This window comes from Bacillus sp. SRL337, from assembly GCF_984799155.1.
Window position 1 is genome coordinate 342,672 of sequence record NZ_OZ481793.1, and the last position, 115,343, is coordinate 458,014.

Annotated in this window: 115 protein-coding genes, 3 rRNA genes, 1 pseudogene and 1 riboswitch (2 of these 120 cut by a window edge); of the genes and pseudogenes, 96 read left to right on the forward strand and 23 right to left on the reverse strand. The window is 45.1% G+C overall.

Features of this window, described 5'->3' with window-relative positions; genetic code table 11:
- On the reverse strand, positions 1-131 hold the 5' portion of the coding sequence (locus AC4E8A_RS01750; protein ID WP_456274736.1) for a hypothetical protein. The gene continues 130 nt to the left of window position 1, outside the view; the window shows 131 of its 261 coding nt (coding positions 1-131); its start codon is at positions 129-131; its stop codon lies beyond the left edge, outside the window.
- A gap of 918 nt (positions 132-1,049) precedes the next feature.
- On the opposite strand from AC4E8A_RS01750, the gene AC4E8A_RS01755 reads away from it, so the two are divergent.
- Entirely contained in the window at positions 1,050-1,676 is a 627-nt protein-coding gene (locus AC4E8A_RS01755) for a hypothetical protein (protein ID WP_490196451.1), read from the forward strand.
- Positions 1,677-1,786: 110 nt separating this feature from the next.
- On the opposite strand, the gene AC4E8A_RS01760 is transcribed toward AC4E8A_RS01755, so the two are convergent.
- The 6 genes from AC4E8A_RS01760 to AC4E8A_RS01785 form a co-directional block, all read right to left on the reverse strand.
- A complete protein-coding gene (locus AC4E8A_RS01760; protein WP_490196452.1) occupies positions 1,787-2,173 on the reverse strand; it encodes a hypothetical protein in 387 nt (128 codons plus the stop codon).
- 3 nt (positions 2,174-2,176) lie between these two features.
- Positions 2,177-2,305, reverse strand: a complete 129-nt coding sequence (locus AC4E8A_RS01765; RefSeq protein WP_490196453.1) for a hypothetical protein — start codon at positions 2,303-2,305, stop codon at positions 2,177-2,179.
- 137 nt (positions 2,306-2,442) lie between these two features.
- Entirely contained in the window at positions 2,443-3,420 is a 978-nt protein-coding gene (locus AC4E8A_RS01770; RefSeq protein ID WP_490196454.1) for a phosphotransferase, read from the reverse strand.
- A gap of 104 nt (positions 3,421-3,524) precedes the next feature.
- On the reverse strand, positions 3,525-4,031 hold the full coding sequence (locus AC4E8A_RS01775; protein WP_490196455.1) for a DNA topology modulation protein: 507 nt from the start codon (positions 4,029-4,031) through the stop codon (positions 3,525-3,527).
- Between the two features lie 115 nt (positions 4,032-4,146).
- Positions 4,147-5,079 (reverse strand): aminoglycoside phosphotransferase family protein, encoded by a 933-nt coding sequence (locus AC4E8A_RS01780; RefSeq protein ID WP_490196456.1) that lies wholly within the window; start codon positions 5,077-5,079, stop codon positions 4,147-4,149.
- Between the two features lie 505 nt (positions 5,080-5,584).
- Positions 5,585-6,211: a LysE family translocator gene (locus AC4E8A_RS01785; protein ID WP_490196457.1), complete on the reverse strand. Its 627-nt coding sequence runs from the start codon at positions 6,209-6,211 to the stop codon at positions 5,585-5,587.
- Positions 6,212-6,489: 278 nt separating this feature from the next.
- On the opposite strand from AC4E8A_RS01785, the gene adh reads away from it, so the two are divergent.
- Together adh and AC4E8A_RS01795 are read left to right on the forward strand one after the other, a co-directional pair.
- On the forward strand, positions 6,490-8,010 hold the full coding sequence (gene adh / locus AC4E8A_RS01790; protein WP_490196459.1) for an aldehyde dehydrogenase: 1,521 nt from the start codon (positions 6,490-6,492) through the stop codon (positions 8,008-8,010).
- Between the two features lie 27 nt (positions 8,011-8,037).
- On the forward strand, positions 8,038-8,394 hold the full coding sequence (locus AC4E8A_RS01795) for a DUF779 domain-containing protein (protein ID WP_490196460.1): 357 nt from the start codon (positions 8,038-8,040) through the stop codon (positions 8,392-8,394).
- A gap of 65 nt (positions 8,395-8,459) precedes the next feature.
- Here the strand turns inward: AC4E8A_RS01795 and AC4E8A_RS01800 are convergent, their stop codons facing one another.
- Entirely contained in the window at positions 8,460-8,996 is a 537-nt protein-coding gene (locus AC4E8A_RS01800) for a hypothetical protein (RefSeq protein WP_490196462.1), read from the reverse strand.
- Positions 8,997-9,410: 414 nt separating this feature from the next.
- Between AC4E8A_RS01800 and AC4E8A_RS01805 the strand changes: the two genes are divergently transcribed.
- The 19 genes and pseudogenes from AC4E8A_RS01805 to purD all read left to right on the forward strand — a co-directional run bounded on the left by AC4E8A_RS01805 (position 9,411) and on the right by purD (position 34,807).
- Positions 9,411-10,961 (forward strand): 16S ribosomal RNA (locus tag AC4E8A_RS01805).
- Positions 10,962-11,285: 324 nt separating this feature from the next.
- Positions 11,286-14,221, forward strand: a 23S ribosomal RNA gene (locus tag AC4E8A_RS01810).
- A gap of 130 nt (positions 14,222-14,351) precedes the next feature.
- Positions 14,352-14,468 (forward strand): 5S ribosomal RNA (gene rrf, locus AC4E8A_RS01815).
- The 16S, 23S and 5S rRNA genes sit together here, the layout of an rRNA operon.
- Positions 14,469-15,926: 1,458 nt before the next feature.
- Positions 15,927-16,104 (forward strand): annotated as a pseudogene (locus AC4E8A_RS01820) (GNAT family N-acetyltransferase); the annotation flags it as partial.
- A gap of 291 nt (positions 16,105-16,395) precedes the next feature.
- Positions 16,396-18,972, forward strand: coding sequence for a PAS domain S-box protein (locus tag AC4E8A_RS01825; RefSeq protein WP_490196463.1), 2,577 nt, complete (start codon positions 16,396-16,398; stop codon positions 18,970-18,972).
- A 287-nt stretch (positions 18,973-19,259) separates the two neighbouring features.
- Positions 19,260-19,796: a DUF2179 domain-containing protein gene (locus AC4E8A_RS01830; protein WP_490198749.1), complete on the forward strand. Its 537-nt coding sequence runs from the start codon at positions 19,260-19,262 to the stop codon at positions 19,794-19,796.
- Entirely contained in the window at positions 19,789-19,986 is a 198-nt protein-coding gene (locus tag AC4E8A_RS01835; protein ID WP_490196464.1) for an NETI motif-containing protein, read from the forward strand. Before AC4E8A_RS01830 ends, AC4E8A_RS01835 begins: the two co-directional genes overlap by 8 nt.
- A gap of 77 nt (positions 19,987-20,063) precedes the next feature.
- Positions 20,064-20,165: riboswitch (purine riboswitch) on the forward strand.
- Between the two features lie 212 nt (positions 20,166-20,377).
- Positions 20,378-20,866: a 5-(carboxyamino)imidazole ribonucleotide mutase gene (purE, locus tag AC4E8A_RS01840; protein ID WP_490196465.1), complete on the forward strand. Its 489-nt coding sequence runs from the start codon at positions 20,378-20,380 to the stop codon at positions 20,864-20,866.
- Positions 20,853-22,013, forward strand: a complete 1,161-nt coding sequence (gene purK / locus AC4E8A_RS01845; RefSeq protein ID WP_490198750.1) for a 5-(carboxyamino)imidazole ribonucleotide synthase — start codon at positions 20,853-20,855, stop codon at positions 22,011-22,013. Before purE ends, purK begins: the two co-directional genes overlap by 14 nt.
- Positions 22,010-23,305 carry an adenylosuccinate lyase gene (gene purB, locus AC4E8A_RS01850; protein WP_490196467.1) on the forward strand — a complete coding sequence of 432 codons (1,296 nt, stop codon included), beginning with the start codon at positions 22,010-22,012 and terminating at the stop codon, positions 23,303-23,305. Before purK ends, purB begins: the two co-directional genes overlap by 4 nt.
- Before the next feature lie 359 nt (positions 23,306-23,664).
- Positions 23,665-24,390: a phosphoribosylaminoimidazolesuccinocarboxamide synthase gene (gene purC, locus AC4E8A_RS01855; protein ID WP_490196468.1), complete on the forward strand. Its 726-nt coding sequence runs from the start codon at positions 23,665-23,667 to the stop codon at positions 24,388-24,390.
- On the forward strand, positions 24,378-24,632 hold the full coding sequence (gene purS, locus AC4E8A_RS01860; protein WP_490196469.1) for a phosphoribosylformylglycinamidine synthase subunit PurS: 255 nt from the start codon (positions 24,378-24,380) through the stop codon (positions 24,630-24,632). The genes purC and purS overlap by 13 nt, the downstream gene beginning before the upstream one ends.
- The gene (gene purQ, locus AC4E8A_RS01865) at positions 24,629-25,315 is read left to right on the forward strand and encodes a phosphoribosylformylglycinamidine synthase subunit PurQ (protein WP_490196470.1); all 687 of its coding nucleotides are present in this window, start codon (positions 24,629-24,631) and stop codon (positions 25,313-25,315) included. Before purS ends, purQ begins: the two co-directional genes overlap by 4 nt.
- Positions 25,299-27,530, forward strand: a complete 2,232-nt coding sequence (gene purL, locus AC4E8A_RS01870; protein ID WP_490196472.1) for a phosphoribosylformylglycinamidine synthase subunit PurL — start codon at positions 25,299-25,301, stop codon at positions 27,528-27,530. The genes purQ and purL overlap by 17 nt, the downstream gene beginning before the upstream one ends.
- On the forward strand, positions 27,506-28,927 hold the full coding sequence (gene purF / locus AC4E8A_RS01875) for an amidophosphoribosyltransferase (RefSeq protein ID WP_490196473.1): 1,422 nt from the start codon (positions 27,506-27,508) through the stop codon (positions 28,925-28,927). The genes purL and purF overlap by 25 nt, the downstream gene beginning before the upstream one ends.
- An 11-nt stretch (positions 28,928-28,938) precedes the next feature.
- Positions 28,939-29,985 carry a phosphoribosylformylglycinamidine cyclo-ligase gene (gene purM / locus AC4E8A_RS01880; protein ID WP_490196474.1) on the forward strand — a complete coding sequence of 349 codons (1,047 nt, stop codon included), beginning with the start codon at positions 28,939-28,941 and terminating at the stop codon, positions 29,983-29,985.
- Between the two features lie 266 nt (positions 29,986-30,251).
- Complete coding sequence (gene purN / locus AC4E8A_RS01885; RefSeq protein WP_490196475.1) at positions 30,252-30,839, forward strand: phosphoribosylglycinamide formyltransferase; 588 nt, start codon at positions 30,252-30,254, stop codon at positions 30,837-30,839.
- 28 nt (positions 30,840-30,867) lie between these two features.
- The gene (purH, locus tag AC4E8A_RS01890) at positions 30,868-32,403 is read left to right on the forward strand and encodes a bifunctional phosphoribosylaminoimidazolecarboxamide formyltransferase/IMP cyclohydrolase (protein WP_490196477.1); all 1,536 of its coding nucleotides are present in this window, start codon (positions 30,868-30,870) and stop codon (positions 32,401-32,403) included.
- 1,120 nt (positions 32,404-33,523) lie between these two features.
- Positions 33,524-34,807, forward strand: a complete 1,284-nt coding sequence (purD, locus tag AC4E8A_RS01895; RefSeq protein ID WP_490196478.1) for a phosphoribosylamine--glycine ligase — start codon at positions 33,524-33,526, stop codon at positions 34,805-34,807.
- Here the strand turns inward: purD and AC4E8A_RS01900 are convergent.
- Entirely contained in the window at positions 34,773-34,886 is a 114-nt protein-coding gene (locus tag AC4E8A_RS01900; protein ID WP_421382989.1) for an EYxxD motif small membrane protein, read from the reverse strand. The two genes, purD and AC4E8A_RS01900, sit on opposite strands and share 35 nt — an antisense overlap.
- A 171-nt stretch (positions 34,887-35,057) precedes the next feature.
- A complete protein-coding gene (locus AC4E8A_RS01905; RefSeq protein ID WP_490196479.1) occupies positions 35,058-35,420 on the reverse strand; it encodes a YgaP family membrane protein in 363 nt (120 codons plus the stop codon).
- 136 nt (positions 35,421-35,556) lie between these two features.
- Between AC4E8A_RS01905 and AC4E8A_RS01910 the strand changes: the two genes are divergently transcribed.
- The 12 genes from AC4E8A_RS01910 to AC4E8A_RS01965 all read left to right on the forward strand — a co-directional run bounded on the left by AC4E8A_RS01910 (position 35,557) and on the right by AC4E8A_RS01965 (position 49,925).
- Positions 35,557-37,296 carry an adenine deaminase C-terminal domain-containing protein gene (locus AC4E8A_RS01910; protein ID WP_490196480.1) on the forward strand — a complete coding sequence of 580 codons (1,740 nt, stop codon included), beginning with the start codon at positions 35,557-35,559 and terminating at the stop codon, positions 37,294-37,296.
- Positions 37,297-37,343: 47 nt separating this feature from the next.
- Positions 37,344-38,384 carry a DUF3048 domain-containing protein gene (locus AC4E8A_RS01915; RefSeq protein ID WP_490196481.1) on the forward strand — a complete coding sequence of 347 codons (1,041 nt, stop codon included), beginning with the start codon at positions 37,344-37,346 and terminating at the stop codon, positions 38,382-38,384.
- Between the two features lie 22 nt (positions 38,385-38,406).
- The gene (locus AC4E8A_RS01920; protein WP_490196482.1) at positions 38,407-38,712 is read left to right on the forward strand and encodes a YerC/YecD family TrpR-related protein; all 306 of its coding nucleotides are present in this window, start codon (positions 38,407-38,409) and stop codon (positions 38,710-38,712) included.
- Between the two features lie 230 nt (positions 38,713-38,942).
- Positions 38,943-39,632: a heptaprenylglyceryl phosphate synthase gene (gene pcrB, locus AC4E8A_RS01925; protein WP_490196483.1), complete on the forward strand. Its 690-nt coding sequence runs from the start codon at positions 38,943-38,945 to the stop codon at positions 39,630-39,632.
- Positions 39,633-39,975: 343 nt separating this feature from the next.
- On the forward strand, positions 39,976-42,201 hold the full coding sequence (gene pcrA / locus AC4E8A_RS01930; protein WP_490196485.1) for a DNA helicase PcrA: 2,226 nt from the start codon (positions 39,976-39,978) through the stop codon (positions 42,199-42,201).
- A 24-nt stretch (positions 42,202-42,225) separates the two neighbouring features.
- Complete coding sequence (gene ligA, locus AC4E8A_RS01935; RefSeq protein WP_490196486.1) at positions 42,226-44,232, forward strand: NAD-dependent DNA ligase LigA; 2,007 nt, start codon at positions 42,226-42,228, stop codon at positions 44,230-44,232.
- A 15-nt stretch (positions 44,233-44,247) separates the two neighbouring features.
- Positions 44,248-45,408, forward strand: coding sequence for a CamS family sex pheromone protein (locus tag AC4E8A_RS01940; protein ID WP_490196487.1), 1,161 nt, complete (start codon positions 44,248-44,250; stop codon positions 45,406-45,408).
- Between the two features lie 53 nt (positions 45,409-45,461).
- Positions 45,462-45,677, forward strand: a complete 216-nt coding sequence (locus tag AC4E8A_RS01945) for a hypothetical protein (protein WP_490196488.1) — start codon at positions 45,462-45,464, stop codon at positions 45,675-45,677.
- 322 nt (positions 45,678-45,999) lie between these two features.
- On the forward strand, positions 46,000-47,490 hold the full coding sequence (gene putP / locus AC4E8A_RS01950) for a sodium/proline symporter PutP (RefSeq protein ID WP_490196489.1): 1,491 nt from the start codon (positions 46,000-46,002) through the stop codon (positions 47,488-47,490).
- A 185-nt stretch (positions 47,491-47,675) separates the two neighbouring features.
- Entirely contained in the window at positions 47,676-47,999 is a 324-nt protein-coding gene (locus AC4E8A_RS01955) for a hypothetical protein (protein WP_490196490.1), read from the forward strand.
- 518 nt (positions 48,000-48,517) lie between these two features.
- A complete protein-coding gene (locus tag AC4E8A_RS01960) occupies positions 48,518-49,423 on the forward strand; it encodes a GDSL-type esterase/lipase family protein (RefSeq protein WP_490196491.1) in 906 nt (301 codons plus the stop codon).
- Between the two features lie 67 nt (positions 49,424-49,490).
- Complete coding sequence (locus AC4E8A_RS01965; RefSeq protein ID WP_490196492.1) at positions 49,491-49,925, forward strand: YueI family protein; 435 nt, start codon at positions 49,491-49,493, stop codon at positions 49,923-49,925.
- A gap of 59 nt (positions 49,926-49,984) precedes the next feature.
- On the opposite strand, the gene AC4E8A_RS01970 is transcribed toward AC4E8A_RS01965, so the two are convergent.
- A complete protein-coding gene (locus AC4E8A_RS01970; RefSeq protein ID WP_490196493.1) occupies positions 49,985-51,058 on the reverse strand; it encodes an AbrB family transcriptional regulator in 1,074 nt (357 codons plus the stop codon).
- A 109-nt stretch (positions 51,059-51,167) separates the two neighbouring features.
- Positions 51,168-51,554, reverse strand: coding sequence for a cupin (locus AC4E8A_RS01975; RefSeq protein ID WP_490196494.1), 387 nt, complete (start codon positions 51,552-51,554; stop codon positions 51,168-51,170).
- Between the two features lie 317 nt (positions 51,555-51,871).
- Here AC4E8A_RS01975 and gatC point away from each other — a divergent pair, with 317 nt between their 5' ends.
- The 5 genes from gatC (at position 51,872) to AC4E8A_RS02000 (ending at position 56,223) form a co-directional block, all read left to right on the forward strand.
- Positions 51,872-52,162, forward strand: coding sequence for an Asp-tRNA(Asn)/Glu-tRNA(Gln) amidotransferase subunit GatC (gene gatC, locus AC4E8A_RS01980; protein ID WP_490196496.1), 291 nt, complete (start codon positions 51,872-51,874; stop codon positions 52,160-52,162).
- A gap of 12 nt (positions 52,163-52,174) precedes the next feature.
- Entirely contained in the window at positions 52,175-53,635 is a 1,461-nt protein-coding gene (gene gatA, locus AC4E8A_RS01985; RefSeq protein WP_490196497.1) for an Asp-tRNA(Asn)/Glu-tRNA(Gln) amidotransferase subunit GatA, read from the forward strand.
- Positions 53,636-53,647: 12 nt separating this feature from the next.
- Complete coding sequence (gene gatB / locus AC4E8A_RS01990) at positions 53,648-55,078, forward strand: Asp-tRNA(Asn)/Glu-tRNA(Gln) amidotransferase subunit GatB (protein ID WP_490196498.1); 1,431 nt, start codon at positions 53,648-53,650, stop codon at positions 55,076-55,078.
- Positions 55,079-55,483: 405 nt separating this feature from the next.
- Entirely contained in the window at positions 55,484-55,810 is a 327-nt protein-coding gene (locus AC4E8A_RS01995; protein WP_490196499.1) for a hypothetical protein, read from the forward strand.
- A 17-nt stretch (positions 55,811-55,827) separates the two neighbouring features.
- Positions 55,828-56,223: a VOC family protein gene (locus AC4E8A_RS02000; protein ID WP_490196500.1), complete on the forward strand. Its 396-nt coding sequence runs from the start codon at positions 55,828-55,830 to the stop codon at positions 56,221-56,223.
- Between the two features lie 399 nt (positions 56,224-56,622).
- Here the strand turns inward: AC4E8A_RS02000 and AC4E8A_RS02005 are convergent, their stop codons facing one another.
- Positions 56,623-57,201, reverse strand: a complete 579-nt coding sequence (locus AC4E8A_RS02005) for a biotin transporter BioY (RefSeq protein WP_490196501.1) — start codon at positions 57,199-57,201, stop codon at positions 56,623-56,625.
- A 182-nt stretch (positions 57,202-57,383) separates the two neighbouring features.
- Here AC4E8A_RS02005 and AC4E8A_RS02010 point away from each other — a divergent pair, with 182 nt between their 5' ends.
- From AC4E8A_RS02010 to AC4E8A_RS02020, 3 genes are read left to right on the forward strand one after another with little or no spacing between them, the layout of a single operon-like run.
- Entirely contained in the window at positions 57,384-57,878 is a 495-nt protein-coding gene (locus AC4E8A_RS02010; protein ID WP_490196502.1) for a P-loop NTPase family protein, read from the forward strand.
- Entirely contained in the window at positions 57,875-58,648 is a 774-nt protein-coding gene (locus AC4E8A_RS02015) for an HAD-IIB family hydrolase (protein ID WP_490196503.1), read from the forward strand. The genes AC4E8A_RS02010 and AC4E8A_RS02015 overlap by 4 nt, the downstream gene beginning before the upstream one ends.
- A 58-nt stretch (positions 58,649-58,706) precedes the next feature.
- The gene (locus tag AC4E8A_RS02020) at positions 58,707-59,126 is read left to right on the forward strand and encodes a hypothetical protein (RefSeq protein ID WP_490196504.1); all 420 of its coding nucleotides are present in this window, start codon (positions 58,707-58,709) and stop codon (positions 59,124-59,126) included.
- Here AC4E8A_RS02020 and AC4E8A_RS02025 read toward each other — a convergent pair.
- Entirely contained in the window at positions 59,123-59,278 is a 156-nt protein-coding gene (locus AC4E8A_RS02025) for a hypothetical protein (protein WP_490196506.1), read from the reverse strand. The two genes, AC4E8A_RS02020 and AC4E8A_RS02025, sit on opposite strands and share 4 nt — an antisense overlap.
- A 104-nt stretch (positions 59,279-59,382) precedes the next feature.
- On the opposite strand from AC4E8A_RS02025, the gene AC4E8A_RS02030 reads away from it, so the two are divergent.
- From AC4E8A_RS02030 to AC4E8A_RS02065, 8 genes are all read left to right on the forward strand, one after another.
- Entirely contained in the window at positions 59,383-59,820 is a 438-nt protein-coding gene (locus AC4E8A_RS02030) for a DUF4257 domain-containing protein (protein ID WP_490196508.1), read from the forward strand.
- Between the two features lie 356 nt (positions 59,821-60,176).
- Complete coding sequence (locus AC4E8A_RS02035) at positions 60,177-60,743, forward strand: thioredoxin family protein (protein ID WP_490196509.1); 567 nt, start codon at positions 60,177-60,179, stop codon at positions 60,741-60,743.
- A 228-nt stretch (positions 60,744-60,971) separates the two neighbouring features.
- Entirely contained in the window at positions 60,972-61,340 is a 369-nt protein-coding gene (locus tag AC4E8A_RS02040; RefSeq protein ID WP_490196510.1) for a helix-turn-helix domain-containing protein, read from the forward strand.
- Positions 61,341-61,604: 264 nt separating this feature from the next.
- Positions 61,605-62,405: an arylamine N-acetyltransferase gene (locus AC4E8A_RS02045; protein WP_490196511.1), complete on the forward strand. Its 801-nt coding sequence runs from the start codon at positions 61,605-61,607 to the stop codon at positions 62,403-62,405.
- Positions 62,406-62,804: 399 nt separating this feature from the next.
- Positions 62,805-63,359: an RNA polymerase sigma factor gene (locus tag AC4E8A_RS02050; protein ID WP_490196512.1), complete on the forward strand. Its 555-nt coding sequence runs from the start codon at positions 62,805-62,807 to the stop codon at positions 63,357-63,359.
- Entirely contained in the window at positions 63,356-63,808 is a 453-nt protein-coding gene (locus AC4E8A_RS02055; RefSeq protein WP_490196514.1) for a hypothetical protein, read from the forward strand. Before AC4E8A_RS02050 ends, AC4E8A_RS02055 begins: the two co-directional genes overlap by 4 nt.
- Positions 63,808-64,884, forward strand: a complete 1,077-nt coding sequence (locus AC4E8A_RS02060) for a hypothetical protein (RefSeq protein WP_490196515.1) — start codon at positions 63,808-63,810, stop codon at positions 64,882-64,884. Before AC4E8A_RS02055 ends, AC4E8A_RS02060 begins: the two co-directional genes overlap by 1 nt.
- Positions 64,881-65,813, forward strand: a complete 933-nt coding sequence (locus AC4E8A_RS02065) for a hypothetical protein (RefSeq protein WP_490196516.1) — start codon at positions 64,881-64,883, stop codon at positions 65,811-65,813. The genes AC4E8A_RS02060 and AC4E8A_RS02065 overlap by 4 nt, the downstream gene beginning before the upstream one ends.
- A gap of 279 nt (positions 65,814-66,092) precedes the next feature.
- Here the strand turns inward: AC4E8A_RS02065 and AC4E8A_RS02070 are convergent, their stop codons facing one another.
- Positions 66,093-66,548, reverse strand: a complete 456-nt coding sequence (locus AC4E8A_RS02070; protein WP_490196517.1) for a DUF2269 family protein — start codon at positions 66,546-66,548, stop codon at positions 66,093-66,095.
- A 276-nt stretch (positions 66,549-66,824) separates the two neighbouring features.
- Here AC4E8A_RS02070 and AC4E8A_RS02075 point away from each other — a divergent pair, with 276 nt between their 5' ends.
- The 6 genes from AC4E8A_RS02075 (at position 66,825) to AC4E8A_RS02100 (ending at position 74,771) form a co-directional block, all read left to right on the forward strand.
- Positions 66,825-67,745, forward strand: a complete 921-nt coding sequence (locus AC4E8A_RS02075; RefSeq protein WP_490196518.1) for a diacylglycerol kinase — start codon at positions 66,825-66,827, stop codon at positions 67,743-67,745.
- A 197-nt stretch (positions 67,746-67,942) separates the two neighbouring features.
- Positions 67,943-68,731, forward strand: a complete 789-nt coding sequence (locus tag AC4E8A_RS02080) for a divergent polysaccharide deacetylase family protein (protein ID WP_490196519.1) — start codon at positions 67,943-67,945, stop codon at positions 68,729-68,731.
- Between the two features lie 428 nt (positions 68,732-69,159).
- A complete protein-coding gene (locus AC4E8A_RS02085) occupies positions 69,160-70,776 on the forward strand; it encodes a mechanosensitive ion channel (RefSeq protein WP_490196520.1) in 1,617 nt (538 codons plus the stop codon).
- Between the two features lie 382 nt (positions 70,777-71,158).
- Complete coding sequence (locus tag AC4E8A_RS02090) at positions 71,159-72,148, forward strand: TAXI family TRAP transporter solute-binding subunit (RefSeq protein WP_490196521.1); 990 nt, start codon at positions 71,159-71,161, stop codon at positions 72,146-72,148.
- A 119-nt stretch (positions 72,149-72,267) separates the two neighbouring features.
- A complete protein-coding gene (locus tag AC4E8A_RS02095; RefSeq protein WP_490196522.1) occupies positions 72,268-72,783 on the forward strand; it encodes a DUF1850 domain-containing protein in 516 nt (171 codons plus the stop codon).
- On the forward strand, positions 72,780-74,771 hold the full coding sequence (locus tag AC4E8A_RS02100) for a TRAP transporter permease (RefSeq protein WP_490196523.1): 1,992 nt from the start codon (positions 72,780-72,782) through the stop codon (positions 74,769-74,771). The genes AC4E8A_RS02095 and AC4E8A_RS02100 overlap by 4 nt, the downstream gene beginning before the upstream one ends.
- A 36-nt stretch (positions 74,772-74,807) precedes the next feature.
- Here AC4E8A_RS02100 and AC4E8A_RS02105 read toward each other — a convergent pair whose 3' ends face one another.
- Together AC4E8A_RS02105 and AC4E8A_RS02110 are read right to left on the reverse strand one after the other, a co-directional pair.
- The gene (locus tag AC4E8A_RS02105; RefSeq protein WP_490196524.1) at positions 74,808-75,110 is read right to left on the reverse strand and encodes a hypothetical protein; all 303 of its coding nucleotides are present in this window, start codon (positions 75,108-75,110) and stop codon (positions 74,808-74,810) included.
- A gap of 149 nt (positions 75,111-75,259) precedes the next feature.
- Positions 75,260-75,604: a hypothetical protein gene (locus AC4E8A_RS02110; RefSeq protein WP_490196525.1), complete on the reverse strand. Its 345-nt coding sequence runs from the start codon at positions 75,602-75,604 to the stop codon at positions 75,260-75,262.
- A 212-nt stretch (positions 75,605-75,816) separates the two neighbouring features.
- On the opposite strand from AC4E8A_RS02110, the gene AC4E8A_RS02115 reads away from it, so the two are divergent.
- Positions 75,817-76,971, forward strand: coding sequence for an IS4 family transposase (locus AC4E8A_RS02115; RefSeq protein WP_490195540.1), 1,155 nt, complete (start codon positions 75,817-75,819; stop codon positions 76,969-76,971).
- A gap of 179 nt (positions 76,972-77,150) precedes the next feature.
- On the opposite strand, the gene AC4E8A_RS02120 is transcribed toward AC4E8A_RS02115, so the two are convergent.
- On the reverse strand, positions 77,151-77,522 hold the full coding sequence (locus tag AC4E8A_RS02120; protein ID WP_490196526.1) for a cyclic-phosphate processing receiver domain-containing protein: 372 nt from the start codon (positions 77,520-77,522) through the stop codon (positions 77,151-77,153).
- A 290-nt stretch (positions 77,523-77,812) separates the two neighbouring features.
- Between AC4E8A_RS02120 and AC4E8A_RS02125 the strand changes: the two genes are divergently transcribed.
- The 15 genes from AC4E8A_RS02125 to AC4E8A_RS02195 all read left to right on the forward strand — a co-directional run bounded on the left by AC4E8A_RS02125 (position 77,813) and on the right by AC4E8A_RS02195 (position 89,638).
- Positions 77,813-78,130, forward strand: coding sequence for a YciI family protein (locus AC4E8A_RS02125; RefSeq protein ID WP_490196528.1), 318 nt, complete (start codon positions 77,813-77,815; stop codon positions 78,128-78,130).
- Positions 78,127-79,128, forward strand: coding sequence for a S66 family peptidase (locus tag AC4E8A_RS02130; RefSeq protein ID WP_490196529.1), 1,002 nt, complete (start codon positions 78,127-78,129; stop codon positions 79,126-79,128). The genes AC4E8A_RS02125 and AC4E8A_RS02130 overlap by 4 nt, the downstream gene beginning before the upstream one ends.
- Positions 79,129-79,401: 273 nt before the next feature.
- Entirely contained in the window at positions 79,402-79,536 is a 135-nt protein-coding gene (locus AC4E8A_RS02135; RefSeq protein WP_490196531.1) for a hypothetical protein, read from the forward strand.
- 440 nt (positions 79,537-79,976) lie between these two features.
- Positions 79,977-80,990 (forward strand): S66 family peptidase, encoded by a 1,014-nt coding sequence (locus AC4E8A_RS02140; protein WP_490196532.1) that lies wholly within the window; start codon positions 79,977-79,979, stop codon positions 80,988-80,990.
- Positions 80,991-81,074: 84 nt separating this feature from the next.
- A complete protein-coding gene (locus AC4E8A_RS02145; RefSeq protein ID WP_490196533.1) occupies positions 81,075-81,692 on the forward strand; it encodes an NUDIX hydrolase in 618 nt (205 codons plus the stop codon).
- Between the two features lie 87 nt (positions 81,693-81,779).
- The gene (locus AC4E8A_RS02150; protein WP_490196534.1) at positions 81,780-82,241 is read left to right on the forward strand and encodes a DinB family protein; all 462 of its coding nucleotides are present in this window, start codon (positions 81,780-81,782) and stop codon (positions 82,239-82,241) included.
- Positions 82,242-82,319: 78 nt separating this feature from the next.
- Positions 82,320-83,159, forward strand: a complete 840-nt coding sequence (locus AC4E8A_RS02155; protein ID WP_490198751.1) for an alpha/beta fold hydrolase — start codon at positions 82,320-82,322, stop codon at positions 83,157-83,159.
- A complete protein-coding gene (locus AC4E8A_RS02160) occupies positions 83,156-83,506 on the forward strand; it encodes a hypothetical protein (RefSeq protein ID WP_490196535.1) in 351 nt (116 codons plus the stop codon). Before AC4E8A_RS02155 ends, AC4E8A_RS02160 begins: the two co-directional genes overlap by 4 nt.
- A gap of 279 nt (positions 83,507-83,785) precedes the next feature.
- Complete coding sequence (locus AC4E8A_RS02165; protein ID WP_490196536.1) at positions 83,786-84,961, forward strand: DUF2268 domain-containing putative Zn-dependent protease; 1,176 nt, start codon at positions 83,786-83,788, stop codon at positions 84,959-84,961.
- Between the two features lie 69 nt (positions 84,962-85,030).
- On the forward strand, positions 85,031-85,552 hold the full coding sequence (locus AC4E8A_RS02170; protein ID WP_490196537.1) for a GNAT family N-acetyltransferase: 522 nt from the start codon (positions 85,031-85,033) through the stop codon (positions 85,550-85,552).
- A 1,022-nt stretch (positions 85,553-86,574) separates the two neighbouring features.
- Positions 86,575-87,498, forward strand: coding sequence for a hypothetical protein (locus tag AC4E8A_RS02175; protein ID WP_490196538.1), 924 nt, complete (start codon positions 86,575-86,577; stop codon positions 87,496-87,498).
- Complete coding sequence (locus AC4E8A_RS02180) at positions 87,491-88,078, forward strand: GNAT family N-acetyltransferase (RefSeq protein WP_490196540.1); 588 nt, start codon at positions 87,491-87,493, stop codon at positions 88,076-88,078. The genes AC4E8A_RS02175 and AC4E8A_RS02180 overlap by 8 nt, the downstream gene beginning before the upstream one ends.
- An 84-nt stretch (positions 88,079-88,162) precedes the next feature.
- The gene (locus tag AC4E8A_RS02185; RefSeq protein WP_490196541.1) at positions 88,163-88,621 is read left to right on the forward strand and encodes a GNAT family N-acetyltransferase; all 459 of its coding nucleotides are present in this window, start codon (positions 88,163-88,165) and stop codon (positions 88,619-88,621) included.
- A gap of 16 nt (positions 88,622-88,637) precedes the next feature.
- The gene (locus AC4E8A_RS02190) at positions 88,638-88,994 is read left to right on the forward strand and encodes a GNAT family N-acetyltransferase (protein ID WP_490196542.1); all 357 of its coding nucleotides are present in this window, start codon (positions 88,638-88,640) and stop codon (positions 88,992-88,994) included.
- 155 nt (positions 88,995-89,149) lie between these two features.
- Complete coding sequence (locus tag AC4E8A_RS02195; protein ID WP_490196544.1) at positions 89,150-89,638, forward strand: NUDIX hydrolase; 489 nt, start codon at positions 89,150-89,152, stop codon at positions 89,636-89,638.
- Between the two features lie 165 nt (positions 89,639-89,803).
- Here the strand turns inward: AC4E8A_RS02195 and AC4E8A_RS02200 are convergent, their stop codons facing one another.
- From AC4E8A_RS02200 to AC4E8A_RS02210, 3 genes are all read right to left on the reverse strand, one after another.
- Positions 89,804-90,367 (reverse strand): DUF2812 domain-containing protein, encoded by a 564-nt coding sequence (locus tag AC4E8A_RS02200; RefSeq protein ID WP_490196545.1) that lies wholly within the window; start codon positions 90,365-90,367, stop codon positions 89,804-89,806.
- Complete coding sequence (locus AC4E8A_RS02205; protein WP_490196546.1) at positions 90,354-90,671, reverse strand: PadR family transcriptional regulator; 318 nt, start codon at positions 90,669-90,671, stop codon at positions 90,354-90,356. The genes AC4E8A_RS02200 and AC4E8A_RS02205 overlap by 14 nt, the downstream gene beginning before the upstream one ends.
- A 474-nt stretch (positions 90,672-91,145) precedes the next feature.
- Positions 91,146-91,361: a hypothetical protein gene (locus AC4E8A_RS02210; protein ID WP_490196547.1), complete on the reverse strand. Its 216-nt coding sequence runs from the start codon at positions 91,359-91,361 to the stop codon at positions 91,146-91,148.
- A 124-nt stretch (positions 91,362-91,485) separates the two neighbouring features.
- Here AC4E8A_RS02210 and AC4E8A_RS02215 point away from each other — a divergent pair, with 124 nt between their 5' ends.
- The 4 genes from AC4E8A_RS02215 to AC4E8A_RS02230 all read left to right on the forward strand — a co-directional run bounded on the left by AC4E8A_RS02215 (position 91,486) and on the right by AC4E8A_RS02230 (position 93,208).
- The gene (locus AC4E8A_RS02215) at positions 91,486-91,935 is read left to right on the forward strand and encodes a YndM family protein (protein ID WP_490196548.1); all 450 of its coding nucleotides are present in this window, start codon (positions 91,486-91,488) and stop codon (positions 91,933-91,935) included.
- A gap of 220 nt (positions 91,936-92,155) precedes the next feature.
- Positions 92,156-92,308, forward strand: a complete 153-nt coding sequence (locus AC4E8A_RS02220) for a hypothetical protein (RefSeq protein ID WP_490196549.1) — start codon at positions 92,156-92,158, stop codon at positions 92,306-92,308.
- Positions 92,309-92,513: 205 nt separating this feature from the next.
- On the forward strand, positions 92,514-92,819 hold the full coding sequence (locus AC4E8A_RS02225; protein WP_490196551.1) for an antibiotic biosynthesis monooxygenase family protein: 306 nt from the start codon (positions 92,514-92,516) through the stop codon (positions 92,817-92,819).
- The gene (locus tag AC4E8A_RS02230) at positions 92,816-93,208 is read left to right on the forward strand and encodes a hypothetical protein (RefSeq protein WP_490196552.1); all 393 of its coding nucleotides are present in this window, start codon (positions 92,816-92,818) and stop codon (positions 93,206-93,208) included. Before AC4E8A_RS02225 ends, AC4E8A_RS02230 begins: the two co-directional genes overlap by 4 nt.
- On the opposite strand, the gene AC4E8A_RS02235 is transcribed toward AC4E8A_RS02230, so the two are convergent.
- A complete protein-coding gene (locus AC4E8A_RS02235; protein WP_490196554.1) occupies positions 93,203-94,189 on the reverse strand; it encodes a hypothetical protein in 987 nt (328 codons plus the stop codon). The two genes, AC4E8A_RS02230 and AC4E8A_RS02235, sit on opposite strands and share 6 nt — an antisense overlap.
- 709 nt (positions 94,190-94,898) lie before the next feature.
- On the opposite strand from AC4E8A_RS02235, the gene AC4E8A_RS02240 reads away from it, so the two are divergent.
- The 20 genes from AC4E8A_RS02240 to AC4E8A_RS02335 all read left to right on the forward strand — a co-directional run bounded on the left by AC4E8A_RS02240 (position 94,899) and on the right by AC4E8A_RS02335 (position 113,625).
- Positions 94,899-95,285 carry a GntR family transcriptional regulator gene (locus tag AC4E8A_RS02240; protein WP_490196555.1) on the forward strand — a complete coding sequence of 129 codons (387 nt, stop codon included), beginning with the start codon at positions 94,899-94,901 and terminating at the stop codon, positions 95,283-95,285.
- The gene (locus AC4E8A_RS02245) at positions 95,282-96,184 is read left to right on the forward strand and encodes an ABC transporter ATP-binding protein (protein ID WP_490196556.1); all 903 of its coding nucleotides are present in this window, start codon (positions 95,282-95,284) and stop codon (positions 96,182-96,184) included. The genes AC4E8A_RS02240 and AC4E8A_RS02245 overlap by 4 nt, the downstream gene beginning before the upstream one ends.
- Positions 96,162-96,908, forward strand: coding sequence for a hypothetical protein (locus tag AC4E8A_RS02250; RefSeq protein ID WP_490196557.1), 747 nt, complete (start codon positions 96,162-96,164; stop codon positions 96,906-96,908). Before AC4E8A_RS02245 ends, AC4E8A_RS02250 begins: the two co-directional genes overlap by 23 nt.
- Before the next feature lies 1 nt (position 96,909).
- Entirely contained in the window at positions 96,910-97,611 is a 702-nt protein-coding gene (locus tag AC4E8A_RS02255; RefSeq protein WP_490196559.1) for a hypothetical protein, read from the forward strand.
- A gap of 784 nt (positions 97,612-98,395) precedes the next feature.
- Positions 98,396-98,587 (forward strand): thiazolylpeptide-type bacteriocin, encoded by a 192-nt coding sequence (locus AC4E8A_RS02260; RefSeq protein WP_490196560.1) that lies wholly within the window; start codon positions 98,396-98,398, stop codon positions 98,585-98,587.
- Positions 98,588-98,629: 42 nt separating this feature from the next.
- Positions 98,630-98,815, forward strand: coding sequence for a thiazolylpeptide-type bacteriocin (locus AC4E8A_RS02265; RefSeq protein ID WP_113929034.1), 186 nt, complete (start codon positions 98,630-98,632; stop codon positions 98,813-98,815).
- Between the two features lie 170 nt (positions 98,816-98,985).
- A complete protein-coding gene (locus AC4E8A_RS02270; protein WP_490196561.1) occupies positions 98,986-101,502 on the forward strand; it encodes a lantibiotic dehydratase in 2,517 nt (838 codons plus the stop codon).
- Positions 101,495-102,592, forward strand: coding sequence for a hypothetical protein (locus AC4E8A_RS02275; RefSeq protein WP_490196562.1), 1,098 nt, complete (start codon positions 101,495-101,497; stop codon positions 102,590-102,592). Before AC4E8A_RS02270 ends, AC4E8A_RS02275 begins: the two co-directional genes overlap by 8 nt.
- Entirely contained in the window at positions 102,582-104,105 is a 1,524-nt protein-coding gene (locus AC4E8A_RS02280) for a hypothetical protein (RefSeq protein ID WP_490196563.1), read from the forward strand. The genes AC4E8A_RS02275 and AC4E8A_RS02280 overlap by 11 nt, the downstream gene beginning before the upstream one ends.
- Positions 104,106-105,773: a YcaO-like family protein gene (locus tag AC4E8A_RS02285; protein ID WP_490196564.1), complete on the forward strand. Its 1,668-nt coding sequence runs from the start codon at positions 104,106-104,108 to the stop codon at positions 105,771-105,773. It begins immediately after the preceding gene.
- Positions 105,770-107,071: a hypothetical protein gene (locus tag AC4E8A_RS02290; RefSeq protein WP_490196565.1), complete on the forward strand. Its 1,302-nt coding sequence runs from the start codon at positions 105,770-105,772 to the stop codon at positions 107,069-107,071. The genes AC4E8A_RS02285 and AC4E8A_RS02290 overlap by 4 nt, the downstream gene beginning before the upstream one ends.
- A 6-nt stretch (positions 107,072-107,077) precedes the next feature.
- Positions 107,078-107,941 carry a thiopeptide-type bacteriocin biosynthesis protein gene (locus tag AC4E8A_RS02295; protein ID WP_490196566.1) on the forward strand — a complete coding sequence of 288 codons (864 nt, stop codon included), beginning with the start codon at positions 107,078-107,080 and terminating at the stop codon, positions 107,939-107,941.
- Positions 107,938-108,705, forward strand: coding sequence for a SagB/ThcOx family dehydrogenase (locus tag AC4E8A_RS02300; RefSeq protein WP_490196567.1), 768 nt, complete (start codon positions 107,938-107,940; stop codon positions 108,703-108,705). The genes AC4E8A_RS02295 and AC4E8A_RS02300 overlap by 4 nt, the downstream gene beginning before the upstream one ends.
- A 5-nt stretch (positions 108,706-108,710) precedes the next feature.
- Positions 108,711-109,691, forward strand: coding sequence for a hypothetical protein (locus AC4E8A_RS02305; RefSeq protein WP_490196568.1), 981 nt, complete (start codon positions 108,711-108,713; stop codon positions 109,689-109,691).
- A 3-nt stretch (positions 109,692-109,694) separates the two neighbouring features.
- Positions 109,695-110,426: an ABC transporter ATP-binding protein gene (locus AC4E8A_RS02310; protein ID WP_490196569.1), complete on the forward strand. Its 732-nt coding sequence runs from the start codon at positions 109,695-109,697 to the stop codon at positions 110,424-110,426.
- On the forward strand, positions 110,419-111,153 hold the full coding sequence (locus tag AC4E8A_RS02315; protein WP_490196570.1) for an ABC transporter permease: 735 nt from the start codon (positions 110,419-110,421) through the stop codon (positions 111,151-111,153). The genes AC4E8A_RS02310 and AC4E8A_RS02315 overlap by 8 nt, the downstream gene beginning before the upstream one ends.
- Before the next feature lie 13 nt (positions 111,154-111,166).
- Positions 111,167-111,298 (forward strand): hypothetical protein, encoded by a 132-nt coding sequence (locus tag AC4E8A_RS02320; protein WP_490196571.1) that lies wholly within the window; start codon positions 111,167-111,169, stop codon positions 111,296-111,298.
- Between the two features lie 448 nt (positions 111,299-111,746).
- Positions 111,747-112,241 carry a sigma-70 family RNA polymerase sigma factor gene (locus tag AC4E8A_RS02325; protein WP_490196572.1) on the forward strand — a complete coding sequence of 165 codons (495 nt, stop codon included), beginning with the start codon at positions 111,747-111,749 and terminating at the stop codon, positions 112,239-112,241.
- On the forward strand, positions 112,238-113,329 hold the full coding sequence (locus tag AC4E8A_RS02330) for an anti-sigma factor (protein ID WP_490196573.1): 1,092 nt from the start codon (positions 112,238-112,240) through the stop codon (positions 113,327-113,329). The genes AC4E8A_RS02325 and AC4E8A_RS02330 overlap by 4 nt, the downstream gene beginning before the upstream one ends.
- The gene (locus tag AC4E8A_RS02335; protein ID WP_490196574.1) at positions 113,317-113,625 is read left to right on the forward strand and encodes a hypothetical protein; all 309 of its coding nucleotides are present in this window, start codon (positions 113,317-113,319) and stop codon (positions 113,623-113,625) included. Before AC4E8A_RS02330 ends, AC4E8A_RS02335 begins: the two co-directional genes overlap by 13 nt.
- Before the next feature lie 1,555 nt (positions 113,626-115,180).
- Here AC4E8A_RS02335 and AC4E8A_RS02340 read toward each other — a convergent pair.
- Positions 115,181-115,343: the final stretch of a CPBP family intramembrane glutamic endopeptidase gene (locus AC4E8A_RS02340; RefSeq protein WP_490196575.1), read on the reverse strand. It continues 515 nt past the right edge of the window; 163 of the gene's 678 nt are visible here — the last part of the coding sequence; its start codon lies beyond the right edge, outside the window — the gene reads right to left on this strand; its stop codon occupies positions 115,181-115,183.

The window sequence follows — 115,343 nt, forward strand, 5'->3', positions numbered from 1 at the left end:
CCTAACAATGCAAATGAAGAACTCCCACCAGCGGTTTCAACATATTTGATTAATCCTACTATAATAATGAGGAGTCCTAGTGTACCAATGGACATATTAAAATATAAAATTCCTCTATCGTTTTCCTTCAATTTTTCTCCTCCTAGTTGTATAGCTCTGTTTACTTATTCTCACTTCTTTAAATTAGTCTTTGTTAAACTAACCTGCCCCAATAATTCAAGAGGGACGGCTGCTTATTCAGCCAACGCCCCTATTTGTTTAATAATTTTTATCCAAAAGTAGAAGCAAATAACTACTTCCCAAAAGAAGAAATGCAATATGAGTTACAACGTAAACTGTTATCTCAACTGGAGTCAGTTTCCTTTCTCTCTTGATTTTCTTAAAATGAAGATAATAATAAATTGCACATATGAGCAACATTACTCCTGATACTTGAAATATTATTTCTAATAAGCCAATCACAATTATCACCCTCTCCTAAAGTTCCTGATTGTTGTTCAAACAGATACAACAATCTTAATTAAACCTGCCCAATCCAACTATACAAAGGCAGCTGCTTGTTCGGAAACGTCCTCGTTTATTGAATGTCAAAAATTATTATCTGTTGCACTTTTTAAACCAAAATAAAAAAAGAAGAACACGCTCATAACCATTGCATAAAACCATTTGGAACGATACCAAACAATCCCTAATTCTGTCTTAAAGTTCATTCCAGCTTCTTCTGGGGGTAGAATTGAATATAATGATACTTCAAAATAAAACATTAGTAGGAAATATAAGAATAAAAGAAGAAAGATAATCCATTTAAAAAGTTTTATCCTCATAAACATCACCTTTTTATTTTTGGACGACTATTCAGTTAACCTGCACCGTTACTTGAACAAAGGTCGGCTGCTTGTTCAGCAAACGCCCCCTTTAGTTTAATAAAGGAAAATATGTTCAACTGTACTTTACTTATGTATTAAAAACTTTTTAATTCAAAAAAATACTATTATAGTATAATTTAAAGGTGAAATTATACTATAATAAAATTTTTAGGAGGAACAATTATGAAAAAACTTTTACTACTGGTATTTTTGATTTCTACAAGTTTGGTGTTCGGTGGGTGCAGTAATGCCGAATCTAATGGAACTAAAGTAGATAAGGATGGGATAAAACAAGAAGTGAGCGAAAAGGAACAAGATGAAAATGTTCTTGCTTTTGAGGTTGATGGTGAAAAAGTGGAAGTAGAATTGACGGAAGCTGATGTTCAACCACAATTAGCAAAAAAAGTATATTTACCTGAAGGCTTCGAAACAAAACAAGTGAACGAAAAACAATTTGAGGCCATTGGAACAGGCGAGTATCAAGACATAAATGTTTTTGTTGAAAAAGGCAGAGCGATGCCTGATGTAGAAAAGCAAGTTTATGATTGGTCTAAGTTTATTACAGCAGCAGGTGGTCCGGGCACGGAAATTAAAGAAATAGATTTTAATGAATATCCGGTATTAAAAGAAAACTTTGACTATGTTGCTGAGATTAAAAATGGCAATGGTGGTACTAAATACGCTGCATTCAAAATGGGCGAAGAAACTACTTTTGTCTACGTTTCTATCTTTGATGAAGAAAAACAAGTAACTCACAAAGAATTTGCTTTGGAATTAATGAAAAAAATACAACTTCCAACACCTGCCTAATGGCAGGTGATTTTCTGTGAATAGATTCTATTCACTAAAATTGATTTTTAATTTTAATGCCTTACTTATAGCCTCTACTCAACTAAACTGCCCCTTTAATTGAGTATTACTTACCCTTCAAGAAGTTGCATATAATACAACTCCTCTCCTTCGTATTCTACGAAAAGAAACCCTTTAACCTCTTCAGTATTTGAATAAACCTTTGTCCCTTTTGGTAATTTGGTTGCACTAAGGTCATTAAATAACCAGCTGTTCTTTGTTTGTTTTTTCACTTCTCCCAGGAGATGCTCCTTAGAGAATGGAACTTCTTCACCATCCTGAAACCACTCCAGGTTAGTAACATTGTTATAAATAAAACCTTCATGCTGTATAATATCTGCATCATCACTTTGTTTCAGTACGTCTCGGGCGGTCACTTTTCCCCCATCAGCCATACCACATCCAACTAAAGCAAGCGACAAACTTACAGTAATAAATAGCGTTTTTATCCCTTTCAAGACTCACACCCCTTTGTGTTCATCATCTTCCTCGTTCAACCTTTTTATTTCTTTCTCTAAGTTATCTAAACGTCTATGAATACGATAAATAATCGGAAGATATGCAACAGCTACAAGGATTAACCAACCCATTTTCTTCCCCCTTTTTATGATTGTTCATTAACACCTTGTTCAGCTAAACTGCCCGTTACTTGAACAGAGGGCGGCTGCTTGTTCAGCAAATGCCCCCGTTAATTTGAAGATTACATCTCTCTTTTTGTAATTGTAGGTTAGATATCTACAAATAATCGGTCTAATTCATTCCAGTTTTCTGCAATCCAAATATTTTCTTCACTAAACCTTTTTAAAGATGCGTTCTGCTTTTCCTCAACACGGACCCATTCAGATTCTTTCCACCAAGTTAATTTTATTGAACGAACCAACTGTTCTCTTGTTAGTGGCTTATATTCTCGATAACCTTCCACGAACTTTAAAACCTTCTGAAGGTTCATACTACCTTCTTCCAAACAGCAGGACAGTATAGGTCTCGAAATATCAAATTCCTGATAAACATAGTGCATTCTATCAAAATCAAGTATGGCTGAGACATTGCCTGCATTAAACAGAATGTTATCGGAAAATAAATCCCAATGACACCACCCCTGTTCACATTCGGAAAATATCTCTAAATTTGTTGATTCAATTATTCTTCTTTGGGTCTCCAGAATCTTTATTGTTTTTGGGCATTTGAAATTAATTGCCTCATTTCTTCTATTCTGTAAGCCTCTCAGCATATTTTCCTTAGTATTTGGTCTCCAATGTAAGGGAACCTTAGGTGTATTGGTCTCATTAAGTAATTTATGCATTCTAGATATTACTTTCCCTAAACTTTTAACCTGATTTTCATTAGCTGTTCCAGGCATTACATTTTTCCCTTCGCAAAGACCCATAAGTACAAAGTTAGTACCATCTGTCGTTGTACTAACGTATTTTTCATTATGTAAATACAGTTTTGGACAAGGAATACCTAATTCATATAATCTATCTTGGTGTTTTAAGGAAATTTCTAATTCATTAATCCTGTTATTTGGATAGCGTTTTTTGTTATATTGTTTAACAAAAAAACCACCTATATCTGTGGTTATTTTCCACTTTAAATTCAAATAGCCTAAATCAATACTAGCAAAACTTAATATATTTACCTTGAATTTGTCCTCCAAGGCTTCAAAGATAGATTTTCTAACATCACTTTCATTTGAAGAATTCATTTAACTACCCCTTTAATGCTTGCTTGTTGTTCCATTTGTCTATCTTTTCTAAATACCTCGGCGGGCAGCTTCTTGTTTGGCAATAGCCCCATATAACGGAATTGTTATTGTATTCTACCTAAGAAATTTTCGACTTCCTTAGGATTTGTTAAAATAATAATCTCCTTTTCTCTTGAGAGCTTTTCGAGTTTAGCTAACACCTTTGGCTTTTTAGTTTTTGGATAATCCCAAACCCACTTTAAAAACTTCAAATCAACTTTCTCATTACAACCCTCACTCATATCAGGTCTTGTTTTATTATGGAATCTAATCATTCTATTAAACACACGGTATACACATATAACCCTCGATATATCTAGAAAAACAATCGTGTCTGCCGCTTCTAACCTTATGTCCAAGGTGCTATTGTAATTCCCATCAATAATCCACTTATCAGTATTAACTAACTCTTCCTGTACTTTTATTTGCTCTTCTCTTGTAGTAATAGTCCAATTTGGTTTCCAATGTAAACTATCTAAATGCCAAACTTTTATGTTTAGCTTTTCTCCTATTTTCTTAGCTAATGTTGATTTTCCTGAACCCCCAGAGCCAATTAACGCTATTTTGTTCATAAATTAAAAAAACCTCCGTTAAAAAAATATGTTCTGCAATCCTGCCCCTTTACTTGAACAAAGGGGCGGCTGCTTGTTATTGCAAGTACATTTTCAAAAAGTCTGTATCATTCAATTAAGGAGCAGTATGTAATTTTGATTCGTACCACTTAGGTATTGTTCTATCGAAATATTCATGGTCCTCTAGAATTAATTCAATTCTCTCAAGGGCATCATTAAGAGAATGAGGATCATAATTTGTAGTCCAAACAAGGGTTGAAAATATGCTCATTGCAGCGTATAGGGAGTACAATCTCCAAAAATAATCACTTGGTTTTGATGAAAAATAACCGTCGATTTGTCCTATAATAAACGGCTCACTAATTCTTCTACTAAACAAAGAAAGATTATAGAAATCATGATACGGATCCCCGTAATCGTATCCATTGAAATCAATAATCCCATTAAAATTATCATCAAAAAGTATTATATGTTCCAAATGAAAATCGTCATGCAGGAGAGCATTAGGTCTATCCGCTAATAACTCAATATTATTTTCAATAAACTCAATGACCTTATTATCTTTATTAAGTTTAAAGTTGCCTTTCTCATATTCACCTAGATAATATCTATGCTTCTTACTTTGTCTATCATTCCAGCTAGATACATGAGATGGGCCATTTATTTGATGAATTTTATATAGTTCTTTACCAGCCGCCATGCCAATTTGATATTGAATACTATTAGAGCATTTTTTAAAAGCATCAACTGCGGGGGTACCTTCGATATATTCTATTACCATATAACAGATTTCATCATTTATTATCTTTTCAAATATGAAAGGTTTTTGTGACTGAATATTTTTTTCCTTTAATTCTTGCAGCAAGTTGTATTCTTTTTCTCTTTCAAGATGATACTTTATGTCAGAAATGCGTAAAAGATACTTTTTAAATCCCTTTACAACTATGTATTTATTATCTGGCGAATACCCCTTCTCTAATTTTTTAACTTTTGAATAACCATTTAAATAAGGTATTCTATCTAATACATCTTCAATGGTATAATTCATCTCCAACCTCCCTAATGTTATTAAATTCATATAAAATCCGCTTAAGTATTTTGCGTAATTCCAATTATTTCAAATATAGAGTTACTAATCAATATGTTCTTTAATTAAATGGCCCGTTTGTTGAATAACACCTTCCCCTTCGTTATGCATAAAAATAACACCATATACAATTTTTGTTAAAATTATTTTTAATCCACTTGATCTTTAATCTGATCATTTCTATATAATCTACTATCTGAAGGAGATTTTCCAACTGGAAAATCAGTGTGTCACTGTATCAAGCGAATACTGTTTCATCCTATTCAGAGGTCACATATGGCTTTTAAAATAAACTGCTTCCACCGAGATATTGTGCACTTTTGTTTTATACAATGATATAAAATAGAACATACCCATAAAGATGCGATTATTTATCCAGCCGGAAATCTATTTAATTAACGAGGTAGCTAATCCACTAATAACTGCTCCACTCCCAAAACAAAAACCCTCAGAAACTCTGAGGGTTTTAATGATGAACGTTTTCGAATGCCAGTTTGATGCCGAAACCAATCAAAATTGTACCCGTCAATGCCTCGATCACTTTGGTGGTTCGAGGTTTTTTCATAAATGTGCTGATCTGGTTAATTAAGAAAATATATAGCATGAACCAAACAGATGTCAGGACTGCATAAGTCGCACCCATTAAAAGAAAGGGTATCAAGGTGTCACTTCCCGTAGATACAAACTGCGGCAGAAAGGTAAGGAAAAAGACGGCCACTTTAGGGTTTAAGATATTTGTGAGAAACCCCTGTTTAAAATATGATTTGTTCTTATATTTGTTGGTTTGAGGATGCTCCTCTGAAATGGCCTGATTTTTAAGCGCCAAAATGGATTTTATTCCTAAGTAAACGAGATAGGCCGCCCCTGCATATTTAAAAATCGAGAATAAGAATGCAGATTTTACAATGATCGCTGAAAGGCCTGCTACAGCAGCAAGAGTATGAATTAACAACGCGCATATGGTACCCGATAAAGTTTTCATCCCATTGGCACTGCCGCCAGCAAGTGTATTCTTGGTTACGATGGCTGTATCAGGTCCAGGCAGGATAATGAGCATTACCGACATAATGATAAATAAATAAAAGTTCTCCATGTTTACCTCTCCTTTCTGTTCAAGTAATGTATCACAGGGCTGGTGCAAAAATTGTCAATAGACGTAGTAAATCCAGAATATTGTAAACTTTAATGACAGTAAATAGTAATAATTATGTTCATTGCTCACCCGTGTTGCTATGATAGCCAAATACCTAATATAGGAATAAAATAAATGATTTCTGAATATTTTTATAATATAATAGAGTTACAGCTGATAGAAAGCGCTTACAATGCTTCTGTGAATCTACATATAGACTAAATATTTGGAGGGATTTCATGATTTATGCACAGCCGAACAAAGAAGGATCAAAGGTGGATTTTAAAAAGAAATACGATAATTATATTGGCGGAGAATGGGTAGCGCCGGTAAAAGGTGAATACTTTGAGAATGTTTCTCCTGTGAATGGAGAAGTATTTTGTGAGATTGCAAGATCAACGGCTGAGGATGTTGAATTGGCACTGGATGCTGCTCATGAGGCGAAGGTTGCATGGGGAAAAACGTCTGCAGCTGAGAGAGCCGTTATATTAAATAAGATTGCAGATAGGCTAGAAGAGAATCTTGAAATGCTGGCTGTTGCTGAAACCTGGGATAACGGAAAACCAGTAAGGGAAACCCTTAATGCTGATTTGCCGCTTGCCATTGATCATTTCCGTTACTTTGCTGGATGTATCCGTGCGCAGGAGGGAAGTATCGGTGAAGTGGATAATGATACAGTAGCTTACCATTTCAACGAGCCTCTTGGAGTAGTGGCTCAAATCATTCCATGGAATTTCCCTCTGTTGATGGCGACTTGGAAGCTGGCACCAGCTCTTGCAGCAGGGAATTGTGTTGTATTGAAACCGGCGGAGCAAACACCGGCAAGCATCATGGTCATGATGGATCTGATTGCAGATCTTCTGCCGAAGGGTGTAGTGAATATTGTCAATGGTTTCGGGGTGGAAGCTGGAAAACCGTTGGCTACAAGCCAAAGGGTTGCAAAGGTGGCATTCACTGGTGAAACAACTACCGGGCGTCTGATTATGCAATATGCTTCTCAAAATCTTATTCCAGTCACGCTGGAGCTTGGCGGGAAATCACCAAATATCTTCTTTGAAGATGTGATGGCACAGGATGATGATTTCCTTGATAAGGCTATTGAAGGGTTTGTACTCTTTGCACTTAATCAGGGGGAAGTTTGTACCTGTCCTTCTCGTGCTCTCATCCATGAATCCATTTATGATAAGTTCATGGAAAGAGCACTTGAGAGAGTCAAGGCAATCAAACAAGGGAATCCACTGGATACTGAAACAATGGTCGGAGCCCAGGCTTCCACTGAACAGTTAGAAAAAATTCTTTCTTATATCGATATTGGTAAACAGGAAGGTGCGGAGGTATTGACAGGCGGAAACCGGAATTACCTTGAAGGCGAACTGGAAGGCGGCTATTATGTAGAGCCGACAGTATTCAAGGGGAATAATAAAATGCGCATCTTCCAAGAGGAGATTTTCGGACCGGTTGTTTCCGTGACGACTTTTAAAACAGCTGAAGAAGCACTTGAAATTGCAAATGACACCCTTTATGGATTAGGCGCAGGTGTCTGGTCAAGGGATATAAACACTGCATACCGTTTTGGCCGAAATATTGAGGCAGGCCGAGTATGGACCAATTGTTACCATGCTTATCCAGCTCATGCTGCATTCGGTGGTTATAAGATGTCAGGTATTGGCCGAGAGAACCACAAAATGATGCTGAGCCATTACCAGCAGACAAAGAACCTATTGGTCAGTTATAGTCCTCAGAAGTTAGGTTTCTTTTAATCCTCATAAAAAAAAAGGAGGATGAACATGCTTGATATAAAAAAAGTAGTTGCTACAGAAGAGGCGTCCAAACTTATCGCGAGGCTGAAAGACAAACATGGCCAACTCCTGTTCCATCAATCGGGAGGGTGCTGTGATGGAAGCTCGCCGATGTGTTACCAGGAAGGCGACATGCTGATAGGGGAAAGCGATGTTCTGCTTGGACATATTGATGAATGTCCTTTCTACATTTCCAAGGCTCAATATGAGTATTGGAAACACACCCAATTAATCATTGATGTAGTCAAAGGAAGAGGCGGGATGTTTTCGCTCGAAGGTCCAGAAGGTGTCAGGTTCTTAACGAGATCAAGAATATTTACGGAAGAAGAAAGGGCACATATTTAGAACTCTAAAAAACGACCTGTCAATTATCAATTGGCGGATCGTTTTTTGAATCGCAGTCCATAAAACTAGTGTTCAATGGAGTTGGCTATCTGAACAAGTGTCCCGGGAAGCATCAATTCCGAGCCGTTCTTATTTATACTGAGCATATACTGCCATTTCCCTCTTTCAAAAGCGAGTACATTAAACCCTGAGTGGTCCAAAAATACTGCCTCATCTCCGTGTTTCAACTTAAGAACTCTAATGATATCCTTGTTGCTGTAATCTATTTTGTACTGAAGGGGCCGGATAATAATTTTGTAATGGTTGTCCGGGAATTTTTCATTTATGTATTTCACTTCAAAAGAATCTTTGGCGTCTCCATCCAAATCATTAACCCTGCCCATCACATGAGTGAACGGTATGGGAGGAAGTCTAAGGGGAAGCTTCAAGTCCTCATTATAATGTTGTTTGAAATCATGGGCTGCTTGTTCAACAGAGGTATACCCAACATCCCTATAAACAGATTCGCGGCTATGATCAACTTCAAGTCCGTTTGAAAGGACAGGGGTAACTGTTTTAAAAAGCAACAGAACTATCAATGCAGAAACAGAGAAACATTTCATTATATAGGTCACTCCAAAATAAAGGTTGGAAATATCTTTCCCGCTACATCTGGAACTATGCTAAAAATAAAGAAAAGAAAGAAATACCATTGCATTCTTGGTTTTAAAATGATAGTATACTATTACTGTCTCCAAGAGAGACAATCATCTGAATTGCTTTCGAAAAAAAGTTATTGAACTTGTTGACAGAGTGATTCATCGGTGGTAAGATATAAAAGTTGCTTCAAACGAGCGACGAAAAAATAGTTTTTCGCAGAAGTTGACACTAACGAAATGAAATGTTAAGATAGACTTCTGAATGATTGAACCTTGAAAACTGAACAAAACAAGACAAAACGTCAACGTTAATCTAGTAAGAACTTGGTTCTTACAAAGTTGCTAACACTTTAATTAGCAAATGAGCAAGTCAAACTTCTTTCGGAGAGTTTGATCCTGGCTCAGGACGAACGCTGGCGGCGTGCCTAATACATGCAAGTCGAGCGGACGGATGGGAGCTTGCTCCCTGAAGTCAGCGGCGGACGGGTGAGTAACACGTGGGTAACCTGCCTGTAAGACTGGGATAACTCCGGGAAACCGGGGCTAATACCGGATAGTTCTTTTCCTCACATGAGGAAGGGTGGAAAGGTGGCTTCGGCTACCACTTACAGATGGACCCGCGGCGCATTAGCTAGTTGGTGAGGTAACGGCTCACCAAGGCGACGATGCGTAGCCGACCTGAGAGGGTGATCGGCCACACTGGGACTGAGACACGGCCCAGACTCCTACGGGAGGCAGCAGTAGGGAATCTTCCGCAATGGACGAAAGTCTGACGGAGCAACGCCGCGTGAGTGATGAAGGTTTTCGGATCGTAAAGCTCTGTTGTTAGGGAAGAACAAGTGCCGTTCGAATAGGGCGGCACCTTGACGGTACCTAACCAGAAAGCCACGGCTAACTACGTGCCAGCAGCCGCGGTAATACGTAGGTGGCAAGCGTTGTCCGGAATTATTGGGCGTAAAGCGCGCGCAGGCGGTCTCTTAAGTCTGATGTGAAAGCCCACGGCTCAACCGTGGAGGGTCATTGGAAACTGGGGGACTTGAGTACAGAAGAGGAAAGTGGAATTCCACGTGTAGCGGTGAAATGCGTAGATATGTGGAGGAACACCAGTGGCGAAGGCGACTTTCTGGTCTGTAACTGACGCTGAGGCGCGAAAGCGTGGGGAGCAAACAGGATTAGATACCCTGGTAGTCCACGCCGTAAACGATGAGTGCTAAGTGTTAGAGGGTTTCCGCCCTTTAGTGCTGCAGCTAACGCATTAAGCACTCCGCCTGGGGAGTACGGTCGCAAGACTGAAACTCAAAGGAATTGACGGGGGCCCGCACAAGCGGTGGAGCATGTGGTTTAATTCGAAGCAACGCGAAGAACCTTACCAGGTCTTGACATCCTCTGACAACCCTAGAGATAGGGCGTTCCCCTTCGGGGGACAGAGTGACAGGTGGTGCATGGTTGTCGTCAGCTCGTGTCGTGAGATGTTGGGTTAAGTCCCGCAACGAGCGCAACCCTTGATCTTAGTTGCCAGCATTCAGTTGGGCACTCTAAGATGACTGCCGGTGACAAACCGGAGGAAGGTGGGGATGACGTCAAATCATCATGCCCCTTATGACCTGGGCTACACACGTGCTACAATGGACGGTACAAAGGGCAGCAAGACCGCGAGGTTTAGCAAATCCCATAAAACCGTTCTCAGTTCGGATTGCAGGCTGCAACTCGCCTGCATGAAGCTGGAATCGCTAGTAATCGCGGATCAGCATGCCGCGGTGAATACGTTCCCGGGCCTTGTACACACCGCCCGTCACACCACGAGAGTTTGTAACACCCGAAGTCGGTGAGGTAACCTTTTGGAGCCAGCCGCCTAAGGTGGGACAGATGATTGGGGTGAAGTCGTAACAAGGTAGCCGTATCGGAAGGTGCGGCTGGATCACCTCCTTTCTAAGGATATATGAGACGTGACGCGTTGATTTTGTTTTGTTCAGTTTTGATGGTTCAATAAGATTTTTTGCGAAAGCAAACAAATCCACCATCAAACATTGTTCTTTGAAAACTAGATAAAGATAGTCATGAAGAAAGTCAAGAAAGAACCGAGAATTCGCCATTTTAGGATATCTCTTATGAGATATTGTTTTAAACTAAGGTGAAGGAGAAGCGAGGAGTGCAAGGCGCCCGTGTTTCTGAGCAGCGGAGTGTACCTTACCGTACATGAGCAGCGGAAGAAACGAAGGCAACGCCGCAATCCGAAGCTTATCGTTCGCCGATGGTTAAGTTAGAAAGGGCGCACGGTGGATGCCTTGGCACTAGGAGCCGATGAAGGACGGGACTAACACCGATATGCTTCGGGGAGCTGTAAGTAAGCTTTGATCCGGAGATTTCCGAATGGGGGAACCCGCTGCACGTAATGGTGCAGTATCCATACTTGAATACATAGAGTATGGAAGGCAGACCCGGGGAACTGAAACATCTAAGTACCCGGAGGAAGAGAAAGCAAACGCGATTCCCTGAGTAGCGGCGAGCGAAACGGGATTAGCCCAAACCAAGAGGCTTGCCTCTTGGGGTTGTAGGACACTCTATACGGAGTTACAAAGGAATGAAGTAGACGAAGAAGTCTGGAAAGGCTCGTCACAGAAGGTAACAACCCTGTAGTCGAAACTTCGTTCCCTCTTGAGTGGATCCTGAGTACGGCGGGACACGAGAAATCCCGTCGGAAGCTGGGAGGACCATCTCCCAAGGCTAAATACTCCCTAGTGACCGATAGTGAACCAGTACCGTGAGGGAAAGGTGAAAAGCACCCCGGAAGGGGAGTGAAATAGAACCTGAAACCGTGTGCCTACAAGTAGTCAGAGCCCGTTAACGGGTGATGGCGTGCCTTTTGTAGAATGAACCGGCGAGTTACGATCCCATGCAAGGTTAAGTCGGAAAGACGGAGCCGCAGCGAAAGCGAGTCTGAATAGGGCGAATGAGTATGTGGTCGTAGACCCGAAACCAGGTGATCTACCCATGTCCAGGGTGAAGTTCAGGTAACACTGAATGGAGGCCCGAACCCACGCACGTTGAAAAGTGCGGGGATGAGGTGTGGGTAGCGGAGAAATTCCAATCGAACTTGGAGATAGCTGGTTCTCTCCGAAATAGCTTTAGGGCTAGCCTCATGTAGTAAGAGTCTTGGAGGTAGAGCACTGTTTGGACTAGGGGCCCTCATCGGGTTACCGAATTCAGACAAACTCCGAATGCCAAAGACTTATCCATGGGAGTCAGACTGCGAGTGATAAGATCCGTAGTCGAAAGGGAAACAGCCCAGACCACCAGCTAAGGTCCCAAAGTATACGTTAAGTGGAAAAGGATGTGGAGTTGCTTAGACAACCAGGATGTTGGCTTAGAAGCAGCCACCATTTAAAGAGTGCGTAATAGCTCACTGGTCGAGTGACTCTGCGCCGAAAATGTACCGGGGCTAAACGTATCACCGAAGCTGTGGATTGACACCATTTGGTGTCAGTGGTAGGAGAGCGTTCTAAGGGCTGAGAAGCTGGACCGTAAGGACTGGTGGAGCGCTTAGAAGTGAGAATGCCGGTATGAGTAGCGAAAGACAGGTGAGAATCCTGTCCACCGAATGCCTAAGGTTTCCTGAGGAAGGCTCGTCCGCTCAGGGTTAGTCGGGACCTAAGCCGAGGCCGAAAGGCGTAGGCGATGGATAACAGGTTGATATTCCTGTACCACCTCTTTTCCGTTTGAGTGATGGGGGGACGCAGGAGGATAGGGTAAGCGCGCTGTTGGATATGCGCGTCTAAGCAGTTAGGCTGGTGATGAGGCAAATCCCGTCACCATAAAGGCTGAGCTGTGACAGCGAGGGAAATATAGTACCGAAGTTCCTGATTCCACACTGCCAAGAAAAGCCTCTAGCGAGGAAAAAGGTGCCCGTACCGCAAACCGACACAGGTAGGCGAGGAGAGAATCCTAAGGTGAGCGAGAGAACTCTCGTTAAGGAACTCGGCAAAATGACCCCGTAACTTCGGGAGAAGGGGTGCTCTGGTAGGGTGCAAGCCCGAGAGAGCCGCAGTGAATAGGCCCAGGCGACTGTTTAGCAAAAACACAGGTCTCTGCGAAGCCGTAAGGCGAAGTATAGGGGCTGACGCCTGCCCGGTGCTGGAAGGTTAAGGGGAGTGCTTAGCGCAAGCGAAGGTGCGAACCGAAGCCCCAGTAAACGGCGGCCGTAACTATAACGGTCCTAAGGTAGCGAAATTCCTTGTCGGGTAAGTTCCGACCCGCACGAAAGGCGCAACGATCTGGGCACTGTCTCAACGAGAGACTCGGTGAAATTATAGTACCTGTGAAGATGCAGGTTACCCGCGACAGGACGGAAAGACCCCGTGGAGCTTTACTGTAGCCTGATATTGAATTTTGGCACAGCTTGTACAGGATAGGTAGGAGCCTTGGAAACCGGAGCGCCAGCTTCGGTGGAGGCGCTGGTGGGATACTACCCTGGCTGTGTTGAACTTCTAACCCGCGCCCCTGATCGGGGTGGGAGACAGTGTCAGGTGGGCAGTTTGACTGGGGCGGTCGCCTCCTAAAGAGTAACGGAGGCGCCCAAAGGTTCCCTCAGAATGGTTGGAAATCATTCGCAGAGTGTAAAGGCACAAGGGAGCTTGACTGCGAGACCTACAAGTCGAGCAGGGACGAAAGTCGGGCTTAGTGATCCGGTGGTTCCGCATGGAAGGGCCATCGCTCAACGGATAAAAGCTACCCCGGGGATAACAGGCTTATCTCCCCCAAGAGTCCACATCGACGGGGAGGTTTGGCACCTCGATGTCGGCTCATCGCATCCTGGGGCTGTAGTCGGTCCCAAGGGTTGGGCTGTTCGCCCATTAAAGCGGTACGCGAGCTGGGTTCAGAACGTCGTGAGACAGTTCGGTCCCTATCCGTCGTGGGCGCAGGAAATTTGAGAGGAGCTGTCCTTAGTACGAGAGGACCGGGATGGACGCACCGCTGGTGTACCAGTTGTCTTGCCAAAGGCATCGCTGGGTAGCTATGTGCGGAAGGGATAAGTGCTGAAAGCATCTAAGCATGAAGCCCCCCTCGAGATGAGATTTCCCATCACTTTATGTGAGTAAGATCCCTGAAAGATGATCAGGTAGATAGGTCTGAGGTGGAAGCGTGGCGACACGTGCAGCTGACAGATACTAATCGATCGAGGACTTAACCACGTTAAAAAGCGCAGGCGGTTTTAATAGCCGCCGGAGCTGGATTGCAAAATAGCGAAACTCGGAATCCTTTCTGATTCTTCATGACCTTTATCTAGTTTTGAGAGAACGATGTTCTGTCAACTTCATACAGTCTGGTGATTAAGGCGAAGAGGTCACACCCGTTCCCATGCCGAACACGGAAGTTAAGCTCTTCAGCGCCGATGGTAGTTGGGGGATCTCCCCCTGTGAGAGTAGGACGTCGCCAGGCAATCAAAAGAGTACCCGAAGGGGTGCTCTTTTTTTGTGTAAAAAAGAATCAGAAGAACGAACAGGTTATGTAGTTCCGGCCTTTAATCAAGAGCACTGCTCGGGTGGAGAGGAGCAAGAAGGTCAAGGACGCGAGGGAGAGAACACCGGAGTGGGCTCTGCCCATGAGGATGTGAACGAGCGAAGCGGACGAAGAGATTCGCCGCTCATCGCCGTCCGAGCCTTCAGTGGCGATGGAAGTTGGGGGCTCCCCCTGTGAGAGTAGGACGTCGCCAGGCGACCAAAAGAGTACCCGAGGGGTGCTCTTTTTTTGTGTAAAAAAGAATCAGAGGAACGAACAGGTCGTGTAGTTCCGGCCTTTAATCAAGAGCACTGCTCGGGCGGAGAGGAGCAAGAAGGTCAAGGACGCGAGGGAGAGAACACCAGAGTGGGCTCTGCCCATGAGGATGTGAACGAGCGAAGCGGACGAAGAGATTCGCCGCTCATCGCCGTCCGAGCCTTCAGTGGCGATGGAAGTTGGGGCTCCCCCTGTGAGAGTAGGACGTCGCCAGGCGACCAAAAGAGTACCCGAGGGGTGCTCTTTTTTTGTGTAAAAAAGAATCAGAAGAACGAACAGGTTATGTAGTTCCGGCCTTTAATCAAGAGCACTGCTCGGGCGGAGAGGAGCAAGAAGGTCAAGGACGCGAGGGAGAGAACACCGGAGTGGGCTCTGCCCATGAGGATGTGAACGAGCGAAGCGGACGAAGAGGTTCGCTGCTCATCGCCGTCCGAGCCTTCAGCGCCGATGGTAGTTGGGGGCTCCCCCTGTGAGAGTAGGACGTCGCCAGGCGACCAAAAGAGTACCCGAGGGGTGCTCTTTTTTTGTGTAAAAAAGAATCAGAAGAACGAACAGGTTATGTAGTTCCGGCCTTTAATCAAGAGCAGAGCTCGGGCGGAGAGGAGCAAGAAGGTCAAGGACGAGAGGGAGAGAACACCGGAGTGGGCTCTGCCCATGAGGATGTGAACGAGCGAAGCGGACGAAGAGATTCGCCGCTCATCGCCGTCCGAGCCTTCAGTGCCGATGGTAGTTGGGGACTCCCCCTGTGAGAGTAGGACGTCGCCAGGCGACCAAAAGAGTACCCGAAGAGGTGCTCTTTTTTTGTGCGAAAAAGAATCAGAACGAACAGTTTGTGTAGTTCCGGCCTTTAATCAAGAGCACCACTCGGGCGGAGAGGAGCAAGAAGGTCAAGGACGAGAGGGAGAGAACACCGGAGTGGGCTCTGCCCATGAGGATGTGAACGAGCGAAGCGGACGAAGAGATTCGCCGCTCATCGCCGTCCGAGCCTTCAGAGGCGATGGTAGTTGGGGCTCCGCTGTGAGAGTAGGACATCGCCAGGCAATCAAAAGAGTACCCAAAGGGGTGCTCTTTTTTTGTGCGAAAAAGAATCAGAACGAACAGTTTGTGTAGTTCCGGACTTTAATCAAGACCACAGCTCGGGCGGAGAGGAGCAAGAAGGTCGAGGACGAGAGATTGAGGAAGCCGGAGATTACGTTTTGGAGTGCTGGAAGGTGGAGAGTTGGCTGGCTGTGGTGTTCTTAAGGAAATGGACTTGCAGCATGGTGAGATTAAATCTATGAACCTCCGTCATTTGAGGAGGCTGCCAATAACCGGTCCATGACATTGGAATTATGAGTGCTGAGGACGCTCAAGCTTTCCATCTGTGCCTTCAAATTCAGGTTGATTGTTCGAAAAATATGATTGACTTTTCTGTCTTTTTAGCATACCTTTATCATATACTTCAGAGTTCGAAATAAGTCTTTCGCAACAGTATGGAATCCCCTGATATTTCTGCTCTTGCCGCCTACATCAATCACTCCTCGCAAAGACTTCTTATACCGTGTACTCTATTATTAAAAAAACTGTTCAGTAAATAGAAAGGGTGGGAGGCATGAAAACCCCGACCGCAGCAAGTGAAGAGATTCCTGTTCTACTTTCTGCCTTCTATGACCATGTGGATGAAGCCGTATTAATTTCTCGGTTTGATGATGAATTCAATACCTGTTTCCTGGTGGATGCCAATCCTGCGGCGTGTGAGCTGCTGGGATATAACAAAAATGAATTGTTGAAAATGGATCCTGAGGAGGTGCTGTTCTCCAATATAAGCAGCAGGCTTTTCAGTTTTATGAAAGACCAGCTAATTAAAAATAAGCAGGGTTCGCACGAAATGGAGCTTCAGACGAAGAATGGTGAATCAGCAGTAGTTGAGATCAAGTCGTCATTGCTTGAATGGAAGGGATTTTTTTATGTTTTAAGTACAATCAAAAATATCGAGTTGAAAAAAGAAATGCAAGATGAGTGGCTGGCCGATAAGAATAGGACCATGGAGCTGCTGAATGGTGTACAGTCGTATATTATCATCATGGATAAAAAAGGGAGCATCATCAGTGCTAATAAATATTGTGAAGCGAAGACAGGCTACACATCTGATGAACTGCAGGGGAAGGCAATATGGGATTTGCTTTTTGATGACAAGCAGAAGGAACCACTTTTGATTAACTGTCAGGATGGGCTTGCGTCTGATCAAACTTATGAAAGCTGCTGGATTTCAAAAGGTGGAGAACGTCTTTATATTCAGTGGTCTGTATCCTTTTTAAATGAAGATGATTCTGAAAGAGGTTATATCGTTGGAACTGGAATTGATATATCACAAAGAAAAGAATACGAAAACACTTTGCTGGTAAGCACTCAAAAGTACAGGAGTCTGGTGGAGGATAATCCGGACGGTATTGTAGTTTTTGAGGAAGAAAACATGATTTATCTTAATGAAGAGGCGCAGAAAATTTTAGGATATCCCTCTACAGCAGCGAAGATGACCTCCCTGTTTTCAAGGGTGCATCCTTACGATAGAGAGAAAGCGATCAGTTATTTCAAGGGACTGTTGAGCAATGAGAACGTTACCCACCATATTATCGACCTGGAAATCATCAGGCCAAGTTCCAGCCGTGTGACGGTGGAGGTAAAAGGGATAACCAATATGGTTCGGAAAAGGAAATATAGTCACCTTGTCATACGGGATGTGAGCTTGCGAAAACAGGCAGAAAGTAACCTGGTAAAAGTGAACCGCCAAATGGAGAATGTGTTGAGTTCCACTGATGAAATCATCATTGGCCTCTGTAAGGATCTAAGGGTAACCTTTGTTAATCAATCATTGGTGAACCTGCTCGGTGTTGCCCCACCTAATTTAGTCGGTTTAAACGGCCAAGAACTGTTCAACATGGTTTCTTGTTTGAGTGAGGGGCAAGTATCGATTGATTTGCCCGGTTTGTTGAAAAAGGAGTCTGCGGAAATCCTTCTGTTGGTTAAGGGAGTCAAAAAATATTTTGAAGTGAAAGTTCTTCCACTTGGTTTTGAAGAGGGCGCATTAATCACGATGTATGATATTACGGACAGAATTTTACTCAACAGACAGCGGGAGAGATATTATGATTCCATTGCATGCGGGATCACAGTACAGGATGTAAGAGGAAAGATTCTTTACGCCAACCAGAATGCTGCAGAAATTATTGGGGTGGACAAGGGTGAAATCATGGGGTTTCATTTCAAAAATCATGATTGGCAGCTGGTTGATGAAAATGGAGAAAAGCTTCAATTGGAGGAACATCCTTGGAGAAAAGCAGTCAGGACCAAACAAGAAATCAATAATTTTGTCATGGGCTTTTATCACCCTCAATTCAAGGAAGTGAGATGGGTCCTTGTGAATACACGGAATGTTTTTGAGGAAGAGGAAGATTCCATTGAAAAGGTGATCGCGACTTTTCATGATATCACGGAAAAAGTAGAACTTGATAAAATTATGAAAGAAAAGGAAAAGCTGGCCTTGGCGGGGAAGCTTGCTGCAGGGGTTGCCCATGAAATCAAGAATCCACTGACAAGCAGTCTTGGATTTGTTAAATTTATGAAGGATGAGAATGAGGTTGATGACAGTTATCTTGATATCGTCTTAAGAGAGTTGGAAAGCATCAATATGGTCACCAGTGAATTTTTGACTTTGGCAGAGCCGCAGTCTCTCCAAAAGGAAAGATTACGGATTGTGGACGATGTCATTCTTCCACTAATGGAACAGTTGGAAAATCAATTGGTAGTAAGAGGGATAAAGATCAATCTTTTTCACCCCACAGACCAAATCATTCTTGGAGTAAAGGAGCAAGTTAGACAGCTGTTCCTTAATATTATCAACAATAGTATAGAAGCGATGCCCGGCGGCGGAAATATAGATATATCATTGATGCGGGAAGATAAATATAGTGTGGTCAGTATTAAGGATGATGGGGCAGGAATTTCCCCTGAGCGTTTAAAGTTTCTGGGGGAACCTTTTTATTCTATTAAAGAGAAGGGGACTGGATTCGGCCTCCTGCTTTGCAAAAAAATTGCTCATGAACATAATGGAAATCTGGTCATTAAAAGTGTACTGGGGAAAGGGACACTGGTCGAGGTCAGCTTGCCGTTGGAAGAAAAGAAGCACTAAGAGGGTGGGAAACCATTCTCTTTTTCTTTTATGTTTTTCGTATAGAATTTATCTTCGAGACATCCACAAGGCATGAATACAGAGATTTTTCAGGAGAATTATCATTGTTTTTTGGAATTCATAGTGTATAGCAGCAAAGTTGAAGAAAAGAGCTTAATTCTTGGAGAATCCCGGATTAACAGTTCACAAAAAGGGAAAGTTCTAGTAGAGTAAGTAGAAATCATGGATTACAGCTGCTGTCTGAATCTGATGGGAGGAAAACGGGAGTGCTGGAAAACAGTTTGATCATGGTCGCAATTATTCTGGTCATCAATATAGTATACGTTTCATTTTTTACCATCCGGATGATTCTTACATTAAAGGGTTACCGGTATATTGCTGCGTTTGTCAGCATGTTTGAAGTTGTAATATATGTTGTGGGGCTGGGCCTTGTGCTCGATAACCTGGACCAGATCCAAAACCTGGTCGCATATGCTGTCGGATATGGGCTTGGTGTCATTGCGGGTATGAAAATCGAAGAGAAGCTTGCACTTGGCTACATTACGGTCAATGTGATTACGGCAGATTATGATAAGTCTCTCCCTGATAAGTTAAGGATGAATGGATATGGAGTGACGAACTGGGCTGCTCATGGTCTTGAAGGCGACCGGATGGCAATGCAGATCCTGACACCCCGTAAGAATGAAATGAAGCTGTACCAAACCATTAAGGAACTGGATCCGAAAGCCTTCATCATTGCCTATGAACCGAAGACGATACACGGCGGATTCTGGGTGAAGGCGGTAAGGAAAATCAGAAAGGAAAATTTGTCTGCCAATGAGTAAAAATAAGAAGATGTTTGAAGTTGAAGAAAATGAAAGCATTTCAGCATGCTTGGACAGAATGAAGCAGGAAGGGTATGCCCCTGTGAAAAGGCTGGAGAAGCCGGTATTTAGTGAAGAGAAGAATAATGAAAAGGTTGAATATGTCCCTGTCCGGCAAAAGATTGTATTCGAAGGAAGGAAGATGGACTGAAACACGAACGTTAATTTTCTGAAATTTATTATTGTTCGATTTTTCGTTGACAGTTACGATGTGGTGTTGTTATGATGAAAACAACAAGTAAACACCCTCATATAATCTTGGGAATATGGCCCATAAGTATCTACCCGGTTACCGTAAATGATCGGACTATGAGGGAAAGTAGCTGTCTGGAGAACAGGCGGGGTCTATCCATTTTTGGAGTGGTCCCGGCTGTTGGGCCCGGGTTAACTGCTTTCTCTCATGAGAAGCGTTAATCCGGGTTTTTGTGTTTTAGCAAGGCAATGTATCAGGTATACAAGTCTTTACCGCTTTAAAGCACCGGGGGACTGTCCCCGGATGCTTTAAAGCGCTAAAGGGAAAATAGATTCCAGGAGGCGGAGATATGCAGCTTAAAGTAGGAGTTGTGATGGGAAGTACTTCTGATTGGAAAACAATGAAGCATGCATGTGATATTCTTGATGAGTATGGCATCCTTTACGAGAAAAAAGTGGTTTCTGCACACAGGACCCCTGACTTGATGTTTGACTATGCTGAGAGCGCCAGGGAAAGAGGGCTGAAAGTAATCATTGCCGGTGCAGGCGGGGCGGCCCATCTGCCAGGAATGGTTGCAGCCAAGACGACTCTCCCTGTCATTGGGGTTCCTGTCCAGACGAAAGCATTGAACGGCTTGGATTCACTTCTTTCCATCGTCCAAATGCCGGGCGGTGTGCCGGTTGCCACGGTGGCGATCGGGGAAGCGGGTGCGAAGAATGCCGGATTGCTGGCAGCACAGATTCTTTCCACACAGGATGAGGCAATTGCCCGGAAGCTGGACAGCAGCAGGGAAGCGCTGAGACAAAAAGTAGTGGAAAGCGGTGATGACCTTGAATAAACAAGTGATTGATCCTGGGCAAACGATCGGCATTATCGGCGGTGGACAGCTTGGGCGGATGATGGCTCTGGCTGCCAAGGAAGCGGGGTTTAGAATTGTCGTTTTAGACCCGGGCAGCGATGGCCCATGTGCACAAGTGGCAGATGAGGTGATCATTGCAGATTACGAGGACGGCCAAGCACTGGAAAGACTTGCTGAGCTAAGCGATGTTATTACATATGAATTCGAAAATATTGATTATGAAGCACTGAAAGGCCTGACCGAAAAGGCGTATGTTCCTCAGGGAGCTGAGCTGATCCGTATCACTCAAAACCGGATTGCCGAAAAAGAAGCGCTTGTCTATGGCGGAGTGGATGTTGCTCCTTATGAAGTCATCGTAAGTGAACAAGAGATTGGCGAAAAAGCTGAAGATCTTGGCTACCCTGTTGTTCTGAAGACAGCTACCGGAGGCTACGATGGGAAAGGGCAGGTCGTTCTCTATGAAGCGGCAGACATAGAAGAAGCAGCCGGACTGCTTGCTAATGGCCCCTGTGTTCTGGAAAAGTGGATGTCCTTTGACAAAGAGGTTTCCGTCATCGTCACCAGGAACCCTTCCGGAGAAATGAGTGTGTTTCCTGCTGTGGAGAACATCCACAAGGAGAACATTCTCCATCAGACGATTGCTCCTGCGAGAATAAGCGATGCTGACAATGAGAAGGCTGTTAGTACAGCGAAAAAAGTGGCGGAGACCATGGATACGGTGGGGACACTTGCGGTTGAAATGTTCCTGACCAAAACTGGCGATATCTATGTGAATGAACTTGCGCCGCGTCCTCATAATTCCGGCCATTTTTCAATCGAAGCCTGTGAAACATCCCAGTTTGGCCAGCACATCCGTGCCATTTGCAACTGGCCCCTGAAAAGCACAGATATTATCAAGCCGGCTGTCATGGTCAACATTTTAGGGGAGCATCTGGATGCAGTGATTAAACATATCCCTTCTCAGCCAAACTGGTCCATTCACCTTTACGGCAAAGAGGAAGCAAAGCCTAAAAGAAAAATGGGGCATGTGACGGTGCTGACGAGCAATATAGAATCCACTTTGCTCGAATTGAATGAAACAAACATATGGAACAGTATAGAAATGATCGGAGGAAAACAATCATGATTGAACGTTATACACGACCTGAAATGGGAGCGATCTGGACAGAGGAGAACCGCTTCCAGGCATGGCTCGAGGTGGAGATTTTAGCCTGTGAAGCATGGGCGGAACTTGGGGATATCCCAAAAGAAGATGTCGCGAAAATAAGAGAAAATGCGGGCTTTAATGTCGATCGCATCAAAGAAATTGAAGAAGAAACACGTCATGATGTGGTGGCTTTTACAAGAGCGGTTTCTGAAACACTTGGGGAAGAACGTAAATGGGTCCATTACGGCCTGACTTCTACGGACGTCGTGGATACAGCATTGTCTTATGTGCTTCGCCAGGCAAACGAAATTATCATGAGGGACTTGGAAAACTTCATTGAGATCTTGAAACAGAAAGCGATTGAACATAAAGATACGGTCATGATGGGCAGAACCCACGGTGTACACGCGGAGCCGACGACATTCGGTTTGAAGCTTGCCCTCTGGTATGAAGAGATGAAGCGGAACTTGGATCGTTTTAAAGAAGCAGCTGCAGGTGTCGAATTCGGAAAGATTTCCGGTGCAGTCGGAACATATGCAAACATCGATCCTTTTGTAGAATCTTATGTTTGTGAAAAACTTGGATTGTCACCGGCTCCGGTTTCAACACAGACCCTGCAGCGTGACCGCCATGCGCACTATATGAGCACCATCGCATTGATTGCTACATCGATCGAAAAATTTGCTGTGGAAATCCGCGGCCTGCAAAAGAGTGAAACACGCGAAGTGGAAGAGTTTTTTGCCAAGGGGCAAAAGGGATCTTCGGCGATGCCGCACAAACGGAATCCGATTGGATCTGAAAATATGACTGGAATGGCCCGTGTGATCCGCGGCTACATGATGACAGCTTATGAAAATGTACCGCTTTGGCATGAACGCGACATTTCCCATTCTTCTGCAGAAAGAGTGATTTTGCCGGATGCTACCATTGCGCTCAACTATATGCTGAACCGTTTCAGCAATATCGTGAAGAACCTGACCGTGTATCCTGAGAATATGAAACGCAATATGGACCGCACGCTCGGCTTGATTTACTCTCAGCGTGTCCTTCTTGCCCTGATCGATAAAGGAATGGCCCGCGAAGCTGCGTACGACACGGTGCAGCCGAAAGCAATGGAAGCATGGGAAAAGCAAGTGCCTTTCCGTCATCTGATAGAAGAGGAAGAAGCCATCACATCAAAGCTGTCTCCTGCTGAAATCGATGACTGCTTCGACTACAATCATCATCTGAAACATGTTAATACCATCTTTGAACGCTGCGGATTGAAGTAGGGAAATTTATAAGGGAAGAGAGGGATCTCTTCCTTTTTTTATAAAATTTTTGATAGGAGCGGGAGAGCAGGGTGCATTATTTGCTGGAAAAAGAGAGATGATGATGATCGCAGAGCAGGCGGGGTACATTTTTTGAAAAAACAGGAGTAATCGTACCAGCTGCAAGTCACTCGGCATACCATTTCCCATCATAACGCATCAGTTTGAAGTGATTGGATATATTTTTTACAAAATGCAGACTGAAGATTGCCAATATTCAACTTGTTTTAGCGCTTTAAAGCGCTAAGAGGGACTGTCCCTTTTAGTACATTAAAGCGGTGAAGCCGGGCTGTCTTCAGCAGAGAAAAGGGGATCTCGGGATGAAAAAACAGGGTCTTTTATATGAGGGGAAGGCAAAGCGGATCTACAGTACGGAAAACAACGAAGAGGTATGGGTGGAATACAAGGATTCAGCCACTGCTTTTAATGGGGAGAAAAAAGCGGAGATTGGCGGCAAAGGGGTCTTGAATAACGAGATTAGCAGTTTGCTGTTTTCAAGGTTGAAAGACAAGGGGTTTGAGAGTCATTTCATCAAAAGGATTTCGGAGCACGAACAGCTGGTGAAAAAGGTGGACATTATCCCTCTTGAAGTTGTGGTCAGAAATGTTGCGGCCGGAAGTTTAGCAAAGAGACTTGGTTTGGAAGAAGGAACCGCTTTAAGACATAGTATCGTTGAGTTTTATTATAAAGATGACAATCTCGGTGACCCGCTGTTGACGGATGCCCACATTGAACTGCTGGAGCTTGCGACCCGGGAAGAGGTTGAGTTCCTGAAGATCCAAGGATTGAAAGTGGACGCTGTTTTAACAGAAATCTTTGAAGAAGCAGGGATCAAGCTGATTGATTTCAAGTTGGAATTCGGGAAAGACAGTGAGGGAACTATCATGCTTGCTGATGAAATTTCGCCTGACACCTGCAGGCTTTGGGATATCGAAACGAACCAGAAGCTGGATAAAGATGTGTTCCGCCGGGACCTGGGCAATCTGAGAGACGTATATTCTATTATTCTTGAGAGACTGGGAGGAAAAGAAGCATGTACAAAGTAAAGGTATTCATCACATTAAGAGAGAGCGTATTGGACCCGCAAGGAAAGGCTGTACAGAATTCGCTTCACAGCATGGATTATAACCAGGTGGAAGATGTGCGCATCGGTAAGTATATGGAACTGACCATCTCCCCGTCTGTCAAGAGTGTGGAAGATGCTGTCGATGAAATGTGCAGCAAGCTGCTGGCGAATCCGGTCATTGAGGATTACCGCTATGAAATCGAGGAGTTGGTTGCCCAATGAAGTTCGCTGTGATTGTATTTCCTGGATCGAACTGTGATGTCGATATGTACCATGCCATCAAGGACGAAATCGGGGAGGAAGTTGACTACGTTTGGCATGATGCAGATCATCTGGAAGACTATGATGCTATTCTTTTGCCCGGCGGATTCTCTTATGGGGATTACCTTCGCTGCGGTTCCATTGCCCGCTTTTCCAATGTGATGGCTGAAGTAGTGAAAGCGGCTGAAGCGGGAAAGCCGGTACTTGGTGTCTGTAACGGTTTCCAGATTTTATTGGAAGCAGGACTTCTGCCGGGAGCCCTTCTCAGAAATGACGGCTTGAAGTTCATTTGCCGCACACTTCCGTTAAAGGTAGAGAACAATAACACGATGTTCTCCGGCGGATATGAGGATGGCGAAATTTTAAATATTCCGGTGGCCCACGGTGAAGGTAATTACTACTGTGATGACGTGACATTGGAAGAATTGAAGACTCATAATCAAATCGTTTTTAAATATGAAGGAACTAACCCGAATGGGAGTATTTCCGATATTGCCGGGATTACCAATAGAGCAGGAAATGTGCTGGGTATGATGCCGCATCCGGAGAGAGCAATGGATGAACTGCTCGGCAGCGCTGATGGACGGAAACTTTTTCAATCAATTGTAAAGCACTGGAGGGAACAACATGCCGTTAATGCTTGAACCGAATGAAACCAGAATCAAAGATGAGAAGATCTACCGCGAGATGGGCCTGACGGATGAAGAGTTCACAATGGTGGAAAACATTCTCGGAAGAACCCCCAACTATACAGAGACCGGACTGTTCTCGGTTATGTGGTCAGAGCATTGCAGCTACAAAAACTCAAAACCGGTTCTGAAGAAATTCCCTGTGACCGGCGAACGGGTTCTTCAAGGACCTGGGGAAGGAGCAGGAATTGTTGACATCGGAGACCAGCAAGCAGTTGTTTTCAAAATTGAAAGCCATAACCATCCGTCAGCGATCGAGCCTTATCAAGGGGCGGCAACAGGTGTCGGCGGAATTATACGCGATGTATTTTCGATGGGAGCAAGGCCTGTCGCACTACTCAACTCTTTACGCTTTGGAGAACTGGATTCTCCTCGTGTTCGGTACCTTTTTGAAGAGGTAGTCGCAGGGATTGCAGGCTATGGAAACTGTATCGGGATCCCGACGGTAGGCGGTGAGGTGCAATTCGATGCTTCTTATGAAGGCAACCCGCTTGTCAATGCCATGTGTGTCGGACTGATCAACCATGAAGATATTCAAAAAGGAATCGCCCAGGGCACTGGGAACACAGTGATGTATATCGGAGCCAAGACGGGTCGTGACGGCATCCACGGGGCAACTTTTGCTTCAGAGGAACTTGGGGAAGAGTCCGAAGAGAAGCGCCCTGCGGTTCAGGTAGGGGATCCATTCATGGAAAAACTTCTTTTGGAAGCATGCCTAGAGCTGATCAAATCCGAAGCACTTGTCGGTATTCAGGATATGGGTGCGGCGGGCCTTACAAGCTCATCAGCTGAAATGGCAAGCAAAGCAGGTTCCGGGATTGAGATGGATCTTGATCTTGTCCCTCAGCGCGAACGAGGTATGACCCCTTATGAAATGATGCTTTCCGAATCTCAGGAAAGAATGCTGATTGTCGTGGAAAAAGGGCGCGAAGCTGAAATTGAAGAGATTGTTTCTAAGTATGACTTGGATGCAGTGGCAATCGGCCGGGTTACGGATGATCAAAAACTAAGGCTTATCCATAAAGGCGAGGTTGTGGCTGATGTACCGGTTGATGCCCTTGCAGAAGATGCTCCGGTCTATCACAAGCCTTCACAGGAGCCGGTTTATTATAGAGAATTCCAGGACATGAGCGCTGCGGCGCCAACGATTATTGATTATAAAGATACCTTGAAAAAATTATTATCTCAGCCGACGATCGCGAGCAAAGAGTGGGTGTATGATCAATACGACCACCAGGTCCGTACCAACACAGTGGTCAGCCCGGGTTCCGATGCTGCGGTGATAAGGATCAGAGGAACGAGGAAAGCGCTGGCAATGACCACAGACTGCAACTCCCGCTATCTCTATCTTGACCCTGAAGTCGGCGGCAAAATTGCGGTTGCGGAAGCAGCACGAAATATCATTTGCTCCGGCGGTGTGCCTCTTGCGATTACAGACTGCCTGAACTTTGGGAATCCTGAGAAGCCGGAGATCTTCTGGCAAATCGAGAAAGCGGTAGATGGGATGAGTGAGGCTTGCCGTACACTTTCAACGCCGGTCATCGGCGGAAATGTTTCGCTTTACAATGAATCAAAAGGCAAAGCCGTGTACCCGACGCCGGTTGTCGGCATGGTCGGCCTGGTTGAAGACCTTTCCCATATCACGACCCAGCAGTTCAAGGCAGCAGGGGATCTGATTTATGTAATTGGTGAAGCGCGTGAGGAATTCGGAGGCAGCGAACTTCAAAAAATGATGCATGGAAAGATATTTGGCAAATCACCTGAGCTGGATCTTTCAATTGAACAGCAGAGACAAAATGACCTGTTAAATGCAATCCGCCGGGGTTATGCGGCATCTGCACACGATATTGCAGAGGGAGGACTGTCAGTCGCGCTGGCCGAATCGGCTTTTGGAACAGAAGGCCTCGGGGCAACGATTAGAATCAAGGATGATTTCACCGCGGAATTGTTCAGTGAGACTCAATCCCGTTTTATCGTTTCCGTAAAAAAAGAATTCCAGGAACAGTTCGAACAAACAGTCACCGATGCGAAGCTTGTTGGTGAAGTGAACGGGTCAGGTTATCTTAAATGTGTCGATGGGGAAGGGAAAGTGGTCCTTCTTGCAACTGTGGAAGAGTTGGAATCAGCTTGGAAAGGAGCCATCCCATGCTTGCTGAAATCAAAGGTTTAAATGAAGAGTGCGGTGTTTTTGGAATCTGGGGAAACAGCAGTGCAGCACAATTGACTTACTATGGCCTGCACAGCCTGCAGCACCGGGGACAGGAAGGCGCGGGTATCGTTGTGACGGACGGAGAGAAATTGACAGGCGTCAAAGGCGAAGGCCTGGTCACGGAGGTTTTCCAGCAAGGGGCAATTGACGGCCTGACAGGAAAAGCCGCTATCGGACATGTGCGGTATGCAACGGCAGGAGGCGGCGGATATGAGAATGTCCAGCCTCTCCTTTTCCATTCAGGAAACGGAAGCCTGGCGCTGGCACATAACGGAAATCTGGTGAATGCCAATGCCCTGAAGCACCAGCTTGAAAGCCAGGGAAGTATTTTTCAAACAAGTTCAGATACGGAAGTGTTGGCTCACTTAATCAAAAGAAGCGGTTTTCCAACATTGAAAGACCGAGTCAAGAATGCTTTGACAATGCTGAAGGGAGCCTATGCATTTGTCATCATGACCGAAACGGAAATGCTGGTAGCGCTGGATCCTAATGGGTTAAGGCCGTTATCACTAGGCCGTATCGGTGACTCTTATTGTGTTGCATCGGAAACATGTGCATTTGATATTACGGGGGCTGAGTTCATTCGTGATGTTGAGCCGGGTGAACTTCTGATCATCAATGATGAGGGGATCTCTTCCGAAAGATTTACAATTTCCTGCGGTACAGCGGTCTGCACGATGGAATATGTCTATTTTTCAAGACCCGACAGCAATATTCACGGCATCAATGTTCACAGTGCGAGAAAACGGATGGGCATGCAGCTGGCCAAGGAAGCGCCGATTGAAGCGGATGTCGTCACAGGTGTCCCGGACTCAAGTATATCCAGTGCCATTGGTTATGCGGAAACATCCGGTATCCCCTATGAAATGGGGCTGATCAAGAACCGTTATGTCGGCAGGACATTCATTCAGCCTTCCCAGTCACTGAGGGAGCAAGGGGTAAAGATGAAGCTTTCACCTGTAAGGGGCGTCGTCGAAGGCAAGCGCGTGGTCATGGTGGATGATTCCATTGTGCGCGGGACAACAAGTAAAAGAATCGTGACCATGCTGAAGGAAGCTGGTGCGACAGAGGTTCATGTCGTCATCAGCTCACCTCCGATCAAGAATCCGTGTTACTACGGAATAGATACCAGCACCCATGAAGAGTTGATTGCAGGTACACGTTCGGTAGAGGAAATCCGCGAGATCATCGGAGCGGATTCATTGACCTTCTTAAGCACGGAAGGAATGGTTGAAGCAGTCGGCCGGAATGATTCTTCTGAAAACAGGGGACACTGCCTTGCCTGTTTCACAGGAAAATACCCGACTGAAATTTACCCAGACACCCTGCATCCCTATGAAAAAGAGCTAGTACGCTAGGAGGAACGAATATGGCTAATGCTTATAAAAGCGCTGGTGTCGATATCGATGCCGGCTATGAATCGGTGAATCGGATCAAGAAGCACGTAGAGCGGACCAAGCGAAAAGGGATGCTTGGTTCTCTCGGCGGCTTTGGCGGGATGTTCGACCTTTCCGGGCTTGGGTTGAAAGAGCCTGTACTGGTGTCCGGAACAGATGGCGTCGGGACAAAATTGAAGCTGGCTTTCATGGCAGATAAGCATGACACAATCGGCATCGACTGTGTCGCCATGTGTGTGAATGATATTGTCGTACAGGGAGCGGAACCGTTGTATTTCATGGACTATATCGCGTGCGGAAAAGCTGTTCCTGAAAAAATCGAAAGTATCGTCAAAGGGGTTGCGGACGGATGTGAAATGGCGGGAGCCGGACTGACAGGCGGTGAAACGGCGGAAATGCCCGGGCTTTATGAAGCGGATGAGTATGACATTGCCGGATTTGCTGTCGGTGTCTGTGAAAAAAGCAAAATCGTTACGGGCGACGGAATTTCTGAAGGAAACAGGTTAGTCGGCCTTGCCTCCAGTGGTATACACAGTAATGGATACTCTCTTGTCAGAAAGGTATTTTTTGAAGACAACTCCTATGATTTGGACATCTACATGCCGCAGTTGAAATCTACACTGGAAGACGCTCTGCTTACACCGACAAGGATCTATGTAAAACCCGTCTTGGAGGCGCTAGGGAAATTTTCCATCAAAGGCATGTCCCATGTAACCGGTGGAGGGTTCATCGAAAACATTCCAAGGATGCTGCCTGAAGGATTAGGCGCTGATATTGATACATCGAATTGGAAGCAGCCAGAACTATTCAATTTGCTTCAGGAATTGGGAAACATTCCCCAACAGGAAATGTATAACATTTTTAACATGGGAATCGGATTTGTGCTTGCTGTTGATGCTTCTGAAGCAGAAGAGGCTGTGAACTTTTTTAACAGCATCGGTGAAAAGGCCTATCTGATAGGGGAAGTAACATCGGGTAATGGAGTCCGGATCATTGAAGGAGACGGGCAGGAGGATTAAAATGGGTGCGAAGGAACTTTTGTCCATAGGGACGGCGTCACCCATTTTGCTTTCGCCTAAAGGCTGTTTTCTTGCAGGTTGCAGCTTCCGGAAAAATCTCCAAAGCCGGAATCTCCTCCTGGGTACTAGGGGGCTTTCTGAACGGCAAGAGCAGCTCTTATCTTTCTTTCTAACCAGGGGATTTCAGGTGATTTGGCGATATTTTTGGAAACAAAGCTTAAGAAAAGAGCCATTAAAATAAGATTCGGCAGAAATGGGGACGGGAAATGAGAAAAATAGCAGTATTTGCTTCCGGAAGCGGAACGAACTTTCAATCGATCGTCGACTCGGTACATAGCGGAAAACTTCAGGCAAAGGTAGAACTGCTGGTTTGTGACAAGCCCGATGCATTTGTCATCGAAAGAGCGAAGGCGGCAGGGATTGCGACCTTTGTTTTTAACCCTAGAGAGTATAAGTCAAAGCCTGATTTTGAAAGGGAGATTGCAGGTGAACTGCTCAGCCGGGAAGTGGATTTCCTTGTCCTGGCAGGCTATATGCGGCTGATTGGAAAGGTCCTGCTGGAACATTTCTCAGGCAAAATTGTAAACATTCATCCATCACTTCTGCCATCTTTTCCCGGTAAGGATGCTATCGGCCAGGCCATTGATGCCGGTGTGAAAGTGACAGGTGTAACCGTCCATTTCGTGGATGAAGGCATGGACACCGGCCCGATCATTGCACAGGAGGCCGTCCGCATTTCGCCTTTTGATAACAGAGCAACACTGCAACAGAAGATCCAGGATGTCGAGCATACGATTTATCCGGAAACCTTGACACATCTCTTCATGACATCGATGCACAAAGTTCAAAGATGAAACTGCACCAAAGGGAGGAATTAGCGATATGAAAAAAAGAGCACTGATCAGCGTATCGGATAAGAGCGGAATTGTAGAATTTGCACGCGATCTTCAGGAACTTGGATATGACATCATTTCAACTGGAGGAACAAAGAACATCCTGCTTGATAACGGCATTTTCGTTACGGGTGTTGAAGAAGTGACCGGATTCCCGGAGATCATGGAAGGCAGAGTCAAGACCCTTCACCCGAAAATCCACGGCGGGCTGCTTGCGAAGCGTGATGTGGAAGGCCACCGCCGGCAGATGGAAGAACAGGAAATCTTCCCGATCGACCTCGTTTGCGTTAACCTCTACCCATTTCAGCAAACAATCGCCAAACCGAATGTTACCGAAGAAGATGCGATTGAAAATATCGATATCGGCGGACCGACCATGCTGCGTGCGGCTGCCAAGAACCATAAGTATGTAACAGTTGTCGTTGATTCACTGGATTACGATAGGATCATCAATGAAATCAAGGCAAATGGAGAAGCGCCTGAGCTGTTGAGAAAGGAGCTTGCTGCTAAGGTTTTCCGCCACACGGCCGCTTATGATGCTTACATCTCGCAGTTCATGACAGACCTTGCCGGAGAAGAAAATCCAGAAGCCATGACGGTGACTTATGAATTGAAGCAGACATTAAGATACGGCGAAAATCCCCACCAGAAAGCAGCTTTCTATAAGCAGCCGCTGGGTTCAGAATTTTCTATAGCCCAGGCAAGGCAGCTTCATGGAAAAGAATTATCTTATAACAATATCAATGATGCGAATGCAGCACTGCAAATCATCAAAGAATTTGATGAGGCGTCAGCAGTAGCGGTGAAGCATATGAATCCATGTGGTGTCGGAACAGGAGAAACCATCGAAGCGGCTTTTGCAAAGGCGTACGAAGCAGATTCCACATCCATCTTCGGCGGCATCGTGGCCTTGAACCGTGTGGTGGATGAAGAAACGGCTCAGCGTCTGCATGAAATCTTCCTGGAAATCATCATCGCCCCTTCTTTTACAGACAGAGCGTTGGAAATCTTGACAGGCAAAAAGAATATCCGTTTGTTGACGGTCCCTTTTGATACAGTGAAAAAAGTGGAGGACAAACTTGTTTCGATTGAAGGCGGGCTTCTGGTTCAGGAAGACGATACCTTCACCCTTGAAGATGCTGAATTGAAGGTTGCGACAAAACGGGAGCCGACCGAAGCGGAATGGGAAGCCATGAAGCTTGGCTGGAAAGTCGTCAAGCATGTAAAGTCGAATGCTATTGTTGTAGCTGGCAAGGATATGACACTCGGAATCGGAGCGGGCCAGATGAACCGCGTCGGCGCTGCCAAAATTGCCCTTGAACAGGCAGGAACCAAAGCAGAAGGAGCCGCGTTGGCATCGGATGCGTTCTTCCCGATGGACGATACCGTGGAAGCTGCTGCCAAAGCAGGAATCACAGCCATCATCCAGCCGGGCGGATCGATCCGCGATGAAGATTCAATCAAGAAAGCGGATGAATACGGCATTACCATGGTGATGACGGGAGTGCGTCATTTTAAACATTGATGGTTATCGGCGGTTGTGAGTCCGATAATGACTAGTTTTTGTCGAATAACGATCTCCACATGTCGAAAAACGGGGCGTGTTTATCGCATATCGGCTGAACGTTGTCGAATAACGACTGACATGTGCCGAATATCAACCGCGGCCTGACGAAAAACGGCCAAACTGGATTGAGCGGGGTGCAGGACCCGGTCACCCGCGGCGGGATAGTGTGCAGAGGGAGAGGTTATCGGCGGTTGTGAGTCCGATAATGACTAGTTTTTGTCGAATAACGATCTCCACATGTCGAAAAACGGCGCGTGTTTATCGCATATCGGCGGAACATTGTCGAATAACGACTGACATGTGTCGAATATCAACCGCGGCCTGACGAAAAACGGCCAAACTGGATTGAGCGGGGTGCAGGACTCGGGCACCCGCTGCGGGATAGTGTGCAGAGGGACGGGTTATCGGCGGTTGTGTGTGTCGAAAAACGGCGTGTATTTGTCGGATATCAGCTGAACGTTGTCGAATAACGACTGACATGTGCCGAATATCAACCGCGGCCTGACGAAAAACGGCCAAACTGGATTGAGCGGGGTGGACTCGGGCACCCGCGGCGGGATAGTGTGCAGAGGGACGGGTTATCGGCGGTTGTGTGTGTCGAAAATCGACGCGTATTTGTCGGATATCAGCTGAACGTTGTCGAATAACGACTGACAAGTGTCGAATATCAACCGCGGCCTGTCGAAAAACGGCCAAACTGGATTGAGCGGGGTGCAGGACCCGGTCACCCGCGGCGGGATAGTGTGCAGAGGGACGGGTTATCGGCGGTTGTGTGTGTCGAAAAACGGCGTGTATTTGTCGAATAACAGCTGAACGTTGTCAAATAACGACTGACAAGTGTCGAATATCAACCGCGGCCTGACGAAAAACGGCCAAACTGGATTGAGCGGGGTGCAGGACTCGGGCACCCGCGGCGGGATAGTGTGCAGAGGGACGGGTTATCGGCCATTATCAGGATTTATCGACGATCCGACAAATCCGGCTCAGCCAAGCCTGCCCGAGACCGGGTTCCTGCTGCCAGAAAGATAATCAAAAGGGTGCACTCGCTGCACTTTTATACATAAAAAGGGGTGTCAAAATGAACGTACTTGTTATCGGCCGGGGCGGAAGGGAGCATGCGCTTTGCGATGCCTTGCACAAAAGTCCGAGCGTCAACAAAGTGTATTGCGCTCCCGGAAATGCCGGAATCGCACAGACTGCCAAAACAGTCAGCTTGGAAGAATCTGATTTTACCGGTCTCATTGAGTTTGCGAAGGAAAACAACATCAATATGACCGTCGTCGGTCCGGAAGTCCCGCTATTTGGCGGCATTGTTGATGCTTTTAATAGCGCGGGTCTTAGGGTGTTTGGCCCTGATAAAAATGCTGCAGTGATTGAAGGAAGCAAGTCATTTGCTAAAGAATTGATGAAGACCTACAACATTCCGACCGCTGTTTACGAGACGTTCACCGATTTTGAAAGCGCCAAGGAGTATGTTTTACAAACCGGGGCTCCGATCGTCATCAAAGCGGACGGCCTTGCTGCAGGGAAAGGGGTCGTAGTTGCCTCCACGGAATCTGAAGCGTTAGCGGCTCTGGAAGAAATGCTGCTTCAATCTAAGTTTGGTGAAGCATCGGCGAAGGTGGTCATTGAGGAGTTTTTAGATGGAGAAGAATTTTCACTGATGGCCTTTGTTGACGGTGAAAATGTTTATCCGATGGAAGCTGCCCAGGACCATAAGCGGGCTTTCGATGGCGACCAGGGTCCAAACACAGGCGGGATGGGAGCGTACTCGCCTGTTCCTCATATTAGTGGCGATATCATCCGCGAAGCTGTGCGGACGGTTTTGGTCCCGACTGCCCGCGCGATGGTTTCTGAAGGAAGACGCTTTAAAGGTGTACTTTATGCGGGGCTGATTTTGACAGAAGAAGGGCCTAAAGTCATTGAGTTCAATGCGCGCTTCGGTGATCCTGAAACACAGGTGATCCTGCCGAGACTGCAAACGGATCTTGGTGAAGTCCTTTACAATATCTGTGAAGGGAATGACGTTTCCCTTGATTGGGATGAAGCTGGAATTGCGGGGGTTGTCCTGGCTGCTGAGGGATATCCCGAAGCTTATAAAAAATCTGTCCCGATTGGCGGGCTTGAGAATCTTGCAGGTAATACGCTTGTTTACCATGCCGGAACCGCGGTTGACGCTGAAGGCAGGCTGGTTTCCAACGGCGGCCGTGTCCTGCTGGTTGCTTCCAAACAGGAAAAACTGGAGAAATCACTTGATACGATTTACAGTGAAATAGGCAAATTGGATGCCAGCGGCTTGTTTTACCGGAAGGATATCGGCCGGAGGGCTATCGGACGCGCCTCTTCCGCCCTTTCCGAATAAACACATATAGGATGGCAATAATTCCGCCGATGACGGAAATCAAAACATAAGATATATCCATAACATATTCCCAAAACATATCAATCACTCCCCAGGATGTAAATATTTGGAACAACAGGGTGCCCAGATGGGCACCCTGTTGTTTTTGTTTAGCGCGTTGAACCACTAAAAGGGACAGTCCCCTATGCTGCTTTAACGCGTTAACGCAGCTGGGGACTGTCCCCACTTGCGGTGCTGCGCTAAAGTGTAATTAGGAAGGGTTATATGGGAGGTCAGGCATATCCGGGATATCCTGCCTCTTTTCATCGCTGTCGATGTCATCGATTTTCTTATCAGGTGCGTTGTGGTTTCCCTTCAATATGGAACCTAGGTTCAACATGCTTTTCCCTTCTTTACCACCTGATTCTGAATGCTGATTTTCAAACATCGCTGTAATTGGACAGAAGCGAAGGATACCTTCTCCGACTTTCATCCCGCCAAGCAGTGCCAGCCACAAATAAGAATCTCTCCAAGGCATTTTGACCAGCTTGGCTGTTGCCCATGAAAGGACGGTAAACCCTACAGTAATCCTGATCAAAGCATTGACGATGCCGATATTCTGCGTAACCTTCATAAGAATTCCTCCTTGCAAAATATTTACAATTTTTCTGTAAACCTTTAATGCGTTAAAGTCCAAAATATGTTACATTAGTAACTAATAACTTTTTACCTATACTCAAAAATGATTGAACATAGAGGAGTGTTCATAGTTGGTACAGCGATATAGATGGAAAAACAAAGAACTGCGTGAACATATAGATGTCCTGGACGGCAAATTGAAGCCGACGAGGGTTTTGAAAAATGCTGTCTATCTGCATTCAGTCTTGAAGAAATGGGTGCAGGCCCATATCTGGATTCATCAAGACCGCATCATTTACTGTGGAGAACAACTTCCCGAAACGTTAGATGGGTGTGAAGTGACAGACTGCAGCCGATACTTCCTGGTCCCAGGGTATATTGAACCTCATGTTCACCCGTTTCAACTTTATAATCCCCATTCTTTTGCCCATTATGCATCCCAAACCGGAACAACGACGTTCATCAATGACAATCTTATGCTGTTTTTATTGATGAATAAAAAGAAAGCGTTTTCTTTATTGGAAGAACTGAAACACCTGCCATTTTCGATGTTCTGGTGGGCCCGTTTTGATTCGCAGACAGAGATGCAAAGGGAAGAGACGGTGTTCTCCCACAATGAAGTGAAATCGTGGCTCCATCATGAAGATGTTGTCCAAGGAGGCGAACTGACTTCCTGGCCGAAACTGCTCGATGGGGATGATATGATTCTCCACTTGATGCAGGAAGCCAAAAGATTGAATAAGGTGGTGGAAGGCCATCTTCCCGGTGCTTCGGAAAAAACACTTGCGAAACTGGCACTGCTTGGGATAGACGGAGACCATGAAGCGATGACTGGAAAAGACGTCTACATGAGGCTGATGCAGGGATTGGCCGTGACTTTGAGGAATTCATCCATAAGGCCGGATTTGGATAAACTCCTGAATGAAATCAAGGATTATGAGATCGAAAATTACAGTGAAATGATGTTGACGACGGATGGTTCAACCCCTGGATTCTATGAAAACGGGGTGCTCGATGACCTCATAGCAAAAGCAATTGAAAGCGGCATCCCCTTGATCGAGGCCTATCATATGGCCAGCTACAATGTGGCAAGGCATTACCGGATTTCGCACCACCATGGAATGATAGCTGCCGGAAGAGTCGCAAACATTAACTTCCTTGAAAGCAAGGAAGAGCCGACCCCTGCAGGCGTCCTGGCCAAAGGGGAATGGGTGAAAACCTTGCAGGGCGCACAGGGGGATTTTCCTTCGCCCGACTGGGGAAAATTCGGTCTTGGCCCACTGAATATGCAGTGGGATCTAACCTACGATGATCTTCAGTTCTCCATGCCGTTTGGAATTCAGATGGTCAATGAAGTCATCACAAAGCCGTATTCAGTAGGGATTGATGCTTCAGAGGTTGCATTATCGGAAAGTCATGATGAAAGCTTTTTGATGCTGATCGATCGAAATGGCAAGTGGAGGATCAGCACGATGCTGAAAGGTTTTGCTGCCAAAGTGAAAGGATTCGCATCTTCTTTTTCCAACACAGGCGATATCATTTTGATCGGTAAAGACAAACGAGATATGATGCATGCTTTTAACAGGATGAAGGAGATCGGAGGAGGCATTGTCCTGAGTGAAAACCAGGACGTTCTACATGAATTACCTTTGACTGTTGGCGGCATCATGTCTGATAAGAAAATGGAAGACTTGATTGAAGAAGAGAAAGAAATGAAGGAACTTCTTTTTGCCAGAGGCTACTCTTTCAGTGATCCCGTATACACGCTCTTGTTCCTGCAGTCTACACATCTTCCTTATATACGGGTCACACAGAGGGGAATATATGACGTTATGAAGAAAACTGTACTCTTTCCCACGATAATGCGTTAAAATGTTAAAGTAAAGATAAAAGATTGGTTTAGGGGTGTATTTCTTAGATGTGGAAAAAAACTGCGATAGCGGCCATGACCGCTTTACTGTTGACAGCGTGCAGTTCTGATAATGAAACAACCGAGACTAACGATAACACAGCAAAAAATAATACGGAACAAAATGATGCTGCCAATCAAGGGAAAAATGAAGAAGCAGAATCACCATATCAATATCCGCTGACAGGAGTCAGTGCGGATGAAGAAGCTTCGCAAAGAGCGGTGGCCGTGGTGGTAAATAACCATCCAAAGGCCCGGCCGCAAAGCGGCCTTTATAAAGCAGATGTGATCCATGAAGTGCTTGCAGAAGGCGATGTCACCAGGTTTGTTGCCATTTTCCAAAGTGAAGTGCCGGAAAAAGTCGGACCGGTAAGAAGCGCGCGTGATTACTTCATTCAATTGGCTCAGGGGTATGACAGCTTTTTTGTAGCGCACGGCTACAGCCCTGATGCGAAGGAAATGCTGACAAGCGGGACAATCGACAACATCAATGGAATGCAATACGACGGAACGTTATTTAAACGGGCAGACTTCCGTGTGGCTCCTCATAATTCTTATATCTCCTTTGATAATATTGAAAAAGGTGCAGAACAGGTCGGGGCCCAAATGGCTACTCCTCCTGCTTCTTCCGATTTCATGAAATCGAAAGAAGTATCCGGAGAGGATGCAGCATCCGTCAAAGTTTCCTATTATGATAATCCATCATTCTCACCGGTTTATGAATATGACCAGGAGACTCAAAAATACAGCAGGATATCTGATGGAGAGCCTCTGGCAGATTATGAAACGGGTGATCTCGTTCAGCTTGACAATATCTTGATTGTGGAAGCACCGCACAACATTATTGATGATTATGGGCGCAGGAGCATTGACCTTGAGTCAGGCGGAAATGCGTATCTCTTGCAGCAGGGGAAATTGGTGAAAGCCCAGTGGGAGAATAAGAACGGAAGAATCGTTCCTGCCGGAGAGGCAGCATTCATACCTGGAAAAACATGGATCAACATCATACCTGAAAATCCCGGATTAGAAGAATTCGTTACAGTACAATAATGGAATAAAAGGAGAAATGATCATGCAAATCAATAAAATCAAAGGTAAAGAATTGGACCAGCTATTCAATGCGATTTTATCCCTGCAAGATATGGATGAATGCTATCGATTCTTTGATGACTTAGCGACTATCAATGAAATCCAGTCCCTTGCACAGCGTCTGGAAGTTGCAAGAATGCTTGAAGAAGGAAAAACCTATCACAAGATTGAGGCGGAAACAGGCGCCAGTACAGCAACCATTTCCCGTGTCAAACGCTGCCTGAACTACGGAAACGACGCCTATCAGATGGTTTTGGACCGAGTCGACAGCCAAAAGGAAGAAGAATAGGAACCGATAAAGGACTGCCCCGGAACAAAAGCGGAGGCGGCCCTTTTTTTTAGTTGCATAACTTTAGCACATTAAAGCAGTGGGGGACAGTCCCCCACTGCTTTAATGTGCTGAAGTGTGGATTGTAATTAGCAGAATAAACCAAACCTTCCTACTCAGGCTCCCTCGTTAATTGGCTTCAGGAATGATATAATGTTTAAATGGAATTGAAAGAATTGGAGGAAGTAAGGATGTACGATGTCAGAGAGTGGCGCCATGTATTTAAGCTCGACCCCGCCAAGGAAATCAGCGATGAAGATCTGGAGAAAATTTGTGAATCGGAAACCGACGCAGTGATTATCGGCGGGACCGATGATGTCACCCTTGAAGGGGTCCTGGATCTCATGGCAAGAGTCAGAAGGTACACGGTGCCCTGTGCTCTTGAGGTGAGCAACATGGAATCTCTAACACCGGGATTTGATTTTTATTTCATCCCGACGGTATTGAACAGTGATGACCCAATGTGGCTGAAAGGCCTGCATCATCAGGCGGTAAAAGAATACGGGGAAATCATGAACTGGGACGAAATCCTGGTGGAAGGCTACTGCATACTGAACGGAGAATGCAAAGCTGCAAAGCTGACAGGAGCCAAGACGGATCTCACGAAAGAAGACGTGGCTGCCTATGCACTGATGGCCGAAAAAATGTTTCACCTGCCGATCTTCTACCTTGAATACAGCGGAACGTACGGAGATATCGACTATGTCCAAGAAACAGCGAGAGTACTCGAAAACACAACATTCTTCTACGGCGGAGGTATCAAAACCCCGCAGCAGGCAAAAGAAATGGCTCAGCACGCAGACGTCATCGTCGTCGGGAATATCCTCTATAAGGATTTAAAAACAGCGTTGAAAACCGTAGAGGCCGTTAAGTCAGTTTAAATATATATTTATGTTCCTAAAAAAAGAACATCTTCGCCCGCACACGGATAACTCAGCTTAAGTATATTTATCTTCCTAAAATAAAAATACTTTTAAGAATTGGTATTACCTCTTTACTGAGGTCTAAGTATTGATTGAAGCGGAAGGTGAGTGACCTCCTGCGGGATTAGCGGGACAGGCGAGACCCCACAGGCGCAGCCGAGGAGGCTTGACGCCCGCCCCGCGGAGTCACACACCTGGAGCGAAAATCAATCAGCAGGAGATTGGATAAACAGTCCTTCATATAAACAACAGAACTTGATATAATAAGAACAAATGTTCGTTATGGTGGTGGAAAATAAACATGCAATTTTTAACAGACCGATTACTGAATGGAATGAATCCGCAGCAGGCTGAAGCTGTAAAAGCAACAGAAGGCCCGCTTTTGATTATGGCAGGTGCCGGCTCCGGAAAGACACGTGTGCTGACACACCGAATCGCCTACCTGATGGTGGAAAAAGGGGTAAACCCATACAACATCCTGGCGATCACCTTTACAAACAAAGCCGCAAGAGAAATGAAAGACCGGATCGGAAACATCCTTGGTGGTGTGGGCGAGGAAATCTGGATCTCCACATTTCACTCCATGTGCGTCCGCATCCTTAGACGTGACATCGACCGGATCGGTTTTAACCGAAACTTCACGATTCTTGATTCAACGGACCAGTTATCCGTCATCAAGTCGATCCTGAAAGATAAAAATATCGACCCGAAGAAATTTGACCCAAGGTCCATCCTCGGCTCGGTTTCTTCAGCAAAAAATGAACTGAAAACGCCCGAAGAGTTCTCTAAAGAAGCCGGGAGCTACTACGATAATGTCACTTCCGACGTCTATGAAGAATATCAAAAGCGCCTGCGCAAAAATCAGGCCCTGGATTTTGATGACCTGATCATGACAACCATCCAATTGTTCCAGCGTGTGCCGGAAGTGCTCGAGTTCTATCAAAGAAAATTCCAATACATCCATGTGGATGAGTATCAGGATACCAACAGAGCGCAATATATGCTTGTGAAAATGATGGCATCCCGCTTTCAAAACCTATGTGTTGTAGGGGATTCAGACCAGTCAATCTACCGCTGGCGGGGAGCGGATATTGCAAATATCCTTTCTTTTGAAAAAGACTATCCTAGAGCCAATGTCATCCTCTTAGAGCAGAATTACCGTTCAACGAAGACAATCCTGCATGCAGCGAATGATGTCATCCAAAAGAACATGAACCGCAAACCGAAAAACCTTTGGACTGAAAATGACCAAGGAGAGAAAATCACCTATTACAGAGGAGACAGCGAGCAGTCGGAAGCACAGTTCGTTGCTGGTAAAATCAAAGAAATGACAGACAGCGGCAAAAGAAAATTTTCCGAGTTTGCCATTCTTTACCGAACCAACGCACAGTCCCGTGTAATGGAGGAAATTCTTTTAAAATCCAATATTGAATACAGCATCGTAGGAGGCGTCAAGTTCTACGACCGTAAAGAGATCAAGGATATCCTTGCCTATTTAAGACTGATCGCCAACCCTGATGATGACATCAGCTTGCGCCGCGTCATCAATGTCCCGAAACGCGGCATCGGTTCGACTTCGCTTGATAAGGTCGCTAACTATGCGGCAATGAATGACCTGTCGATGATGCAGGCCCTTGAGGAAGCTGATTTTATCGGCCTCAGCCCGAAAATCACCAAGTCTGTTATTGAATTCAAGGAACTTGTGAAAGGCTATACTCAGATGCAGGAGTATCTTTCTGTAACCGAACTGGTGGAAGAAATCCTTGAAAAGTCCGGCTATAGAGAAATGCTGAAAGCGGAAAAATCAATCGAAGCACAAAGCCGACTGGAAAACATCGATGAGTTCTTATCTGTCACAAAGAGTTTTGAAGAAAGCAATGATGACAAATCATTGGTTGCCTTCCTGACAGACCTTGCACTTGTGGCGGATATCGATAAGCTTGATGATGATGAACAGCCGAAAGACGCGGTCATCTTGATGACCCTCCATGCTGCCAAAGGACTCGAATTTCCTGTGGTCTTCCTGATGGGGCTGGAAGAAGGAGTCTTTCCGCACAGCAGGTCGCTTATGGATGAAGAGGAAATGGAAGAAGAGCGCCGCCTGGCCTATGTAGGAATTACCAGGGCTGAAGAGGAATTATTCATGACCAATGCCCAAATGAGGACATTATACGGGCAGACGAAAATGAACCCGGTCTCCAGGTTCATTGCCGAAATTCCTGAAGATCTCATTGATAACTTCGAGCCGGAAAAAAGAAGCCCATTCTCATCGGGCGGCAAGGCAGCACCAGCAAGGACTCAGCAGCCTGCAAGAAGGAAACCTGTCTCCCGTCCTGTTCCAACGACAACTGGCGGTGAAGGGATTTCCTGGCAGGTCGGTGACAAGGCTTCGCATAAAAAGTGGGGCACCGGCACGGTTGTCAGTGTAAAAGGCAGCGGAGACGGAATGGAGCTTGATATCGCATTTCCAAGTCCAACGGGCATCAAACGCCTTTTGGCGAAGTTTGCTCCTGTCGAAAAAGTATAATTTGCATGAGAAAGGGCTGTTATTGTGGAGATCAAAAGCGCCGAACAAAAAGTTAGCGACCTTCATAATCTTTTAAACCAATATAGTTATGAATACCATGTGCTGGACAAGCCTTCAGTGCCGGATGCAGAATATGACCGGTTATTGAATGAGCTGATTGATATCGAGGCTGAATTCCCTGAGTTGAAATCACCAGACTCACCGACACAGCGGGTTGGCGGAAGCATTCTGGAAGCTTTTCAAAAAGTCGAGCACAGGACGCCGATGCTCAGTCTTGGCAATGCTTTTAACGAAGAAGACCTGAGGGACTTCGACCGTAAAGTCCGCCAGGCAGCAGGTGAGGGCTATTCCTATGTCTGCGAACTGAAAATTGATGGACTTGCGGTTTCCCTCCGCTACGAAGACGGCCTTTTCAGCCAAGGGGCGACAAGGGGAGACGGAACGATTGGTGAGGATATCACAGCAAATCTGAAAACTATCAAGTCGATACCGCTTCGGATTTCTGAACCTTTGACAATGGAGGTAAGAGGGGAAGCCTTCATGCCGAAGAAGTCGTTTGAAGCATTGAATAAGGCCAAGGAAGAGCGGGAAGAGGAGCCGTTTGCGAATCCCCGCAACGCTGCTGCCGGGTCATTGCGCCAGCTCGATCCGCGCATTGCGGCTTCGCGTAATCTGGATATTTTCCTCTATTCCATTGCAGATACAGGCGGAACAGGTGTCGTTTCACACAGTGAAGGGCTGGACCTTTTAGATAACCTGGGTTTCAAGACCAATAAAGAAAGAAGAAGATGCCAGGACATCGAGGAAGTCATTCGATACGTAGAGGGATGGGTGGAAAGACGGCCGGATCTTCCTTATGACATTGATGGAATCGTCATCAAGGTTGATTCCCTGGAACTGCAGCAGGAGCTTGGTACAACAGCGAAGAGTCCCAGATGGGCGATCGCCTACAAATTTCCGGCAGAAGAAGTGGTGACGCTGCTGAAGGACATTGAATTAAGTGTCGGCAGAACGGGTGTTGTGACACCTACCGCCATCCTTGAACCGGTCAGGGTTGCCGGTACGACTGTACAACGGGCCTCTCTGCATAATGAAGACCTTATCAGGGAAAAGGATATCAAGATCGGTGACTATGTGGTCGTCAAAAAGGCAGGAGATATCATCCCGGAAGTGGTGAATGTCCTCGAAGAACGGCGTACCGGAGAAGAGCGGAATTTCCACATGCCTGAAAAATGCCCTGAATGCGGGAGCGGCCTTGTCAGACTTGAAGAAGAGGTTGCGCTTCGCTGTATTAACCCAAAGTGTCCTGCACAGATCAGGGAAGGGCTGATCCACTTCGTTTCCCGGAATGCGATGAATATCGATGGACTGGGTGAAAAAGTCATCAGCCAGCTTTTCAAAGAAGGCTTGATTGTCGATGTAGCCGATATTTACCGTCTTGAAAGGGAGCAGCTTCTGCAGTTGGAGAGAATGGGTGAAAAATCGGTCGATAATTTGCTGAAAGCCATAGAAACCTCAAAATCCAACTCTTTGGAAAGGCTGCTATTCGGCTTGGGGATCCGCCATGTGGGGGCCAAAGCAGCCAAGACACTCTCACAGGAATTTGGAACCATTGATCATTTAAAGGATGCATCCAAGGAACAATTGATTGCTGTCAATGAAATTGGCGATAAGATGGCAGAGGCTGTTGTTGCATACTTTGAAAAAGAAGAAGTGGCTGAATTGATCGGAGAACTGAAAGCGGCAGGAGTCAATACAGACTATAAAGGGCCGAAGCCTGTAAAAGTGGAAGATGTCGATTCCTATTTTGCAGGAAAGACGATTGTCCTTACCGGTAAACTTGAAAAACTTGGCCGTAACGAAGCGAAACAGAAGGTGGAAGAGTTTGGCGGGAAAGTAACCGGTTCTGTCAGTAAGAAGACCGACCTTCTCATTGCCGGGGAAGATGCTGGTTCCAAACTGACGAAAGCGCAGGAACTTGGCATAGAGATATGGGACGAAGAGAAGCTGCTTGGAGAACTTAACCGTTAAAGGTGGAGAAAATACATGAGGAAATGGTTGGCGGCAGCCGCTGCTGCTTTGTTGCTTAGTGGCTGTACTCCTGCTTTTGAAATAGAAAAACAGGAACAAGTGGTAGAAGAAGATGAAAATCAGCAATCGGAAAAAGCGATCATTCCGAATTACCAAATTTCTGATGAATATTATAAAACGTTGCTGCCATATGAATCCACGGATACGAGAGGCATGGTCGTAAATAACCTGCGCTCACGCTATGATATAGATGTTTTTGAATCGGGTCTTGTCCGCGTGGCGAAAAATGTTTATTCAAGTGACCGATATCTGTTCAAAGAAGGCCAGGTGTTAGATAAAGAAACCATTCAATCCTGGCTGAACAGAAAGTTTACCAGCAAACAGCTAGAAGACAAAGGGTTAAAAGAAGAGCAGAACATCGGGCTTAATCCGGTTGAGGAAACGCCTGGCGAAGGAAAGGATACCCCTGTCTACCTTGCACACATGATCGAACATAATTACCTGGAGAAAGTTGAAGACAACAAGATCCAGCTGGCTGGTGTCGTTGTTGGACTAGCGTTGAACTCCGTTTCCTATTATCAAGACCAGAATACTGGTGAAACGCGTCAGACCACTATCAGCCATGAAGAAGTCCAGCAGCATGGAGTGGAAATCGCACAAGAAGTCATCAAAAGGATGAGACAGAACCCGGAACTTGATGGCATCCCGATTACGATTGCCCTATATGAACAATCCAGCAGGGATACTGTGACTCCCGGAAACTACTTTGCTTACTCCACGATTGGTGCAGATAGTGCCTCCATCGGAGATTGGAAGGATATAAATGAAGAACATCACTTCTTCCCGTCCGTACAGGCAGAAGAAGCCCATCCTAAAGATTTGAAAGTGTTCAACGATTTTAAAGGGAAAGTCGAAAACTATTTTCCCAATTATGTTGGTGTGGTCGGTTACGCTTTCTATAATGAAGGAAAGATGGAAAGTCTGGAAATCGATATCCCGATTCAATTTAATGGAAAAGCAGAAACAATCGGTTTTACTCAATATACAGCAGAGCTTGCTGATGAGTTGTTCCCGAAAGCGATGAATGTGGAAATCGAAATCACTTCAGCCGATAGAGCTGAAGCCTTGATTGTATTGGATAATAAGACAGAACCATTTGTGCACATCTATGAATAATAGAGAAAACTGACCTGTAACCGGGTCGGTTTTTTTATCTAGCAGGTAAGGGAGTGTATACTGCAGCATTTATTGGGGAAAATAAGGTCGTTACGACTCGCCAATTGAAAGAGTATCAGCCGTATGGCAAACACCCTTGTGTTTCACTTTATAGAAAAAATTCTTTTATGTCTTTTAACAGAAAAACGGGAGGAAAATGGAGGTGGATGGAACAATTTTTATTGTTTGCAATAGCTGTATTTGAACAAATTATGAATTTAATTTTATGAATTTTTCTGAATATATATAATTGGTAAAGCGCTTTCATAGAATTAATTATTCATAACCGATGCATAAATAATCAGTTATAGAATTATATTCTGAATATTCTGCGTGAGAGTGTGAAGGATTTATGTTACGCTTATGAATGTTGTCGAGTTATTCCTGGCTCATCAGGCTTATTTGGATTCTTTGCGGAAGGAATCTGTATGAATAAGTTTACAAGTGTGATGCATAGGGTAAAAAAGAGCGTCAGAAAGAAAACGCAGCAAATCATCTTAGAGTTTTTATAACCAAACATTTTAAAAATCGAAAGGAGAATGTAGACTACACATGGATACGGCTACTTTAGTTACGTTTATAGTTTATTTGGTCGGTATGTTGGCAATTGGTATTATTTCTTACAGATTAACTAGCAATTTATCAGATTACGTTTTGGGAGGGCGCAGCTTAGGTCCTGGCGTTGCAGCACTTAGTGCCGGTGCCTCTGACATGAGTTCATGGCTGCTCTTGGGTCTTCCCGGCGCGGCATATGCATCAGGTCTCGGCGGTTCGATCTGGCTTGCGATCGGGCTTACGATCGGTGCGTACCTGAACTGGAAATTTGTTGCTTCCAGACTGCGCTCTTACACGGAAGTTGCGGATGATTCCATTACAGTTCCGGACTTCTTTGAAAATCGTTTTAAAGATGGTTCCCGCTTGCTCCGCGTCATTTCTGCACTTGTCATCCTGGTATTCTTTACTTTTTATACTTCATCAGGTCTTGTCGGCGGGGCGATTCTTTTCCAGGAATCCTTTGACATGGGCTATAACACAGCACTTCTGATTGGTGCAATTGTTATCATCTCTTACACATTCCTTGGCGGATTCCTTGCAGTCAGCTGGACTGACTTCATCCAGGGCATCCTTATGTTCCTTGCCTTGGTTGTAGCGCCAATTGTGGCGATTACTGAACTTGGAGGCTGGGGAAGCACAATGGACCAAGTCGAGGCTGTTGATCCGGCTTACCTTGATGCTTTCGCCGGAACATCTGCAATCGGAATCATCTCGTTATTGGCATGGGGCCTTGGTTATTTTGGCCAGCCACATATCATCACCCGCTTTATGGCACTTAAATCTACGAAGGATGTTCCTAAAGCACGCTGGATTGGTATGACATGGATGATCCTTGCTATCATCGGTGCTGTATTGGTCGGTATTTCCGGTATCGCTTACTTCGCTGATGCCCCACTGATTACCGATGCAGCTGATAACTCTGAAAAAGTGTTCATCTTGTTCACGGATGTACTGTTCAATCCTTGGGTTTCCGGTATTCTATTGGCAGCCATCTTATCTGCCATCATGAGTACTATTGACTCTCAGCTTCTTGTTTCTTCAAGTGCTCTTGCAGAGGATTTCTACAAAGCAATTATCCGCAAGAATGCTTCAGACAAAGAGCTTGTATGGGTTGGCCGTTTAGGTGTTGTGCTGATCGCTGTCATTGCCATCCTGCTGGCACTGGGCGGAAACCCTGCAAACGAAAATGCTTCAAGCATTCTCGACCTTGTAAGTTATGCATGGGCTGGATTCGGAGCTTCCTTCGGACCGGTAATCCTGCTTTCCCTATTCTGGAAAGGCATGACCCGCAATGGTGCACTGGCCGGAATGATTGTTGGTGCCGTAACGGTTGTAGTATGGGCTAATCTTGACACGGACCTCTATGAAATCATTCCAGGCTTCATCCTTGGTATATTGGCCATCGTCATCTTCTCAAAGGTTGGACCGCAGCCAAGCGAAAAAATCCGATCTGAATTTGATGAAGCTGCTGCAAATGACGTGAAATAATGGAATAACAGTTCATCAAAACCGCCTGCCGAAATTTCGGTGGGCGGTTTAGTGTTTGTATGAAAGTACTTCAGCCCTTTAAAGCAGTGGGGGACAGTCCCCCACTGCTTTAAAGGGCTGAAATGTTTTGGGGTGCTGATGCCGGGTATAAACAAAAAAACATCAATGATTAGGAGGAGTGCGTAATGAGAAAACGAAACCTGCTTGCAGTTTTCCCAATGGCAGCCGGCCTTTTTCTTGCCGGTTGTTCTGAAGATGGAACTTCTGATAATTTCCAGGAAGTAGAAGAGGAAACACAACAAAATACGGAAGACGCCGAACAGGATACAAACCAGGAAGCCAACGATCTTGAACAGGAAGCTGAAGAAACGGGAGAAGATATTGAACAAGGAGCAGAAGACGCTGGCCAAGCTGCAGAAGATGCTGCTGAGTCCGCGGAAAACGAATTGGAAGAGGAAGCGGACGAGGCACTCGATGAAGTTGAAAAAGAAATAAATGAAGAAGAATAAATAAATGATAAAAGCGTCTGTCACCCGGCAGACGCTTTTTTTATAGGGCTTATGAGGGATTCATGTGACACCTTAATTTGATTTTCTCTTTAAAACTGGTCTTATGAATGCTTCATGTGACACCTTAATCTGAATTTCAATTCAAAACTGATCTTATGAACGCTTCAAGGGGGCCCTACCCTAATCTGATTTTCTCTTTAAAACTGGTCTGATAAAGGCTTCATGTGACACCCTAATCTGTTTTTTTAAAACTGGGCTAACGAACGTATGGATTACTGCTTTCGGGAGAATCTCAAGTTTGGATTTTCTCCGGTATATGCTTTTCTATCTAATGGAAGAGCAGATCTTTTCGAGATTTTTCTGGTGCATTAAGGCGATATATTTCGTTACCATTTTAAAGGCAATAAAGTTTACGAAAAGTGCTTTTAAATAACACGTATTAACGATTAGTCTCATGCCGATACTGCTACTGTCAGATGACCGTTTTCTGGTCAAAACGAAAGAAGGACGGAATCAGCATGAAAAAGATTATCAATTTCCTCGTAACTGCCGTTGCAACGATACTCATTCTAAACAGCGCGTATCCATCAACAAACAGTTCTCCAGCACCCTCCCGGAAAGAGGATCGACTCATCGATGAGGCAGAAGTCTTCTCAGAAGTCATTGAAACGGAAAAGGCACCGCTTCAAGAAGAAGCGATTCATTATCTGGAATCCGTTGTCTTTGCCTATGCCGAACCCAAAGTTGAAGTAGTTCCTAGTGAGATCAATAGTCAGAGTTTTGCTATTGTCGGGATTGGCGACTCCCTGACGCTGGGCACTGGAGGCGAGAAGACAGAAGGTTATCTGGATTTTTTGAAAATGTACTATGAGAAAAAGAATGATGATGTAGTGCTGGTCAACCATGGTGAATATGGTGCCCAGGCACAGCATTTATTGAAAGCACTGGATGACCCCAATATGCAGAATGATATTCAAAGAGCCGATGTTCTTTTTATGACTCTCGGAGGAAATGACTTGGTTTCCATTTTTAATCATAATTTTACACATCTGACTATGGGTGATTTTACAAAAGGAGAAGAGAAATTCAAGTCGGATCTTCGTAAAATAATGTCCACCATACGCCTTCTGAATGAAGATGCCCCTGTCTATTTCATCGGTGTTTTCAATCCGGTATATGAAACCCTGGGGGAAATAAAAGAATTCAACGAGATCATCAGTTCCTGGAATGTTTCAACGAAGGACCTGCTGGAAATGTACCCGAATACGACGTTTGTTTCTATTCAGCATTTATTTGAAGAGGATACTGACTTTTATTTGGCAGAAGATTTGTTTCATCCGAATGATAAAGGTTATGAAAAGATCGGTGCTGAAATTATCTCGAGTACGGAGGAGATCCTAATGGTTCAGAGAAACCCGTTATAATTGCATTTCTTAAAAACCTGACATATAGTGTAGGGAATTCGAGTGAATCAAACGGAGGTGTGTGAAAGTGGAAAGACCCGGCGTAGATGACTATTTACAGCAGGGCATATACGGCCAGAAACAGACGAAGCCTGATGAACGGCGGAAGTTTTTAGGAACCATAAGGGAGCGGATTGTATTTGCCCTGACGCAGAGGCAGGTCAGGAGAAAAGGGATCCTTTTTCAGGCAGAAGCACTGATGAACGAAAATAAGGAAGCCCATCTCTATTTGAACGGCAATATGAGCTATACGTATCTGTCAAAATATATTAAGCTGGCGGGAAAGTATGATATCCACTATACAATGGTAACGAACAAAGAGCATGACACGGACATCGGACTGGTGCTTGCCTTCAGCCATGCCATTGATAAAGAAGAAATTTACATCGATGAGAATCAGGGAAGTAAACCTGCAGAACCGAAGACCAAGAAAAAGTCTTTCTTTGCGAAGTTGTTTAAATGAAAAAACCGGGCGGTGTGATACTTGGACACCCGCCCGGTTTTTGTGCGTCTTTGTGCCAGTCACGACCCGGAATTTGTCGATTCTCCGGAGAACATTTTCTGCTTGAAAAGCCACTTGAGAAAAATCGGCACTACAAACAGAATGAACAGAATCCGGAATAAATGATATCCGGTGATGATGGACAGGTCGGCGTGGAGTGCCTGGCCGACAAGCGCCATTTCCGCCATTCCTCCGGGTGCCATACTCAGGAATGAAGTGATGAATGAGATATGATGGGACGCCATCAGGATTGCTCCAAGCCCAAAGGTGAAAGCGACCAGTATAAATGAGGTGACGACCGTCAACCCGATAAATTTTGAAAGGGAACCGGAATCTTCAAACTTCATCATCTTACTGAAATAGATCCCTAAGAAAATTTGGGCTGCAACGATAGCTGCATCCGGCATATGGGGTACCGTCACCCCTGCTGCAGAGAGGATCCCGATGCCGAGTATCGGACCTAATAAGGTAGGTGTAGGCAGCTTGAATTTCACAGCCAGCAAGGCAGAGGCGACGGCAGCTCCAAATAATATCAATAGGGGCCAGCTCAGGTAAAGATCCACTGCTGCAGATCCAGAGGCTGCTCCGTTCTTGGGCCCTTGGAAAAGCGGACTGAATGCCATGAATGGTACGATGAAAATGACCGACAGCAGCCGGATGACCTGGATAATCGTCACCACTGTGACATCAATGTCCTCCAGTTCTTCTCCTAGTACCACCATTTGTGATAATCCGCCGGGGATGCACCCTGTAATGGTAGACTTCAAATTCACCCCGGTCAATTTAGTGATGAAAATGGCCAGCACACTGCTGAATAGCAGAAGCAAAACGGTGAGGAATAACATCCATGGAAGCTGGTGAAGTATTTCAATTGCTGTGTCCCTTGAAAAGGACTGCCCAATCGTATATCCAACAAGGATCAGCCCGGTATTCCGGAATACAGGCGGCCAGTATATTTTAAAAGGAGTCAGTTTTTCAATGGCAAACACAGCCGTCATGGAGCCGAGCATCCATGCCAGCGGGATATGCATCAAGCTGAAAACCAACCCTCCTGCAGTACCGATCAGGATGGTATATAAAAATCGCAAAAACATATAATCCCTTCTTTGATAAGCTTCGCTTTGATGAAGATAAGCTTACCATATTTAGAAGGGAAAGAAGAAACTGTCTGCTTAGAATTTTCTGCAGACAGTTTTAGGAGATTCATTTCAAATCCAAGAATTTTTCTGGATCAAATTCTTCACCTTCAGCCACAATCGCCGTCATTCCTGTGTGGGATCCGGATTCATGGTTTTCCCCGGTATCCCAAAACACAGCCGTACCCTTTTCAACTGGCACCTTTTCTCCACCTTCAATCATGACCATCCCGCTGCCATCCGTCACGATGAACAGCTGCGGACACATTGCTTTATGCATACCAAGAACACTGTTCTGGCCAAGATACATACAGCCAATCTGGAAAGGCTTTCCCGATTTAACAAGGGGGTGGATGACAGCTCCTCTGCTGTCAAAGCGGTCAATCGTTCTTCCGTCTTGTTGATGATAGGTAAAAATCTTCATAGTAATCACCTCGCGTTCCCATTTCGACAAGGGTGATCCATCCTTCTATATTAATGAAGAAACGCACCATCAGCTTATACTTTTCAGCCAAAAAGAACATGCTGATAAGATGATGGACTTTAACACATCACCGCAAGTGGGGACAGTCCCCGGTTACGGCAACGCGTTAAAGCGCGAAAAGGGACAGTCCCCATTTATATGGTAACGCGCTGCCCTATTAAAGCATCGAGCGCTTTCTCTAAATAGATTTAACAGCGAAATGGCGGGACTTAGTTGCCATTTTGGCTGAAATTTTGATATTATCAATAGTATTGCTAGTGTTCGAAATTATGCGGAGGTGAAAGAGAGTGTCAAGAATTTCAGAAGACCAAGTTAAGCATGTGGCTCACCTTGCCCGTCTTGCGATAACAGAAGAAGAAGCACAAAGATTCACAAGTCAATTGGATGCTATCATTGGCTTTGCTGAGCAGTTGAATGAGCTCGATACAGAGAATGTCAATCCTACATCCCATGTGTTGGAAATGAAGAATATCATGCGTGAAGATAAACCTGTTAAAGGATTGCCTCAGGAAGAAGTATTGAAGAACGCACCAGACCACCAAGATGGACAAGTCCGCGTACCATCTGTTTTAGAATAGGAGGGAAACCACATGTCATTATTCGACCATAAATTAGCAGAACTTCATGAATTGATGCAGAAAAAAGAAATTTCTGTAACAGACCTTGTTGATGAATCTTATAAAAGGATCGACGCGGTTGAAGGGAAAGTCAAAGCATTTTTAACGCTGGATGAAGAAAAGGCACGTGCAAAAGCGAAGGAACTGGATAGCAAAATCGGGACGGACGAAGCGAAAGGCCTTCTGTTCGGTATGCCGATTGGAATCAAGGACAATATCGTAACAAAAGGCCTCCGGACAACGTGTGCGAGTAAAATCCTTGAGAACTTTGATCCAATCTACGATGCAACGGTCATCAACAAACTGCGTGACGCTGATACCGTAACAATCGGAAAACTCAACATGGATGAATTCGCGATGGGTTCTTCCACTGAAAACTCCGGTTTCCAGAAAACAAGCAACCCATGGAACCTTGAAACTGTCCCAGGCGGTTCCTCAGGCGGTTCCGCAGCCTCTGTTGCAGCAGGCGAAGTACCATTCTCACTTGGGTCTGATACAGGCGGATCAATCCGTCAGCCGGCAGCGTTTACAGGAACAGTCGGATTGAAACCTACATATGGACGTGTTTCCCGCTTCGGTCTTGTCGCTTTCGCTTCATCACTTGACCAAATCGGGCCCATCACACGAAACGTTGAAGACAATGCCTATCTTTTACAGGGCATTGCAGGTGCCGATGCCAATGATACGACGTCAGCTGATGTAGAAGTGCCAAATTATGCTTCTGCCCTGACAGGTGATGTCAAAGGCTTAAGAATTGCCGTACCGAAAGAATATCTTGCAGAAGGTGTCGGCGAAGAAGCCCGCCAATCCGTCATGGCTGCATTGAAACTCCTTGAAAGCATGGGGGCGACTGTTGATGAGGTTTCCCTTCCGCATTCAAAATATGGAGTGGCTACCTACTACATTCTGGCTTCCTCTGAAGCGTCATCCAACCTGAGCCGCTTTGACGGAATCCGTTACGGCTACCGTACACCAAATGCTGAAAATCTTCTGGATCTATATAAAAAGACCCGTGCAGAAGGCTTTGGTGATGAGGTGAAACGCCGTATCATGCTTGGGACGTTTGCATTGAGCTCCGGCTACTATGATGCGTATTATAAAAAAGGTCAGCAGGCTCGTACGCTGATCAAAAAAGACTTTGAAGATGTATTTGAAAATTATGATGTCATCATCGGACCGACAACTCCGACGCCGGCATTCAAAATCGGTGAAAAAATCGATGATCCGCTTACAATGTATGCAAATGATATTTTAACCATCCCGGTGAATCTTGCTGGGGTACCGGGAATCTCCGTGCCTTGCGGATTTTCAAAAGATGGTCTGCCGCTTGGACTGCAAATCATCGGCAAGCACTTTGATGAGAGCACAATCTATCGGGTAGCACATGCTTATGAACAGGCTACAGACTTCCATAAACAGAAACCACAATTGTAAGGGGTGAAATCAATGAACTTTGAAACGATTATCGGACTTGAAGTCCATGTTGAGCTAAAAACAGATTCGAAAATGTTCTCGCCTGCCCCGAACCATTTCGGCGCAGAGCCAAACACAAACACGAATGTCATCGACTTGGGATATCCAGGCGTTCTTCCAGTGGTCAACAAACGCGCTATCGATTTCGGTATGAAAGCGGCAATGGCCCTGAACTGTGAAATCGCAACAGATACCAAGTTTGACCGTAAAAACTATTTCTATCCGGATAACCCGAAAGCCTACCAGATCTCTCAATTTGACCAGCCGATCGGTGAAAATGGCTGGATTGAAATCGAGGTTGACGGTTATAAAAAACGTATCGGAATCACACGCCTGCACCTTGAAGAGGATGCCGGTAAATTGAACCACTCCGGTGACGGTTACTCGCTCGTTGACTATAACCGCCAAGGTACACCACTGATCGAAATCGTATCCGAGCCTGACCTTCGCACACCGGCCGAAGCCTATGCTTATTTGGAAAAATTAAAGTCGATCATCCAATATACAGGCGTATCTGACTGTAAAATGGAAGAAGGATCTCTTCGCTGTGATGCCAACATCTCATTGCGCCCGATCGGCCAGGAGAAGTTTGGTACAAAAGCCGAATTAAAGAACCTGAACTCTTTTAACTTTGTACGTAAGGGCCTTGAGCATGAAATCGTGCGCCAGGAAAAAGTATTGCTTTCAGGCGGAATCATCGAGCAGGAAACACGCCGATTTGATGAAGCAACAGGAAAAACCCTCCTTATGCGTGTAAAAGAAGGATCTGACGATTATCGATACTTCCCAGAGCCCGACCTTGTCGTTCTTCGCATCGATGAAGAGTGGAAGGAACGTGTGCGTGCGGAAATCCCTGAACTGCCGGATGCCCGTCAAAAGCGCTATGTAGAGGATATGGGGCTACCTGCGTATGACGCAATGGTCCTGACCTTGACAAAAGAAATGTCCGATTACTTCGAAGCCACCGTTGCCGCCGGAGCGGACATCAAGCAAGCGTCCAACTGGCTGATGGGTGAAGTATCTGCCTACATGAACGCAGAACAGAAAGAACTCGAAGATCTGCCGATGACACCTGAAGGACTTGCCGGCATGGTCAAGCTGATCCAGGATGGAACGTTATCATCCAAGATGGCGAAGAAAGTCTTCAAAGAGCTTGTTGAAAAAGGCGGCGATCCTGAGCAAATCGTCAAGGAAAAAGGACTTGTCCAAATCTCCGATGAAGGCGAATTGCTAAAAATCGTCACAGCTACGCTCGACGACAATCCGCAATCCATCGAAGACTTCAAGAACGGAAAAGACCGTGCCCTTGGATTCCTCGTCGGCCAAATCATGAAGAAGACCAAAGGCCAGGCAAACCCGCCAATGGTCAACAAACTTCTGATAGAGGAAATGAACAAACGCTGATAAAGCATATAGACTTCGCCCCCGTCCGGCTTATGCCCGGCGGGGGTTTTTGGTTTTTTGAGAGGCGTGCAGCGGGAAGAGGCTGTGCATGCAGTCGGATTCGGGTCGTGCCAGTCACTCCCCGGTTTTTGCCGAATAATCAATAGAACGGGAAAAGTAGTTGATAGAGGGACTGAAGTCGTCGATAGAACGGTCAAGGTCGTCGATAGATTATCAAAACTCGTTGATAGACTCCCTGCGCAAAATGCACTTCACCGCTTCACCGCGGTGGGGGACAGTCCCCGGCTGCGGTGAAGCGGTGAAGCGCATAAGCAGGAATCCTCATCCTGTTCATCGAATAGTGATACATGAGGGGCAGATAACGTCTATGCGCTATTTTAACCAGCCAACAGAGGTGAACATGTAATGTCCAAAGAAATTTACTGTGACTTCTGCCAGAAGCAGATTAAGGTACGGGATGATTTGATTACTGCTGCCATAATGTTTGAAGTTGCCCCTTTTCATGAGAGCTGTTATGGAACCAGCATTAAGGGTGCAAGGACATTGTTCATAAGCAATGAACCTATCAATGGCTTTTCAGGGTCGGCATTTACCGTGTTTTCAATGATTATTGCCATTATTTGGGCCGTTTTTACAGAAGGTCCGATGAGGTGGCTCTCAATATTAGCTTTGATACCGGTTGGCTACAGACTGTATTCGTACATTCGGTATGAACGCCGACTGGAAAAATAGAGAAGGAGTTGGATATATTGCCAAAGGTGACACCGTTTTTAATGTTTCAAGGGAATGCAGAAGAAGCGATGGAGTACTACACATCCTTGATAAAGGGGTCAGAAATAAAAAGCATCACCCGTTATGGGCCGGGCGAACCGGGGGATGAGGGTAGTGTAATGCAGGCTGTATTTCATTTGAATGGACAGGAGATCATGTGCATAGACAGTAATATCCAGCATGAATTCGGCTTTACACCTTCGTTTTCTTTATTTCTGGAATGCGATTCAGAAGAAGAAATAAACCTGCTGTACAATAAGCTCTTAGATGGGGGAGCGGCCCTGATGCCTCTTGGAGACTATGGATTCAGCAAGAAGTTTGGATGGATCAACGACAAATATGGTGTCTCTTGGCAGCTGACACTTGCTGAATAAAAAAACGCTTGGATGTAGTAGCCGTGATCTTCATCCAAGTGTTTTTTTAATAGGTTCTTTTCGTAACCTTCGTTGCTATTTAATATGAATGTCAAATACTATTTGGGTCTTTCTTTCTCCGGATAACTCCCTGTAAGCAGGAAAGAAAAGAGCTGCTCTCTGGTTATCGTGGGGAAATTCATGGAATAGAGGGGGGAATCTGGATCTTGGAATTTTTCCGAAAGCAACCCTTAATGCGAAAACCGCCTTTTAATAAGGTAACGCGTTACCACTTTAATATACCCGGGGACTGTCCCCCAGTACTTTAGAGCAGTAAAGTGCTGCAGGCTTCCATTTTACCATGAATTCCCACTCCTTTTCTTGATAAAAAGACCCGGTAAATAACTCCCGGATCAATGGTTATGCCGCTTTTCTCTTCACTGTACTGGGACTCTTCCGGATGGCTGCCATGAAACGAGGAGCAACTGCCCCGGCAAATGCAGATAAGATAATGTCTTTTGGAAGCGGTGCGAGCATCCAAGCCCAAGCCATGCCGTAGGAAAATCCTTCAGGTGCCCCGGCCCAGAAGATGTAGGCGGCATACATCCAGTTTGTACCGAGAATATAGTTTACAGCCATACCGACCAGTGCAGCCAGGATATAGGTCTTTTTAGCAGATTTTGCTTCTGCCATTTTTCCCACAAGGTAAGCTACTAGAATATAAGAGAGAATGAAACCGAAAGTAGGTTTTAATAGAACTCCAGGTCCTCCAGAGAATCCCGAAAACACAGGGGCACCGACCAGCCCGACCAGTGCATATACGGTCATCGAAATGGCTCCGAGCCTGCTGCCGAGGATCAAGCCGGCAAGTACACAGAAGAACGTTTGCAGTGTGATGGGAACGCCGCCGATGACCAGCATGGAAGTCAGGTTGGCACCGATAGCCATCAGAGCGGCAAACATGGCGGCCATGGTGATATCAATTGCTTTAAGTTTCATAGTATGTATCCTCCTATTTGGTTTTCTGAAAATAGAATATAGTAAAAGAGCGTTTTGTGTCAACCTATTAAACATAAATGGTTAACATAAATATAAAGCAGGAATTAATGACAGTGAAGACGAAGTAGAAGAGAAAGAAGGATTTAGTTTAAAAATTGTGACGTGAAGAAACAGGAGAAGCAATGAAAATACATATCATCGGCTCGGTTGGAAGCGGAAAGTCGACGCTGGGAAGAAGGCTGTCCGCCCAAATGGACACCCCTGTTTATGAATTGGACAATGTTGTCTGGCATAGGCATGAAAACGGGGATATCCGAAACACACCGGAAGTCAGGGACGAAACGTTTTTTGCAATCATCAATCAGGACAATTGGATTATCGAAGGGGTCCATCATACCTGGACAACGAGGGGCTTTCAGGAGGCTGATCTCATCCTTTTTCTTGATACGCCGATTGCGGTAAGGAACTGGCGAATCCTTAAACGGTTCACTGTCCAAAAGCTTGGGTTTGAAAAAGGAAATTACAAACAAACATGGAGCATGCTGAAGAAGATGTACCAGTGGAATTATCAGTTTGAAAAAAGCAGTAAACCGGAAATCCTGGAGATCCTGAAGCCTTACCAGGAAAAGCTCAGAATACTTACAGATAATAACTGCACAAAGGAGATTACGCAATGAAATTCGTGTTTGATTTGGATGGGACGATTTGTTTTAAAGGCCAGCCGGTGACGGAGCCCCTCATGGATGCATTGGAAAGGCTAACGGAAGATGGGCATGAGGTCATTTTTGCGTCGGCAAGGCCGATCCGCGACATGCTGCCGGTTCTGCATCCCCGGTTTCATACGCACATGCTGATTGGCGGGAACGGCTCCATGATTTATCGTGATGGAGATCTGGTATATTCGCAGGCATTTCAAACAGAGCAGGTACAGCAGATTACTGGATTGATTGAAAAATATGAAGCCACCTTTTTGATGGATGGCGACTGGGATTATTGTTACACGGGGCCTTCAAACCATCCGATACTGGCCAGCCTCGACCAGGCAAACCTCGCGAATTCCGTTTCGCTTGAAAGTTTGTATGCGGTGATGAAAGTGTTGATCCTGACAGCCGCTGATTTTGAAAAAATGGACGAAGAACTTTCGGAATTGGATGTCACCCTCCATAAGCACCGTAATGAAAGAGTGATTGACATTTCGCCAAGAAATATTGATAAGTGGAGCGCATTGAAAGCAATGGGAATCGGTGAGTCTGAATACATTGCATTTGGAAATGATGCAAATGATATTTCGCTGTTTCAGCATGCATGCCATGCCATCATGATCGGCTATCATGAGGAACTCTCAGAGCATGCAGCCGAAACAATTGCGCTACTGGGGGATTATGAAAGGGCGATTATCAGGAAGCTGGAAGAGATGACAGGGGAATTGCGGCTGGCATCGGTCTGAAAGGAAGATTAAAAATAATGAATTCTGCAGAAGCGGGGTTGTCGAAGGTGGATAAGAGATGAAGGGGGAAGTGCTGGCTTATATGCTGTTTGCCGTACTGCTGCTGTTTCTTATCCCGTTTTTCATCATCAAGGGTATCAAAGAAGGGAAAACGCTTACGGACCATTTTACAGGAAACGTCATCCTGATCCTTTTGTTTTTTGTCTCGATAAGGGAGATCCTCGCGTCCTTCTGGGATGCTGATCGGATGGAAGTCTTTAATCAGCTGCTGTTTATTGGTTTCATAGTAATTGGGGCGATACCGGGTGTGATCCTGCTGATCTGGCATTTTCCAAAAGAGATGGACAAATGGAAAGACCCAAGTGAATATAAGCATCCTTTGGCCTATCGTTTCAGGCACCTGCTTTTACTCCTCATGTTTGCCTTAATTGGAGGAGCATTGTTTATGCTGTACCAAAGTTATAGGGTGGTGTTCTAAAATTTTTTTATCCAATTGTTGTGGATGATTTTTTTGGCTAGGCGGAAATACATGTCCGCTTCTGCTTTGCTCTCCGCCTTTTGCATCAAGACAAGGTAATTTTGAAATCGAAGCTTGTCGAGTGACGAGACTTTCAGCACAATTTTACGCATAGGGCACACTCCTCGGTACGGGACAAAATTGCGTCCAATTCTCTATTCAGAAAATTCTGTAAATAATGTATACTATTAGTAAATCATTCCAGAGGGTGGATGTAATGTCCTTAATTGAATTGATACTGTTACCGATGTTAATGGGAGGTATTGGTGGCTTAGGACATATTTTAGTTTTCAAAGGTGGCCGCTTTACATTTCCCCGTTTTTTCGTTGATGAAGATGGAGAGAAGCACTATGTCTTTGGATCCTCAAAGGATATCATTATTGGGGTGTTGGCCGGTTATTTATCCGTGTTGCCTGTCGTGGAAACTGTACCCGTCTGGTATGTGATTTATATCAGTTTATTATCTGGCATTGGTGGAAGTTCGGTAATCACGAGAAAAATCGAGCAAAACCTGGAAAGAACAAAATGGGAATACATGCAAGAGCTTTCAAAATATCAGCTCGAGACGACCTCTTCTATAGGAGGACCTTCAAAGAATAATAACGAGGTGAAACCTGTTGGCGAAGTCCAAGAAAGAGAAGAAAACAACAGTTAAGTTGCCCCCGGAGCAATATTCCAAAGCAGAGACCTATTTGGAAAAAATAAAGGAGGCAGATAGTGTAACCGAGCTGAAGTATTATTATGCAAAGTTCAAGAATATTGTTGAAAGCTCTCAAAAATGTTAATAACAGGAAGGCTGCCGCTGCAGCAGTCTCTTTTTTTGTGCGTATCATCTTTCACATTCTATGGTGAGGCCATGTCTATGTAGATCATTCTTTTTTCAATTATATGCTTCCAGGCATATTTTTTACAAACAATACTTTATAATTTAGTATAAATTCTTGTTAAAAAGGCAAAAGAGAAATAAGCTAAGTAAGTGAACACAGCAGGATAGTCACGAGGAGGAAAACGATGGAACTTAAAGATTGGTTTGAAAAAGGGCAGATGCCCCAGAAGTATATAGATTCAATGGAAACCCATCAAGAGAATCTCAGGAAGGTTTATGAACATTTTTCCGTACCGGAAAGTGAAAAGGGGAACCTGAAGCAGCTTGCTTCCCAAAACTTGAAGGTCATAGTGCTGACCGAGGATTGGTGTGGTGATGCAATGGTAAACCTGCCGATCTTACTAAAAATGGCGGAAGCAGCCAATATGGATGTGCGTACGTTAAATCGCGACGAAAACCTGGAATTGATGGATCAATATTTAACAAACGGTACATCACGTGCAATTCCGATTTTCATCTTCCTGGACAGCGAGTTTAATGAAGAAGCGGTTTGGGGTCCGCGGGCGCCTGTGGTCCAGCAGCTGGTCGATGAAGAGAAAGCGAAACTGCCGCCTCGCGACCATGAATCATTCCCGGACGCCCAGAAAGAAATGATCGGCCGGTTGACAGCGCAATATAAAGCGAACGAAGCCATCTGGCACGAGGTCTTCCAAAGCATCAAAACCACCCTCATGAACCAGGTTCATATGTAAAAGGTAAGAAGGGCTGTTCCTTAAGGGACAGCCCTTCTTCGCGCAGTAACGCGGTGAAGCACTAAGAGGGACTGTCCCCTTTTGTGAGGCAACGCTTTAAAGCAGTGGAGGACTGTCCCCCGCTGCTTTAAAGGGTTAAAGTGCGATGTGCAAATGGAACTGTTTCCCTCTTCACGAATTACGGAAATCGCGGTATTCTAGTAGAGTAGACTGTTAGGGGGTAACAGCATGATCCATCAAAAGACAAACACCATTGTTATTGAAACCCTCGATAAGTTTCCCCACAAGGTTAATATCAAGCTGGGGAAAATTCTGAAGGAACGCGGAATGACACAAGGTGACCTGCACCGCTTGACCGGCCTTCGTGTAGCGACGATCAATGAGCTCGTAAACTTTAAAAAGAAATCATTGACGGTCGCCCACCTGATTTCCATCATGGCGGCCCTCAGAATATGGGATCTCCGTGAACTGATTGAAATCGAGTTTGACGAAGAAGTGGTAGACTATTTCCGCAGTGAACGCCAGCAGATGAGAGACGGCTTCACCTCAGATATGAAAAAGACACTAGAGACAAACTTCGAGCGTATGAATCAATAACAATACTCATATAATTAAGCGGCCGCCGTATGGCCGTTTTTTCTTTTTTTACAGAAGAAGCGCCTGATGGTAAAACAAATAAAGGAAATTAGGCCCTGCATCAAGAACTTAAAGCATAAGCAATGAATCTTAAAAAATTACATGGTAAAATAGCATGAAAAAAAGGGAGACAGGACATCCCAGGATTGAACCCGGGGTATAGAGGGAAATAAAAGGGTGTAACCCCCTTGTGGTACATCACAAGGATAATGAAAGAGTGATAATGTGGAAGAAACTAAAGAGCAATATCTTTCGTATTTAAATCTGACCATTGAGCGGCCGAGCATCAACTACCTGCAGCGGCTTATCCAGCATCATCTGATCCGGATCCCCTATGAAACGTTCAGCAAATTTCATTATTTCAACCGAAATAATGAGCTGGTCCCCAGCCTGGGACAATTTGTACATAATCTCACGAACCGCGGCTGGGGCGGAACCTGTTATACCCTGAATATCAACTTCGGCCGTCTTTTGCGTGAACTCGGCTTTGACATTCATTTTGTCCGGGTGACACCGGGACACTTGGGAATCATGGTGGATATTGATGGGAAGAAACTATATGCCGATGTCGGATATGGCTCGCCGATCATGAAACCGGTAGAACTCGAAGCACGAAGGAAGCATGTCCTTCACGGTTTCGGCGAGGAAATCACCTTCACTCAAAAGGACCAGGCACTGTATGAGATCGACCGCAAAGCAAACGGGAAATCGTTTGTGAAAAAAGAGATTGTCTGGCTGCCGCTTGAAGAAGGGGAACTTGATCGTGACATCGATGCTTCCTACCAGGATAGTGAAGAAAACGTGGTGATGAGAAGGATCACAGCTGTCCGCTTTCACGGCAACACCTGCTATTTCCTGCGCAACGGGACGATTAAAGCCATGACCTACCGTAATATCCGTGAATATCAAATGCGGGATATGGATAAATGGATCAACACCGTAAATGAGATCTATCATTTTGATAAACAATCGATTCAGGAAAGTATCGACTTCCTGGAAAAACGCAATATAAAAATTTTCACCTAAACCTGTCAAAGGAAGTCACCCTTGGCAGGTTTTTATTTTTTGGAAATAGAACGGTAACAAAGGCATTTCTGATCAATGTCCTTTAGAGATGAGGTATAGGACGTAAGATCCATGAATCATCGTCCACAACAAACCCTTTGAAACGAAAGTCCAATAAAGGCACTTATCAGGGTTCTATTAAATATTTGCAGGATGATCATCCGCCGAGGGGCCGCTAAAGGAAGATCAAAAGAGCAATGTTGAGAATGTAGCCCTCAAAAAATGCTTAAACAGGACCTGATAGTGACCTTATTACCCATCCTCAAGGCTAACCGGAAAAAAATATTAAAAAAAGTGTAGGGGAAAGCCCGCGTTTGTTCGTCTATTAGTATGAAGCCGATTGAAAGGGGGGAGAGAGTATTGGAGCAAGCGCTTGTCGAAAAGGTAAAAAACGGAAGTGACCATGCATTCCGGGTTCTCATTGAAAAATACAAACACCATGTGTTCCGGACGATCTATGGTATTCTTCGCAACCAAAAAGATGCAGAGGATGCGTCGCAGGAAGTGTTTGTCAAAATCTATACTTCTCTCTCCCAATATGAAAACCAGGGGTTAAAGACGTGGATCACGAGGATTGCAGTGAACCATGCGATAGATTGCAAAAGAAAGGCTGACCGCAGACATGAAGAAATGGCTGGGAATCCGATGGAAGCCGGCAAAATGGGCATCGAATGGGAGGATCTCCAATCCGTAGAAGCCAAATTTGAGGAGAAGCAGCTGCGGCTTCTGGTCAGGAGAAGACTTGGAGAATTGCCGGAAAGCCATCGCAGGGTCATCTATGATTATTACATAGAGGAGAAGACGTATAAGAAAATGGCAGAAGAACAGCAGGTGGAAGTGAAAACCATAGAAACCAAGCTGTACAGGGCCAGACTCTGGATGAAAAAACACTGGAAGGAGGAAGATTTTCGATGAAGCATGTCACTTATGGAGAATGGCTGAAATATGTCGAGGGGGGACTTGAAGAACAAGCCCGTGACCAGTATGAAGAGCACTTATACTCTTGTGATGGATGTATGGAGATCTATTTAGCCGCCCTGGAGGCCGGCGGAACTTCCTTCCCGGACCTTTCAGATGAAGCCGGATTTGCCGAGAGTATTATAGGTCAGGTTCAGCACTATAAGGAACAGGACAATCCTTTGATCAGTAAAAAACAGAAATTTTATCAAAAAGCGGCTTTTCATTATGTTGTAGCTGCCGCAATGACCATTCTGCTGATGTACACGGGTATTTTTCAGCAGCTTATTGGATTTACAGAGGAGTTTGAACGTTCCTCGCACCCATCTTTTACAACTGAATTGATGAACAAAACAACAAATTTGATTGAGAATGTAGAAAATCAAACTAGGGAGGAAGGAAACTGATGAAAAAAAATCCGCTAATAGCCTTTTTATTGGCATTTTTTCCGGGAGGCGGCTTGATTTATCTAGGCAAGGTGCTCCGGGGATTGTTTTATGCAGGGAGTGTCATAGGAGCAGCCGTATTGACCATTTTTCTGGCATTCTCTTATTATTCAGTGTCGGGAATTGAATTTGTATTCTTTATAGGGGGGTTGCTTATCTATTTCGTAAACCTGATCGATACAGCCATTACGGCTTCCAAGCTGTATAAACGGACAACGGCTGATGGTGAAGTTGAAAAAGAAAGCACACCTGAATCGGAGCGGTTTTTCACCATCATCCTATCACTAGTGCCTGGACTGGGACATTTTCAGCTCGGATTGATGAACAGAGGAGTGACATTGCTGGCAGCCTTCCTGGGCATGGCCGTCATGGTCATCTTCGTGACAGTCCTTTCATCACGCGGGGAATTTCTTGTCTTCTTGGCATTTCTTCCTGTTCTATGGGTCTACAGCTTCTTTGACAGCATGCAGCAGCTCGCGAAGAAACAGCGCGGGGAGACACTTGTCGACCAATCGATTCTGGAAGAGTTCGAGAACCGCAGGGAAGATGGGAAAAAGTCGAAATCGCTTGCTACGATGCTCTCGATTTTTCCGGGAGCGGGCCATTTGTACTTGGGGTATCAACGCAGAGGGATTCAATTGATGGCAGCCTTCCTCTTCTCCATTTACATTATGGATGTGATGCGGCTGGGGATTTTCCTTTTCCTTGTGCCGATCATCTGGTTTTACAGCTTTTTTGATGGTCTCCAGAAAGCATCCCGTTATGGCAGGGAACCGGTCGAGGATGTGCCGGTCATCTCCTATCTTGTGAATCACCAGAAATGGGTTGGGGTCGGACTCGTAGCTCTCGGGGTTTATTACTTGCTGACAAATATTGCTCTGCCTGTCCTTCAGCCGATCATTTATGATTATGTGAATGTGGATGCGTACTTCTGGTTTGAACGCTATGTGCAGACCGCGATCGTCTGCATTCTGTTAATAGGAGGCGGAATCAAGTTGTTAACAGGAAGCAAGAAGAAACGGGGGGCTTCACAATGAGAGTATGGAGAGTAGGATCGATATCAATGGGGGCAGCGTTAATGATCTTGGGCGTCATGCTTCTCCTGACACAAATTTTTGAGTGGGACGCCGCCTATGTCATGACAGGGTGGTGGCCGTCCATTTTGGTGATCCTGGGTGGTGAAATGCTGTTCTATTTATTCTTCACCAAGCAGGAGAACGCCAGAGTGAAATATGATCTATTAAGCATCTTTTTTGTAGCAGTAATTGGCACGGCTGGAATCGGTTTGACCATTTTGCAAGCAACTGGTGTGATGGGAGCAGTGGAAAGCTGGCTGACTGCTGAAGAAGCTACAATGGAAATACCGGCTTTCAACCAAAGTATCAATAAAGACATCAAAAGGGTTGTGGTCGATACAGGCAGCCATGATTTGATCATTGAAGGAGGGACCGGGGATGAAGTCAGTCTATTCGGAACCTATCGTTCTACCTTTCTGGAAGAAAAAAATAAATTGAAATCAGTAGAGGATTATCTCCATTCTGAAGTAAAGGGAGACAGCCTGTATATTACGCTCAAAGGACTCCCGGCTGCTGCTGCTCCATTCGACAGCTACAGTGTGCTGAATGCTACTTTGGTCGTGCCGACGAGTGTAGGGCTTGAAGTTTCAGGGGAAAGTTCCTCCATTACAATGAAACCGAGAAAGCTGTTGAGCAATTGGTCAGTGAATGAGGGGTCCGAAGTAAATGTCATGTTGTCGCAAGGAAGTGACATCAACCTCCAGGCTCAAAATATTACGGATATAACAGAAAACGAGAATTGGAAGCTCGATAAGGCTGACGAGCCTGAATATGATGAGGAAGGTTATGTAGAGGAAACGGTGAAAAGCGGGAACTACATCATCGGCGATGGAACCTATGACCTCGTCGTCAGCAATACGTATGGGCTTTCTGTGTTGGAGAGCAGATAGGTCACAGGGGCACCAGGAAGCCGGCAGCAGCTTCCTGGTGTTTTTTCTGGTAAATGATACGGATGAATAATGGTCCAAGTTTCACTATCGATTTAGACATTAAAAGACAAATTTCCCCGGAAATATCTAAAATCACTTTGCAGATTCTAACATTCGACAGCGGGCAGGAAAAGCGGCAGTGTGTTAACGCGTTAATAGGGTGGGGGACAGTCCCCTGTTACTTTAGCGTAACAGGGGACTGTCCCCCAGTGCTTTAAAGGGGTAAAGCGCACACTTCTTTCACGGTTTAAGAATCATGAATATAAACAGGGTGGCGCCAAGTACAGAGGCGAAATAGAAATAGCTATTCATCCTATTCAGCCAGCCTCGGGCTTCCTGCGGCAGTTCTCCGGTAACAGAGGTGTTATCCGGAGAATCCAGCCACTCCTTCAGTTTGTTGCTTTGGGGAGTGACAAAGCCGATTACGATGATTTGAATAAGGACATAAAGAATCAAGGAACCGAGAAGCCAGACCTGGGTGAAAGCACCATATTCCCCCATGAAGAAAAGGATAAGGCCGGTAACGACCGCGATGGTCCCGCCGATTTTCGGGAACTTTTCGAGCTGCCCCGCCATCTTAAGGGAGTGTCTGAGCTGCTCGGCAGTCTGGTTTTTCCTCACGAGGATATGAGCAAAGAAAGTCGGGCCAACCCCGATTATCGCTGAAAGCACGTGCAGAAGAACAAGGAACTTCATTATACTACCTCCTTTAGAACTTATGGCATATGACATTTTATTCAAATGAAAGAAGGGGTATGTTAGAAAAGAAATCGGTATGAAGACCATTCGCTTTTTTGGTGAAAAAGAGGTATGATATTTTCGGTAGAGCAGTTAGCTTATAAGCGAATGGATTCTAGTGAATCGAGGACGGTTTGTATCACCGCCTCAAGGGTAGTAGTATAGCTATTGAAATAGTGGAAATAATTGGCAAGCTGATAAAGCTTTTGAAATATCGAGATAGGATGATGGGGAATGAAAAGAGCAAGAATCATTTATAATCCGACTTCAGGGCGCGAGCTATTCAAAAAGCATCTGGCTGAAGTATTGATTAAATTGGAGCAGGCAGGATATGAAACCTCCTGCCATGCGACCGTTTGCGAAGGAGATGCAACAGTAGCAGCCCGGACAGCGGTTGAACGTAAATATGACCTTGTAGTGGCAGCGGGGGGCGACGGAACGCTGAATGAAGTCGTCAACGGGCTTGCAGAACAGGAATACCGCCCGCGCCTTGGAATCGTCCCTATGGGCACAACGAATGACTTTGCTCGTGCCCTTCATATTCCGAGAGATATCGGGGCGGCTGTGGATGTCATCATCAAGGGAGACACCATACCGGTTGATATCGGCCGCATGAATGGGGAACGCTATTTTATCAATATTGCTGGCGGCGGACGGATCACGGAATTGACGTATGAGGTGCCAAGCAAGCTGAAAACCGTGCTGGGACAGCTGGCATATTACTTGAAGGGCATGGAGATGCTCCCTTCCATCAAAGCGACCGATCTATCGATAGAATATGACGGAAAGCTATTTGAAGGGGAAGCGATGTTATTCCTCATCGGCCTTACCAATTCCGTAGGCGGCTTTGAAAAACTGGCTCCGGATGCTTCCATCAACGACGGAATGTTCTCATTGCTGATCTTGAAGAAGACAAATCTTGCCGAGTTCATCCGGATTGCGAGTCTTGCCGTTAGGGGCGACCATATCAAAGACCCTAATGTCATCTACACGCAAGCCAATAGAATCAAAGTCTACTCCAAAGACAAAGTGCAGCTGAATATCGATGGAGAATTCGGCGGCCTGCTTCCGGTGGAGTTTGAGAATCTTTACCGCCACCTTGAAGTATTTGTCCCGCTTGATCAAATACGTGAGCAGGATAAAGCTGATAAATAGGCCAGAATCCTGGCAGGGTAGCAGCAGGAGGACCTTCGGTGCATCAAACCGGCTGCCTGAAAAATAATGAATTTTTTTGAAAAGACGGTGAATCCCTTCAGCGTCTTTTTTTCTATTTACAGTTTCTTTTTCCAGGCAATAAATGTCATCATAAATCCCCTGTTTATTGCCATACTAAGCTAAAAAAGGACGAGATCATGAAAAAAATCATTGTAATCAGTCTGCTTGCCATCTTGTTGACTTCAGGACCTGTTTCTGCAAAGGTCGCAGTACCGTCATCATTGAAGACGAACTCCTTATCCATTGTCATTGACGATTTCGGAAATAATATGAAGGGAACAAAAGAAATGCTGGAGCTTCCCATCCCTTTAACAGTTGCAGTAATGCCCCTAATGGAAACGACACAGAAAGATGCTGAATTGGCACACAAGTATGGCCATGAAGTGATTGTCCATATGCCGATGGAGCCTGTCAGGGGTAAGCAAAGCTGGCTTGGTCCGGGAGCGATTACGACGGACCTGAGCAATGCAGAAATCAGAAAAAGGGTTGAAAGTGCCATTGATTCAGTTCCATTCGCTGTCGGGATGAACCATCACATGGGATCCAAAGCTACGGCGGATGAACGGGTGATGAGAGTCGTTTTGACAGTCTGCCGGGAACGGGGTCTGTACTACCTCGACAGCCGGACAACCCCTAAGAGTGTCGTGCCGGAACTGGCAAAAGAATTAGGTGTCCCATACTTGGAAAATGAATTGTTCTTCGATCATGTCTATACAACACAGCATATATCGAAACAAGCGGACCATATCATGAGACGATTGAAAACAGAAAAAGAAATCATTGCAATCGGGCACGTCGGAGTAACGGGTAATAAGATGGTCAGTGTCTTAAAAGAGTATATCCCATTATATCTGGAAGAAGGGAAGGCAGTCCCTTTATCTGACATCATCCCGGAGTTTGAACTAGTCAATGAGCGGTTGGAATAATGAAGGAAACCCAAAGTCCCGTGCAGTGCGGGACTTTTTTTGGCTCTTTTCGTAAACGTTGTTCTTGAATGGCGAAGTATATCGCCGCCTTATGTCACCGTCAAATATCAAAAAGCAAGAGAGGCTCTTCCATTCAGATAGTAAAGCTCTGTATCCAAGTGGAAAATCCGCACCCGGGATATTCCCCTAAAAGACCCTTGTTTCTTTGGGGAATCTATAAAATTCAGGGCTTTATGATCCCGCTCTGCTTGAAGGTCCCGGCCAGTCCCGGCACCAAAGCATCATGGGGGTCGATCGATAACAGCATTTTTGCCGGCTTGTCGTTTGCACTTGGAGTTGGTTATTTCCATATCACTGGAACATCTTTTTGTTTAGTGAGTAAACCCGTTGGGAAAAGGAGGGTAGAAAAAGATAAAGGAGTTGAAGAAATGAACAATATGAATTGGTATAATTTTGAGGGATTTTTAGGGAAGATCCCTGATTTTATTCTTGCATTAGTCGTTCTTCTTATTGGATGGCTTGTCGCTAAAGGGGTTGAAAAGGCGGTTTACAAACTGCTGAATAAATCCGGCCTGGATGACAAGCTATTTTCCCACATCCCTAATAAAAAATATTCATCTGAAAAAATCATTAGCAAAATCGTCTATTGGATTTTACTTCTGATTGTCTTCATCATTGTACTTAACATCTTGAATCTGAATTTGATCGCTGAACCATTAGTGAATCTGATGAATTCCATTTTCGGTGCGGTTGACAACATCCTGAAAGCAGCCCTGATCCTGCTGTTCGCCTATGCGCTTGCGGTGCTGGTCAGATATGGAGTTCGTAAACTTGGAAATGCAGCTAATATTGATCACCTGCTGGTGAAATGGAATCTGGCGGATACAGAGAAGGATGCTCACGAAGGCATCAATAAGACCGCTAAAGTCCTGTTCTACCTGGTTCTGCTGCTGTTCCTGCCTGCTGCCCTTTCTGCATTGGATATCACGGGTGTTTCTGAACCGTTTGCAGACATGCTGAACAGCATGCTGGCATTCATTCCGAAATTACTTGCAGCTGCACTGATTGTCCTTGTCGGCTACTTTGTTGCGAAACTGGTCCGTACAATCGTGACGAACTTCCTTCATGCTGTCGGACTTGAAAGACTGGGCGAACGCATTGGATTATCAAAGACACTGAATGGAACGTCTTTATCATCCATTGTTGGGAATATCGCTTTCATCCTTGTTTTGATACCGACTGTCATCGCGGCATTGGAAAAGCTTGATATTGAAGGAATCTCAGCACCGGCCATCGATATGTTGAATGATGTCCTCACGATGCTGCCGAATATTGCTGTAGCCATTGTCTTAATCCTTGCAGGTCTATGGGCTGGCCGGATGGCAGGGAAATGGACTGCAAGCTTCCTGAATAAGCTGGGCATCAACTCTGTAATGAGCAATATGAAAGTAGGAAGCTGGAAACCTGGTGAATCCACGGATTCATTTACGATTACAAAAATTCTTGGATATATCGTTCAATTCATTGTTTCCTTGCTATTTATAGTGGAAGCATTGCAAATCGTCGGTCTTGACTTCCTGGTAACGCTGGCGACTGGTGTATTTGCCTATATCCCAAGCGTTATTGCAGCCATTGTAATTCTGGCTGTCGGACTCTACCTTGGAAATATCACCAAAAAGGTGCTATCAAGCATTCTGAATGGAAACAACAAAAATGTGTTGGCGACAATCGCAAAATATGCGATCATCATCATGGCATTTTTCATGGCGCTTGATCAGCTTGGCATTGCCCAATCAATCGTTAATTCGGCGTTCATCCTCGTCCTTGGCGGATTGGCACTGGCCTTTGGTCTCTCCTTCGGCCTTGGAGGCAGGGAGTTTGCATCCACCTATCTGAGCAAGATGGAAACTAATCTTTCCGATATCTCTGTCGATAAGGAAAAGGCTCAGGAAAGCCAAAAGGATGACTGGACTACTTCCATGAATGAAGATGGAACAATAGATAATCAGCCAAACCGTCCGGATGATGGTTTCCCAAGAGAGTAAATAGTAAAGAAAGGCCCGGGGGCTCCCGGGTCCTTTCCATGTTGAATAAAAAGGAAAACAAGGGTTGCTTTGGGGTCGCTCCATCTATTCTGCAGTAATAATTTTTAAAATTAGCAAAGGTTTGATAGAATAGAGTAGGCAAAGCTTGCTGTTTGCGAATTATGTAATAATATTCATAAGTCAATAGGGATATACATATGTATCATATACAGGACTGGCAGGGAATGCCGGAGCTGTCTGCAGCTACAGTATTATGGCACGCGCTATTCTTTTTGCATAAATACCAATATCCATTAATAGTGGAAAAGTTAAATTATTTACAATATTATTACAAATTATGTTAAACTATCTTTGTTAATAAAAATTTATAGGGGTGAATGACATGAAAAAGAGAAAATTATCATTCAGTGCTGTGATTCTTCTTGCTGTGGCTATGCTTTTAGCAGCCTGCGGCGGTGGAAGCGGCGGCGGTTCTGGTGAAGATGGCGAGACAGAAGTAGACTTCATCGGAATTGCAACAGGTGGTACTGGTGGTACATACTACCCGCTTGGCGGAACTTTTGCAAAGATCATCCAGGATGAAACAGGAATAGAATCATCAGCATCAACATCAGGTGCTTCCGCCGAAAATATGGCAAGCATTAAATCCGGTGATATTGAAGTTGCCTTCACACAAACAGATATCGCATCTTATGCGACTGAAGGAACACAAATGTTCTCCGATAACAAAGTAGAAAACGCTCAAGGTATCGGTACACTGTATCCGGAAACGATTCAAATTGTCACAACGAAAGACTCCGGTATCGAGTCTGTTGAAGACTTGAAAGGTAAAGTCGTTTCTGTCGGTGAAGCAGGATCTGGTACATTACTGAATGCTGAGCAGATCCTTGAGGTCCATGGGCTGTCTGTCGATGACCTGAGTGCACGCAATCTTTCCTTCGATGATTCCACTACAGGCATCCAGGATGGAACAATCGATGCAGCGTTCATCACTTCCGGTACACCAACTGGTGCGGTAGAGGGGCTTGCAGCAACCCAGGATGTTAATATCGTTCCTGTAAGTGCTGAAAAAGCGGATGAACTGATCGAAAAGTACCCTTACTATGCAAAGGATACAATTCCTGGCGGTACCTACAGCAATCTTGACAGTGATATTGAAACAGTAGCTGTACGTGCAATGCTTGTTACGCGCTCTGACATTTCCGAAGACACAGTCTATGAGATAACAAAAGCAATCTTTGAAAATACAGACAAAATCAGCCATGCAAAAGGCGAACTGATCAGTGCTGAGAATGCACTTCAAGGAATGGGTATTGAACTTCATCCTGGAGCTGCTAAATATTTCGAAGAAAAAGGAATTTCTCAAGACTAATACTCTTTTTTCAGGCAATATGGAATAGGCCGATCTGATCGGTCTATTCTTTTATTATGACGGACGAATGTTGGAAGAAAATTCTTCTTTAGAAGACGGTGAAAAGAGTGTGAAGGCATATGATAGCGAAAAAAACAGCTGCGATCATCACAGCAGGGGTCTTGTGCCTGCTTCCCTTCATTCCATTCAAAGAATGCATCGTCCTGGAGTCTCTCAAACACGACACACAAGATGTTCTGGCTCCTCTGCCATCAGGAGAAGAGAGCGAGTTCTCCATCCTTTATACGCATTCCATCCATCTTTCTGATGTTCTCGAGATATACAAACCGGACGCTGAATCCAATATTGTCCAGACAACATTGATTTACGAGGATACAGCGATCGGAATGCCGGGCGGTGCCACGGGGGAAGAGGTTTTCAGCAGAACACAAGACGGCAAATATGAAATCTCCAACATGAACCGTGTTTTTCCTTATATCGATATTTCTATCGGACAAGTAGCGGCAAATCATCGGTTCATATACAATGAAAAAGTATATCCGCTTGCTGACTATTTTGAAAAAGGAACACTGATACGGATGAGTGTACAAAACCAATCATTATTTCAATTTTGGAAAGGAGTGATTCTCAGGTGAGTAATAATACAAAACACTTCGAATCACTGACAGCTGAAGAACAGCAAGAGCTGTTGGAAAAATATGATCCCGATTCTTCCACTAGAAAGTTCAGTTCGGGAATTGTTAAATGGATCGTATTCTTTGGCTTGCTGGCATTTTCCCTTTTCCAGCTGACAGCCTCAATTTTTCAATTCATTCCAAGGCAATTACTTCTATCCATTCACTTAGGGTTTGCATTATCGCTAATCTTTCTACTATTTCCAGCGAGTAAAAAAAGGTCACGAAAGGATAAAGTGGCCTGGTACGATATTATTCTCGCTCTGCTCTCGATCGTGGTAGGGAGTTACTGGCCGATTATGCAAGATGAAATCGTTAACAGGATCGGTATTATGACGACAGCTGATTTTACTGTCGGAATCATTGCCGTACTTCTGGTACTGGAAGCTACAAGACGTGCGGTAGGGCTGCCGATTACGGTTATTGCGGGAGCGTTCCTGCTCTATATGTACTATGGAAGGGTCATGCCTGGCTTCCTTTCGCACCGTGGATATGACATCGATGCCATCGTCAGGACGATGTTCTTCACAAGTGAAGGGATTCTGGGGACACCGTTATATGTATCAGCGACCTTCATTTTCCTGTTCCTGTTGTTTGGGGCATTCCTGGTCAAGACCGGCGTAGGGCAGTATTTCAATGATCTGGCCGTATCGATTGCCGGTAAAAGAACAGGGGGACCAGCTAAGGTAGCCATATTCTCCAGTGCCCTTCAGGGAACCATCAGTGGTAGTTCGGTGGCAAACGTTGTCACTTCGGGTTCATTCACGATCCCGATGATGAAAAAACTTGGCTATCGGAAAGAGTTCGCAGGGGGAGTAGAAGCGGCTGCATCAACAGGCGGGCAGTTAATGCCCCCAATCATGGGTGCCGCAGCCTTCCTGATGGTTGAGTTCATCGGAGGGGTCACATACTGGGAAATTGCCAAAGCTGCTGCCATACCGGCGCTGTTATATTTTGCCGGGATTTGGATCATGACTCACTTTGAAGCGAAGAGAATCGGTTTAAGAGGGTTATCCGATGAGGAGATGCCTAATAGAAAAGAAGTTTTTAAGAAGATCTATCTGTTGCTTCCGATTTTGGTTGTCATCGTATTATTGTTTACAGGAATGAGTGTAATGCGTGCTGCATTGTGGTCAATCGTGGCGACAATCGCGATCAGTGCCATCCGGAAAGATACACGCATCAACTTCAAGGATGCGGTTGACGCTCTCGTCGATGGGGCAAGAACAGCCCTTTCTGTTGCAGCGGCTACTGCAGCGGCGGGTATCATTGTTGGGGTTGTAACCAAAACAGGGCTTGGCTTGAAGATGGCTAATGGACTTGTCGATCTTGCGGCAGGGTTAAGCAGCTCTACTCAAGGGACATTGTTATTGACCCTGTTCTTCACGATGGTGGCGTCCATCATCCTGGGAATGGGTTCACCGACAACAGCAAACTATGTTATTACCTCAACCATTGCGGCTCCAGCGATCATTTTACTTGGAGCACCTGATCTATCTGCTCACTTGTTCGTATTCTATTTCGGTATCATCGCGGATATCACTCCGCCTGTTGCCCTTGCTGCTTTTGCTGCTGCGGGTGTATCAGGGGGAGAACCGATACGGACCGGTTTCAATTCTGCCAAACTGGCGATTGCAGCCTTCATCATTCCGTATATGTTTGTGCTGTCACCGGAGCTGTTGATGATTGATACAACCATTCCGTATCTGCTATGGGTCATATTTACGGCCATCACCGGTATGATGGCAATCGGTGCAGCTATGATCGGTTACTGGTTCCGCAAAGTGAAAGTGATCGAGCGTGTCCTTTGTTTGGCAGCCGGTCTCATGCTGATCTACCCTGAGGGGATGACAGATATCTTTGGATTAATTCTCTTTGCCATCATGCTTGCTCTTCAAATTTTTATAAAGGGTAAAGATGACGCAGAGAAGAAACCAGCAACAGCCTAAACCAAGAAAATAACCTCCCAGCTGCGGCTGAGGAGGTTATTTTTTTTCTGGCTTTAAAATGGTTCTTTGCAGAGGGGCGCCGCCCATACTGACGTTTCTCTCCATAAAAAGATATCTCTTTCCGTCAATGGTAAATGTCCCATTGCCTTCATATTTCACCTTATATCCTTTACTCTCCAGTTCCTTCTTGATGGCCTGGATATAGTCACTGTACTCAATATAGCGCTCATCCAGGTCAAGGATGATGTTCCCTTTTTTGTATCCCATCAACATATTGAAAAGGAAAAGTCCACCGGCCAAAACTAAAACGATAATACCGAGGTTTATAATGGTATCCATTAGGATCACTCCTTCTTATATATTTACGGATGGGACGGGGAAGTGGTTTCAATATTTTAGGAGATGAGGAGATGGTTTTTGAGGAGAAGGCTTTCCGGGGATATTAAAAAGCCGCCAACCATGGTAGATTGACAGCTTGCCGTGAGCTTCTATAATATCGTCAGTGAAAACGTAACAGGGAATCCAATGAGGAACATCCAGCCGATTTCCTGCTTGTGGCGGAACGGCAGAGAACGGACCATCCAAGAAAGGATTTGGGCAATGAACACAAACAAAAATGCCCAAAAGATCTGTCCGATGACAAAGACGAATAAATAACCGATTGTTGCTTCATTATTGAACAAAAGGGAGTAGCCGAAACCACCGGCCAATACCCAGATGGTCATGACAATATGTACATAGGGGAGCCAAAAGCGGCGTGATTTCAATGTCAGCAGGACGCCAATGGCGACACAGCCCATCAAAATGAAATTAACCAGAGAACTCTCATCCATCCAATACCCCACCTTTTTCTCATTCTAGAAGGTATATAACACAACATCAGCCGGTTAAAACATGGATGATCCTTCCAAACTTTAACGCATTAACGCACCGGGGGACTGCACGGGTGTTGATTAACCATAATATGTAAAATAAACGGTTTCATTAGACAAAAAAAACCACTCTCTTTTAAAATGATTGTTACCGCTAACAACACAAAAAGGGAGTGGTTTCATTGACTAACTTTAACAAACTTTCTGAAATCCTTCAAACCATTATTACGGATGAAGAAGTGGCAAATCTTTGTGAGAAATGGGGCTATGAAGACAAAGCTAGGAAGTTATCTGCCCACGATTTGATACATTTTTTTGTTATTTCTTCTGCGAAAAAATGGGAAGGATTTCGAGATGCCGAGACCAAATTGCCAAAGGAAGAAAGTTTACCTTCCGTTGATCATTCTACCCTCGCCAAAAAAGCCCAAAGAGTTCCTTATCAAATTCTACAAGAATTATTCTCCCGTATCGTTAAGCGCTTAGGACGAAGAGTCCGTCGCGCCCTATTTAAACCCTATAAGCTATTTGCCGTTGACTCCACCACGATCACTTTCCAACACCCAGACATGTGTTGGGCGGGTTACACCCGTACCCGCCACGCTATTCGTCTTCATACAAAATACGATGTGGAGGAAGGTCAGCCTACTCAAGTAGTCCAGACAACTGGACGGCATCACGATGTCATGGTGGCACCCAAACTCTATGAAGATCCAGAGCCACTCTCCATCATCACCGCTGACAGAGGATATGCAAGAACAAGTGACTTTCAGTGTTTACATGACCGTGAACAGTACTTTGTCATTAGAGTGGCTAAGTTCTTCTCCCTCTCGGAAGAGAAGGAACACAGTGTATCACTTGAAACTGAAGGCCGTATTAAAAAAGACATGACAGCCTTTATTGGAAAAGGTTCCCGAAAGACAGAGGATCGCTTCAGACTAGTTACATTCACGGACAACGAGGGGAACCAAATAAGAGTGGCGACGAACCTTATGATGATGTCTCCAGAAGACATTGCTTATATCTATAAGCTTCGTTGGCAAATCGAGTTATTTTTCCGTTGGGTAAAAGGAAATCTGGACCTTTCCAACCTGTTTGGATTTTCCCCCAACGCTGTTTATAGCCAAGTATTTGGCACTCTTATCAGTTATTTTATATTACGCAGTATTTATAATGATACAAAAGAAGAGTGGGCCATCTTGTATGATTACACTTTCATTGAATTTACTCGCCGTTACCTGGCACGCACCCTACCTGTAGAGGTAAGTTGCGCAATCAAATCACGGTTGGGAAGAAGGGGAAGTCTGTTTCAATCATCTGGAAAAATATAGCTAATCAACACCCGTGCGGGGGACTGTCCCCCGGTGCGTTAATGCGTTAAAGTAAAAACGTTTTAGAAAAGGGCACCCAAAAATGACTGCCCTTGAAGAGCGTTCTCGGTCATCAAAATATATATAAACAGTAATTGTATTAGATTCCAGGGATGTGAGTGAGTGTGTAAGAGATGTGGTTAGATGGTGTTCTTATAATGCTTCAAAAATCCAGGCGGATAGAAATATAAAGGCAGAGGGCGAAGGGATACTCTGATGGCGGCGGGCATAATTAAATCATCTTGTGCTTGTTTCAACGATTTGTACATACCTTTGCCGCGGACAGAGTTTGCTGAATGTATCGTAATGCGGTTAGCGAACAGTTTTTCACTGACCATAATTTCCACGAGCATTGTGCCGTTTCTCGTATTGTTCAATAGATCGTGGTCTAAAGAAAGATGTTCAATTTCAAAGTTTTTCAATAGATTTAAACATTCATCCATAGTTTCTGCTAGGACATACCCATCAGGTGCCTCGCGAATGTCATCTAGGAAAACACTGATTTTCTCCATTTCTAAATGCTCCTTCCCGTAAATAGGGATGCCAAGAGAAGTCGAAAGGGCCCTAGATATTTTTTGATTATCTCTATCGTAACATAGATTTAGTTAAAATTGGGAAAAGCATTTCGACTTTATGATTCCATTATATGACTTTGAGGACGAATATTGTCGAATTCATGTTATCGTGTGCAGATGACAAATGGCAAAAAAATCAGACAATAAGGTGAAATATATGGTAGGGTGATAGAAAGAAGAGTTAAAACCTGGCGAATTTTACTATCAAAACGAAGGAGAAATACTAGATGGAAAGAGAACAATTTCTATACAAATTAACGTTAGTAGAAAAACTAACAAATGATAAGAACTGGACAGACAAAGAAAATGCAGTCGTGGGAAGGCACTTTTCCTATCTGCAGAAAATGCAGGATGACAGGAAATTGATACTCGCAGGGAAAACGAAAGGGCTGGACGCCGACACTTTCGGTATCGTCATTTTCGAAGCGGAATCAGAAGAAGAAGCGTTGTCATTGATGAATGGCGACCCTGCAGTAAAAGAAGGAATCATGACAGCTGAGCTGTTCCCTTATCAGGTGGCGTTGGTCCAGGATTTGCGGAAATGATGAAACCCGAGAGATTAAAGAGAGGGGATACCATTGGCATCGTAACACCTTCTACTCCCGCCCCTGTTTTATTTAAGGAGAGGTATGAAAGAGGCCTTACCCAATTAAGGAGCATGGGGTTTACCATTTTAGAAGGAAAATGTTCAACTTCATCTCAAGGATACCGTTCAGCCCCGATCAAACAAAGAGCAGAAGAAATAAATGAATTCATCCGCAACAAAGACGTTAAAGCCATCATCAGCACCATTGGAGGGACTAATTCCAACTCCTTGCTGCCGTATATCGACTTTGAGGGATTGAGAAAACACCCGAAAATCTTCATGGGTTACAGCGATGTCACAGCGCTTTTGCTGGGTATCTATGCCAAGACGGAAATGACTACCTTTTATGGGCCGGCGGTTGTGCCTTCGTTCGGGGAATTTCCAGAAATGCTTCCAACTGGCAGAGAGTACTTTGAGAATACGGTTATGGATCAGCAGGCATTGCCTTATACCTTGGAAGTCCCTTCAGAATGGACGGAAGAAATGATCGATTGGCGAGCTCAGGACAGAGCAAAGAAAATGATCCAGAATTCCGGGTGGAACACACTCAAGAAAGGGATTGTGCGAGGGAAGCTGGTTGGCGGAAATCTTAACACCATGTCGGGAATTTTGGCTTCTGACTACTTTCCGCCTATCAAGGATGCGATTCTTTTTATAGAAGATTCCTTTAAAGATATGGCTGTTCAGGAACGATCGCTTAGCATGCTGAAAATAGCAGGAATCCTTGATTCAGCAGCTGGATTAATCGTCGGGAAGCATGAACACTTTGATGATCTCAACGCTCCATTCAGCTTCGAAGAATTGCTGCTTGAAGTCCTGGGTGATCGGGAGATGCCAATCCTGACAAATGTAGATATAGGGCACACATTTCCATCACATGTCTTTCCAATCGGGATTGAAGCAGAATTGGACGCAGATAGGGGCAGGATCACGTTCTTGGAGAGCGGAGTGAGTTGACTGCTGCCCATCCTGTCAGAAAGGCGGCAATCACTTGGGAAATGACTATGATAACTGGGATCCCCTCCCTGTATTAGAAACGGCAGCCCTATTTGCTGGGCAATTGCCGGCGGCTGGGCGCTTGACCTGCATATCGGAAAGCAAACCAGAGACCATGCCGACATAGATGTGGTGGTGGCACAACAATCCTGTTCCAGTATCTTTCAAAAGACTGGCTGCTTTACAAGGCAGGCGGTGGAAGGCTGGAATTATGGGAGGAAGGAGATTCGCCGGATGAGATCCATAACATCTGGGGCAGTCGGAGCCCAGGATCTTCTTTTCAATTTCAAATACTGGTTTTGGAGTTTGCAGGCAGTGAATGGATATACCGGCGGGAAAAAACAATCAAAAGCAGAAATATTCTCCTGAAGAATGAGCAGGGGATCCCCTATTTACGTCCGGAAATTCAACTGCTCTATAAGGGTGGATCTTCACACGTCCGGAAGAAGGATTACCGGGATCTTCAAATGTTTCTCCCGTATTTGAAAGCTGCTGAAAAAGACTGGCTTGCGGCTTCCCTGCTAAAACAGTTCCCGAAAGGCCATCCATGGCTTGATTATATTTTAAGGCTCTTTTCTGATAATAATTCCGAAGGATAGTGGAGAAATGATTCGGAAAACCCCCTGTTTAGCAAGAGAGAAAAGGACTTCTCTCTTCGTTCAGAGCGAAAAACGCAGTATGCAGGGAAAAATCCGGCTTTTGGGTTTTTTTCGGAAGCAACAATATATGCGAAAACAGCCTATTTTAAAGAAGGAATCCGGACAGCAATCTCGAATTATTCATCAAGACAAAAGTGAGGACTGATAAACATGATACGCTATCCGATCTTAAAAAAAGAGGCAGCTATTGGGGTCACTGCCCCATCTTCCGGAGTGCCGGCAGTGCTGCATGACATGTTCAGGCTTGCCATCGAACGGATGAGTTCAAGGGGATTCAAAGTCGTGACGGGTGATACAGCCTGGACTCAGGACAAAGCCAAGTCTGCTCCAAGCAGAAACCGCGCTGAAGAATTCAATGAAATGATGAGAAATGAAGAAATCGATATCATCATCCCGCCTTGGGGAGGCGAATTGCTGATTGAAATCCTGCAGGATATCGACTTTTCTTCTACAAACAATAAATGGCTCTTAGGATATTCCGATACAAGTGCGCTCATGCTGGCCATCACACTGAAAACAGGAATTGCCACTGCCCACGGAACCAATTTTGTCGATTTAAGGGGCGAGTATTGGGACGAAACAACAGCAAAGTGGCAGGAGGTCCTATCAACAGAACCGGGCGGTACCATCATCCAATTTTCTTCTCCTCAATACCAGAAAGAATGGGTGCATGGCGATCCCTCGCCTTGTGTGTTCCACCTGACAGAAGAGACGAAGTGGAAAACAGCGGGTGGCACGCCCGTAAAGATGGAGGGGCGCCTTCTCGGCGGCTGCATGGATATCCTCCGCCATCTCGTCGGAACTGAATACGGGAATGTAGCGGTCTTCCGTGAAAAGCATATACCAGGAGAGCCCGTAATCTGGTATCTCGAAAACTGCGAAATGAATGTGACAGACCTGCGCAGGTCGCTTGTTCAAATGAAATATGCCGGATGGTTTGAAAACTGTTCTGGAATCTTGTTCGGGCGCAGTGCTGCCAATGAATCAGTCGGAAACTATGCTGTGGAAGATGTCTATCAAGACGTGGCAGACGAATTGGGTGTACCGGTCATTTACGATATTGACTGCGGCCATATGCCTCCGCAGGTGACATTCATCAACGGAGCTTATGCAGTGGTGGAAACTGCAGATGGAAAAGGAAGGGTTGAGCAGAAGTTCCTTTAGTTTCCGGACGACGGGATTTTTGAAAAATAGTGCTGCTCCTGCTTAGGTGCAGCGTTTTTTTATGGCATGAAGGGAGAAGGGGACATGAATCAAAAATGGGTGAAGTGGGCGCAAAAGATCCAATCAATATCACAGTCAGGCCTTGCCTTTTCAAAGGATGTATATGACATCGAACGGTATGAGGAATTGATGGATTTGAGTGCAGAGATCATGTCAGAGTATACCGGCGTTGAAAAAGAGCAAATGAAAGGATTGTTTGCTCAGGAAAAAGGCTACCAAACGCCGAAAGCGGACGTAAGGGGAGCCGTTTTTGAAGAGGGCAAGATTCTTTTGGTAAAAGAAAAAACCAATGATAAATGGTCGCTTCCTGGAGGGTTCTGCGATGTCGGGCTGTCACCTTCAGAAAACGTGATAAAAGAAATCAGGGAAGAGTCAGGATATGAGGTCAGGCATAAAAAACTGCTGGCGCTGCTCGATTACCACAAGTATCCCCACCCGCCGCAGCCATTTCATTATTATAAAATCTTCATCCAGTGTGAAATCATCGGTGGGAACCCGGCAGCGGGATTGGAAACGAGCGAAATTGGCTTTTTCGAGGAAGATGCGCTCCCGGATTTATCGGTTGACCGCAATACAGAGTCACAAATCCGGCTGCTGTTTGAATTCCTGCGAAATCCCGGGAAGGAAACAGTGTGCGAATAGGATTGGTTTTCGGAATCGTGTCCAATAAGGGTATTCGACAAAAACCGGGGTGTGACTGGCACGCCCCGAACCAAAGGGGGAACGAAGATGCTCGATATGTTCAGATATAATTGGCAAGTGAGGGAGGACTGGTTTGAGTGGTGCAGGGAGCTGCCGCAGGAGGAGCTGGCGAAAGAGAGGACCGGGGGAATGGGCAGCATCCTGGCTACACTTTTTCATGTGGCAAACGGTGAACAAATTTGGATCAACCAGATGCAGGGGACGCCGTTCATCATGAAGGAAGGGGTAACTTCTTTAGAAGAGGCAGTTGAATTCACGAATGTGACTAGACCGGCAGCAGAACAATTCCTTCAATCCTGGAACGAGAAGACAGCCAGTAAAACCCTGACCAAAAAACGCAGGGACGGCAGCGACATTGTATTCACCTATGAAAAAATCATCAAACACTTGATAGCGCATGAGATCCACCATATCGGCCAGCTCTCCATCTGGGCCAGGGAACTTGGCCGCAAGCCCGTATCCAGCGATTTGATTTTCAGAGACTACTAAAATAATGATATGGGTGGGGGAATTGGGACAAAAGCGGAGGAATGTACCTTGCACCGTCCCGCGAAAGGAGAAAAGATGTTGAAACGATATTACATAGAAAACAAAACCATGCCCGTCCATATCACAGAATGGGGCAGGAAGACCGATCCGGTCATCTTCTGCCTCCACGGTCTGGGGAGCACGAGCCTCAGCTTTATCGACGCTGCCGAGGAGCTGCAACATGAATACCGGATCATATCGGTGGATGCGCCGGGACATGGCAAGACGCCGGCTTTTGAAAATCCGGAGAAGTACGAGATGCCGAAGATGGCTGAATGGATCGATGACATCCTCAACCTTCTTGAAATCGAGGAATTCTATTTTTTATCCCATTCCTGGGGCAGCTTCGTCCACCTGTTTTACCTGAAGCACTACAGTCATAGGGTGAAAGGTTCCATTTTACTAGATGGTGGTTATCAGAGCAAAAGACATTCCGGCAAATCAGCGGAAGAAGAAATGGCCTATTATAAAGAGGATTTCGAACAGACCTGGCCCAATTGGGAGGAGTTCCGGGACCTCGTGAAAAGTGAAACGCTGACATGGTCACCGTTGAAGGAAAAAGCGGCGGAGGACCTGGCCTGGGCAAAAAACGGCCGATATTATTGGCATGCGCGGGGTGTCACTGGCGCAAACATCATCCGGGCGATGCACATGGATGATATTGAAGATGTCTTTGCGGACATGCCAAAGAATATTCTCTTATTGAGAGCGACCCTGCCTGAAAATCTGGAAGAAGACAGAAAGAAACAAGCAGCCCGTTTTCAGCAGAATACAGGAGCGGAAGTTAAAATGATTCCGGAAGCCACTCACCTGCTTCATTGGGATCGTCCCGGGGCAGTAGTGGAGGAAGTGAGAAAAAGGTGGAGGCAGAAAAGGTGAAAAAGAAAGCGGGAACGATAGTGGAGCTGGTCTATCTGCTTTGTTTTGCCGCTCTTTTATACATCGACTTTTTCGCTCACGGTACACCTCAGTGGGTGATTGTCACCCTGTTCACAGCAATTGTGGCCAGCATCCTGCTGTCATACATTCCCAAACGGGATGAGTCAGCCAAGAGAACCGGTATCTTTTCACTCGTGACGACGCTCTTTCTGTTTTTGCTTGTGCTCATTTTTGATCTGGCAGGCGGTGTCTCCAAGGTGGGGATCGCCATTGAACATCCCATTGTCTGGGGCTTGGTTGCCATCAGCATTTGGATGAGTGTGAGAAAAATCAAGGCATCCGGATAAATTTCACCCGGATTTTGAAACCTTCAGGGCTTCTGCCTCGTTGTTTTATCAAGGCTCTTTTCGTACACTTTGTTGCTATTTGATAATAATTCCGAAAGATAGTGGAGGAATGAACCGGAAAAACCCCTGTTTAGCAAAAGAAGGGCTTCTCTCTTCGTTCAGAGCGAAAAACGTAGTATGCAGGGGGAAAATCCGGCTTTATGGATTTTCCCGGAAGCAACAATATATGCGAAAACAGCCTTTATTAAAGAGAAAATTCTTAATGGAGGTCAGGCCGCAGTGAAGCGAGGAATCATTCTATTAGTATGTGGAGCGTTATGTCTCTTGAATGCAGGTTGTACAGGCAATGAAGGTAAAACAGCGGAGACGAAAAAGGTTGTCCCGGAAAAGGACAAGGTACAAGTTCAAACCGTCTCGAGTGCTCTTTCTGATGAAAATACAAGTACGTTTTCTGTAGACGGACAGTCTTTTCATATCGCTTTCCATCATAATGAGGTGCTGGATTTTGCTAAAACAGTGAAAGAGGACAGCTCTGCGGTGATTAAAGAAGTTTACAGCGAAAAGGTAATAGTCCCGCTATATCAAAGAATAGCTGATGCCGGTGCACAAACCTATTACGAGCTGGAATCCCTGCTCTTCCCTAATACCAATCCGCAGAAGCTGGAAGTGAATACAAAAGAGCTTATGGTAAAAGAAGCGCACATTGCACAATTGGTAGAGGAGGCACTCGAAACTTCAGCCGGGCAGCTGCCGGGAGCGGATAAGACGATTATAACCATGCCTCTGAACCCCTTGGATGTCATGGTTATCGAGACAATGGATGGAGTTGCAGGATATGCACTGAGCGAGAATGCGATCCTTCTTCTGGTTGATCCCTCCTTCGATGAGGATGTCCTCCAATATACGGTGGCCAAGTTATATCACAATACTGTGCAAACGGAGTATATGGCTGATAGGTATGACACATTAATGGAAGCGTTTGTCGTGGATGGGAAGGCGGATGCGTTCGCCCATCAGGTCTATCCAGAAACCCAGGTATCCTGGACAGAACCTTTATCAGACCGTTTGAAGGAGAAGGTATTTGAAGAATTGAAAGAAAGTGGGAATGACCTGGATCATCACTGGGAATTCGAAGGAAGTTCCAGAAGAGGTATTCCGCCGTGGACAAATTGGGTTATGACATTACACAGAGCTACCTGCGAAATAATCCTGATATACCAATTGAAGAGTGGACCAGCCTCCAGCCGCGCGACATCATCAACGGCAGTGAGTATAAGGACGAATTCAAGGAGCTCCAAACCATCACAGATTAGCAGAGAAAATGATTGGAGGCGGCAGCATGGGCATATTCATAGCCATCATCATGATTGTGTTTCTATTCGATTTTACGAAGTTCAGAAAACAAAACGAGATGATGATCAAGCAAAACAATCAGATCATCTCTCTTTTGAATGAAATCAAGGAGAGCAGGAAAAACGACTATTAATCAAACGTTTGATTAAGAGGAGGAAGGAGGGAGACTCGATGTCCATCCAGTCTGAACGACTTTTCTTCCGTCCCTATAAAGAGGCGGATTTTGAGTTTCTCATGTCGCTGCTGGCCGATCCGGAGATGGTGAAGTTCATTGGTACCGGCAAGGTCAGAGATGAAAAAGAGAGCCGGGACTTCCTATCCTGGATCTATAAAACGTATGAAGCAGGCGATAATTTGGGACTGCAGGTGCTCGTGAGAAAAGAAGATAATGGTCCTGTCGGGCATGCCGGCCTGGTTCCCCAGAAAATTGATGGAGTTAACGAACTTGAAATCGGGTACTGGATTGCCAGGAGTCATTGGGGAGGCGGATATGCAACAGAAGCTGCGGCAGCCCTTCTGGATCATGGCCGTAATACGCTTGGACGGAACAGATTCATCTCACTGATTCAGCCCGAAAACACTGCCTCTGAAAAAGTTGCGAGAAACATCGGCATGCGTCTCGAGAAGAGGATTGTGCTTGGTGAAAAAGACGTGAATGTGTTTACAACAGAACAAACTGAAAAGGCCCGCTGATCAAGAGGTGCACTGTAAGGTTCACCAATTCAAAATAAGCTGCTTTGTTTCTTGGAGAAGGGTAGTTGACTCAATAAGGCTCATCAATTGATGAGTCTTTTTTTGTGCAGTTTTAAAAAAAGAGGATGAATGGGCCAATGAGGTAAGGGATTTTGTGGGGGCTTGGCTCAATAAGGGTCTAAATGGTCCAATGAGATACGGGATATTGAGAGAACCTGGCCCAATAAGGGTCTAAATGGTCCAATGAGATACGGGATATTGAGAGATCCTGGCCAAATAAAGGGTTAAAAGGTCCAATGAGATACGTAATTTTGAGGGAACCTGGCCCAATAAAGGGCTAAATGGTCCAATGAGATATGTGATTTTGAGGGAACCTGGCCCAATAACGGGTTAAATGGTCCAATGAGATACGTAATTTTGAGGGAACCTGGCCCAATAACGGGTTAAATGGTCCAATGAGATACAAAATTCAGCGAGATCCTGGCCCGAAACGGCACGTAGGGTTTTTCAAACGTAGTGGTTTCACTTCGGTATAGTTTGTCCTATTCAGCTTCGACCAGGTCCTGAAACGGCTGTCGCTGCCCCTTCTGGCTTTTTTACTTTCGCAAGCTGCAGCATTAGGGGGTCACCCTTTTTATACAATCATTGACATCCGTTCACGGCCAAACGTTTCAATGAATTAATTTTTATGAAAAGGCTGTTTTCGCATATATTGTTGCTTTCGGAAAAATCCCAAAAGCCGGATTTTCCCCCTGCATACTAAGTTTTCCACTCCGAACGAAGAGGGAAGCTCTTTTCTCGCTTGTTAAACAGGTTTTTTTCCGGTTCATTACTCCACTATCTTTCGGAATTATTATCAAATAGCAACAAAGTTTACGAAAAGAGCCTATGAAAAAAAGGCAATTGGGTGCCGAAACCCGAATATAAAGATATCTATCATTTTATAACCAAATCGGTGCCAGGAACCAATGACCGTTTTGGTATCAGGCGCTGGATTTTCATTAATGAGGAGGAATAACAAAGTGAACGAACTATCAACTGTTGATTATAACCGGGTGAGGAATTTCATCAAGGAAAACGCAAGGGCATTGGATGTGAAGGTGTTTGCGTATCTTTTTGAAAATGGCAGCCAGGAAGAGGCGGCTGAAGAATTGGCGATGTTCCAAAATGAGGATGGAGGTTTCGGACACGGGATTGAATCGGATATCCGTATGCCGCATTCCTCTCCCATTGCCACTACTGTCGGCCTTCAATATGCAAGAGAGCTGAAATTGGCGGGAAGCCACCGCATCGTACAGAAGGCATTGGAGTACCTGATCAAGGAATATGATGAAACCATCACGGGATGGCATTTAGTAGGAGAAAAAGTCAACCATTATCCGCATGCTCCATGGTGGACGTTTGACCATGAGAAAGGCCACTGCGGAGTCCATGGAACCTGGGCCAATCCGAATGCTGAAATCACAGGCTGCCTTCATGAGTATGAAGGATATGTCCCCAATGAATTGGTTGAGAAGGTGACGCAGAAAGCCAAAGAGGAATTGGAAGCCCTTCCGGAAGAAATGGAGATGCATGATTTTCTGTGCTACAAACGCCTGATGGAAACGGTCCATTCTCCATTCAAAGAAGAAATTGAAGAAAAGCTGAAGAAGTCGGTCCGGAAGATCACGAAGTTGAACCGGAATGATTGGGGTGGCTACGGTATGAAACCTCTGCAGGCAGCCGATTCACCAGCCTCTCCATTTTTCCCTTTGCTTAAAGAGGAAGTAAAAGAGAACCTCCATTATGAGATGGAAAAACTGCGTGAAGCGGGATATGCTTCCCCAAACTGGTCATGGTTCGGGAACTATGAAGAAGAGTGGGCACAGGCAGAAAAGGATTGGCAGGGTCATCTGACTGTAGAGTTTTTAAAAACATTAAAGGAATTCGGGCGTCTCGATGATTGAAAAAGAGAAAACACCAATCGTGAAAAGGTCGCACGTCATAAACCCAAGCACCCTGCCAAAAGTAAGTTTGAGGGAATTGACGCCGGCTGATGTGGAGGATCGCTATCAGTGGTGCCTGGATGTCGATGTCACGAGGCATTTGAATATGCCCACTAAATATCCGCCTTTCAGCAGGGAGGAAACCCGGCAGTGGATTGAGATGTGCATCAGCCGCAGCAACGGGTATGAACAGATGGCGATTGAAACAGGGGACGGCGTCCATATCGGCTGGGTTGATTTGAAGAATATTGACAAGCTGAATAAGCACGGAGAACTCGGAATCGCGATTGGGAATAAAAGGTTCTGGGGGAAAGGATACGGACTCGCTGCGATGAAAGCGATGCTGGAATCCGGCTTTACAAAGCTGAACCTAAATAAAATCTGGCTCAGGGTGGAGGTCGATAATGAAAAGGCGATTAAATCGTACCGAAGAATGGGGTTTGTGGAAGAAGGCATCCTGCGCCAGGACCGCTTGCGTGAGGATGGGTATGTGGACAGGCTGAGAATGAGCATCCTGAAAGACGAGTTCCAGAAGGCATAATGGTTACTAATCCCCAGTCATAACAAAACGGTCATTACCTCCTGCTCAACCTTTCGCTAAAATAAAGACAGGGAGGGCGATCGAATGAAACTGACATTCAGAGAGGCAGCAGAACGAGACTTGGATAGTATTGTGAAAATGCTTGCGGATGATGTGCTCGGAAGCAAAAGGGAGCGCTATGTAAAGCCGCTTCCGGAGAGTTACCTGAAAGCCTTCCGGGCCATTGAAGCGGATCCCAATAATGAATTGATTGTCGCATGTCTCGATGAGGAAGTTGTCGGCGTCCAGCAGGTCACATTCACTCCCTATCTCACTCACCAAGGGGGATGGCGGGCCACGATTGAAGGAGTGCGGACCGCTTCCACTGTAAGGGGACAGGGAGCCGGTACCGAGATGATCAAATATGCGATCAAACGTGCAAAGGACCGCGGCTGCCATCTGGTCCAGCTGACGACGGACAAACAGAGACCCGATGCTTTGCGTTTTTATGAAAAGTTAGGCTTACAAGCAACACATGAGGGATTAAAGTTAAAGTTTCAATAAAAGTGGAAAGCGGCAAATGATTAAAATTGTAAAAGCAAACCGGAGCCACGTCGAAGGCATTGCAAAGGTGTGTTCAGACGGCTGCCGCGCTACATATGCTGAAACACATACAGAAGAATATATCGAGCGGGTAATAGAAGAGTTTTACAACCATGAGAGAATTCATGAAGAAGTCAGCCGCTCAGACAGGCAGTGGGGCGGTTATTTTGCGGCAGTGGATGACGATCTTGTGGTCGGTGCCGGCGGCGGTGGAATGACCGGTGATACAATCGGGGAGCTGTTTGTGCTTTACATGGACCTACTCAGACGGAATGAAGGGATCGGCACCCAATTATTGGATGCCATTACGGAGCAGCAGAAAGCTGTATTTTAGGCAAAGGAACAATGGGTATCGGTCCAAAAAGGAAATGACAAGGGCATCCCGTTTTACGTGGCGAAAGGATTCCTTTACAGCCACGAGCAGGCGGGGCATGGTAATGAAGAAGGGGAGGACTACATTTCCCTGAGGTACTATAGACGTATTTAATTGTGGAGGATGGAATGAAAACACATCGTGCATTTGGGGTTTACGGCATTTGTTATGAAGAGGGCAAGCTGCTGGTCATCAACAAAAGCAGAGGGCCATATATCAACCGGTTCGATCTTCCGGGAGGCAGCTTGGAGGAATCGGAAGGCTGGATTCAAGCATTGAAGAGGGAGTTTACTGAAGAGACAGGGTTAACAGTGGAGGTTGCCGATCAGTTAGGCACTGCTGATTTTATCTTTCCGTGTGTTTGGAAAGAGTTCAGCCATGTGCATCACATTGCCGTCTTCTATTCAGTGAAAAGAATCGGCGGCGAATTGGTGGAGCCATTGCCGTTTGCCGGCCAGGATTCCCTGGGAGCCTTATGGATATCTCCTGAAGAGGCCCATGTGGACAATGCCTCCCCATTGGTGATGAAAGCTTTGGACTGGCTGAAAAGAGGATCTCTGGACTGGAATACGAAGCACTATGAAAGCTGGGACGTAAGGGATTGAATGTTCATTAAGGATTTAGTGCGTTTTAATGCTATTCCCCCCCTTATTTTTAAGGAGTTACGGTCTTGATTGGCCGCCATTACAAGCAAAAAGACTCGTCAATATTGACGGGTCTTCTAGTTTCGGGATTACCGGCAGGCCATTGTTTCGCAACAGCTTGCATGATTATTCTTTTAACATTGAACACTTTTGATAAGCTTTATAGTAACTTACTCCAAAAAAGATCACCATAAGTGCGGGAAACAGCTTCAATAGGACAAATGGAGTTTCGAATAAAAATGCTTTCCAAAATAGCCCGCCATTCAGACTCCAAAGACCCTCATGATATAATTCCGAATCGCTGTAGAGCATGAAAGAATAAGCCAGACACAGCGAACCCAGCCAGAATGAATAACCCCTTACTCTTTCATAATAATTCCTTTTTGATTGGCGGTCCGAGAAGATTTCATTTTGATCATCTTGTTCTTTTTGCCAATATCGTATTCCACTAAGGGAGGAACCGTTTATATAGTTCCATCCGAAATCCTCATATATCCCTTTGTATTCCATGAGCTTTTTCTTCGGTAAATGATCTTGATAATCAAGCCGCATAACATATTCCTTGTCGGTTTTTTCAAAAGTGTATATTCCCAACCCGCTAATATTTGTACAGCGATAGCCTTTTTGTAATTGCGCGTTCAGCCATTGCTCTTCTTTTGCAATATTGAAGAATACGTTAAACCTCTTCATTTGATTCACTTCCTTCATACAAGGATAAAATGTGCATCAGCCGTTCTTGTTCCTTTTTCAAGACGGCGCTTCCTTCTGCAGTTATCAAATAAATCTTTCTGCGGCCGGAACTGCCGACAGGTTCAATCCACCCATGTTTATTCAAGTTTTCAATTGCACCGTATAATGTTCCAGCTGCTAAAATGACGGTCCCATTACTTATTTTTTCTATTTTCTGCATTGCGGCATAACCGTGGAGCGGTTCACGCAGAGCTAATAAAATATAATGCATGGTTTCAGACAACGGCAGTAATTTGTGTTTCATACTCTCACCCTCTATTCAGTTAAACTATATAGTTCGACTTTATAATAATGTATTACAGTTCAACTGAATAGTCAACCGCCTTTTAACATTCGTCGAGAACTTTTACATGATTAGCAAAAGATTTCAATTCGAAAAGGCCGGTGCCCCTTGCGGAGGGAATCGGCCTTTTTGTAGGAATATAAAATTTTCACGGTGAATGGCAAAGGGACAGAGACTCAGTTTGACCGTTTATTTTCAAGGACAAAAATGACCTATGCCAATTCATAGGTCATATTTAAGGCTCTTTTCCTTTGTTGCTAGTCAATATGAATGGATAATCCCTAAGCAGGAAAGAAAGAGCTGCTCACCTTTTTTCGAGGGGAAATCCCTGGAATACAGGAGAAAAATCCGGCTCTTGGAATTTTTCCGAAAGCAACAATGAATACGAAAATTAGAAAGCTTGGTAAAGGCTAAGGGACCTTTTGGCTGCTCCATTCAACGCAGGCGTACATTCGCCGGCGATGTAGGCCCAGTCGGAGTCAGGGTACCCTGAGAGGAATAACCGCCAAGCACATAGGAATCGGCAGATGTTTGAAAGTAGGGGTGATGCTTCATCATCTCAACATTATTGAACTTTTGTAAAAAATAATACTTATATACAGGCGGCGGGATATAAGGAGGAATAAAAGGCGGATAGAAAAAAACGCGCATGAGGTCACTCCTTTGGTTTTTTAGCAGTATATGGAAACGGTTCTGTTTGGATATGGACAATGACCCAAAACATGTGCATAGCTTCGGCTGCTTTAGGAAAAATAAGGCCAAAAGGAGTGAAAGCATGAGACATTTAAAGGCCTTTCTTATTAAATTCATTGCCTGTTTCGCATTACTAGCCATTATTCTTGGAGGCATCTATGGAATAACCTTAGGTGATGTCTTTGTGATTTCCCTGGTACTTGGGATCATCGCCTTTGCTGCGGGAGATCTATTCCTGCTGCCAAGGGCAACTAACATAACGGCTTCCTTTGCCGACTTTGGTCTTGCCTTTCTGCTGATATGGGCCATGGCAGCGAATATGACCCCTGTTGATAATGTCTTGATTCCGGCACTTATCGCTGCTGCAGGAGTGGCAGTCTTTGAGTACTTTTATCATAAGTACCTGGTCAAAAATGTTTTTGGAAAAGAAGAGGAAACCAGATCAAAGGGAAATCTTCAGTTTCAGACAGAAGCTTCCGAGGAACTGAGTCCAGTGAAGCCGGATATCCGGAATGATGAAGGAGATAAATAAAGGTGAGAGGAGCCCTCGATTAAAAGAGGGTTTTTCTCTGGAAATGACTCTCAACAGGCAAACTGCCCAACAGAGTTTAGAAAACAGAAATAATGGGAACATATCATTCAAAGCAGGAGCACTCGATCTTCAGAGTCTTCAGCTTGAGATGTTGCATGCAATAGAGTAGAGATAGAATTCAGCGTTTGGTCCACACTAATAAAAGAGAGGATGAAGAATCGTGAAACAAAAAGAGCCAGTTGATCCGAATCAGCCGCAGACGCGGGACGAATTATTTGGATTGGACAAACAGGAAAGCTTGCAGTCAACAAACTTTGCGGCACCCGAAAACTCTTATCTTAACGAGCATTATCAGGATGAAGCCGACGAGTAAGCCATCGAACCAGAGAACTAAAATGGACGAGCCTGAATCGGGCTCGTCCATTTTATGCATAGGCAGGTCCTTTAGCGCTTTAAAGCAGCCGGGGACAGTCCCCGGCTGCTTTAAAGCGCTAAAGGATTACGGATGTTTCCAGCTTTTGTCTCTATATGATAAGGTTAATGATAGGTGAAGATTCAGTGAAAGGGATGAGGGAAACATGTATATCGTACACTCGACGTTTGTCGTGCCGAATGAAAAGGCGGATGAAGTGATATCAATCTATCATTCTCGTTCCCGTTTAGTAGATAATGCAGACGGCTTTCAGCGCTTCCTGCTGCTGCAGAACGAAAAGAAGCCCGGCGAAATCACCGTCCATATGGAGTGGGATTCCAAGGAACAGTTCATGACATGGATCCAAAGCGAAGATTACAAGCGCATCCATGAACTTGAAAAGAAATACCCGGATCAGGAGCTTGCATCCATCGTCCCCTCCATTCATAAGTTCAAGGTTGTGGCCGTATGATCGATATCGGGAAGAAATACGAAACGGTCATCCATCGCTCTGTAAAAGAAATCTATGTGAAGTACCCTGAACTGGATGAAAAATTCGGAGAGCGCGGCCGCGAAAAATGCTACGAAGACAATGTCTATCATTTTCAATATCTCGAGACGTCAGCCGGACTCGGTTCATCAAAGGTCTTTATCGACTATGCGCTCTGGCTGAACAGCGTCCTTGTCAGCCGCGGAATGTCCACTGATCACCTGATCGATAACTTCCGCAGCATCATTACGGCCCTTGAAGCATCACCGGCATTGGAGGACGGAGACACTTTTTCCGAGCATCTGTACCAGGCGATATTTGCACTGGAAGACAGTGACGGGACAGAAGACATCGAGCGCCCTGCGTTATAAAATACATATCTTGGAAGAGGCACCGGACCCTGCGGGGATTCGGTGCTTTTTTGGTTGTAGATGGCTTGTGGTGGGGAGCGTAGGTGTGTGGGTGACGAAATTTGTCGTTTGGTCGATAAATGGGTAGAATCGCCGATACCTGCAGCCGAAATAGGAGTTCGTCCTTGTGATGAGGGCGTTCAGTAATCCTTGCTGCTGCTTTTTGCCGATAATCGGCACAGCTTGGCTGATATCCGACAAAACTTGGTTGATATTCGACAAGAAATGAGCGGAATCCGACACAAACACGTCGAAATTCGACACGCAACCGCCGGTAAGCCACACCCCAGCCGGAGCAGGAAACCCCGGCCGAGATAATCGACACGCAACCGCCGATAAGCCACACCCCAGCCGGAGCAGGAAACCCCGGCTGTGGAAAAGCCCTGTGTCCAGCTGCACTTGCCGCGGATGGCCCTGTACCAATCTGCCTCTGCCGATAATCGGCACAGCTTGGCTGATATCCGACAAAACTTGGTTGATATTCGACAAGAAATGAGCGGAATCCGACACAAACACGTCGAAATTCGACACGCAACCGCCGGTAAGCCACACCCCAGCCGGAGCAGGAAACCCCGGCTGCGGAAAAGCCCTGTGTCCAGCCGCACTTGCCGCGGATGGCCCTGTACCAATCTGCCTCTGCCGATAATCGACACAGCTTGGCTGATTTCCGACAAAACTTGGTTGATATTCGACAAGAAATGAGCGGAATCCGACACAAACACGTCGAAATTCGACACGCAACCGCCGATCAGCCACACCCCAGCCGGAGCAGGAAACCCCGGCTGTGGAAAAGCCCTTGTCCAGCCGCACTTGCCGCGGATGGCCCTGTACCAATCTGCCTCTGCCGATAATCGACTCAGCTTGGCCGATATCCGACAAAACTTGGTTGATATTCGATAAGAAATGAGCGGAATCCGACACAAATACGTCGAAATTCGACACGCAACCGCCGATAAGTCACACCCCAGCCGGAGCCGGAAACCCCGCTGGAAAAAGCCCTTGTGTCCAGCCGCACTTGCCGCGGATGGCCCTGTACCAATCTGCCTCTGCCGATAATCGACACAGCTTTGCCGATATCCGACAAAACTTGGTTGATATTCGACAAGAAATGAGCGGAATCCGACACAAACACGTCGAAATATGACACGCAACCGCCGATAAGCCACACCCCAGCCGGAGCAGGAAACCTGGCTGTGGAAAAGCCCTGTGTCCAGCGCACTTGCCGCGGATGGCCCTGTACCAATCCGCCTTTGCCGATAATCGACACAGCTTGGCTGATATCCGACAAAACTTGGTTGATATTCGACAAGGAATGAGCGGAATCCGACACAAACACGTCGAAATTCGACACGCAACCGCCGATAAGCCACACCCCAGCCGGAGCAGGAAACTCCAGCCGAGATATTCGACACGCAACCGCCGATACCCCACACCCCAACCGGAGCAGGAAACTAGGCAGGAGCATGCAAATAGGCCATTAAGTCCTCCAGTCAAGCCCCGCTTCCAAAACCAAAGTTTCTTCCAATCCGCCACGCCTCCAAAACCGACAAACTATTTCCAAAATACCCCTTGCCAAATTGCTCCAAATGACATATAGTACATTACATCAGTAATGCACTAATGAACCTACCGAAAATGAGGAGGTGCTGGTTTGATTCTGAATTCGGATAGCATCAAACCGATATACATCCAGATTGCCGAGTGGCTGGAAACGGAAATCCTCGGCGGCAGTATAGAAACCGATGCGAAGGTCTATTCTCAATATCAGCTGGCCGAGATGCTCAACATCAATCCGGCAACAGCTGCCAAGGGGCTGAACCTTCTGGCAGACGAACATATTCTTTACAAAAAGCGGGGGCTGGGCATGTTTGTATCAGCAGAAGCGAAAAACATCATCCTCTCAAAACGAAAAACGCAAACGTTAACGAAACTGGTGGAGGAACTGGTCAAAGAGTCAGAGCATCTGCAGGTCGATGAAAGTGAACTGATCGACATGATCAGGAGCGCTAAAAACAACCTAAAGGGGGATGGGAAATGAATGTAGTGGAATGCAAGGGGCTGCAAAAGAAGTACGGCAGAAAAACGGCATTGAAAGAGATTTCTTTTATCCTTCAGAAAGAGAAGATCACAGGGTTGATCGGCCGCAACGGTGCCGGCAAAACAACTTTGTTAAAAATCATTGCCGGCTTTATCAAAGAGTCATCGGGAGAAATCCTTGTTTTCGAAGAAAGGCCGTTCAATAATCTAAAAGTATCGGCAAACATGATCTTCATTGATGATGAAATGAATCTGCCGCCGACTATGAACCTGGAAGAAATCCTCCAGACAGCAGAAGAATTTTATCCAAACTGGGACAGGGAACTGGCCAGGCGTCTGTTTGATTATTTTTCCTTTCAGCCTTATCAGTATCACAACGGACTTTCGAAAGGGATGAAAAGCACGTTCAATATGATCCTTGGACTGGCGGCGCGGACACCGCTTACGATTTTTGATGAACCGACGACAGGGATGGATGCCGGTGTGCGGAAGGATTTCTACCGTGCTCTTCTCAAGGACTATCTCGCGTACCCGCGGACCATTATTTTATCAAGTCACTTATTGAACGAGATCGAGGACATCCTGGAAGACATTTTACTGATAAAAGATGGAGAGAAATTCCTTCATATGCCGGTCGAAGAGATGAGGGAATATGCAATCGGGGTCAAAGGAAAAGAACCCGCCATGCGGGAATGGCTGAAAGATAAAGAGGTCCTTCATGAATCGAATCAGGAGATCGCCGGGACATATGCCGTGGTGCGGCATGACTTTCCTGTCCGTGAGATAGAAGTTGCGCGGCAGTCCGGATTGGAGTTTTCGCCAGTCAGTCCTGATGAAATCTGTACACTGCTCACCAGCAGGACCAAAGGGGGAATTGATGATGTATTTAACCGAGCCTAACAGGTGGGATCTTGTGAAAAAACAGTTCCGATTTAAAATGAATTCGTTCAAGGGAATGTTTACCTCACTGCTTGTCCTGCAGATCATCGGTATTCTCCTGTCTTTGAACGGTGACGGTTCTAGTGGGGGAGGATCCAATTTTTTTGATTACAGACTGAACTATTATAACGGGAATATCATATTTGCCTTTGTCATGATATGGGCATTCATCTCGGCCATACTGGTCACGACGAAGGCATACCGTTTTGATGATTATTCCTTCGTCACAGATCGGCTCACCAGCCATTTTTCCACTATCTTATTTTTATTCGCAGCCAGTTTCATAGCGGGCATCACTGTATTGCTGGCCAATCGGGTGGTCATCCTGATCATTTATTTTATGCAGGATAACGTGAATCTCACGGAACAGACACCCACACTGCTGTCTGGTTTAACCGGCATCATTGCCATGACCTTATATATCTTCTTGCTCGCTTCATTGGGTTATCTTGCGGGTAACTTAGTGCAGGTAAGCAAGCTGTTCATCGTAATTCTGCCGGCTGTGACCATCGGCAGTGTATTTCTAGAAACGCTGCTAACCCGAAATCCATCATTGATCCCCGATGTTTTCAGTTTCTTTGGGATGGAAGATTCGTTTCTGCTCTTTGTATTGAAGGTCACCCTGGTATCAGGGATATCATTGGCGGCCGCAGCAGTCACTTCAATGAAATTGGAGGTGAAGTAAGATGTTTCTAGCCAGCATTATTTCGCTTCTGTTTTTTGTGGGGATCATTGCCTTGGTTTTCTTTGGATTGAAGGCTTTGGGAACAAAATTCTTCAGGGGAAAGAAGGGGAATTGGGTATTCGGCGGATACACAGCGATTTTATTCATTGCGGCCGTCATTTCCTACATGCTGCCGAACAGCATCCCATATGGAGGAGAGGCAGTGACAAACGAACAAGTGAAACAAGACCAGCATCGCAGCGATGAATTCTTCAGGCTCGTTCGGGCAGGTAAGATTGACGAAACAGAAGGCGCCCTGCTGAAAAAAGAATGGGAGTTTCCAATAAAGGGGAATGAATTGGAGGTCCCATTTAATAATGCGGACTATTATATATCCGTGCTTGTAGAGAGAAAGGATACAGAGGATGGCGTCGTAGAAGCCGCCCATTATACGAGTAAAGCTTTTCTTGAAAATATCGATGTTACTGATGAAATCTCTTCCCCGGATATCCGGATCGTCGATGGGAACCTGCAAATTAGTCCTCCGGCACCAGTGGAGATCAAAATGGCCAAGACGGCTTATCCTTATCCATTCTATCAATTTACAGAAGGATACAGTATGTTCGGAAGAGAAATGAGTGCCTATCATAATATGGAGATCATTTACTTGCGGGTGCCTTCAGATGTTGCCGTGACAGGTGATGTGGAATATGTAGAAAGCTGAATAAAGATAAAAAAGATGATTGCCTGCTCAATGCGAAGCGGGATAATCATCTTTTTTTTTCCATTCCTTGGGATGAAATAGAGTATTAAAGTGAAAGGACGGAAGAGACAAGATTCAAAAGGAACAGTAAAAATACTACTGGGCAGGAAGTAACTTACCTGCAGGGGGAGAGTGAAGGGCTGTCAAAAGCTAAAAGAAGATAGATCAATCAACGAGACTGTCTTTTTTTGTATAAAACTCGGGCATATTGTCGTCCTCTGGTGCACCGGCAGAAGATACTGATCTAAGCGGATTTCCCATTTTGGGGGAGCCTTATCGTGATGAAGAAAAGTGTAGTACCAGGTTATTGGGCCTATATATCCCTCACTGGTAAAAATGATGGGAGCACTGAATTGCACTTTAGGAGGAAAGAGCTGACAAAAAGAGATTGCATCCTACTATTTCCCCCCTTTGGAATCGAGTATCACAATATTAAAGTTTTATTAACCGGTATTCTTTTAGGCATATTCCTACAGGCATATTATCCATAATAAGGGATTTGTTTATCACAAGGAAAACACATACCAAACTTTACCTGTCCTGAATTACGGGAGTTTTTCCATATTAAGGATGAAATGTTAATAGTAAGAATAACTATAGTTTGTAATGTATTTGACATCATTAAGAAATATTACATTAACACTTTTGTAATATTAGGGTAAAAATATTACAAACATAATTAACCGTTTTTAGAATATTCGTGTTATTCTTTGGGGGATTACTCAAGAAGGGAGGATTGAGGCTAATGTCTGATATGACTTTGGAAGGTGTCACTGGATTGCTGGAAGAAATCGAAGCGATTGAAGTGATGGAAGTTTCAGAATCTATGATGCTATCAGAAACTGGTGCAACAAGTGGTTCAAGTTCATCTGGAAGCACATCTTGCTGTGGATCTTGTTCATGTGTCAGCTGCGGCGGATGCACGAGCTGCGGTTAATGGGAAGATTGAAAAAATTTATTGAGGGAAAGAGGACTAATCATGAGTAATGTGTCTTTGGATAATTTACTTGAAGAAATCGAATCAATCGAAGTAATGGAAGTATCAGAATCCATGCTGTTATCAGAAACAGGAGCCACAAGCGGATCCAGTTCATCGGGAAGCACATCCTGCTGTGGCTCATGTTCGTGTGTCAGTTGCGGCGCTTGCGCAAGCTGCGGCGGTTAATGCCTTGAAAGGTAAAGCTGTTAAGCCCCTACGCTTAATGGCTTTATCTCCTTCACTACTCCATCAAAAGAGTCTTACAGCATCATATTCCGCACCTACTCATTATATGCCCTCTGTTCAAAAGTTACAAACGTGCTGGATGAAATCGTTAATAGAAAGAGGTACATTATATGATTTTCCCGTGGTATTTGATTAGAAAGAACACCATATCTTACTCGGAATTCAATCCTTTTCGTGATTCCCGCCTAGTGGAAGAAACCAGACAATACCTTGATAAAGCAGCGGCTTTTGAAAAGACGAGGGAAGAAATAGTGTCTGCCCTTGAATCGGAATTCTCCACTTCCAAAGACAACAAAATTCTCAACTACAAACGTAAGGTGTTTAACAATAAAAAAATTAAAATCGACGATGCACCGGCTTCCATTGCGGCTGATTTGCAAAGATACATAGCTGGATATGACCAGCTGGAAGAACTACATACCTCAAATGAAATCCTATTCAATGATCTTGAAAACAACAACAGACGGGATATCTGGAAGATGTTCCAGAACAAGGATGTGCTGACGAATCCGCTCCCTCTTGTTAATTATAAAATGCATAATAAACTGAGTAAATTCTTGTCGGAAGACCCTGGGCTGCATAAAGCGAAAACCAAGAAGATGGACAGTACGCTGTTGAGGATCCTGAGCAGGTCTGCTTTTAAAACAAGTCCCTTCAGCTCTTTCACCAGCATTGAATTAAAAAAATTCAATGAAGAGAAAGCGGAAGGCCGATCCGGCCAAACTGAATATATTCTCGAAGTGAACTATTACATATTGCAAAAGATCATCCAGTTAATCAGTGTTGATCCTGAGTTCATGCCACATATGAAGTACGCCTATGCGGGCGCCTCTTACGGAAAAAATGAAATTGTCGAGTTCACTGTGAGATACGATATCAACAGGGGGAAAATTTTCAATAATATTGAAAATCACTTTCTCGCAAAAAATAACCCAATATTCCAGGCGCTTGCTCAATTCAATGGGGTGATGGGCTATAAAGAAGTCATCGACGTACTGTTGAAGTTTACTGATAAACAAAAGGCACATGCCTTTTTCGTTGACGGGCTGCTAAAAAAGGGAATCCTTTATCCCAATATTGAGCTTGATGAATATTCCCCGGATATTCTGGAGAGTTTCTATCAGATTGTTAGAGGGTTTGATATCACTTCAGAAAAGAAAGATGTGATTATGGAGACCCTCGAAACCATTATTGATCTGCTTGAAGATTACAAAGCAGCAGATTTTCAAAAGCGGTTCGGCATTTATTCTGCCATTACAGAAGAATTAAGCAAAATTGAAAAAGAATTTACGTATACGTTCGCAAAGGAAAACATTTTTTACGAGGATTATGTAGTGACTCAATCCGGGGAGAAGCTCCTGCCTGAAGAAGATTTCCAATCTGATATCCACTTTATTCAGAAACTTGCAGTCTTAACCAACATTCCCCTGCAGTTTAAGTACGAATTTGCCCACCGATTTAAAGAAAGGTACAGCGGCAGCCAGAGACCGATAGGAGCTAAGGAAATCAGGGATTTGTACATGGAAGAGGTAATGAAGTTTACGAATTGGACCAATGTAATCGTACCGGTTCAGGGCCTCGTATCAGAAGGCGCCAGGGTTCTTGAAGAAATTAAAGGGGAACTGAGGCGTATGTTCCGGAACTTGAAGAAGGAGAAGGGGATTGCCGCCATACCAAAGGAAACCATCGATGAGCTATACAGAAGATTCCTTGCCAGGACAGGGTTTGATAAGAAACATTTATCATCTACTGTCTTATTTCAAAAATCCGGAGATTCCTATATTTTGAATAAATTGTATGCCGGGCATTTGAAGTTATTCATCCGTTATTTTCAATACTCCCCGGAGTTATATGATGATCCTGATTTCGAACAGTATATCTCCGATTCGTTTCCGGAAGACGTATATGAGATACGGGAAGGCTTTGGCTTCAATGCAAACTACCACCAAAGGTTCCTGAAGAACAGGCTGATGATTCCATACAGTAAGATCAACTCCAATGATGAAGGCACGCTATGGAGTAAAGACCTTTTTTATAAATATAACGATCGTACAAAGCTGGTAGATACTATCAATCCGGAAAATCCGGACAGACCGATGGATATTGACTACATCGGAAGTCTTGTCGATTACATGATGCCGCCGAGTATCCGGATGCTGACCACCTCGATTTCCCCGAGGTTTGATGCGGGGCTGTTTCCCCTCTGGGAGGAAGCTGCCAAAGAGCAGGGCGTGTTGGTGGAAGACCGTACCCCTCGTATGAAACTGGGAAACGTAGTCCTTTTCCGGGAAAAATGGCTGATCAATTGCGATGCCTTGGCATCAAGTTCTGCGGATTCTGTCTATGAGGAATATAGGGCAGTTATTGAAACGTTTGAACAGAATGGACTGCCCTTGGAATTCTTCATCAGCAGAATCGTTGACCCGGAAACATACGATTTCGAGAATTCGAATCGTTCAGATATGAAACCGCAATACATCAACCTCTACTCCCCCATGATGTTTAAGGAGTTCAAGAAATTCATCAGGGATGAGAGAAGGATTGTACTAGAGGAATTATTACCGAATAGCGGCGGTGATTCTTTTAATACCGAATATCAGATGGAGGTGAACATGCCAAATGAATAAGCTTGAAGATGTTTTTGAATTGAGGCTCTATTTCTTTGGGACGGAACAACAGAAGAAGGCCGTCTTCTTTGATTTCATCATTCCTTTCTTTGACAAGATGGAGATCCCTTACTATGCAGAGAGAGATTGGTTCGGAGGTCCCTGTTATCGAATCATCCATGAACACCCTGATATGGACATGAAGTGGGTGGAGAGGGAGTTCACAGCCTATTGCGAAGAGATTGCGGGAGATATAACGGAGGAAGAGCTGGAACAAAACGTGGAAGCCTATAGAAAGAGTACCCCGGCGATTGCCCAAATGGAAAGAAGGGAATACCGGGAAGTTAAAGCAGACACCCATTTGTCCGTGGAAGCAGGCATGATAGACCCGGCATATGTTAAGAAGCGCTTTAATTCCTTTCAGCATTTGAAGGTTCATATTCAATCACTCTTCCATATACAGTCTTTCATAAGCGGAAATCTGGGAAAGCTCAGATCCCTCAACTCAGAGGAACGAATTAAATATACCGCGAGATTCTACCGGGATGTTCTTCAATTCTCGCAATTTGAAGAAAAATACGCCGTGCTGGTCTATGTGTCCAATATTGAAGGGGTGTTGGCCATCGCAGATACTAGAGGGAAGAAACAGGCGTACATCCAAACGTATGAGAAGGTTTATGACTTCTTGAACCCCGGACAGTTTTTTCAGGAAAGGGACTATGACGATACGTTCGGGAAGGAATGGAAACAAACCCTCAGGACTATTTTCAATTTAATCACAGATAACTTAGATGGGCTTTTGCACCAGCATGATGAAGGGTACTTTTCGCCTGATGAGCAAAATGCACTTCTTCATCAGAACATCAATGAAATCGGCAGCGGGTTCCATGATGAGCTGCTCAACAAGAATATTGATGATCTTTTAAAGCACAGGGAACATTCCATCTTCAAGTATCTGATCAACATTGTTTATAAGTTCATCCATATGCTGGGCATCCAATTCAATGAAAAGAATGCAGCATGCTATATCGTTTGCAAGTACATATTGGGTACAAACGGGACCACATGGAAACAAATCCTGGAAGAACGGGGGGAGAGCTTTGCTCGTTAAAACAAGAACAAACTTCTTTCCGAAGTATCTGCAGGAGGAGGATTTGCTTATCATCCAAAAGAATGAGCAGTCCCTGAAAGTGAAGATGGATGAACAGATGTATACTCTCCTTCTCGATATTTTCGCAGAGTATGCAAGCGGCAAGGTTTTGGACCTTCATAACAGGACGGTGGAGTATAAGAAGGGATTGAAATTCGCGGTAACACAGGGGTTGGTCGACCAGCGGGATCCAAGCGGAACCCTTTCCGATTACTTGTATCATTATTTGGAAAACTCCTTTGACCAATACAAGGAGGTTGTAAGGGATATTAGTTCAACTCATGTGAACCTGCTGAACTTCCCAGATGAATACACGGGGTTTTTCCACGAAAATGGATTGGTGAATCCCGGGGCACCCAGGAGTCAGAATGTCATATGGCTGGAAGAAAATGATCGTCCCAATGGAGTTGAGGGGGATATATGCATCCTCCATATCAATCAGAACTATGCGCTTTTTCATTGGCGCGATCAACAAGACGTTGAACTGGCGAAGAGCCTTCTGAGGAATAAAATAACTCAAACAAACGGCTTCATCCTGGGAAAAGAGATTTTACCCATGAAAATCCTGATGAAGATGTTGAATGGGACCGAAACGGACAATACGATCACGCTGCTCTATGAAAATGGAAGGGATGAAACCATCAGCACAAGAGGGATTGCAGTTACCTTGAAGCATTATGAACGGACATTCCATGATCATCCTGAAATCCAAAATGAACCGATCGACTTTATACAGAAAGTAGAAAGTAAGCTGCTTCAGTGGAACCTTCTGCCTATACATATTAATCAGCAGGACAGGGATTTGCCGGTCAGTCTGAATGTTTCTCCTTATGAAATAAGCTTTGGAAATCGCTTCAGGTACAGGGTGTTTGATTACGATTATAAGAAGGCCGCCGTCCATGCGCTGACCAATGGGATTGAGGCTTTCTTGCAAGATGAGGATCCCGGGGAGGGCAAGTGGGTTTCGGCCGCCACAAGGGAACTGTTTTATATCAAAGGGCTTTCCGCATTTCATAAAGAAGAAGTGGACTACTATCAGTTAGAGTCCCTGCCTCGGGATATTTGTAAAAAGATCAATTACAACCTGGGGCTTACAGAAAGGATTTCAGAAATAAAAGTGGTCGCCAACTATATTTTCTCGAGGGATGTCTTTTGTCTGTATCTTCTTAATGAACAAAACCAGGTCCTGTATAAAAGTGATCCTTCGGTTGTGCTGAAAGAGGAAATACTGCGGGGACTTGCGAAGATTACAGGATTTTTAATCAACGATAAGAAGTTCCCAAATGAGTATCTGAATCAGCCGCTGGTAACTATGCAGTATCCTTCCTCCATTCGCGGTCAGGCGGCCATCTTCGAAGATTTGGCGGAAGCTTCAAAAGAAATGGAAATCTATGAGCAGCCCTGGATCCATCAACCCGAATTTGAAACACAGGGATTGTATATTGGAAAGTTCTATAGGAATGGTGTGAAGTAAATGTATTTGACAACTGTCCAGCATTCAAAAAAGGGAAGCAGCCACTATGCCAATGAGGTAAGCGTAATAGAGAAAGCGTCACATGTTTTTATTGGTCCTTATATCGAGAACGAGATGAATGGATGCTTTCATTGCTTTTATCATCTCTTAGAAGCCAATGGCAGTAATTATAAAGAAATAATCGACTTTGGCTTGACCTTTGACCGTACAAGCATCACGGATAGCGTACTCAGGAACATGGCACCGGAATCTTTCATTAACAAGGTCCTGATTATCAATAAGAAGACGTTCGAATACGAATGGAAAAAAATCAGAAAAACTCCTTTTTGCAATGAGTGCAGTGACCATGTGGAGCCTGCTGCCAGGGAGAAGGAGATATTTGCGGATTCTTGTGAATATCGAGTGAAATCAAGTTTGGAGATTTCAAGTTTGATAGAAGAATACCAAGACGAAATCATCGATTGGGATACAGGGCCAGGTAAGAATATTTTCCGGGATGCGGAATCAAATATAATTCCAATGTATGCCATTGAGGCGAATATCGGCAATCGGAAATATTATTCATATGGCCGGACGGTCAATCTGACCGCGTCCCGCAATGCAGCCATTTTGGAGCTTCTTGAAAGATATTCATCCATGGTGCCGCGATTCAAGGAACCTATCAACGACTCATACGAAAATCTCATCCGAAAAGGGAAGAGGGTTCTTCATCCATCCAAGTACATTCTTCGCGAGAATCAAGTGTTCAAAGAAGATGCCGTGATGTATTGGAGTGAATGTATAGAACATGGTTCAGGGAAGAAGTTTCTCATCCCCGAGCAAATGATGTACTTTGACAACCAGCTTCTTCGCGGCGAGGAACGATTTCTATATGAAACGTCAAACGGTACCGCCCTCGGAGGGAGTCCCGAAGAAGCATTGGTGTATGCGGCGTTAGAGGCAGTGGAACGGGATTGCTTCCTGGTTCATTGGTATACCAAAAAACTTCCGAAACGGGTCGACCAATCGAGTATTACAGATCCTAAAGTGAAACATGTACTCGAAACGCTTTGTGATCTGGGGTATGAAATCCATCTCTTTGATATTACGCTTGAGACAGAGATTCCGACCATATGGATTTTGATCAGAAATCAGAATGAAAATGCCAGTATCCATCTTTATAACGCGGCAGGGTCGCATTATGAGCCGGAAGCAGCCATATTTGCCGCCCTTGTGGAAGCTGCAACGTCCATAATTGTTTATGAAGAAAAGCTGGGGAAAGAGAAGGAAGAGCTTAAGTATCTTATCGGGAATCCTGAGGGTGTAAGAAAAATGGAGGACCACGTGAATTATTACGCTTTCAAAGAAAATGCAGGCGCCTTTGATTACCTCCTCGATAACCTGTCTAGTCTGGAGCGAACGACTATTACAGAGATGGAGCCGTCCTTTCCCTTTTCGTTCAGGAATATCCTGGAGAAGATATTGACCCACCATCCGGAGCTTTATTATTGCAATATGCCGAATGACCTCATTAGAGAGATGGACCTTCATGTAGTGAAAGTGTTCATCCCGACACTGCAGCCCATGACTTTCGGCAAGCAGAATGAAAGGATCAATTCCGGGAGGCTTGGCTGTTATGACCGGGGGAGAACGAACATAGCCGGGAAGGAACCGCATCCGTTCCCGTGAGTGATTTATTCAAGCGTTACACGAGGGAAAGATATGAACGAAATCGGAAGGTGAATTCAATACAGCATGTACCTCCGGCAGCCACTGTATTCCATTACAGCGGGCAGGAAAGAAATGAGGACACCCAAGGGCTTGCTTCCTTAACAACGTCCATTATCCGAAGTGTTTTTTCATACAAAACATACCATCAGGGCAATCCGTATTTATTCCGGAAGGCTGTTCCTTCGCCGAGGAGTATTCATCCTTTCTTTCCGGTTTACTCGGACAAGGGCCGCTGCTACTTATATGATAGCGGGAAGGATGAATTCGCCTATCTGGGATATTGTCCTTCTAAATCCCAAACGACTGAGCTGACTATATGCGCGGATACCTGGAGAGTCTGTTCCATTTATGGGGAATTTGGATTTGCTTTGTGCCTGCTCGAAGCGGGACATATTATGGCAGCCTTGAACCTTGCCTTTCATATTCATGGCAGGCAGGCGGGAGACGCTGATTTCACTTTTGAAAAATATAACGAAGCCTTTACCGAAACGAGGATAAAGAATGGGGATGACTGCCATATCTTTTTCTCAATACCGCTGAAAGAAGGGGAAGCCACTGGCATAGGGGAAAAGCTTTGGAACCCGGTGACCGTTAAGAAGAAATATAATTATGCCGATGAGTTATCCTGGCTGGGACTCGATTCGCTGCTGAAAGAGGCCAAAGATAAAAGTGTCAGGTTTCCCCATAAGTCCTATCCTGTGATAGCGGATCTTAAAAGTAAATGGGAAAAGCGGACCTCGATGAATTCCAAATTTGGCCTGTATAGTTCCGGACAAGCCTATCCAAAGGAATCCTTTGAGCAGTTCCTTCATTTTTTCCAGGAGCTGACGGTAACCCTGTCAGATCATAAGCTGAAATTTTATCTGGGCATTCAGAACGTGGAAGGTTACCGGGAAGGCGGATATCAGTACAAAGAGGGGCAGTTAACGCTGCTGGATGACAAGATCCAACTATATTCCTTTTTTCAAGAGGGCGGAGATTTCATGAATATTGATCAGATCCCTTTCTTGGCAGTAGTATCTATTGAAAGTCAGGAAGATGATCTTGAGAGATTCATAGAAGCCCATATACAGGCAGGGGAATTTATGCATGTCCTATCGGTCTGCTTTGCGAATGATCGTGCCTTTTCCAGGCCGTTCAAGAGTTTGAACGACAACTATCTTCAGGAACTATTCAAAACTGGCGTGCAGGAGTACTTTTTATATGGGTGCTTGTTCGGCCAGTCGAATCTCCCTGTTGAATATACACTGAGGTGATGTGAATTGGAATGGAACTCAAGGCATATCTTCATTCACGATATGTCCTACCATGATTTATTTTTGAAAGAATATTTGAACCCTTTCTTGGAAGAAAATAAGAATACGATTTCCCGTTTCTTCTTTATCCGTTACTGGCAGGGTGGACCACATATACGCTTCCGCTATCAATCAAAGCATCCCGAGCTGGTGGATGTTTCGCTGGAACGCTCCCTGGACTCTTTCAAGGCAGGATACCAGCCGCCATTTACCTTGAGTAAAGAAGAGTATTATAAGCGGCACTCCTTTGACGGCGAGCGGCCCTCTGAGGAAGAGTTGTACTGGGTTGAAGATATGTCAATCAAAGAGATACCCTACCTGCCTGAATACGAGAGGTATGGAGGAAAAGAAATCATGGCATTTTCTGAATCTATATTTCATCAGACGAGCAAGATAGCCCTGGGGAAATTGAGAGAATCTCAAGGGCCCGTTTCATTATCAGCCAAGCTCTTGCTGGCTTGCGATTTCTTTTTGGTGTTGCTGGGCTTTTTGACTGACGATGAAAAGGAGAAACTCCTGGCCCAATATGAATTCTTTTGGAGCCGGTTTGATCAGCAGGGCCAAATCAGGCAGGATCAGATACAGAAATTCCGGACATTATTCTGGAAACAGAAGAGTATCTCCACGGGCAGTCCTTTCGATAGATATCAGCAGGAGAATGAAGGGATCAAAAGCAGCATGGCAAACATCATCGAAGCCGGGCATCGGGACAAGCTTCCGTATTTGATATTCTCCTATATTCATATGTACAACAACCGTATCGGCCTTCCTCCCAACCTGGAGAGTTCAGTTGCCAAGATCCTTTCAAGGGAAGGGGTTGAAAGCTATTGAAGTGGAACTTTTCATTTGACCTGCAAGAGACCAAGAGACAATATGAGACGCTCCACAGGGTATCAAGGCATGCGCCGTCGATTCAAATGCGTAAAGCGCCGCGGAAGGAATACACAGTCAAGAATTTAGATTCAAAAGGGCAGCGGGTAAAGTATAAAGTGGATCCCCAAAACTTTCAAAGATCATCAGGAAAGTCTTTCGTTGAAGTCCTTAGAGAAAGAAGGACTTCGTGGCTCTTTGATGGAGCGGATTTAGGGGAAGAAGATTTTAAAGAAATCCTTCTCTACAGCTTCGGCATCAGTAAAGAAGAAGAGCGGAAACGGACCTACCCATCCGGAGGCCAGTTCTACTCCATCGAGATCTATATCCTTCCGACCCGCCGTTCTGTGGAGAGCGGGCTGCTGGAAGAGAAAGTTTATAAATTCAATGTTAACAGCAATGAAGTTGTTGAAATGGCAGATATCGACCTCACTCAAATCAATCAAATCAGTGCCTCGACAGATGTAGGATTCTTTTCCTTGGAAAATGCTCAATTTGCTGTCGTCCTTGTGGGCAATGACAAGGATCTGGCTGAAAAGTATATGGAGCTTTCCTATCGCATCATGCTGCTGGAGGCAGGGCATATGGCGCAGAACCTCTTATTATCCTGTACGTACAAAGGAATTTCAAGTGTCCCTCTGGGAGGGTTTCACGAAAATGAAATAAAGAAACTGCTGCATCTTCCCAAAGAGAAAATGGTATTCTACACAGTTTTAGGGGGGTGAACGACATGACGGGAGATCAGGCAATAAGGTTGAGGGAGGACTTTCTTATCTTACTCAACCCACGAATCAAGAATGAAGTAATTGTCCTTGATAAGAACGAGGAGAAAATCATCCTCAAATTCAAGGTGAACGAAGCCTTCCTGCAGCAGCCGCTGGACTTTGAATCCGTCATTCGGCGGTTCACAACAGTCCAGGAACTAGTAAAAAGATTGGAAGGAAAGCTGATCTTGAAATTGTTCACAAGCTATCCACATCTCTTTGAGAAGAGAGATTTCTTCGATCAGGAAGTAAAAAAGGACTTTGTTCAATATGAATTCGACCGGACAATACACCTGCAAACACTTTTTGAAACCTATCGGGATCATCAAGAGGAAGAATGCACCTATATCATCTGGGGAATTAATGAAACCAGTCTGGCACTGGTCCGATCCCTTGAAAAAACAGATATGAGGGTGAGAATCATGTCCCCAACTAAAGAAGAGGCAGAAGATATTCAATTCAAGAAGCTGCTAAGCATGAACGGTTCAGACTATGAAACGCCAGAAGACTTCATCCAGTCCATCATTTCGTCTGAAAACATTGGAAGGTACAAGGAAGACTCTCTCAGCGGACAAAACGTGTTCATCCTCGACAACCGCTTGCTTGACCAAGGAATCATATCAGGTGAGGAATACAGCAAGGCGGCAGAGGAAGGGCTGATCATCCATTATGGGTACTACTCAGAAGAGTTTATCGTCGGTCCTTTGGTGATGAATGAAGAAAGCTGTGATTATGGGGATTTCAGTAGAAACTTCAAAGGAATAACGGCATTACCCGCACTTCCCCAAACATTGGTGACAGCAGGCCTTATCAATCGGATAGTGTACTATTTGGAGAAAAATACATTGAAATACTTAGCAGAAGACGTCCAGCTGCCAATCAATCAGGTTTTTGCATTCGACAATTACAGCTTCAACTCAACTATTATCAATATCGAGGGTGAATAGAAAATGATACTAACAGTAAATAATCTGAAAAAATCCTACGGAACCAAGCATGTCTTAAAGGGAATAACATTCGATGTGACAGAAAACAAGATCTTGGCTGTGATGGGGCCCAATGGAGTAGGGAAAACAACCCTTCTTGAAACCCTGATGACGTTAAAGAAATGGGACTCTGGAGAAGTCAGCGTACTGGGGATGGATTTGAAAAAATCAGCTAACCTTTCTAAGATCCGCTCCAATATCGGTGTGGTATTTCAAGAGGGAGGCATGTATGCCTATCTGAAAATCAAGGAGATCCTTGATTTGTTTGCCTCCTTCCATACGATCAGCCGGGAAAGGGTGAACGAAGTCGTCACTACCTTCTCCCTGGAGTCCCACCTCGATGTCAAATTCGAAAAGTTATCCGGAGGCTGGAAAAAGCGGACGCTGCTGGCATGTGCATTTCTCAACTCCCCAAAGCTCCTGTTCCTGGATGAGCCAACGACAGGACTTGATCCGGAAGCAACCAATGATTTGTGGGAGAGCATTCAAATAGCCAAAGAACAAGGAGCCACTATCATTCTTTCGACGCATTCTTTGGAAGAAGTCGACCTCTATGCTGATGAAGTGCTGATTCTAAATGATGGAAGGATTGTTGAGCAAGGAAAGCCGAGGGCACTCAAGACTAAACACCAAACCCTGTATTTTAAAGAAGCTTACTTTAATATCATCAAAGAGAGGAAAGCGGCCAATGAATAAATCACTTTTGAAGCTGAGCAAGTATGACTTTTTAGTTTTCTTCCGGGAACCTTTTTTTGCCCTTCCAATCATGATTCTCCCTGGTATATTCTTCTTCGTCTTTATGAAGATATTCAGCGCCCAGATCGGAGGAGCGGAGAACTTTGGCCCGTACATTCCCATATATGGTCTGCTGATTTCGTTCCTGGTTCTATTCTTTAATATCGGCCTTCAGTATGTAACCGAGAAAGAACGCGGAATTCATAAGAGAATGGTGCTGTCGTCCATCAGTATCTTTCAAATCATCTTAACCTATGTAATAAGGGGAGTCCTTCTTTCCCTGTTAGGATTTGCGCAGATACTGGCCATCGGGGTGTTCGTGTTCAAGACAACCATTACTGATCACATGTTTATGTTCATCCTCACTTTTATAGCCATTATCGGGATTACCTTGCTCTTCAGTTTATCGACACATAATTTGTTCAAGAACTCCAGGCAGGTCCTGCCATACACCATCATCATGTTCCAATATGTGCTGTTCGGTTCAGGACTTATGTTCCCTGTAGAGCAGCTGCCAAGCTATTTGAAGATCTTAGTGGATATCAATCCTTTTTATCATATGAAGGAGATTCTACTTGGTGTGTGGAACTGGACGGGAATTGAGTTGGTGAATGTCCTTTATCTGATTTTCATTATGTTCTTGTGTTTAGGGTTGATATTTGTTAAATCACGCTCAAAAGATTATTAATGGAGGAAAAGTGATGGGAGAAAAGGTGGAAAGAGTTATCGTGGAAGAGAGAGTGAAACAGCAGGGGAATCAAACTCAGCAGGAAAAAGCTTCACCAAACATCATGCAATTGCTTGAGAAGCACTCTACTGGAGCAAACGACTGAACGTATCAGCCGGCAGCCTTATTTAAAAGAGGCTTGCCGGTTTTATTTCATTTGAAGCGAAGGTTGTCAATCATCACTCTGTTGTTTGTCTTCGCCTGTCTCGGCGGTGAAGAAGACCAGCCATACATAAGTGATGCTCTTCCATATTTCGAAAGATGATTGCTTGCCTAAATGCAAAAGCGGGATAATCATCTTTTTTTAGTCACATATATTGCTGCTTCCGGAAGAATCCCAAAAGCCGGATTTTCCCCCTGCAAACTAAGTTTTTCGCTCTGAAAAAAGAGAGAAGCTCTATTCTCTCTTCTTTTTTCGGTCATTACTTTTCGGAATTATGATCAGATAGCAACAAAGTTACGAAAAGAGCCTTTTAGTAAGATGGAATGGATTGCAAAATGCCTGCAACTTTTATAAGGGTTCAATCGTTCTTAAAGTGAAGGGAGGGGAGATATTGGAGATTCAACAACTGTATAAGCTGTACATCCACGATGTCTACCGGTATCTTCTCTCGCTGTGCAAGGATAAAGAATTAGCGGAAGATCTTACGCAGGATACATTCATGAAGGCTTATACTGCACTGGGGGCAATTCCGCCGAATGCTATGAAATCCTGGCTGCTGAAAATCGCCTATCATACGTTCATTGATTACACGAGGAGAAACAAAAAGGTGACAGTTGAAGAGCCGGAGTATTTTACAGGCATGACAGAAGGGCGTTCAGCTGAAGACGAATACCAGGAGATCGCCGCAAAAGAAGAGCTTCATCAAAAGCTGGCTAAGCTCAAACCTCTTCAAAAAGAGGCAATCGTCCTTTGTGACATACAAGGGTATTCCTATAAAGAAGCAGCCGGAATGCTGGGCATCAAAGAAAACACGCTGAAATCCCACATCTTCCGGGGCAGAAGCCGGCTCAAGCTGCTCTACAAGAAAGGAAGTGGCATGGAATGAGTGAAGAATGGAGAAAGAAGCTGCAAGAGTATTATAAGGGCAACCTTCCCGAAGAAGAAGCGGACGATGTGGAAAAAGAACTGGAGAAGCTGGATATCTATCAGGATATCATTTCAGATGAAATGGGGTCAGCCGAACCGGAGAAGGATGAACTGCCTCCTGAGAAGGTAGGGGCCATGTTAAAAGAAAGTGTCCGGAATGCCAGGTTTTCTTTGATTGCCTATGTAACCATGATTCTCCTGCTAATCTATCCGATCCTGACGATGCTGAGTTTCATTTATTTTGGATGGGGAGACCGGGCGAATAAGCTGATTGATGTAGCCGCCCAAACGATCTATGTAACGGAGCCGAATGTCAGCCTGGAGGAAATGGACATCGAGGAGAGTGTCGGCCTGTTTTCGCTGGATGTATACATGGACCTATATAAAAGAGTCGGGAAAAAGGATATCAACTTAGGGGACTGGGTGGTTTCCTATGATCTGGATCGGCCAGAGTTTCCTGAGCGGAACTACATTACGGAGAATCCGCCTGACGATATTCCTTATTTTGATTCCAAAAAATTGTACCACCCTGATGCAACGATATCCAACAGCGATAATGACCCATGGGGTACACTGGAAAAATTGCCGGAGGGTACGGTGGCAGAAGTATATGTCTCGTTGAATCAAGTAAGGGAACCTGCTGACATGCCGGATGTGACAAAGGGCATCGATGTCGAATGGAGATGGTATGCCATTGATACCGGCCTTGAGGCAAAGGGGAAAAGCCTCGAAGGCGGATACCTGCCGCCGATTGGGTATCCTGCCCAGACAGACCCCGATGCCTGGTCGCCTTATCACAGCGAAAAGCCAAATGAAGAACAGTTTATGGACAGCTTGAAATTCCTTGAAAAATATGAGGAGCAAGCGGTGAAAATCTCACATGGAAAATGGCTTGACCTCGACTATCGCATCAAACACCTCGAAGCCAATGGCCTCTATTCATATGGAGGAGTGCTCACCGGCCCGGTCAAAGAGATATTGAAACTGAAAGACAATGACTCGATCCGCCAAATACAGATAGGGGAGGTGCGCTTATGGAACTGGTAAAAAAGAAGCCGGTAAAGACTAAAGAAACAAGGCTTGGCATCGCGTCTTTTATCTGTGCACTGATTTCACTCGCCTACCTGAACATCTTCTTGATTCGGATGGACGATATCGGGCGCCTGTCTGATCTTTTCTTCATGCTTCTCCCTCTGATCGGTGTCGGGTTGGCGCTCTTTAGCTTCATCAGAAGGCAGTATCGGAAAACCTTCGCCTGGTGGGCATTGGGACTGTACGGGTTCATGTTCCTGTGCATTGTGACGATTTCCTTCTTTGGCTTCGTGATCAACCCGAAACCTTGATGTGTAAAACCCGCCATGCTGGCGGGTTTTTATTATAGTTCAAGAGACGACAATGCCTGCATCAGGTCTCTCAAGTCAGGACACCACTTCGCCGGCTCGTCTTATGCCTGTCGGGGCTGATCAAGGCGCTTGCGCTTTTGTATCATCCAGCTACAAGGTCCCAGCGGCTATCGAACTTCAGTCTTTCTCCTTGCGATAAGTCATCATCGAATCGCTTTCGCTCTTCGTGATTCCTTTATCTCATACGAAAGCCTTCCAGTTCGTACGCCGCTAAACGGGACCTTTCCGCTTTAGTATCATCCAGCTCCAGCGGCCAGCTCCTAGCAGATTTCGGTCTTCTTCCTTGCGATAAGTCAACATCAACTCACTACGCTCGTTGTGTTTTCCTTTATCTCATGCAGAAGCCCTCCAATCTGTACGGAGCTGAACGGCCGCTTGCGCTTTAGTATCATCCAGCTCCAGCGGCCAGCTCCTAGCAGATTTCGGTCTTCTTCCTTGCGATAAGTCAACATCAACTCACTACGCTCGTTGTGTTTTCCTTTATCTCATGCAGAAGCCCTCCAATCTGTACGGAGCTGAACGGCCGCTTGCGCTTTAGTATCATCCAGCTCCAGCGCCTAGCCCCTCGGGGTCATAAGCCAATCCGTCAAGAAGGGTAAAGGGCACCCTTCCCGCCGGCTCGTCTTATGCCTGTCGGGGCTGATCAAGGCGCTTGCGCTTTAGTATCATCCAGCTCCAGCGCCTAGCCCCTCGGGGTCATAAGCCAATCCGTCAAGAAGGGTAAAGGGCACCCTTCCTGCCGGCTCGTCTTATGCCTGTCGGGGCTGATCAAGGCGCTTGCGCTTTTGTATCGTCCAGCTCCAGCGCCTAGCCCCTCGGGGTCATAAGCCAATCCGTCAAGAAGGGTAAATGGCACCCTTCCTGCCGGCTCGTCTTATGCCTGTCGGGGCTGATCAAGGCGCTTGCTCTTTTGTATCATCCAGCTACAAGGTCCCAGCGGCTATCGAACTTCAGTCTTTCTCCTTGCGATAAGTCATCATCGAATCGCTTTCGCTCTTCGTGATTCCTTTATCTCATACGAAAGCCTTCCAGTTCGTACGCCGCTAAACGGGACCTTTCCGCTTTAGTATCATCCAGCTCCAGCGGCCAGCTCCTAGCAGATTTCGGTCTTCTTCCTTGCGATAAGTCAACATCAACTCACTACGCTCGTTGTGTTTTCCTTTATCTCATGCAGAAGCCCTCCAATCTGTACGGAGCTGAACGGCCGCTTGCGCTTTAGTATCATCCAGCTCCAGCGCCTAGCCCCTCGGGGTCATAAGCCAATCCGTCAAGAAGGGTAAAGGGCACCCTTCCTGCCGGCTCGTCTTATGCCTGTCGGGGCTGATCAAGGCGCTTGCGCTTTTGTATCATCCAGCTCCAGCGCCTAGCCCCTCGGGGTCATAAGCCAATCCGTCAAGAAGGTAAAGGGCACCCTTCCCGCCGGCTCGTCTTATGCCTGTCGGGGCTGATCAAGGCGCTTGCGCTTTTGTATTAATCAAACGTTTGATTAATAGGTTCAGAAGTATAGAAACAGCTGGGTGTGATATAAATTCCACAGGCTGTGGGCAGCGATGGCAGGGATCAGGGACTTGGTTTTATATGCGGTAAAAGTCAGAAGAAACCCGGCCATGAAAGTGAAGAGCCATGCCTCGGAAGGATGAATGATGCCAAACAGGACG

Coding starts and splice junctions, on each gene's coding strand:
- AC4E8A_RS01755 (WP_490196451.1), top strand. CDS start 1,050: ATGAAAAAACTTTTACTACTGGTATTTTTGATTTCTACAAGTTTGGTG.
- AC4E8A_RS01765 (WP_490196453.1), bottom strand. CDS start 2,305: ATGGGTTGGTTAATCCTTGTAGCTGTTGCATATCTTCCGATTATTTAT.
- AC4E8A_RS01770 (WP_490196454.1), bottom strand. CDS start 3,420: ATGAATTCTTCAAATGAAAGTGATGTTAGAAAATCTATCTTTGAAGCC.
- AC4E8A_RS01775 (WP_490196455.1), bottom strand. CDS start 4,031: ATGAACAAAATAGCGTTAATTGGCTCTGGGGGTTCAGGAAAATCAACA.
- AC4E8A_RS01780 (WP_490196456.1), bottom strand. CDS start 5,079: ATGAATTATACCATTGAAGATGTATTAGATAGAATACCTTATTTAAAT.
- AC4E8A_RS01785 (WP_490196457.1), bottom strand. CDS start 6,211: ATGGAGAACTTTTATTTATTTATCATTATGTCGGTAATGCTCATTATC.
- adh (WP_490196459.1), top strand. CDS start 6,490: ATGATTTATGCACAGCCGAACAAAGAAGGATCAAAGGTGGATTTTAAA.
- AC4E8A_RS01795 (WP_490196460.1), top strand. CDS start 8,038: ATGCTTGATATAAAAAAAGTAGTTGCTACAGAAGAGGCGTCCAAACTT.
- AC4E8A_RS01800 (WP_490196462.1), bottom strand. CDS start 8,996: ATGAAATGTTTCTCTGTTTCTGCATTGATAGTTCTGTTGCTTTTTAAA.
- AC4E8A_RS01825 (WP_490196463.1), top strand. CDS start 16,396: ATGAAAACCCCGACCGCAGCAAGTGAAGAGATTCCTGTTCTACTTTCT.
- AC4E8A_RS01830 (WP_490198749.1), top strand. CDS start 19,260: ATGGTCGCAATTATTCTGGTCATCAATATAGTATACGTTTCATTTTTT.
- AC4E8A_RS01835 (WP_490196464.1), top strand. CDS start 19,789: ATGAGTAAAAATAAGAAGATGTTTGAAGTTGAAGAAAATGAAAGCATT.
- purE (WP_490196465.1), top strand. CDS start 20,378: ATGCAGCTTAAAGTAGGAGTTGTGATGGGAAGTACTTCTGATTGGAAA.
- purK (WP_490198750.1), top strand. CDS start 20,853: ATGACCTTGAATAAACAAGTGATTGATCCTGGGCAAACGATCGGCATT.
- purB (WP_490196467.1), top strand. CDS start 22,010: ATGATTGAACGTTATACACGACCTGAAATGGGAGCGATCTGGACAGAG.
- purC (WP_490196468.1), top strand. CDS start 23,665: ATGAAAAAACAGGGTCTTTTATATGAGGGGAAGGCAAAGCGGATCTAC.
- purS (WP_490196469.1), top strand. CDS start 24,378: ATGTACAAAGTAAAGGTATTCATCACATTAAGAGAGAGCGTATTGGAC.
- purQ (WP_490196470.1), top strand. CDS start 24,629: ATGAAGTTCGCTGTGATTGTATTTCCTGGATCGAACTGTGATGTCGAT.
- purL (WP_490196472.1), top strand. CDS start 25,299: ATGCCGTTAATGCTTGAACCGAATGAAACCAGAATCAAAGATGAGAAG.
- purF (WP_490196473.1), top strand. CDS start 27,506: ATGCTTGCTGAAATCAAAGGTTTAAATGAAGAGTGCGGTGTTTTTGGA.
- purM (WP_490196474.1), top strand. CDS start 28,939: ATGGCTAATGCTTATAAAAGCGCTGGTGTCGATATCGATGCCGGCTAT.
- purN (WP_490196475.1), top strand. CDS start 30,252: ATGAGAAAAATAGCAGTATTTGCTTCCGGAAGCGGAACGAACTTTCAA.
- purH (WP_490196477.1), top strand. CDS start 30,868: ATGAAAAAAAGAGCACTGATCAGCGTATCGGATAAGAGCGGAATTGTA.
- purD (WP_490196478.1), top strand. CDS start 33,524: ATGAACGTACTTGTTATCGGCCGGGGCGGAAGGGAGCATGCGCTTTGC.
- AC4E8A_RS01900 (WP_421382989.1), bottom strand. CDS start 34,886: ATGTTTTGGGAATATGTTATGGATATATCTTATGTTTTGATTTCCGTC.
- AC4E8A_RS01905 (WP_490196479.1), bottom strand. CDS start 35,420: ATGAAGGTTACGCAGAATATCGGCATCGTCAATGCTTTGATCAGGATT.
- AC4E8A_RS01915 (WP_490196481.1), top strand. CDS start 37,344: ATGTGGAAAAAAACTGCGATAGCGGCCATGACCGCTTTACTGTTGACA.
- AC4E8A_RS01920 (WP_490196482.1), top strand. CDS start 38,407: ATGCAAATCAATAAAATCAAAGGTAAAGAATTGGACCAGCTATTCAAT.
- pcrB (WP_490196483.1), top strand. CDS start 38,943: ATGTACGATGTCAGAGAGTGGCGCCATGTATTTAAGCTCGACCCCGCC.
- pcrA (WP_490196485.1), top strand. CDS start 39,976: ATGCAATTTTTAACAGACCGATTACTGAATGGAATGAATCCGCAGCAG.
- AC4E8A_RS01940 (WP_490196487.1), top strand. CDS start 44,248: ATGAGGAAATGGTTGGCGGCAGCCGCTGCTGCTTTGTTGCTTAGTGGC.
- putP (WP_490196489.1), top strand. CDS start 46,000: ATGGATACGGCTACTTTAGTTACGTTTATAGTTTATTTGGTCGGTATG.
- AC4E8A_RS01955 (WP_490196490.1), top strand. CDS start 47,676: ATGAGAAAACGAAACCTGCTTGCAGTTTTCCCAATGGCAGCCGGCCTT.
- AC4E8A_RS01960 (WP_490196491.1), top strand. CDS start 48,518: ATGAAAAAGATTATCAATTTCCTCGTAACTGCCGTTGCAACGATACTC.
- AC4E8A_RS01970 (WP_490196493.1), bottom strand. CDS start 51,058: ATGTTTTTGCGATTTTTATATACCATCCTGATCGGTACTGCAGGAGGG.
- gatA (WP_490196497.1), top strand. CDS start 52,175: ATGTCATTATTCGACCATAAATTAGCAGAACTTCATGAATTGATGCAG.
- gatB (WP_490196498.1), top strand. CDS start 53,648: ATGAACTTTGAAACGATTATCGGACTTGAAGTCCATGTTGAGCTAAAA.
- AC4E8A_RS01995 (WP_490196499.1), top strand. CDS start 55,484: ATGTCCAAAGAAATTTACTGTGACTTCTGCCAGAAGCAGATTAAGGTA.
- AC4E8A_RS02005 (WP_490196501.1), bottom strand. CDS start 57,201: ATGAAACTTAAAGCAATTGATATCACCATGGCCGCCATGTTTGCCGCT.
- AC4E8A_RS02010 (WP_490196502.1), top strand. CDS start 57,384: ATGAAAATACATATCATCGGCTCGGTTGGAAGCGGAAAGTCGACGCTG.
- AC4E8A_RS02015 (WP_490196503.1), top strand. CDS start 57,875: ATGAAATTCGTGTTTGATTTGGATGGGACGATTTGTTTTAAAGGCCAG.
- AC4E8A_RS02020 (WP_490196504.1), top strand. CDS start 58,707: ATGAAGGGGGAAGTGCTGGCTTATATGCTGTTTGCCGTACTGCTGCTG.
- AC4E8A_RS02025 (WP_490196506.1), bottom strand. CDS start 59,278: ATGCGTAAAATTGTGCTGAAAGTCTCGTCACTCGACAAGCTTCGATTT.
- AC4E8A_RS02030 (WP_490196508.1), top strand. CDS start 59,383: ATGTCCTTAATTGAATTGATACTGTTACCGATGTTAATGGGAGGTATT.
- AC4E8A_RS02035 (WP_490196509.1), top strand. CDS start 60,177: ATGGAACTTAAAGATTGGTTTGAAAAAGGGCAGATGCCCCAGAAGTAT.
- AC4E8A_RS02040 (WP_490196510.1), top strand. CDS start 60,972: ATGATCCATCAAAAGACAAACACCATTGTTATTGAAACCCTCGATAAG.
- AC4E8A_RS02055 (WP_490196514.1), top strand. CDS start 63,356: ATGAAGCATGTCACTTATGGAGAATGGCTGAAATATGTCGAGGGGGGA.
- AC4E8A_RS02060 (WP_490196515.1), top strand. CDS start 63,808: ATGAAAAAAAATCCGCTAATAGCCTTTTTATTGGCATTTTTTCCGGGA.
- AC4E8A_RS02065 (WP_490196516.1), top strand. CDS start 64,881: ATGAGAGTATGGAGAGTAGGATCGATATCAATGGGGGCAGCGTTAATG.
- AC4E8A_RS02070 (WP_490196517.1), bottom strand. CDS start 66,548: ATGAAGTTCCTTGTTCTTCTGCACGTGCTTTCAGCGATAATCGGGGTT.
- AC4E8A_RS02075 (WP_490196518.1), top strand. CDS start 66,825: ATGAAAAGAGCAAGAATCATTTATAATCCGACTTCAGGGCGCGAGCTA.
- AC4E8A_RS02080 (WP_490196519.1), top strand. CDS start 67,943: ATGAAAAAAATCATTGTAATCAGTCTGCTTGCCATCTTGTTGACTTCA.
- AC4E8A_RS02085 (WP_490196520.1), top strand. CDS start 69,160: ATGAACAATATGAATTGGTATAATTTTGAGGGATTTTTAGGGAAGATC.
- AC4E8A_RS02090 (WP_490196521.1), top strand. CDS start 71,159: ATGAAAAAGAGAAAATTATCATTCAGTGCTGTGATTCTTCTTGCTGTG.
- AC4E8A_RS02095 (WP_490196522.1), top strand. CDS start 72,268: ATGATAGCGAAAAAAACAGCTGCGATCATCACAGCAGGGGTCTTGTGC.
- AC4E8A_RS02105 (WP_490196524.1), bottom strand. CDS start 75,110: ATGGATACCATTATAAACCTCGGTATTATCGTTTTAGTTTTGGCCGGT.
- AC4E8A_RS02110 (WP_490196525.1), bottom strand. CDS start 75,604: ATGGATGAGAGTTCTCTGGTTAATTTCATTTTGATGGGCTGTGTCGCC.
- AC4E8A_RS02120 (WP_490196526.1), bottom strand. CDS start 77,522: ATGGAGAAAATCAGTGTTTTCCTAGATGACATTCGCGAGGCACCTGAT.
- AC4E8A_RS02125 (WP_490196528.1), top strand. CDS start 77,813: ATGGAAAGAGAACAATTTCTATACAAATTAACGTTAGTAGAAAAACTA.
- AC4E8A_RS02130 (WP_490196529.1), top strand. CDS start 78,127: ATGATGAAACCCGAGAGATTAAAGAGAGGGGATACCATTGGCATCGTA.
- AC4E8A_RS02135 (WP_490196531.1), top strand. CDS start 79,402: ATGAGATCCATAACATCTGGGGCAGTCGGAGCCCAGGATCTTCTTTTC.
- AC4E8A_RS02140 (WP_490196532.1), top strand. CDS start 79,977: ATGATACGCTATCCGATCTTAAAAAAAGAGGCAGCTATTGGGGTCACT.
- AC4E8A_RS02145 (WP_490196533.1), top strand. CDS start 81,075: ATGAATCAAAAATGGGTGAAGTGGGCGCAAAAGATCCAATCAATATCA.
- AC4E8A_RS02150 (WP_490196534.1), top strand. CDS start 81,780: ATGCTCGATATGTTCAGATATAATTGGCAAGTGAGGGAGGACTGGTTT.
- AC4E8A_RS02170 (WP_490196537.1), top strand. CDS start 85,031: ATGTCCATCCAGTCTGAACGACTTTTCTTCCGTCCCTATAAAGAGGCG.
- AC4E8A_RS02180 (WP_490196540.1), top strand. CDS start 87,491: ATGATTGAAAAAGAGAAAACACCAATCGTGAAAAGGTCGCACGTCATA.
- AC4E8A_RS02185 (WP_490196541.1), top strand. CDS start 88,163: ATGAAACTGACATTCAGAGAGGCAGCAGAACGAGACTTGGATAGTATT.
- AC4E8A_RS02190 (WP_490196542.1), top strand. CDS start 88,638: ATGATTAAAATTGTAAAAGCAAACCGGAGCCACGTCGAAGGCATTGCA.
- AC4E8A_RS02200 (WP_490196545.1), bottom strand. CDS start 90,367: ATGAAGAGGTTTAACGTATTCTTCAATATTGCAAAAGAAGAGCAATGG.
- AC4E8A_RS02205 (WP_490196546.1), bottom strand. CDS start 90,671: ATGAAACACAAATTACTGCCGTTGTCTGAAACCATGCATTATATTTTA.
- AC4E8A_RS02210 (WP_490196547.1), bottom strand. CDS start 91,361: ATGCGCGTTTTTTTCTATCCGCCTTTTATTCCTCCTTATATCCCGCCG.
- AC4E8A_RS02215 (WP_490196548.1), top strand. CDS start 91,486: ATGAGACATTTAAAGGCCTTTCTTATTAAATTCATTGCCTGTTTCGCA.
- AC4E8A_RS02225 (WP_490196551.1), top strand. CDS start 92,514: ATGTATATCGTACACTCGACGTTTGTCGTGCCGAATGAAAAGGCGGAT.
- AC4E8A_RS02230 (WP_490196552.1), top strand. CDS start 92,816: ATGATCGATATCGGGAAGAAATACGAAACGGTCATCCATCGCTCTGTA.
- AC4E8A_RS02245 (WP_490196556.1), top strand. CDS start 95,282: ATGAATGTAGTGGAATGCAAGGGGCTGCAAAAGAAGTACGGCAGAAAA.
- AC4E8A_RS02250 (WP_490196557.1), top strand. CDS start 96,162: ATGATGTATTTAACCGAGCCTAACAGGTGGGATCTTGTGAAAAAACAG.
- AC4E8A_RS02255 (WP_490196559.1), top strand. CDS start 96,910: ATGTTTCTAGCCAGCATTATTTCGCTTCTGTTTTTTGTGGGGATCATT.
- AC4E8A_RS02260 (WP_490196560.1), top strand. CDS start 98,396: ATGTCTGATATGACTTTGGAAGGTGTCACTGGATTGCTGGAAGAAATC.
- AC4E8A_RS02265 (WP_113929034.1), top strand. CDS start 98,630: ATGAGTAATGTGTCTTTGGATAATTTACTTGAAGAAATCGAATCAATC.
- AC4E8A_RS02270 (WP_490196561.1), top strand. CDS start 98,986: ATGATTTTCCCGTGGTATTTGATTAGAAAGAACACCATATCTTACTCG.
- AC4E8A_RS02275 (WP_490196562.1), top strand. CDS start 101,495: ATGAATAAGCTTGAAGATGTTTTTGAATTGAGGCTCTATTTCTTTGGG.
- AC4E8A_RS02285 (WP_490196564.1), top strand. CDS start 104,106: ATGTATTTGACAACTGTCCAGCATTCAAAAAAGGGAAGCAGCCACTAT.
- AC4E8A_RS02305 (WP_490196568.1), top strand. CDS start 108,711: ATGACGGGAGATCAGGCAATAAGGTTGAGGGAGGACTTTCTTATCTTA.
- AC4E8A_RS02310 (WP_490196569.1), top strand. CDS start 109,695: ATGATACTAACAGTAAATAATCTGAAAAAATCCTACGGAACCAAGCAT.
- AC4E8A_RS02315 (WP_490196570.1), top strand. CDS start 110,419: ATGAATAAATCACTTTTGAAGCTGAGCAAGTATGACTTTTTAGTTTTC.
- AC4E8A_RS02320 (WP_490196571.1), top strand. CDS start 111,167: ATGGGAGAAAAGGTGGAAAGAGTTATCGTGGAAGAGAGAGTGAAACAG.
- AC4E8A_RS02330 (WP_490196573.1), top strand. CDS start 112,238: ATGAGTGAAGAATGGAGAAAGAAGCTGCAAGAGTATTATAAGGGCAAC.
- AC4E8A_RS02335 (WP_490196574.1), top strand. CDS start 113,317: ATGGAACTGGTAAAAAAGAAGCCGGTAAAGACTAAAGAAACAAGGCTT.